This window comes from Burkholderia sp. MS389 (assembly GCF_016899425.1).
Lineage (GTDB): Bacteria > Pseudomonadota > Gammaproteobacteria > Burkholderiales > Burkholderiaceae > Burkholderia > Burkholderia sola.
The window spans coordinates 57,672-173,014 of the sequence record NZ_CP045996.1 but is presented as its reverse complement, the minus strand read 5'-3'; the positions used below and the strand labels follow the sequence as shown (position 1 = coordinate 173,014).

Sequence of the window (115,343 nt, the reverse complement as noted above, 5' to 3'; positions counted from 1 at the left end):
GGCGGCTGTTTGCGGCCAAACATGAGGCGGCCGACGCGCGCGCGAACTTCGTGCTGATCGGCAACGGGTCCGCGCTGGACGCGATGCTGGCGCAGGCATGTGAAGACGCTGACAACGCGTGTGCAATCGCGGCGCTGCCGGCGGACGACCTGTTCGACGACGATGCAGGTACCCGGCGCATTCGTGCTGCGCTCGACGATGCACTAGCCGGCCTGGATGCACGACGTACCGTGCTGCTCTATGTGTGGCCGTCGAGAGACGACGCGGAATCAGAAGATGAACTCGCCGCAGTCGGCGCAGCTTACCGGCGCTTCGCGAACCTCTGGCGCGAAGTGCAGTCGGCTCGCTGGCCGCAGGGCACGCCGGCCGTCTGCATCGTGACCCACGCGGCGCAGCACGTACCCGGCATCGACGTGCGCGTAGCGCCGTTTCAGGCGGCGGCCTGGGGCGTCGCCCGCAGCCTGATGCACGAGAGCGGCGACATTCCGGTGTGTGTGGTCGATCTGCCGGCGCCCGATGCGACGTCTTGCGCGCGCGCGCTGACCGCAGTGGCGGGCGCCGCGACGACCGGCGAGACGCAGTTCGTGTCGCATGGCGACGCCGTATACGTCCCGCGGCTCGTCGCACGCGACGCCGGCGCGGCGCAACCGCTTGCGCACGGCGCCTATCTGGTGACGGGCGGCCGCGGTGCAATCGGCACGCGGGTGATCGAGCAGTTGATCCGGAATGGCGTGCCGAAGATCGTGTCGGCCAGCCGCCAGGTCCCGGCCGACAGCGAACGCGCGCGACTTGCGTCGATCGCCGATGCGCACGGCGCGATCGTCGAATTCGTGGCGGCCGACGTCGCCTCGTCCGCCGACATCGACGCGCTCGTCCATGCGCTCGAAGCGGATTCCGCGCACCCTCTCGTCGGCGTCCTGCATGCGGCGGGCACGCTTGACGACGGCCTGTTCGCGACCCAGCCGATGACCGACGTATTGAAGGTGCTCGCGCCGAAGGTCGCGGGAACGTTGAATCTGCATCGCGCGACCGCGCATCTGCCGCTGCGGCACTTCGTGTCGTTTTCGTCGATCGTGGCCTGCATCGGCTCCCCGGGGCAATGTGCATACGCCGCCGCGAACGCCTATGTGGACGCGCTGACGGCCGTGCGCAACCAGGACGGCCTGCCTGGGCACACGATGAACTGGGGCCTGTGGGGCGGCAACGGGATGGTCGATCAGCTCGACGCGCGGCAACTGCGCCGCATCGCATCGTTCGGTCTCAAGCCGATCGAGCCGGACGTCGCATTGCGCGTGTTCGACGCGCTGGTCGCCGAACCCGACGGGCAGACGCAGATCTGGAACGTGGAAGTCGATACGCTGATCAAGCGCAGCCCGAGCCGGGCGATGGGCGCGCTGTTGTCGGAACTCGTGCCGCCAGCGCCGCCGGCGCATCGCCCGGCCGGTACCGGCCCTGGCTTGCGCGAGCGCATCGCGGGGGTGCCGGACGACGAGCGCATGCGATTGCTGCGCGGACACCTGACCGACGCCATCGCCGCGACCCTGCATACGTCGAGCGAGCGGATCGCGCCGGATATTCCGCTGATCGAGCTCGGCCTCGATTCGCTGATGGCCGCGGAATTCCGCAATGCATTGCGCAGCGAGCTGGGCGTCGATGTTCCGTTCGGGCGATTGCTCGAAGGCGCGTCCGTCGACGACGTCGTGCGCACGATCGTGACGACGCTCGACCGCAGCGAGTCGCGGGCGCCCGACGGAACACCCCCATCGCGCGCGGCGGACCGGATCGACGTGGTGTCAGGAGAAGCGACGTTCGGCGTCGAAATGGAAGGAGGAGAGCTGTGAGCTCGATCGAATTCATCAACGAACTGGCGGGGCGCGGCATCGAGCTCTGGACCCAGGACGGCAAGCTGCAATACAAGGCGCCGAAGGGCGCGGTCACACCTTCGCTCGTCGACGAGCTGAAGACCCACAAGGCGACGCTCATCGCGCTGCTCGAGCAATTTGCGGGAACGGCGGGCACCTACCCGCTCTCGTTCGCGCAGAAATCGCTCTGGTCGCTGCATCAGCTCAATCCCGACAGCGCGGCATACAACGTGACGTATGCGACGCGCATCGACGACGATGTCGACCTATCCACGCTGCGCCGCTGCGTCGACTATCTGATCGCACGCCATCCGATCCTTCGCACCGCGTACCGCGTGATCGATGGCGAGCCGCGTCAGCAGGTGGGGTCGCAAGCGCGCGCGCAGTTCTCGGTCGATCGCGTGTTCGCGGCCGACGAAGCCGCGATCCGCCGGTGGATCGACGAAGAGTCGAATCGCCCGTTCGATCTGACGCAATCGCCGATCCGGCTCAAGCTGCTGCTGAACGAGCACGTCGGCGCCGACGCGATTCGCGTGGTGCTGCTGTTGAACGTTCACCATATCGCCGCCGATTTCTGGTCGCTCGAGATCCTGCTCAACGAGCTTCGCACGCTCTACCGTCTCGCCCGCGCGGGCGAGCCGCTGAAGTTGCCGCCGCTGCCGGTGCAGTACAAGGATTGCGTCGAACACGAGCGCGCACGGCTCGACGGCGCGGACGGCGAGCATCTCGCGGCGTTCTGGCGGCGCGAGCTGGCACACGGATTTCCGGTGTTGAGCCTCGCGACCGACCGGTTGCGCCCGCCGCGCAAAACCGAGCATGGACGCGTCTACGATCGGTCGCTCGGCGCGACGCTATCGCAGCAGGTGCGCGACACGGCCCGGCTGCTGCGCGTGACCCCGTACATGCTGCTGCTCGCGGTCTATCAATTGCATCTTCACCTTCACACCGGGCAGGCGCGGGTGATGATCGGCGCACCGACTTCCGGGCGCAATGCGCCGGGCAGCGAGAGCGTGGTCGGTCATTTCGTGAACACGGTCGTGCTCGCGTGCGAAGTCCGACCGGACGATTCGTTCGACGCGCTGCTGCAGCGCACGCGCGAAATGATGCTGCGCGTGCTCGATCACCAGGATTATCCGTTTCCGTTGCTGGTCGATGCATTGCGTCCGGCGCGCGATCCGAGCCGGTCGCCGATCTACCAGGTGATGTACAACTGGAACCAGGCGCGCGGCGATTTCGCCGCCGAAGGCGGGAGCGGCGTGCCGTTCTATCGTGAGCGTCTCGCCGCATCGAGCACCGGTACGCGCGGCGCGACACACGATCTGACGCTCAACGTACAGGATCTCGGTGACGAATACCTGACCGCCTGGACGTTCAATACGGATCTGTTCGACGACGAAACGATCGCGCGATTCGCGAGCCAGTATGCGCATCTCGTCGAGCAGGTGGTGGCTGACACGCGCCGTTCGCTGCACCAGTACACACTCGCGACCGCGCCGATCGACGATGCGCGAAGCCGCATTGCCGCGGCCGACGCATTCGTGCGTCGGGCGGCCGATGCCGAATCCGATATGCAGCGGGATGCGTCGCGCGTGGTGTGGCAATTCGACCATCGCGCGATCAGCGGCGGCGAGGTCCGCGATGCGGTTCGCGCCGTCCGTGCGCAACTGGACGGCCTCGGGATCGGCGTCGGAAAACGCGTCGAACTCCGACTGCAAAGTGTCGCCGAGCGCGCGGTCGCGTTGCTCGCGATCCGCGCCGTCGGCGCGTGCTATACGGTGTCGGGCGACACGGCCGACGCAGTGTGCAGCGGTCGTGGCGACGGTTGGTCCGGCTGGGAGATCGACGCGATAGAAGTGGTGCAGGCGCGCGATGACGCCGCGCGCGGCGACGGCGTTGCCGCAGGCAGCGCTTCTGCGGTCGAGCCGCTGCTCGACTATGTCGGTCAATTGCTCCATCTCGACGCCCACGCAACGGTGCTCGTTCCGCACGGCGCGCATGACTGGCTGTCGGCAGCGGCGCTTGCGCAGGCCGTGCTTGTCGGCGGCACGGCTCGACTGTCCGAGCAGGCCGCCATTGGCGCGCTCGCTTCCGGCGACCCTGCGATCGCGAACAGCGCATACGCGGCACTCGACCGGTTGCTCGCGGACGGCCCGTCGCTCCTGCTGCCGTCGCTTCTGTTGCAACGTGCGGACGTCGCCGGCGTGGGGCGGGCACGCGCGCTTGTCGCGTACGGCGAGCATCCGCAACCGTTGAAGTCGCTCGCCGCGGCCAACCGGATACCCACGGCGGCGTACTTCGTCCCGGTGCAGCACGCGGCTACCGGTTCGGCGCTGTGTGCGTTTGCGGCCGGCCCGGACGGCTGGCAATTGCTGGCGCCGTCGTATCCGGGACGTGTTGCATTCGCGCTCGGATCGTCCGGAAGTTTCGCCGATGATCGCCAGGCCGGAAAACTGCATTTCTTCGACGGCGCGTCGATCCGCGCGTCGGCTGCAGGAGCTGCACTCGAAACCGCGCCCCCGGACAGGGCGCTGATACCCACTGGCGTGTCGGTCGTCCGCCGTGGCGGCGACCTGCTGTGCGCCGATCCTTCGTCACGGGTCGCGCGTCACCGGCCCGTGCCGATCGAGATCGGCACGGTCGAACAGGCGATCTCCGCGATCCCCGGTGTGGCCGCCGTCGCCTGTGCATGCGTCGTCCGCGACACGCAGGAAATGCTGGTCGCCTATCTCGTCGCGGATGACGGCCACGTGGATGCGCATGCGCTCGAAAACGCGGTGCGTTCGGCATTGAAGCATGCGTTGCCGGACGCGATGCACCCCGACGCGATCGTGGTGCTCGACCGGCTGCCGCTCGACGCGGGCGGCGCACTCGACGCAGGCGGGCTCCCGCTGCCTCGCGCAAGCGAGCGGGCCGACCGTCGCGCGTCGACCGACATCGAGCGCAAACTCGCGGCGATCTGGGCCGACGTCCTCGGCCAGCCGTCGGTCGGCGTCGATCAGGATTTCTTCGAATTGGGCGGCGATTCGATTCTCGCCGCGGTCATCGTATCGCGGGCCGCGCTCGACGGCATGTATTTGAAGCCGCAGGACATTTTCCTGCATACGACCGTGGCGGACCTGTCGACGGTGGTGCGCGAGACGCCGGGTCTCGATGTCGATCAGGGGCCGGTGCAGGGCGAGACGGTGCTGGGTCCGGCGGCGCAATGGTTCGTCGAGCGCGTCGACGTCGATCGTTCGCACTTCAACCAGGCGCTGCTCGTTCCGCTCGGCGAGACGCCCGACGCGAACATCATGGCCGAGGCGATTCGCGTCGTCATGCGGCATCACGACGTGCTGCGTTCCCGGTTCGTCGCGCACGGCGATGGAATGCGACACATGTTTGCCGGCGACGGCGGCGCCGACGCCGTCGATTTTGCGATCGTCCCGTGTATCGACTCGGCTGGCCGGCATTGCGAACGCATGTGGCGCGATGCGATCGACGCCGCACAGCGCAGCCTCGACCTCGAGGGCGGCCGGCTCATCGCGGTCAGGTGGCTCAAGAGCACCAGCGTGTCGAGCAGCCGGCTGCTGATCGTCGTTCATCACATGGCGATCGACGGTGTGTCCTGGAGCATCCTGCTGCAGGACCTGGCCGATTGCTATCTGCGCTTGCGCGACCGCACGGCGCCGGCGTTGCCGCCGAAGACGAGCTCCGTAAAGGCTTGGGTGGACCAGTGGCTTGCGCTGGCGCAGGGCGACGCGCTCGACGACGACCGTCTCTACTGGCGCAACGTGAACGCACAGGTGCGCGACGTGCTGGATGGGCCGAAGCGGGTGGCGCTGATGCGTCACGGGCTGACCTCGATCGTTCAGCATGCTTATCAGGAATCGTCGCTCAGTTGTGCGATCACGCTCGATGCGGATCTGACGCACGCGTTTCGAACCACGGCGCCGCGTGCTTACGGCACCGACGCGAACGATCTGCTCATCGCCGCGCTGCACGCGGGTTTCCATGCCTGGAGCGGCAGCGATGCGTTGCTGGTGGACGTCGAGGGGCATGGCCGGGATGGCCTCGGCGACGCGATCGACCTGAGCCGCACGGTCGGCTGGTTCACGTCGATCTATCCGGTGCTGATCGACACGCCGGCCACCGCCGCGGATCCGTCGGCGCTCATCAAGTCGGTCAAGGCCCGACTGCGCGAGGTGCCGCGCAAGGGCGCGAGCTATGGCGTGCTGCGCTATCTCGACACGAAACCGCAGGCCGGCGCCGATGCGCTGACGTCGTTTCCGCGCGCACCGATCCTGTTTACCTACCTCGGTCAACTGGAGCAATTGTCGGGACCGTCGTCGCCGCTGTACGGCGGGCCGCCCGAACCGGCGCCGGGCATCCGCAGCCCGCGCCAGCGGCGCACGCACCTGCTGGACGTCGTCGCGTACGTGTCGCGCGGCAGGCTGACCGTGGAGTCCAGCTTCTTCGGGGTGCCGGGCGTCGATGAGAGCATCGGCTGCCTGATGTGCCGCGTCGAAGAGGCGCTGACGATGCTGATTCGCCATTGCAGCGCCGACGGGGTGGGCGGTCTGACACCCGACGACGTTCCTCAACTCGATGTCGACCAGGACGCGCTCGACGCGCTGCTGGAAGAAATCGACGCACTCGAGCGCTGAACGCGGCGGCGCGCGATACCGCGCGTTCGTCGAGCATGACCGCACCAGGAATTCAGGATGACCCGAAACGTCGACACCATTTACCCGCTCACGCCTCTGCAGCGAGGCATGCTTCACCATTCGCGACTCGATCCGGCCTCCGGCATCTACGTCGAGCAATTTTCCTGCGTGTTGCATGGCCCGCTGGACCTCGAGCGATTCCGCGGCGCGTGGGAAGCGGTCGTGCATCGCCACGATACACTCAAGACGCTGTTCATTCGCCTGCACGAAGAGAATCCGTTGCAGGTCGTCCGGCATACGGTCGGGTTGCCGTTCGAGGTGATCGACTGGCGCGATCACGCGGCCGACGAGCAAGCCGATCGATTCGATCGATTGCTCGCGAGCGACCGCGCGCGCGGCTTCGATTTCAGCGTCGCGCCGCTGATGCGTGTCACGCTGATCGACCTTGGTCACGAGCGGCATCGGTTCCTGTGGACCTATCACCATGCGATCCTCGACGGCTGGTCGATGCCATTGCTGCTCGGCGAGGTGTTTCAGCGTTATTCCCGCCCGGACGCGCCGCTTCCTGCCATCGCGCGGGACTATCGCGACTACGTTGCGTGGCTGCGCACACGCAATGGCGACAGTTCGCTCGACTATTGGCGCGATCTGTTGCGCGGCTATCGCAGGCCGGCAGGATTCGCGCCGTCGGTATGCCCTTCGCCGGCGAACGGTGCCACAAGCGGCGCCGACACGCGCCGCACGCTGTCGGTTCGGGCCGACACGATGCCGGCCGGATGGATGGAGGCGGCCGGCCGCGCGTGCCGCGTCGCCCGGGTGACACTCAATACGCTGTGCCAGGGTGCGTGGGCGATGCTGCTTGCGCGCTACGGCGGTTGCGACGACGTCGTCGGCGGCATCGTCGTATCGGGACGTGCGGCAGAAGTGGACGGCATCGAACGCATGGCCGGCCTGTTCATCAACACGCTGCCGTGGCGTGCGACGCTCGACGGCGAGCTCGATACGGCCGACTGGTTGCGACGCTTGCAAGCCGATACGCAGCGCCTGGAACAGCATGCGCACAGCGCACTCGCGGACGTATTGAAATGCAGCGAAGTGCCGCGCCAGCAATCGCTGTTCGACACGCTTTACGTATTCGAGAACTATCCGGGCCGGGATGCGTTCGACCGGCTCGCGGCGAGTTGCGGGTGGCGGATCGACGACCCGCGCGCCGTCGAGGAAACGAGCTATGCGCTGGCGCTGATCGTATTGCCGACGGATACGCTGACGTTTCAGTTGACCTACGACACGGCCCGCTTCGACGCGGCGTTCATTGAACGCATGGCGTCGCAGTACCGCGGGCTCCTCGAAATCCTGGCCGACGCGACCCCGCGAAAAGTGCGCGATCTCATGCTCGATGCGCGACCGTCGACGGGTACCGGCGGCGCGCCCGACGCATCCGCACACGCATCGATGGGCGACGCGACGTTGTCGGCGCATATCGCCGCGCATGCCGCACGCACGCCGGATCGAATCGCCTTTGCCCGGTTGGACGGGCGCGAGTTGCCGGGCGGCGCGCACGGCGTCACCTATGGAACGATGGCCGATCGCGTGCAGCGTGCCGTTCATCAATGGCGGCGTTTCGGCTATCGGCCGGGCGAGCGCGTGCTGATTGCATGCGACGACCCCGTCTCCGGGCTGGTCTTGCTGCTGTCCGGGCTGACGTATGGCGTCGATTGCGCGATGACCGATCCGAATCTGCCGTCGGCCGCGTTCGATGCGCTCGTCGACGGCAGTTGGTCGCCGGAACCGCTGCGAAGCTGCGTGACGACCGCGCAGCATACGCCGTTGACCGGCGTCATGTGTTACGTATTCGACGAGCAGGACCCGATGTACGGGCAAATCGACGGTGCGCTCGACGATCGTTCAGATCCGGTACAGGGCGCATGTTCGTTGCTGCGGCGCGATGTCGATGGCGATTGGCATGTCGTGCGCTATACGCACGCCCAGCTTGTCGAAGCCGCGCGCGCGTTCGGCGCGACGTTACCGGCCGGTGCATCGCGGGATGTTGCGCTCGGCGACGGGCCGCTGTCGCATACGGCGTTGTGGACGGTACTGGGCGCACTGAGTGCCGGGCTGTCGTTGCACCAGATCGCGAGCGCCGGCGATCCCGCGTTTCTGCGGCGAGCGGCGTCTCCGGATGCGCACTGGCACGGTATCGTCCTGAGTCCGGAAGCGACGCGTCATATCGTCCGCGCCGCGTCGATGCTGTCGGCCGGCGCGCTTCGCACCGACTGGGTCATGGCCGATGCACGCTCATTGACGCGTGCGGACGCCGCGAGACTCGCCGAGCTCGCACCCGGCGCGAAACGTTTCCGGCAATTGTGCTGGCCTGCGTGGTCGCTCCCGCATGCGGTGTCGTCGGCCGATGGATTCGATCGCGTCGAATCGGGCGTGGTATCGGCCAATGAATCCGTGTTCGTCGCCGACACCCATCTGAACCCGGCGGGTGGGGACGCGCTCGGTACGCTCGTCGTGTCGGGGCATTCGGTGCCCGATCTGATGTTGCGCAACGGCAAGCCGGACCGCGACAGCCTGACCGTCACGCGCAACGGTACGTGGTTGCGCACGACGCTGGACGCGTGGCACACCGAGCATGGCTGTCATACGTGGCTGCCCGACCGAAGCGCGTGTTCCGACGAGACGACGGCGGATTGGCTCGATTTCGAGGCCGACGTCGCACGGCAGGCGGGCGTCGATGAGGTGGCGCTCGTCGAGCGGATCGCCGAAAGCGGACAATGGGACCATGCGCTGTTCCATCAGGACGCGACGGCCGACGCCGCGGACATCGTGCGCCGACTGGCCGGGCTGCGCGGCGTGCCGGCACTGTCCGCCGGCGCAGTCGTCGCGCTCGCCGCCCTGCCGCGTTCCGCGAAAGGCAGGATCGACCGCGTCCGGCTGCTTTCCGGTGACGTCGAGGTTCGCCGGCATGGTCGCCATGCGGCGCCTCGCGACCTGGTGGAAACGGCGATCCACGACATCTGGTGCGTGTTGCTCAAGCAGCCGCGTATCGGCATTCACGACAATTACTTCGATCTCGGCGGGGATTCGCTGCAAGCCACCGTGATGCTGTATCAGATCGGCGAGCGGCTTCAGCACCCGATCGACATGGAAACGCTGCTGGCCGCGCCGACGATCGCCGGCCTGGCCGCCAGTATCGCGAATGGCGATGTGCGTCGCGATACGCCGGCCGTCGATTTGCCGGGCGAAGCGCGGCTCGACCCGGCGATCGGGACACGGCAACCGTATGCATGGCGCCCGTATCGGACGGTGTTGCTCACGGGCGCGACCGGATTCCTCGGCGTGCACCTGCTTCATACGCTGCTCGCGACGACCGACGCACGCGTGATGTGCGTGGTGCGCGCCGACGATCCGGCCGCCGGCGTGCGACGTATCGAGGCCGCGATGCAGTCGCACGGCTTGTGGGACGCGCAGCACCGCGATCGGATCGTCGCCGTGCCGGGCGATCTCGGCGAACCGAACCTGGGCTTGTCGGCGGCTGCATTCGACGCGCTCGCACGTGAAATCGATGCGATCTACCACAACGGCGCGCTGGTCAACTTCGTTTATCCGTACGCAACGCTGAAGCAGGTCAACGTGCTGGCGACTCAGGACATCGTCAGACTGGCGAGCCTGCATCGCGTGACGCCGATTCACTACGTGTCCACGGTCGGCACGCTGAACCGTTATTCGGATGCGTTGCCGGAAACGCTCGCGGTGCCGTTCCACGAACACCTGACGAGCGGCTATGAACAGAGCAAATGGGTCGCCGAGCAGTTGCTCGCGCAGGCGCACGCGCGCGGCGTTCCCGTCACGGTCTATCGTCCGGCGCGGATCGTCGGGCATGCGGTGAGCGGGCGGATGAACCTGGACGATCTGTTCTGTCGATTGATCAAGGGCATCATCCTGTTTGGAAAGGCGCCGCGCGACGTCGGGTTCGACAACATCCTGCCGGTCGACGTCGTCAGCCGGATCATCGTACGCGCGTCGCTCGACCCGACTGCCGCGGGGCAGGGCGTACATGTGATCAACCCGCGCTGGAACTCGCTGGACGCGCTGGTCGATTTCATCGAAGACGAAGGCTTCGCGATCGAGCGGGTGAGCTACGACGCGTGGCTCGCGGCATTGGCCGAGCATGTGCGGCAGGACCCGGCGCATCCGCTTTCGATGCTGATTCCGGTGCTCAAGAAATTGAATCCCGTTGCGGATCCGACGGTCGGGCGCATTCTTCCGATCGACGTCACCCAACTGAAGCGGCTCGCGGGCGACGTGCTCGCATCGAGTCTGCGTCCGGCCAACGACTGGTTGCGCACGTTCTTCGATTACTTCTACGAAGACGGTTTTCTCCAGCAGCCGGATGAAAAGCTGGTCACCGCATGAGGGGCGGTTCGCCGGTGAGACCGCGCGCGAGACGATGATCCGAGGTCGGCGCCGTCGGATCGCGACGACCGACGTCGTCGAATAGTCGATGCCGGGACGGGGGGCCGCCGTCGTCCCGGTTACCGCATTGCCCGAGAGCGATACGTTGCCTTGTTGCAAGTCGTGCCGGCATCGAAACGTTATCTGCCGACTGTATTCGCGGATCGCGAGCGGTTGAAGTACCGAGCTTTGACGATGCACCCGCGCAGGGTCGCCCGGCAGCAACGCGCCCATCGGTGAGAAAATACCTCCAACGAATATCACCGAAGTGCCGCGCTCGATCAATCCCGGATCGACGGCCGACCCCTGCCCAATGCACGCGCGCCATGCTTAAATAGCAGGGCTCCCGACCGCCGGTCGCCGCGATGGCAGCGCCGGTCGGCACGGGCCAGCATGTCCGATCGACACCGTGACGACAGACGATACAAAAACACCGTTCCGGCGCGCCCGGCGCGGTCCGATAACATTCCGAGGCATCACGTCATGACCATTCTGTTCCGTCTTCTCGCGCTCGCCTGCGCGCTGTGGCTGGCCGCCTGTGCGGCGCCGCCCCCGCCCCCGCCGCCTTCCAGTACCACCGCGTCCGCTCCCGCACCGGATGCCAGCGAGCGCCGCGGGCTCGGCACCGCGTGGGGCGAGTCGGTGCGATCCGAAACCCGGCAGGTCGAATTCGAACGCGCGGATCCGGCGAATCCGACGGATCTCGCGTCGGTTTACTACAACGACGTGCTGCCCGGCCATCTTCCCGCGTCGCAGGTGCGTCGGCTGCCGACCCGCGTCGCGCTCGCGAACGGCGACATCGCGCTGTCGTTTACCGACGAGAAGGGCGCGCCGCTGCGTCTCGCGCGCCGCGACGGCCGCTGGCACATGGCGGGCGTCGAGGGATCGCGCTACATGATCGTGTTGCGCAACCAGGGGCGGCGCGCGTTCGAAGTCGTGTCGACGGTCGACGGGCTCGACGTGCGGTCGGGGCGGCCGGGCAGCTATACGAACGGCGGCTACGTGCTGTATCCGGGCCGCACGCTGACGATCGAGGGCTTCCGCAAGAGCCGCGACGAAGTTGCCGCGTTCCGCTTCGCGGCCGTGCCCGACAGCTATGTCGCGAATTCGAAGTACGGCGATGCCGCGAACGTCGGCGTGATCGGCGTCGCGCTGTTCGCGCAGAAGGAGAGCGACGAGGACGCGCTGCGCCGCAGCGCGAATCCGTTTCCCGGCAACGACAACGGCTATGCGCCGCCGCCGGTCCCGCGCGGCGAGTGAGCGCAGGTAGCCGGGCGCTCGCGTGCATCGTGACGCACGCGGGGCGAGCCTGTGTGCTTTCCTGCTGCCCGTTCAACGCCGTTCCCGTTTGGTTTCGCCCGACACACGATTCGGCGCGCGTCCGCGCTATTGGGCGATCGCGCGGCCATCATGTCGTGCGCTGCCCGTTCTTCAGCGGCGCGGTATCGCCGTCGCTCGCTCGTGCTGCGGCACAATGTCGGTTCGCATCGGTATCGCGTGCTTCCCCGTCATCCCGACCGACGGAGAGCGCATGTCGTTACCCGCTTTCAGGTACCATCCCGACCCGCTTGCAGCGGGCAGCATGATCCGGTCCGACGCGTGTCGCATGTGCGGCGGCAAGCCCGGCGGCTACCGGGACGACGCATGACGGCACGGCCCGTGCGAGCGGCGTCGCCCGTTCGCCATGAAACAGAGGAACCTTCGTGAAGTTCATCCACGCGGCAGACATTCACCTTGACAGCCCGTTGCACGGCCTGAGCGCGTATCCCGACGCGCCGGCCGCGCAGTTGCGCAACGCGTCGCGCGAGGCGTTGCGGCAACTCGTGGATCGTGCGATCGAAGAGGAAGTCGCGTTCCTCGTGATCGCGGGCGACCTGTACGACGGCGACTGGAAGGATCACAACACCGGCATCTTCTTCGGCCAGCAGATGGGGCGCCTGCGCAAGGCCGGCATCCGCGCGTTCGTCCTCGGCGGCAACCACGATGCCGAAAGCGAGATGACGAAGAAGCTGACGCTGCCCGACAACGTCACCGTGTTCGGCCACCGCAAGCCGGAAACCGTCAGGCTGCCGGAATTCGACGTCGCGCTGCACGGCCAGAGCTTCAAGGACAAGGCCGTCGTCGACAATCTCGCGATCGGCTATCCGGACCCGGTGCCCGGGCACTACAACATCGGCGTGCTGCACACGGCGCTTGAAGGCTACGCGGCGCATCCGAACTACGCGCCATGCACGCTGGCCGAACTGCACGCGAAAGGCTACGACTACTGGGCGCTCGGCCACGTGCACGAATTCCAGCAATGGACGGGCTCCTCCACCGTCGTGTTTCCCGGCAACCTGCAGGGACGTCATATCCGCGAGACGGGCCGGCGCGGCGCGGTGCTCGTCACGGTCGAGCAAGGCAGGACGCAGGTCGAACGTCTGTATCTCGACGTGCTGCGCTGGGAAGCCGTGTCGGTCGATGCGTCCGATTGCCTGTCGGTGGCCGATCTGTCGCGAAAGATCGGCCAGTCGCTGGAGGCGCTGTTGACCGTCGACGGCCACGTGCCGCGCGCGGTGCGCGTCACCGTCACGGGGCGCACGCCCGCGCACGGCCTCTTTTTCGGCCGCGCGCCGCAGTTGCGTGCGGAAGTGCTGAACCAGATCGGCATCATCGGCAACGAGCGGCTGTGGCTCGAGAAGGTCCGGCTCGCGACGTCCGCTGCCGATCATCAGCCGGGCGAGAGCGAGCAACTTGAAGCGCTGGAGGACCTGAAGCAGATCCTGGCCGATGCCGCGCACGATCCGGATTTCCTCGCGCTGCTCGAGCGCGACCTGAAGCCGTTCGTCGGCAAGGTCCGCAGCGACGTGAAGGAGGACGTGCCGCTGCTGACGATGGCGCGGGCGGGCGAGCTGACGGCGCTGGTCGAGCAGGTCGGGCCCGCGTTGCTCGCGCGGCTCGCGAGGGGGGAATAAGCGATGCGCATCAGTCAGCTCGATCTGATCAAGTACGGCAAGTTCACCGACGAGACGCTGCGGTTCCCGTCGGCCGCCGAGGATTTCCATGTGATCGTCGGGCCGAACGAGGCCGGCAAGTCGACGATTCGCACGGCCGTGTCCGAGTTGCTGTTCGGGATGAAGCTGCAGACGCCGCTCGATTTCCTGCACAGCACGCCCGAGTTGCGGATCGGCGGCGTACTGGAGAGCGGCACGGGCGAACTCGCGTTCCACCGTGCGCGCGGGCGCAGTCCGTTACGCACGCCCGCCGACGACAAGCTGCCCGACGACTATCTGGCGTCGATTCTCGATGGCGCGACGCGCGAATTCTTCGAGCAGATGTTCGGGCTCGATCACGGGCGGCTGGTCGATGGCGGCCGCAGCATTCTCGATGCATCGGACAAGCTCGGCCAGGTGCTGTTCGAATCGGCTGCCGGGGTGGGCAGCCTCGGGCCGGTGCGCGAGGAACTCGACGCGCGCGCGCTCGAATTGTGGGCGCCGCGTCGCAGCGGTAGCGCGTTCGCGCTGGCCGAAACGGCATTCAACGAAGCGGTGGCCGAGCTGAAGACGGTCCAGGTGCGCACGCGCGACTGGGTCGATCGCAAGGACGCGCGCGAAGCGGTCGAGCAGCAGATCGAGCAGGCGCGCGCGGAACAGCGCCGGCTCGAAGCGCTGCGCTCGAAGCTCGAACGCGTGCGGCGGCTCGCGCCGTACCTGAAGGAGCTGACGGTCAAGGACGCGGCGCTGGCCGAACTGGGCGCGGTCGTCGAGTTGCCGCCGACCGCGTATGCGGATCTGCTGAAGGCGCAGGGCGATCTCGCGGCCGAGCGGAAGGTGCTCGAGGAACGGCGTGCGGACCTGCTCGCGAAGCGGCAGGCGCGCGACGCGATCGCCGCGGACGCCGACGCGCTGGCGCTCGAAGCCGATATCGAGGCGCTCGATCGGCTGCGCGGCGCATGCATGAATCACGCGCAGGATCTGTTGCTGCTCGGCGCGGACGTCGAGCGGCACCTGTGCGCCGCGTCGTCGGCGGCCGCGCAGCTCGGCTGGCCGACGGACGAGGCGTCGCTGCGCGCCGCGTTGCCGACGGCGCTGTCGCTGAAGACCGTCGCGAACCTGCTGCGCGAACATGGCGCGCTGCACCAGGCGCTTGCCGGCGCGCGCGAATCGCTCGACGAACGCACGCGCGAACTGGCGCAGGTCCGCGAACAACAGGCGCGCCTGTCGACCGTCGACGTGCCGGAAGCGTTGCGCGCGGCGCTGGCCGACGCGCAGGGTTTTCGCAACAGCGGCCCGCGCGAGCAGGCGCTCGCGCACGACATCGCGGCTGCCGAACGCACGCTGTCCGGCGCGCTCGATGCACTCGGCCAATGGCGCATGCCGGTCGACGCGCTGCGTGCGCTCGACGTGCCGTCGGCGGCGCGGCTTGCCGCGCTGCTCAAGGAAGACAGCGAACGCGCGAGCGCCGTCGCTGCCGCGCGCGACGCGCGGGACGGTGCGCTCGAAGAGCTCGAGCGGCTTGAATTGCAGGAAAGGCATTTCGCGGAGAACCACAAGGTCGTCACGACCGCCGACGTGCTGGCGGCACGCGCGCGTCGCGATGGCGCGTGGGGCGATATCCGCCGCGGCGCCGTCGATCTCGTGACGGGCGCACCGGCGGTCGACGACGCGATTCGTCTCGCGGACGAACTCGTCGATGCACAGCTCGGCGCGACCCAGGCCGCGGCGACGCTGCAGTCGCTGCGTCAGCAGGTCGAATCCGCGCGTGCGGGCGTGGCGCGCCGGCAGGCCGCGCTCGACGAACGCGAGCGCGAACGCGCCGCGCATCGCGACGCCTGGGCCGCGCTCGCGACGGCGGCCGCGGTGCCCGGCATGCCGCTGGCGGCGATGGGCGACTGGCTGGCGAAGCGCGACGCGGTGTTCGCCGCGCAGGCCGATCTCGATCGCCAGCGCCGCGAATTCGACACGATGCGTGCTGCCCGCGCCGGCGCGGAAGCCGCGCTGCGTGCGGCGCTGTCGACGGTATCGCGAGGCGACGAGTCGGACGGGCTGGCCGCGCTCGTCGCCGTTGCCGAGACCTTCGTCCAGTCGGCCGAGAAAGCGGCCGCACGAAAGGACAGTCTCGACGATCGCGCGCGGGAAGCCGAACGCGGGTGCGCGACCGCGCAGTCGCGAGCCGACCTTGCACAAGCGGCTTACGACGCGTGGCAAGCGCAATGGCGCGACGCGCTGACCGACGCGAAACTGTCCGCGAGCGCGACGACGCTGGCCGCGGCGGAAGGCGCGCTCGGGCTCGCGAACACGGTGACGGCCGAACTGGCCGATGCCGACGCGCCGCGCAACCGGATCGCCGCGATCCGCGCTGAGCTGGCCGCGCTCGAGGCCGGCGCGCGGCGGCTTGCCGAAGCGCTCGCGCCGGAATGGCTGGCGAGCGGCGACTGGCCGGACGTGGCGCGCCGGCTGACGATGCGCCTCGCGGCCGCCAGGGAAGTCGCGCGGGCGATCGATCGTGCCGACGAGGCCGTGCGGCAGGCCGACGCCAAGGTCGCGGACGCGGCCGCCGCGGTCGCGGGCGCCGATGCGCGGATCCAGCCGCTGCTGCAACTGGCCGGCGTCGCGTCGATCGACGCGGCGCTGCCGTTGGCCGAGCGCTCGGATCGGCAGCGCCAGCTTCGGCAGGCGGTCGATGCCGCGCATGAAGCGCTGGTGCGCGACGGCGACGGGCTGTCCCGGTCCGCCGTCGAGGCCGAGGTGGCGGAACAGGACATTGCCGACGTGCCCGCGCATCTCGAAGCGGTGAAGCAGTCGCTCGGCGATGTCGGCAAGCGGCTGAACGAGCTGGCGCAGCAGCAGGTCGTGGCCGACCAGGCGTTCGGCGCGATCGACGGCCAGGCGAACGCGGCGGTTGCCGAGTCGAAACGGCAGGAGGCGCTGGCGGCGATGGGCGACACGGCCGAACAGTATCTGGAGGCAGCCACCGCGAGCCGCTTGCTGAAGTGGGCGACGGATCGCTACCGCGACCAGAAGCAGGGGCCGATGCTCCGGCGCGCGGGCGAGATTTTCGCGGGGCTCACGCTGGGCGAATTCGCGAAGCTGACCGTCGATACCGAGCGGGCGCCGCCCGCGCTGTATGCGCGCCGCACGAGGGGAACGTCGGTCGAGGTCGCCGGGCTGAGCGAAGGGACGCGCGATCAGCTGTTCCTCGCGCTGCGGATCGCGGCGCTGGAGTTGCAGCTCGGCAGCCGCACCGCACTGCCGTTCGTCGCCGACGACCTGTTCATCAATTTCGACGATGCGCGCGCGAAGGCGGGGCTCGATGCGCTGCGCGATCTGTCGACGCGCACCCAGGTGCTGTTCCTGACGCACCACGACCACCTGCTGCCGCTCGTGCGGGACGTATTCGGCGCGCGGGTCAACGTGGTCGAGTTGCAGCGCGCGCCGGCCGGCGCGTGATGCGCGGTATGCCGGAGGGTCGGTGCGCGGGAAGGGTCATCGCGTACAGGTAGTATGAGCAGTTCCGAAACGCATGCGGCCGGTTCAACGGTCGCGGGTCTGGCCACACGAGGGGGGAATATGAAGAAGCTGGTAGCCGCGATTGCGTTCGCGGCGGACAAGCATCGCAATCAGCGGCGCAAGGACGAAGAGGCGTCGCCGTACATCAATCATCCGATCGCGCTCGCCGACGTGCTGGCCAACGAAGCCGGCGTCGAGGACGAACGCGTGATCGTCGCGGCGGTGCTGCACGACACGGTCGAGGATACGGAGACGACCGAGCAGGAATTGCTGCGGCTGTTCGGCAAGGACGTGGCGGACATCGTGATGGAAGTCACCGACGACAAGTCGTTGCCTAAGGAAGAACGCAAGCGTCTGCAGGTCGAACACGCGGCCACCATCAGCCGGCGCGCGAAGCTCGTGAAGCTGGCCGACAAGATCTGCAACCTGCGCGACATCGCCCGGCATCCGCCCGCGGACTGGCCGCTCGAACGCAAGCAGGCGTACTTCGACTGGGCGAAGTCGGTCGTCGATCCGATGCGCGGCGTCCATCCCGGTCTCGAGGCGATCTTCGACACCGCGTACGCCGCGCGGCCGGCGGACTGACGCACGCGTTATGCGATCGGCCCGATCCGCCGCACGGCAATCGGCTGCCGTGGCGGGCGTCGACGTCGGCGGCGACAGGAAGCTGTGCGATCTCGTGATCCTGCGTGGGTCGACGGTCGTCTGCCGGGAAGCGCGGATCGTGCCCGAGTCGCTGCCCGCCCTGTGCCTCGCTCATGATGTCGTCGCCATCGGCGTCGACGCGCCGAGCCTGTGGTGGGCGGGGAGCGGCCGCCGCGCGGCCGAACAGGCGCTCGCGCGTGAACGGATCTCGTGCTTTCCGACACCGTCGCGGGCGCAGGCCGTCGCGAGCACGTCAGGCTTCTTCGACTGGATGTTCATGGGCGAGCGCGTCTACCGCGCGCTCGCCGGCGCCTATCCGCTGCTGACCGACGCGCGCTACGCGGGCGGACGCGTGAGCTTCGAAACCTATCCGTATGCGATTACCTGCGCGATGCTGGGCAAGGCCGTGGCGTCGGCGAAGCAGAAGCGCAACCAGCGCCGGCACTTGCTGGAGCGGCTGGGCATTGACGTATCGACGCTGCGTTCCGTCGATGCGCGCGACGCGACGCTGTGTGCGTTGACCGCGCAATACGTGATCGACGGGAACGCGCATGCGTACGGCGATGCGGCGGGCGGATACATCCGTGTGCCGATGGTGAGCGAGACGATCGTGCTCGATTCGCCGTAGGAGTGGCGTGTGGCTCTGCGCGGGATGATGGCGATCGCAGGGGGCGTTTCGTGAGGGGATGCGGCAGGCCCGGCGACGAAGAGGTCAGCTAGCGACTGTCGGCGGGCGTGGCGCGACGCCTCTGCATCGCGCGATTTCGGGTAAGCCTGCTCAATTCTCGAGGATGGATTTCGGCACGCTGGACAGGTCGCAGGCTTGCGCGTGTTCGAAGTAGCTGTCCGCATCGTCGATCATCACGACCGCGACGTCGATCAGCTCGTCCAGCCGTTGCAGCAGCGATTCGCGCCACTCGATGTCTTCGTCGCGTTCGGGCGCCTTGTCCAGCTGCTCGATGATCGAGTCGGCCGTCTGCAGGAACGGAATGGCCTGCTGATAGTTTTCGATCGAGACCAGCGCCGCATTGCGTGCGCCGACGAGCCGCTCGCGATGCGTGTCGGCCAGTTCGGATTCGCCGCTGATGCGCGGCAACATGTCCGAGATGCGTTGCAGAAGCGGCGGCACCTGTTCTTCCAGCAGGATCGCGCGTTCGCGCAGTGCCGCATATTCGTCGCGAAGGTCGCTGTCGCCGGATTGAGTCGTGCTGTCCATCATCAATATGAGTGCGTGGTTCGGTCGCGGCATGATACTCGACCGCGCCCGTTTCCTTGCTTGTTCCGCGTCCTCTTATATAGAAGGGAAGCGGCGCCTTCGTCATATCTTTGGAGGGCGGCGGGCGTTGCGTTTTACGGTCCGTCGAGCCAGAAGCCTCCGTACGCGCCACCGCACGGAGGCTTTTTCAAACTTTCTTCACAAAGGGCTTGCGCGGATGGGGGCAGGTGCTTAGAATCACGCCTCTTTCGCGCTAACGGAAACGCGGCGCGGAAGGAAGGGAAGCGGTGCTGTTGGGGTTCGGTCGTAGCGAGCCTTGGCGGTACAGGAAGTTGAGCCCCGCAGTCGCAACGATGTAGTGTAAAAAGTTGTTGACGAGCTGCGAAACACGGTTCATAATCTCGCTTCTCTGCTGCTGAAAACGCAGCGCTGCCGGGAAACACGAAGTTCCTCGCAGAATGCTCTTTAAAAATTAACAGCCGATAAGTGTGGGCGCTTGATGGAAGCGAGCTGATCCTCGGATCAGATAGCGAAAGTATCAAGAGTCTCACACTAAAGTAAGTCAGGTTTATGAAGTGATTCATATTCCTGTCAGCTTTGAGTGAGCGACCGGTTCTTAACCGAACCGAAAACAGTAACAGGTTTGAACTGAAGAGTTTGATCCTGGCTCAGATTGAACGCTGGCGGCATGCCTTACACATGCAAGTCGAACGGCAGCACGGGTGCTTGCACCTGGTGGCGAGTGGCGAACGGGTGAGTAATACATCGGAACATGTCCTGTAGTGGGGGATAGCCCGGCGAAAGCCGGATTAATACCGCATACGATCCACGGATGAAAGCGGGGGACCTTCGGGCCTCGCGCTATAGGGTTGGCCGATGGCTGATTAGCTAGTTGGTGGGGTAAAGGCCTACCAAGGCGACGATCAGTAGCTGGTCTGAGAGGACGACCAGCCACACTGGGACTGAGACACGGCCCAGACTCCTACGGGAGGCAGCAGTGGGGAATTTTGGACAATGGGCGAAAGCCTGATCCAGCAATGCCGCGTGTGTGAAGAAGGCCTTCGGGTTGTAAAGCACTTTTGTCCGGAAAGAAATCCTTGGCTCTAATACAGTCGGGGGATGACGGTACCGGAAGAATAAGCACCGGCTAACTACGTGCCAGCAGCCGCGGTAATACGTAGGGTGCGAGCGTTAATCGGAATTACTGGGCGTAAAGCGTGCGCAGGCGGTTTGCTAAGACCGATGTGAAATCCCCGGGCTCAACCTGGGAACTGCATTGGTGACTGGCAGGCTAGAGTATGGCAGAGGGGGGTAGAATTCCACGTGTAGCAGTGAAATGCGTAGAGATGTGGAGGAATACCGATGGCGAAGGCAGCCCCCTGGGCCAATACTGACGCTCATGCACGAAAGCGTGGGGAGCAAACAGGATTAGATACCCTGGTAGTCCACGCCCTAAACGATGTCAACTAGTTGTTGGGGATTCATTTCCTTAGTAACGTAGCTAACGCGTGAAGTTGACCGCCTGGGGAGTACGGTCGCAAGATTAAAACTCAAAGGAATTGACGGGGACCCGCACAAGCGGTGGATGATGTGGATTAATTCGATGCAACGCGAAAAACCTTACCTACCCTTGACATGGTCGGAATCCTGCCGAGAGGCGGGAGTGCTCGAAAGAGAACCGGCGCACAGGTGCTGCATGGCTGTCGTCAGCTCGTGTCGTGAGATGTTGGGTTAAGTCCCGCAACGAGCGCAACCCTTGTCCTTAGTTGCTACGCAAGAGCACTCTAAGGAGACTGCCGGTGACAAACCGGAGGAAGGTGGGGATGACGTCAAGTCCTCATGGCCCTTATGGGTAGGGCTTCACACGTCATACAATGGTCGGAACAGAGGGTTGCCAACCCGCGAGGGGGAGCTAATCCCAGAAAACCGATCGTAGTCCGGATTGCACTCTGCAACTCGAGTGCATGAAGCTGGAATCGCTAGTAATCGCGGATCAGCATGCCGCGGTGAATACGTTCCCGGGTCTTGTACACACCGCCCGTCACACCATGGGAGTGGGTTTTACCAGAAGTGGCTAGTCTAACCGCAAGGAGGACGGTCACCACGGTAGGATTCATGACTGGGGTGAAGTCGTAACAAGGTAGCCGTATCGGAAGGTGCGGCTGGATCACCTCCTTTCCAGAGCTTCTCGCAAAGTTGAGCGCTCACGCTTATCGGCTGTAAATCAAAGACAGACTCAGGGGTCTGTAGCTCAGTCGGTTAGAGCACCGTCTTGATAAGGCGGGGGTCGTTGGTTCGAATCCAACCAGACCCACCATTGTCTGACGTGTCGGTGATCGTTAGCGCTTTAGCGCTTACGAGCAGCCCATGCCGATAGGCTGTAGTACCTGAGGTCATCTGTACTCAATGGGGGCATAGCTCAGCTGGGAGAGCACCTGCTTTGCAAGCAGGGGGTCGTCGGTTCGATCCCGTCTGCCTCCACCAATCTTCAATGACAAGCGTTCGAACGAAGCGTCGTGCGAGCCTTTGTCATTGGCGATTGAGCCAGTCAGAGCGGTACGAAAGTATCGGCTGTCGTTCTTTAACAATCTGGAAGAAGTAAGTAATTTGGATAGCGGAAGCGTCTCGAGATGGACGTGAAAGTTATCCGGGTTGTGATTGTATCGATGTATCTCAAGATGATTCGAACTCCATGTTCGACTCAATTGGAATACGGCACAACGCGAGAACTCAACCTGTAACGAGACAGACTCGTTATAGGGTCAAGCGAACAAGTGCATGTGGTGGATGCCTTGGCGATCACAGGCGATGAAGGACGCGGTAGCCTGCGAAAAGCTACGGGGAGCTGGCAAACGAGCTTTGATCCGTAGATGTCCGAATGGGGAAACCCGGCCCTTTTGGGTCATCCTGGACTGAATACATAGGTCCAGTGAAGCGAACGCGGTGAACTGAAACATCTAAGTAACCGCAGGAAAAGAAATCAACCGAGATTCCCAAAGTAGTGGCGAGCGAAATGGGATGAGCCTTGCACTCTTTATTTGTATTGTTAGCCGAACGCTCTGGAAAGTGCGGCCATAGCAGGTGATAGCCCTGTAGGCGAAAACAGTATGAAAGAACTAGGTGTGCGACAAGTAGGGCGGGACACGTGAAATCCTGTCTGAAGATGGGGGGACCATCCTCCAAGGCTAAATACTCGTGATCGACCGATAGTGAACCAGTACCGTGAGGGAAAGGCGAAAAGAACCCCGGGAGGGGAGTGAAATAGATCCTGAAACCGCATGCATACAAACAGTCGGAGCCTCGCAAGGGGTGACGGCGTACCTTTTGTATAATGGGTCAGCGACTTACGTTCAGTAGCAAGCTTAACCGTATAGGGCAGGCGTAGCGAAAGCGAGTCCGAATAGGGCGTTCAGTTGCTGGGCGTAGACCCGAAACCAGGTGATCTATCCATGGCCAGGATGAAGGTGCGGTAACACGTACTGGAGGTCCGAACCCACTAACGTTGAAAAGTTAGGGGATGAGCTGTGGATAGGGGTGAAAGGCTAAACAAACCTGGAAATAGCTGGTTCTCTCCGAAAACTATTTAGGTAGTGCCTCGTGTCTCACCTTCGGGGGTAGAGCACTGTCATGGTTGGGGGGTCTATTGCAGATTACCCCGCCATAGCAAACTCCGAATACCGAAGAGTGCAATCACGGGAGACAGACATCGGGTGCTAACGTCCGGTGTCAAGAGGGAAACAACCCAGACCGCCAGCTAAGGTCCCCAAATATAGCTAAGTGGGAAACGAAGTGGGAAGGCTAAAACAGTCAGGAGGTTGGCTTAGAAGCAGCCACCCTTTAAAGAAAGCGTAATAGCTCACTGATCGAGTCGTCCTGCGCGGAAGATGTAACGGGGCTAAGCTATATACCGAAGCTGCGGATGCGAGCTTTGCTCGCATGGTAGGAGAGCGTTCCGTAAGCCTGCGAAGGTGCCTTGTAAAGGGTGCTGGAGGTATCGGAAGTGCGAATGCTGACATGAGTAGCGATAAAGGGGGTGAAAGGCCCCCTCGCCGTAAGCCCAAGGTTTCCTACGCAACGTTCATCGGCGTAGGGTGAGTCGGCCCCTAAGGCGAGGCAGAAATGCGTAGCTGATGGGAAGCAGGTCAATATTCCTGCACCATTGTTAGATGCGATGGGGGGACGGATCGCGGAAGGTTGTCCGGGTGTTGGAAGTCCCGGTCGCTGCATTGGAGAAGGCGCTTAGGCAAATCCGGGCGCGCAATTCAAGGGTGTGGCGCGAGCTCCTTAGGGAGCGAAGCAATTGGAAGTGGTTCCAAGAAAAGCCTCTAAGCTTCAGTCTAACGATGACCGTACCGCAAACCGACACAGGTGGGCGAGATGAGTATTCTAAGGCGCTTGAGAGAACTCGGGAGAAGGAACTCGGCAAATTGGTACCGTAACTTCGGGATAAGGTACGCCCTTGTAGCTTGACTGGCCTGCGCCAGGAGGGTGAAGGGGTTGCAATAAACTGGTGGCTGCGACTGTTTAATAAAAACACAGCACTCTGCAAACACGAAAGTGGACGTATAGGGTGTGACGCCTGCCCGGTGCCGGAAGATTAAATGATGGGGTGCAAGCTCTTGATTGAAGTCCCGGTAAACGGCGGCCGTAACTATAACGGTCCTAAGGTAGCGAAATTCCTTGTCGGGTAAGTTCCGACCTGCACGAATGGCGTAACGATGGCCACACTGTCTCCTCCCGAGACTCAGCGAAGTTGAAGTGTTTGTGATGATGCAATCTACCCGCGGCTAGACGGAAAGACCCCATGAACCTTTACTGTAGCTTTGCATTGGACTTTGAACCGATCTGTGTAGGATAGGTGGGAGGCTATGAAACCGGAACGCTAGTTTCGGTGGAGCCGTCCTTGAAATACCACCCTGGTTTGTTTGAGGTTCTAACCTTGGCCCGTGATCCGGGTCGGGGACAGTGCATGGTAGGCAGTTTGACTGGGGCGGTCTCCTCCCAAAGCGTAACGGAGGAGTACGAAGGTACGCTAGGTACGGTCGGAAATCGTGCTGATAGTGCAATGGCATAAGCGTGCTTAACTGCGAGACCGACAAGTCGAGCAGGTGCGAAAGCAGGTCATAGTGATCCGGTGGTTCTGTATGGAAGGGCCATCGCTCAACGGATAAAAGGTACTCTGGGGATAACAGGCTGATACCGCCCAAGAGTTCATATCGACGGCGGTGTTTGGCACCTCGATGTCGGCTCATCTCATCCTGGGGCTGTAGCCGGTCCCAAGGGTATGGCTGTTCGCCATTTAAAGAGGTACGTGAGCTGGGTTTAAAACGTCGTGAGACAGTTTGGTCCCTATCTGCCGTGGGCGTTGGATATTTGAAGGGGGCTGCTCCTAGTACGAGAGGACCGGAGTGGACGAACCTCTGGTGTACCGGTTGTCACGCCAGTGGCATCGCCGGGTAGCTATGTTCGGAAGAGATAACCGCTGAAAGCATCTAAGCGGGAAACTCGCCTTAAGATGAGATATCCCTGGGGACTAGATCCCCTTGAAGGGTCGTTCGAGACCAGGACGTTGATAGGTCAGGTGTGTAAGCGCAGTAATGCGTTCAGCTAACTGATACTAATTGCCCGTAAGGCTTGATCCTATAACAAGTCTGCCTTGTCGATGATCGTTAGTGCTTCAGCACTTACGAGCATCCCACGCAGAGCGTCGAGCAGCGAAGCTGATCGATGCGGCGCGCCGGTTGAAGTACCGGCGACCTGCGTAGCAAGACGAGACAAGTTGAATTCTCGTGTGTGATACACACAACCTAAATTACTGCTTCTTCCCAGATTGGTTCTGTTGGCCACGCCAGCAGGACAACCCCCTTTGCCTGATGACCATAGCGAGTCGGTCCCACCCCTTCCCATCCCGAACAGGACCGTGAAACGACTCTACGCCGATGATAGTGCGGATTCCCGCGTGAAAGTAGGTAATCGTCAGGCTCCCTTAGCCAGAAACCCCCGCCCGACAAGGCGGGGGTTTTTGCATTTCGGCGGCGGAAATGTTCGGTGTGCCTCGCGACACGAGCTGGGGCGTAAACGGCGTTATCAGGCCCGCTGGCCGGACTGATCCAACTCCGCTGTTTCCGCTGCAACCTCTGTTACCGCAGTCGGTAGCTCAATCCCATCAATTGCACGCGGTGAGCGATCTTGCTGCCATCTGCTCCTATCAGACCGGAATCCGCAAGATCGGAAAGAATCTACCCGGGATGACACCCGATTCTTTTTCGCCGATTTTTTCGGCTCCCAACGCCAGATAGAACGGTGCAGCATTGGGATCGGCTTCGATCACAAAGCGCTTAATTCCTCTCGCGGCGGCTTCGGTCCGAACTGATTCCCACAGAGCACGGGCGATGCCCTGGCCCATATGATCGGGATGAACGAACAGCCATCCGGGTGTCGGCAGATCCGAATCCAATGATGCTCGGATCCAGAACCCGATGATCGACTCGCCTGATTCCGCGACGTAGCCAATCGCCCCTTCGATCGTCTCCGGCGAAATCGTAAGATCTTTTTGCCACAAGTCGAGCCATTCCTTTGGATAGCCCCAGTGCGCTTTCGACAGGCGCGCCAGTCGCGCGAGTTCGTCCGCGTCCGCGGCACGCGCAGAACGCACGGCAAATAGGTTGTGCATTTCGTCTCTCATCACTGCCGACACCACGTCGGCCGGCGTCTTCATCAGTGCATCGTCAGAACCGCGGCGTAGCATTGCCCGATTGATGGCCAGCATGCTCGCGGGGGCGTTGCCCGACACTATTGATCCCCGCACGGCCGGCGCAATGACATGACCTGCGATGCATGTCCGGCAACGACCCGCCATTTGGCGTCCGATCGACGCCAAAGTCGCGTATAGGCAAACGTACCGGCGAATGCCGCGCCATCGAAATGGCCTGCGAGCTTCGCTCGCGTCGTGGTCAGGATCATCTCGTCGATCGCGCATGCACGCATTTCGTGGACGTCGAGTGCGTCGAGACGCAGAAGCTTCGCGCGATGCGCGGTGAGGTCGTCCTCCTTCGAGATGATCTGGCCGGTCGGGACGGTGAATACCAGATCGTCGTCCAGTAGCGCGTCGAGCGCTTCGACATCGTTGGCCAGCATCGCTGCGCGGAGCGCGGTTTCGCAGGGTTCGATGACGGTACGGATTGCATCCATGTCAGACCTCGCATCATTTCGGAAGGGAAGCGGCACGGCGGCGACAAACGCAGCCTACCGCGCATTTGACAACGACTGACGTCGGACCAGCATCACCAGGCAGATGCCGATCGACGCGATGAGATTGACGACCGGATAGAACGCGACCGCGACACTCCACGTGCTCAATGCCAGCAACGCCAGTGCGTACTTGAGCACGCACAGCGCGAAATAGGCGAAGCTCTCGCTCCACGGATCGCGGATCGTCTTGCGCACGGTCGGGCCAAGGCCGGCAAGCTCGATCAGCGTGACCAGACAGATCGACACCGTCGGATCGTCGGTCAGCATCCACAGCGGAATGGCCGACAGTGCCACGCACAGGAACAACCAGTCGAGGCCCGTCCAGCCACGCTCGCCGCGAAACAGGCTGGCGATCAGCGTCAAAAAGCACGTGACGGCAATCGCCGCCGTGCACCACGCGGACGGCCCCGCGCCCGCGACGAACTGGCCGGCGGCCGCGATCGCCGTGACGACCGACCACACGAGCCACGTGAACAGATGCGGGCGAACGGTGCGCCGGTAGATCGCGAGCGCGTAAGGGATCGCTGCCAGCAACGACACGGCCGTTCCGATCACGCCGAAGATCGAAGCGGCGCTCCCATCGACATTCACCATCGGCGCAACCTCGTTCAGACCGGCCGACCAGTATGTGGTCTGACGGATCGGGGTGCAACGTCATACGCGCGCTGCGGTGCGGCGAGCTTCATGCAGATTCGCACCGGAACGTGGGAGAAATCCGATCCAAACAAACGGCACCCGGACGGCGATGCTGCAGGCAAACCCACGGCGCATCGGCGCCTGCTTGACGTCAGCAATCGAATGTCCGCAGGCGCTCGGCGTGTTCTTCGAGCCCGTCGAGCCCGAGATAGTGGCTGAGCTTGCCGGCGCGAACCTTGCGGATGTCGGCCTGCAGCTTGTCCAGCAGTTTCTCGCTCGCCGCGCGGTAGGCAGCTGCTGTATCGACGCCATGGGCCGACAGCGCTGCGCCGATCAGCCGTGCGCTATCGGTGCCGCCGCCCGCGACGCAACGCGCCATTGCGTCGGCATCCGGCTGCACGCCGGCGTCAAGCAGCATGCGCATCAGGATGGCGGGTATGGCGCCGGACACGGATGCCAGCGCATCGGGCACGACCGGTGCGCCCGCTGCGAGCAACGCGGCGGCGGCGGAAAACTTCTGGCGTCGCAGCGCGTAATCCGTCGGAATCGAACTGCCGGCGAGCGCCACGCCGAGATCGGCGACAAGCGGCGCCAATCGCGCGATGAGTGCCGCATCGTCGTGATCGATCGCATGGCGCAATGCGTGACGTGCGAGCACCGGCTGCGCGCCGAGTGTGCCGTCGGCGAGCGGCGTGCGCCAGTCGATCACCGCTTGTCGATAGAACGCGATCAGCTTGTCCGCCAGCGATGCCGACAGGCCATGATCGTCGCGGCGTTCATCGACGTATTCGAGCAGCGTGACACCGGTGCCTGGTTCGCCGCCGGGCGCCAGCGGGTCGACATGAAGCTGCAGCGCGCCGAATGCCGCGTACAGATCGGGGGCGATCGTCGCGACACCGTCCTCGTGCATCGCGCCGCGCCACGCGGGCGGCAACCCCTGTTTCCACGCAAGTACATGGCCATAGTCGTGGGCGCCGGGCTCCGTCACGACGTAGATGCGGTCGCAATATTCGAAGCCGCCGAACGGCAGCGCACCGATTTTGCCGTTCCACGTGCGCGCGTTCTCTTCCGCGGCTTCTTCGGCCAGTTCGAGTTCATGGTCGATCCAGCCCTGCAGGTCGCGGTAACCGTCGCTGCCGTTGTAGAACAACTCGCTCCAGCTGATCGCTTCGACATTGCCGTTCATCTCCAGCGTCAGGTCGTAGTCGAGGCTGCCGCCGGCCGTGACGCGCCATAGCTCGAGCAACGGGAGCGGAATGTCGCCGTGACAGCAGGCCTGCACGGCCGCGATCTGGTCGGCCGCCATCGCCGGTTGCGCGTCGAAGATCACGCGGCCGGCAAACAGCACGATACCGTGCGCGCGCAGAACGGCCAGTTCGGTGTCGGAAAAGTGGGTGGCTTGCATCGGAGCGTGAGCGGTGATGGTAGATCGGTGTTCGCCGCGGTCCGCGGACAACGGACGGCAGCCACGTGGGTGCATCGTATCAGCGGCGCGTGGCGAGACGCTCCGCGCCTGCATGCCACTCAAGACTCCGCGTTCGCCGCATGCACGTCGCGCCGAAATGCACCGGGGCTCGTGCCCGTCCATTTCCGGAACGCGCGATGAAACGCGCTCGGCTCGGTGAAGCCGAGTTCGGCCGCGATCTCCGCGACGCTGAGCGCGTGCCCGCGCAGCAGCGACTGGGCCAGCGCACCGCGCAACTCGTCCTTGATCGCCGCGAAGCTTTGCCCTTCGCTGCGCAAACGCCGCCGCAGCGTCGCGGGCGTCGTGTCGAGGCGCGCGGCCAGCGTGTCGAAGTCGGGCCACTCGGCGGCCGGCAGCGCCTTCAGGTACGCGCGCGTCTTCGCGACCCAGCCCGTGTCGTGCCGGTAGCGCACGAGGAGGTTGCCGGGCGCGCCGCGCAGGAAGGTCTTCAGCGCCTGCTCCGAACGGATCGTCGGCAGCGCGAGATAGGCGGCGTTGAATGCGAGCCGGCTGTCGGGCCGGTCGAAATGCACGGGGACGCCGAAGAACTGGTGATAGTCGCTGCGCTGGCCGGGGCTCGGGCACGCGAAATCGATGCGCTGCAGCGGGATGCGCCGGCCGATCAGCCAGCACGCGACGCCGAGCAGGATCAGCCAGAACGTCCGGTATGCGAACGCCGGGTATGGCGTGCCCGATTGCGCCAGCACGATCTGCGCGTGCCCGTCGGCCACGACGAGCTCGCCGTGCGGTTCATCGAGCACGACCCGGAGGAACTGCAGCGCGCGCCGCAGCGCCTTATCGAGCGTGCCCGCATGCAGTACTGCGTGGCACAGCAGCGTGAAACTGCCGCGCCGCATCGGGCGCGCGGCGAGGCCGAAGAATTCGTCGTCGAGCACGCCCGCGATCGCGAGCCACAGTCGGCCGTACAGCTGCGGCGTGACGGGCTCGCGCACGACGGCCGGCAGCCCGGCGGTGCGCAGCACGGGCGCCGTCGGCAGGTCGTGCCGGCGCAGGCACGCGAGCGCATCGTCGACGAAATCCGGCGAAATCATCTGCGGCCCCATTTTCCTGCGTCCTCCCAACATGGCAAAAACGATCACGATTCTAGATTCCGTTTGTCATTGATTGCAATGTATGGGCTGTCTACTATCGATGTATCCCCGTCGCGCCCCTGGCTCGCCGGCGGCCATAACGCACAGGAGACACGCATGCCAGAAGGAGCTACCGCCCGGGCGGTGCCGGCTTACGCCGACGCCGTGGCCCGATTCAGTATCGAGACCGCCGCCGCGCAACTGAGCGGCGACCTGGAGCGCGGCCTGAACGCGTGCATCGAATGCTGCGACCGGCACGCGAAGTCGGACGCTATCGCACTCGACTGGATCGACGCCGGCGGGCAGCACCATCGCTTCACGTTCGCGCAGATGCAGGCGCTCTCGGCCCGGGTCGCGAACCTGCTCGTTGCGCAGGGCGTGAAGCCGGGCGACGTGGTGGCCGGGCTGCTGCCGCGCACGCCGGAACTCGTCGCGACGATCCTCGGCACGTGGCGCGCGGGCGCCGTGTATCAGCCGCTGTTCACCGCGTTCGGCCCGAAGGCGATCGAGCACCGATTGCGCATGAGCGATGCGCGGCTGATCGTGACCAACGTCGCGAATCGCGCGAAGCTCGACGAAATTGCCGAGTGCCCGCCAGTGGCGACGGTGCGCGAAGCAGGCGAGACGCTGTCGGCGCACGACATCGATTTCCGCGCGGCGCTCGACGCGCGGTCCGATACGTTCGAGCCCGTGCCGCGCAAGGGGTCGGACCTGTTCATGATGATGTCGACGTCGGGCACGACGGGCTTGCCGAAGGGCGTGCCGGTGCCGCTGTACGCGCTGCTTGCGTTCGGCGCGTACATGCGCGAAGCGGTCGATCTGCGCCCCACTGACCGGTTCTGGAATATCGCCGACCCGGGCTGGGCGTACGGCCTCTATTACGCGATCACCGGCCCGCTCCTCCTCGGCCATGCGACGACGCTCTACGAGGGCAGCTTCACGGTCGACAGCACGTATGACGTGATCGAACGGCTCGGCATCACGAGCCTCGCGGGTTCGCCAACCGCGTTCCGGATGCTGATGGCGGCCGGGCCGGAAGCGGCCGCGCGCATGAAGGGCCAGCTGCGCGTGGTGAGCAGCGCGGGCGAACCGCTGAATCCGGAAGTCGTGCGCTGGTTCCACGCGGCGCTCGGTGCGCCGATCCACGATCACTACGGCCAGACCGAGCTCGGAATGGTCGTGAACAACCATCACGGCCTCGCGCACGTGGTGCACGTCGGTTCAGCCGGCTTCGCGATGCCGGGCTATCGCGTCGCGGTGCTCGACGAAGCGGGCCGCGAGCTCGGCCCCGGCGAGCCCGGCAACCTCGCGATCGACATCGGGCGCTCGCCGCTGCTGTGGTTCCGCGGCTACTGGCAGCAGGACACGCCGGCGATCGCGGGCGGTTACTACCGGACCGGCGACAACGTCGAGCTGGAGCCGGACGGCGCCGTGAGCTTCATCGGCCGCGCGGACGACGTGATCACGTCGTCCGGTTACCGGATCGGCCCGTTCGACGTGGAGAGCGCGCTGATCGAGCATCCGGCCGTCAGCGAGGCCGCCGTGATCGGCGTGCCCGACCCTGAGCGCACGGAAATCGTGAAGGCGTTCGTCGTCCTGTCGAAAGGGTTCGACGGCACGCCCGAACTGGCCGAGGAATTGAGTCTGCACGTGAAGCGGCGGCTGTCCGCTCACGCTTATCCGCGCGCGATCGACTTCGTCGACGCGCTGCCGAAAACCCCGAGCGGCAAGATCCAGCGCTTCGTGTTGCGCAAGATGGAAGCCGAGAAGGCCGCTCAACCCTGAATATGGACTGCCAATGAATATCAAGGATCGCGTTTTTCTGATTACGGGCGCCGGTTCCGGCCTCGGCGCCGCGGTGGCGCGCATGGTCGTTGCGCAAGGCGGCAAGGCCGTGCTGCTGGACGTCAACGACGAGGCGGGAGCGAGTCTCGCCAACGAACTCGGCGCGGCCGCGCGCTTCGTGAAGACCGACGTGACGAGTGAAGCCGACGGTCAGGCGGCCGTCGCGGCAGCACGCGACACGTTCGGCCGCGTCGATGCGCTCGTCAATTGCGCGGGCGTCGCACCGGGCGAGAAGGTCGTCGGCCGCGACGGCCCGCATTCGCTCGACCGCTTCGCACGGGCGGTATCGATCAACCTGGTCGGCACGTTCAACATGATCCGGCTGGCCGCCGAAGCGATGTCGAAGCAGGACGCCGACGCGGAAGGCGAGCGCGGGGTGATCGTCAACACCGCGTCGGTCGCGGCGTTCGACGGGCAGATCGGACAGGCCGCGTATGCGGCGTCGAAGAGCGGCGTGGTCGGCATGACGTTGCCGATCGCACGCGAGCTCGCGCGCTTCGGCATTCGCGTCGTGACGGTCGCGCCCGGCATCTTCGCGACGCCGATGATGGCCGGCATGCCGCAGGACGTGCAGGACGCGCTCGGCAAGAGCGTGCCGTTTCCGCCGCGGCTCGGCCGCCCGGAAGAATTTGCGGCGCTGGTGCGCCACATCGCCGAGAACACGATGCTGAACGGCGAAGTCATCCGTCTCGATGGCGCGTTGCGCATGGCACCGCGCTGACACTGGAGGAAGCGAATCATGACGACTCAGGATCCGATCGTAATCGTGGGCGCGGCGCGCACGCCGATGGGTGGTTTTCAGGGCGACCTGGCGGCGGCCAGCGCCAGCGACCTCGGCGCGGTGGCGATTCGCGCGGCGCTCGAGCGCGCGAACGTGCCGGCCGAACGCATCGATGAAATCGTGTTCGGCTGCGTGCTGCCGGCCGGCCAGGGTCAGGCGCCCGCGCGCCAGGCCGCGCTGAAGGCTGGGCTGCCGCTCGCGGCGGGCGCGACCACGGTCAACAAGATGTGCGGTTCCGGGATGAAGGCGGCGATGTTCGCGCACGACCTGCTGCTGGCGGGTTCGGCGGGCGTGGCCGTGGCGGGCGGGATGGAGAGCATGACGAATGCGCCGTACCTGCTGCCGAAGGCGCGCGCGGGCATGCGAATGGGGCACGGGCAGGTGCTCGACCACATGTTCCTCGACGGGCTCGAGGATGCGTATGAAAAAGGCCGCCTGATGGGCACGTTCGCCGAGGATTGCGCGCAGGCTTACCAGTTCACGCGCGAAGCGCAGGATGCGTTCGCGATTGCGTCGCTGACGCGCGCGCAGCGCGCGATCGCGGAAGGGCATTTCGTGTCGGAGATCGCGCCGGTGGCCGTGAAGGCGGGCAAGACGGAAAGCGTCGTGTCGATCGACGAGCAGCCGGGCAAGGCGAAACTCGACAAGATCCCGACACTGAAGCCCGCGTTCCGCGACGGCGGCACGGTGACGGCCGCGAACGCCTCGTCGATCTCGGACGGCGCGGCCGCGCTCGTGATGATGCGCCGCTCGGAAGCCGAGCGCCTCGGCCTCACGCCGAAGGCCGTGATCGTCGGGCATTCGACCTATGCGGACAAGCCCGGCCTGTTCGCGACCGCGCCGATCGGCGCGCTGCGCAAGCTGTCGGAGAAAACCGGCTGGAGCCTGCGCGACGTCGATCTGTTCGAGATCAACGAAGCGTTCGCGGTGGTGCCGATGGCCGCGATGCGCGACCTCGACCTGCCGCACGAGAAGGTGAACGTGCACGGCGGCGCGTGCGCGCTCGGGCATCCGATCGGCGCATCGGGCGCGCGCGTGATGGTGACGCTGCTGGCCGCGCTCGAAACGTACGGCCTGACGCGCGGCATCGCCTCGCTGTGCATCGGCGGCGGCGAAGCGACGGCGGTTGCGATCGAGCGGGTCGCGTAATACATCGCGTAACGCATCGCATCGCATCGCATCGCACGCTCGCACGCTCGCACGCTCGCGGCATCACGGGCGGCGCGTATCGCACGGGACATCCCGTGTGGTGCGCGCCGCCCGTTTTTATTCGGCGGATCGTCGTGTCGCGCTACGGCTTCGCGTTCGGCGACACCGCGCCGCACGCACGAATCACGAGCTGCACGACCTGCTCGGTCTTTTCGTCGAACGCCTTCTTCGTGAACGCGCGCTTGCCGCTCAGCGCGCGAATCTGCGCATCGAAATCCGCATAGTGCTGCGTGGTCGCCCAGATCAGGTACATCAGTGCATGCGGGTCGATCGGCGCAAGCAGCCCGCGTGCGATCCAGCCTTCGATCACCTTCACGCGGGTGTCGAACCACGGCTTCACGCGTTGCGACAGGATGTCCTGCATGTGCTCCGCGCCGTGGATGATCTCGTTGGCCCACACCTTCGAGCCGAGCGGGCGTCGCTGCGACAGCGCCATCTTCGCGCGCACGTAGCCGCCGATCGCCTCGACCGGATCGTCGCCGGCCTCGAACGAGCCGGCCGCGCGATGCCAGTCCTCGAACAGGTCGTCGAGCACACGGCGGTACAGCGCGAGCTTGGTCGGGAAGTAGTAGTGCACATTCGCCTTCGGCAGACCCGCGCGCTCCGCGATCATCGCGGTGCTCGCGCCGGCGAGCCCGCGTTCCGCGAATACGGCCTCCGCGCACGCGAGCAGATGCGCTTCGTTGGACTCGCGGATGTGCGCCTTGCGTCGCCGCAAAGGCGCCGGCGCTTCGTCCCGGTCGGTGGCTTCGATCGTCGCCTCGTCATGTCTCATCGTTACCCTCGCGCGGCGGCCATGCCGCGTTGGGCTTCATTCTAGCCGCTGATTCGCGTCGCGCGCACGCAGATGGATGCCGCCACGCCGCGGCGATGCTGCGTTGCGATGGCACGTTTCTCGCTCCGGTGCGTCGCGCAAGAAAGACGTTGCGCTGGTCATTTTGATCGTCTAAAACCTGTCCAATCGGACAGGATTTAACGCGTTTCGCGAACCGACAGGGCATGCACGGCATCTGGGCGGCGTGCCCCGAAACAGGTCTCACATGCACCGGCACAGACCGGGCCGACGACATCACCGACCCCACAGGAGCGATACGAATGAACGCGGTATCGGAAACAGTGAAACGGGCAGCTTTCGACACGTCGATCAAGGTCGATGGCAGGCGGTTGTGGGACAGCCTGATGGAAGTCGCGAAAATCGGTGCGACCCCGAAGGGCGGTGTGTGCCGTCTCGCGCTGACCGATCTCGACAAGGCTGGCCGTGACCTGATCGTCGGCTGGGCGAAGGCCGCTGGCTGCACGGTGACGGTCGATACGATGGGCAACGTGTTCATGCGCCGCGCGGGCCGCGTGGCCGACGCGGCGCCGGTCGTCACGGGCTCGCACGCGGATTCGCAGCCCACCGGCGGGCGTTTCGACGGCATCTACGGCGTGCTCGGCGGCCTCGAGGTGATTCGCAGTCTGAACGATCACGGCATCGAGACCGAGCATCCGGTCGAGGTCGTGATCTGGACCAACGAAGAGGGTTCGCGCTTCGCGCCGGCGATGGTCGCGTCGGGCGTGTTCGCGGGCGTGTTCACGCTCGACTACGGGCTATCGCGCAAGGACGTCGACGGCAAGACGATCGGCGAGGAGCTCGCGCGCATCGGCTACGCGGGCGACGTGCCGTGCGGCGGGCGCAAGCTGCACGCGGCGTTCGAGCTGCATATCGAGCAGGGGCCGATTCTCGAAGCGGAGTGCAAGACGATCGGCGTCGTGACCGACGCGCAGGGACAGCGCTGGTACGAGATCACGTTCACTGGCCAGGAAGCGCACGCGGGACCGACGCCGATGCCGCGCCGCCGCGACGCGCTGCTCGGCGCGTCGCGGGTAGTCGATCTCGTCAACCGGATCGGCCTCGATCATGCGCCGTTCGGCTGCGCGACGGTCGGCATGATGCAGGTCCACCCGAACTCGCGCAACGTGATTCCCGGCCGCGTGTTCTTCACCGTCGATTTCCGTCATCCGGACGATGCCGTGCTCGCGAAGATGGACGCGGCGCTGCGCGACGGCGTCGCGCGCATCGCGGGCGACATCGGGCTCGACACCGAACTCGAGCAGATTTTCTACTACAAGCCGGTCGCGTTCGACCCCGCCTGCGTGGCGGCCGTGCGTGATGCGGCCGACCGCTTCGGCTACTCGCATCGCGACATCGTGTCGGGGGCGGGCCACGACGCGTGCTATCTGGCGCAGGTCGCGCCGACGTCGATGGTGTTCGTGCCATGTATCGACGGCATCAGCCACAACGAGATCGAGGACGCGACGCCCGCATGGATCGAGGCCGGCGCGAATGTGCTGCTGCACGCGATGCTGTCGCGTGCGTGCGAGCCGGCTTCATGACGGATCGGGTATAGCGCGGCCAGTAGACCGCGCACAGTTCGACCGTAGCATTCCTAAGCATGACCGCCCCGACTGTGCATTCGCAGCCGGCGGGGACGGCTTTGTCTCCACCCAGTCGAAGGAACGCGTATGACCACCCAGCCAACCGGCGATATCGCCGCGCATCGCCTGTCGTCCACGCAACTCTCGTGCGAATTCGCCGATATCGCACCGCTGCTCGATCCGACCGCGGCGGCGGCTGCCGCCAGCCGCTGCCACTACTGCTACGACGCGCCGTGCGTGCACGCGTGCCCGACGCAGATCGACATCCCGAGCTTCATCCGCAAGATCGGCAACGGCAACCTGAAAGGCGCGGCGACCGACATCCTGTCCGCGAATCCGCTCGGCGGGATGTGCGCCCGCGTGTGCCCGACCGAGATCCTGTGCGAAGGCGCTTGCGTGCGCAACCATCAGGATGCTCAGCCGGTCGCGATCGGCGCGCTGCAGCGGCATGCGACCGACTGGGCGATGCAGACCGGCGCGGTGCAGTTCCGGCGCGCGCCCGAGACGGGCCGCCACGTGGCGGTGGTCGGCGCTGGGCCGGCCGGGCTCGCCTGTGCGCACCGGCTCGCGCTCGCCGGGCACCGCGTCACACTGTTCGACGCGCGGCCGAAGGCCGGCGGCCTCAACGAATACGGGATCGCCGCGTACAAGACCGTCGACGATTTCGCGCAACGCGAAGTCGAATGGCTGCTGTCGGTGGGCGGCATCACGCTGGAAACGGGTATGGCGCTCGGACGCGACGTCACGCTCGACGCATTGCGCGAACAGCATGACGCGGTATTTCTCGCGATGGGTCTCGGCGGTGTGCGCACGCTCGCGATCGACGGCGAGCAACTGGGCGGCGTGATGAACGCGGTCGATTTCATCGAGCAGGTGCGGCAGGCGGACGGGCTGGAGAACGTGCCGGTCGGGCGGCGCGTGGTCGTGATCGGCGGCGGCAACACGGCGATCGATGCGGCGGTGCAGAGCCGCAAGCTCGGCGCCGAGCGCGTGACGATGGTGTACCGGCGCGGCGTGGATGCGATGAGCGCGACGTGGGCCGAGCGCGAGTTCGCGCAGAAGAGCGGCGTCACGCTCGTCACGCACGCGAAGCCGGTGCGTATCGCAGGTACGGACGGGCAGGTCACGGGCGTCGAATTCGAGGCCGCGTCGGGGGAGCGTTTCAGCGTCGACGCGGACATGGTGCTGAAGGCGATCGGCCAGACGCTCGTGCCGGACGGCATCGCGGCGGAATTGCTGACCGCGGACGGTTCGCGTATCGCGGTCGATGCGGACGGGCGCACGGCGCTGCCGGACGTATGGGCCGGCGGCGACTGCGCGGCGACGGGCGGCATCGACCTCACGGTGCAGGCCGTGCAGGACGGCAAGCGCGCGGCCGCGTCGATCGACGCGACGCTCGCGGCGCGCGACGCGAAGGCGGCCTGAACGCGCGACGCACCGCACGCACACCGAACACGACCCCCTTCTCACGGAGCCGAACATGGCCGATCTCCGCTGCACCATCGCAGGCATTACTTCGCCGAATCCCTTCTGGCTGGCGTCCGCGCCGCCGACCGACAAGGCCTACAACGTCAATCGCGCGTTCGAGGCGGGCTGGGGCGGCGTCGTATGGAAGACGCTCGGGCTCGATCCGCACGTCGTCAACGTCAGTTCGCGCTATGGCGCGGTGCAGTGGAACGGGCAGCGCATCGCGGGGCTGAACAACATCGAGCTGATCACCGACCGTCCGCTCGACGTGAACCTGAGAGAAATCGCGCAGGTGAAGCGCGACTGGCCGGACCGCGCGCTGATCGTGTCGCTGATGGTGCCGTGCAACGAGCGCGACTGGAAATGGATTCTGCCGCTCGTCGAGGATACCGGCGCCGACGCGGTCGAACTCAACTTCGGCTGTCCGCACGGGATGAGCGAGCGCGGGATGGGCGCGGCGGTCGGGCAAGTGCCCGAATACGTGGAGATGGTCACGCGCTGGGTGAAGGAAGGCACGAAGCTGCCGTGCCTCGTGAAGCTCACGCCGAACATCAGCGACATCCGGATGGGCTCGCGCGCCGCATACAAGGGCGGCGCGGACGGCGTGTCGCTGATCAACACGATCAACTCGATCGTCGCGGTCGATCTCGACCAGATGGCGCCGATGCCGACCGTCGACGGCAAGGGCACGCACGGCGGCTATTGCGGGCCGGCGGTCAAGCCGATCGCGCTGAACATGGTCGCGGAGATCGCGCGCGATCCGGAAACGCCGAACCTGCCGATCTCGGGCATCGGCGGCATCTCGTCGTGGCGCGACGCGGCCGAGTTCATGGTGCTCGGCGCCGGCAGCGTGCAGGTGTGCACCGCCGCGATGCATTACGGCTTCCGGATCGTGTCGGATCTCGCCGACGGCTTGTCGAACTGGATGGACGAGAAGGGCTACGCGACGCTCGACGACATCCGCGGCCGCGCGGTGCCGAACGTGACGGACTGGAAATACCTGAACCTGAAGTACGACATCAAGGCGCGTATCGACCAGGATCGCTGCATCCAGTGCGGGCTGTGCCATATCGCGTGCGAGGACACGTCGCATCAGGCGATCACGGCGACGAAGGACGGCGTGCGGCACTTCGAAGTGATCGATTCGGCGTGCGTCGGGTGCAATCTTTGCATGCATGTGTGTCCGGTCGAGCAATGCATCACGATGGAGCGCGTCGACGCGGGCGACTACGCGAACTGGACCACGCATCCGAACAATCCGGCGAGCGCGGAGGCGGGGCCGAGTGCAGGCGCCGCGGCGCCCGAGAAGCACGCGAAGCAGGCTGCCTGACCGGCGTCCGGCGATGCAGGGCATCCTGCACCGCCGCCTTTCGTTCCACCCGGGCCGGCATCGCACGATGCCGGCGTTGACGTTTTCGTGGAGTGTGTTCGATGAATCACGCAGCGATTCCCGCCGATCCCGACAGCGCCGCGGCGCACGGCGGCAGCCTGTACAACGACGACCTCGCGCCGACGACGCCGGCGCAGCGCACGTGGAAGTGGTACCACTTCGCGGCGCTGTGGGTCGGGATGGTAATGAACATCGCGTCGTACATGCTCGCGGCCGGGCTGATCCAGGAAGGCATGTCGCCGTGGCAGGCGGTGATGACGGTACTGCTCGGCAACCTGATCGTGCTCGTGCCGATGCTGCTGATCGGCCATGCGGGCGCGAAGCACGGGATTCCGTACGCGGTGCTCGTGCGCGCGTCGTTCGGCACGCAGGGCGCGAAGCTGCCGGCGTTGCTGCGCGCGATCGTCGCATGCGGCTGGTACGGGATCCAGACCTGGCTCGGCGGCAGCGCGATCTACACGCTGCTCAACATCCTGACCGGCAACGCGCTGCACGGCGCGACGCTGCCGCTCGTCGGCATCTCGTTCGGGCAACTCGCGTGCTTTCTCGTGTTCTGGGTGTTGCAGCTGTACTTCATCTGGCACGGCACCGATTCGATCCGCTGGCTCGAAAGCTGGTCCGCGCCGATCAAGGTCGTGATGTGCGTGGCGCTCGTGTGGTGGGCGACGTCGAAGGCGGGCGGGTTCGGCTCGATGCTGTCGGCGCCGTCGCAGTTCGCGGCGGGCGGCAAGAAGGCCGGGCTGTTCTGGGCGACCTTCTGGCCGGGCCTGACCGCGATGGTCGGCTTCTGGGCGACGCTTGCGCTGAACATTCCTGATTTCACGCGCTTCGCGCATTCGCAGCGCGACCAGATGATCGGTCAGTCGATCGGGCTGCCGCTGCCGATGGCGCTGCTGTCGGTGGTGTCGGTCGTCGTCACGTCGGCGACCGTCGTGATCTACGGCAATGCGATCTGGGATCCGATCGACCTGACGAGCCGGATGACCGGCATCGGCGTGGGCATCGCGCTCGTGATCCTCACGCTCGACACGATGTGCTGCAACCTCGCGGCGAACCTGGTCGGTCCTGCTTACGATTTTTCGAGCCTGTGGCCGAAGGCGATCTCGTACCGCACGGGCGGGATGATCACCGCGACGATCGCGATCGTGATGATGCCGTGGAAGATCCTCGCGACGACGGACGGCTATATCTTCACCTGGCTCGTCGGCTATTCGGCGCTGCTCGGGCCGGTCGCGGGCATCCTGATGGTCGACTATTTCCTGATTCGCGGCACGCAGCTCGACACGCGCGCGCTGTTCGACGAGCGCGGCGGCTTCAGCTATGCGCGCGGCTGGAACCCGGCCGCGCTCGTCGCGCTCGCGGTCGGCGTGCTGCCGAACCTGCCGGGCTTCCTGCATACGGCGTTTCCGGCGTCGTTTCCGAACGTGCCGGCGTTCTTCAACACGCTTTACACGTACGCGTGGTTCGTCGGCCTCGTGCTGGCGTCCGGCGTGTACGGCACCTGGATGAAGTGGCGCGCCGGACCGCGCGCGCAGATCGCGAGCGCATGACGCGCGAGCCGGAGGCGACTCGCGCGCGGCATGCGGCACCCGACAGTCAACGAGGAGGCAACGACATGGCAATCCTGATTCGTGGCGGCACCGTGGTCGATGCGGACCGCTCCTATCGCGCGGACGTGCTCTGCGCGGACCCGCAGGACGGCGGCACGATCCTGCAGATTGCGGAGCGGATCGACGCGCCGGCCGGCGCAACCGTCGTCGACGCGCACGACCAGTACGTGATGCCGGGCGGCATCGATCCGCATACGCACATGGAACTGCCGTTCATGGGCACGACCGCGAGCGACGATTTCTATTCGGGCACCGCGGCCGGGCTGTCGGGCGGCACGACGAGCATCATCGACTTCGTGATTCCGAGCCCGAAGCAGCCTCTGATGGACGCGTTCCGCGCATGGCGCGGCTGGGCCGAGAAGGCGGCTTCCGATTACGGTTTTCACGTGGCCGTGACGTGGTGGGATGAGAGCGTGCACCGCGACATGGGCACGCTCGTGCGCGAGCATGGCGTGTCGAGCTTCAAGCACTTCATGGCGTACAAGAATGCGATCATGGCCGACGACGAGGTGCTCGTGAACAGCTTCACGCGTTCGCTCGAACTCGGCGCGCTGCCGACCGTGCACGCGGAGAATGGCGAGCTCGTGTTCCAGCTGCAAAAGGCGCTGCTTGCGCGCGGGATCACGGGGCCGGAGGCGCATCCGCTATCGCGGCCGCCCGAGGTGGAAGGCGAGGCCGCGAACCGCGCGATCCGCATCGCGCAGGTGCTTGGCGTGCCGGTGTATATCGTGCACGTGTCGGCGAAGGACGCGGTGGACGTGATCACGCGCGCGCGTAGCGAAGGGCTGCGCGTGTTCGGTGAAGTGCTACCGGGGCATCTGGTCATCGACGAGGCCGTCTATCGCGATCCGGACTGGACGCGCGCGGCGGCCCACGTGATGAGCCCGCCGTTCCGCTCGGCCGAGCATCGCGAGGCGCTGTGGCGCGGGCTGCAGTCGGGGCAGCTGCATACGACGGCGACCGATCACTGCGTATTCTGCGCATCGCAGAAGGCGATGGGCCGCGAGGATTTCACGAAGATCCCGAACGGCTGCGGCGGCGTCGAGGATCGCATGTCGGTGCTGTGGCATCACGGCGTGAATCACGGCCGCATCACGCCGAACGAGTTCGTGCGGATCACGTCGACCAATGCCGCGCAGATTTTCAATCTGTATCCGCGCAAGGGCGCGGTGCAGGTCGGCGCCGACGCCGATCTCGTCGTGTGGGACCCGGCCGCGACCAAGACGATCTCGGTGAAGACGCATCACCAGCAGGTCGACTTCAACGTGTTCGAGGGGATGACGGTGCAGGGCGTCGCGACGCACACGCTCACGCGCGGCGCACTCGCATGGGCCGACGGCGACTTGCGCGCGGTGCGTGGCGCGGGCCGCTATCTGAAACGTCCGCCGGCGGCTGGCTACTACGAGGCCGCGCGGATCGCGAACCGGCTGCGCGAGCCGCATCCGGTCGAGCGCGCGGGTTGAATGATGCGTGTCGCGCGGGGCGTGTCCGTTCTGACGGCACGCCCCGCGCGTGTTTTAGCGGCGTAGATAGAACAACTGATCAAGTTCTCGAAGACGAAAACAGAAACGATCGATGCCATTGATCGCGGCGATTTTGGCGACGTTGCGGGCGTGCATATCGAGCGAGTAACATCCACCCACCCGATCACGCGGGTCGCGGGCACGGGCCGCCCGCCGGACAGTTCAAATAGTGAGAAAGGAGCACAAAGGTGGATATTCTGCGCAGTCTCCTCGGTATGCTGTTTCTGTTGCTGGTCGCGTATCTGCTGTCGAACAACCGCCGCGCGGTCAGCGCGCGGACCATGATCGCCGCGCTGCTCACGCAGTTCGCGATCGGCGCGCTCGTGCTGTTCGTGCCGTCCGGCCGCGCAGCGCTGGCCGCGGCCGCGAACGGCGTCAATCGCGTGCTCGACATGGGCAATCACGGCATCGCGTTCGTGTTCGGCGGGCTCGTCGACGCGCGGATGTTCCAGTTGTTCGGCGATGGCGGGTTCGTATTCGGCCTGCGCGTGCTGCCGATGATCATCTTCGTCACCGCGCTGATCTCGGTGCTGTACTACATCGGCGTGATGAAGTGGATCGTCGCGATTCTCGGCGCGGGGCTCGCGAAAGTGCTGGGCGTGAGCCGCATCGAGGCGTGCTCGGCCGTCGCGACGATCTTCCTCGGGCAGAGCGAGATGCCCGCGCTTGTGAAGCCGTTCGTGCGCAACATGACGAGCGCCGAGATCTTCACGGTGATGGCGAGCGGGATGGCGTCGGTCGCGGGCTCGGTGCTGGTCGGCTATGCCGGCCTCGGGGTGAAGATGGAGTACCTGCTCGCCGCGTCGTTCATGGCGGTGCCGGGCGGGCTGCTGTTCGGCAAGCTGCTGTTTCCGACCGTCGAGCCGAGCCGCGTGGTGGTCGACGGCCTCGATTTCGACGACAAGCGCGCCGCCAACGTGATCGAGGCGGCTGCATCCGGCGCGTCGGTCGGCCTGCGCATCGCGATCAACGTCGGCGCGATGCTGATCGCGTTCGTCGGGCTGATCGCGCTGATGAACCTGATCGTCGGCGGCGCGGCCGCGTTCGCGGGCTTTCCGCAGGTCACGCTGGTCGGCATCATCGGCCACCTGTTCGCGCCGCTCGCGTGGATCATCGGCGTGCCGTGGCACGATGCGACGCTGGCCGGCAACTTCATCGGCGAGAAGCTGATCTTCAACGAATTCGTCGCGTATGGCGACCTGTCGCCGTACCTGAAGGGCGGCGCGCATGCGGCGGCGGCCGGCCTGCAGGTGCTCGACCCGAAGACGCTCGCGATCGTGTCGTTCGCGCTGTGCGGTTTCGCGAACTTCTCGTCGATCGCGATTCTCGCGGGCGGCTTCAGCGCGGTCGCACCGGAGCGCCGCTCGGACGTCGCGCGGCTCGGCTTGCGCGCGCTGACGGCCGCGACGCTGTCGAACCTGATGAGCGCGGCGATTGCCGGGCTGTTTTTCTCGCTGCATTGAACCGTGCAGCAGACTCCGACCGATCAAGGCGAGGCAACGATGTTTCTACCGCAGGAATTCATTCGCAGGAAGCGCGACGGGCAGCCGCTCGATCGCGACGGGATGGCCGCGTTCGTGCGCGGCGTGACCGACGGCAGCGTGACCGAGGGCCAGGTGGCCGCGTTCGCGATGGCCGTGTATTTCAACGACCTGAGCACCGACGAACGCGTCGCGCTGACGCTCGCGCAGCGCGATTCGGGCGACGTGCTCGACTGGCGCGCGCTCGATCTCGGCGGGCCGGTGATCGACAAGCATTCGACGGGCGGCGTCGGCGATGTCGTGTCGCTGATGCTCGGGCCGATGGTCGCCGCGTGCGGCGGCTACGTGCCGATGATTTCGGGGCGCGGGCTCGGACACACCGGCGGCACGCTCGACAAGCTCAGCGCGATTCCCGGTTACGACGTGATGCCCGAGACGGACGCGTTTCGCCGCACGGTGCGCGAGGTCGGCGTCGCGATCATCGGGCAGACCGCGCGGCTCGCGCCGGCCGACAAGCGCATCTATGCGATCCGCGACGTGACGGCGACCGTCGAATCGGTCGCGATGATCACCGCGTCGATCCTGTCGAAGAAACTCGCGGCAGGGCTCGACGGGCTCGTGATGGACGTCAAGGTCGGCTCCGGCGCGTTCATGCCGACCGCGGAGAAATCGGCGGAACTGGCGCGCAGCATCGTCGACGTCGGCAACGGCGCCGGCATGAAGACGACCGCGATCCTCACCGACATGAACCAGTCGCTCGCGCCGTGCGCGGGCAATGCGCTCGAAGTGGCGTGCGCGATCGACTACCTGACGGGCAAGTCGCGTCCCGCGCGTCTGCACGACGTGACGATGGCGCTGTCGGCCGAATTGCTCGTGACCGGCGGGCTGGCGCGCGATGCCACCCACGCACGCGAGAAGCTGCAGCAGGCGCTTGATTCCGGCGCGGCGGCCGAGCGTTTCGCGCGGATGGTCGTCGCGCTCGGCGGCCCGGCCGACCTGATCGACGCGCCCGCGCGGCATCTGGCGCGGGCGGCCGTGATCGTGCCGGTGGCGGCACCCGCGAGCGGCGTGGTGCAGCGCGTCGATTGCCGCGCGCTCGGGCTGGCGGTGGTCGCGCTCGGCGGCGGCCGCGCGCGCGCGGAGGACGCGATCGACGTCAGCGTCGGCTTGACGGCGCTTGCAGAGATCGGGCAGCGCATCGAGGCGGGCGAGCCGCTCGGTTTCGTGCATGCCCGCGACGAAGCGGCCGCGGCCCACGCGGCGGACGCCGTGCGCCACAGCTACGTGCTCGGCGAGACCGGCGAAGCGCCGCCGACCCTTTACCAGCAGATCGGCTGACCCTGCTCCCGGAGGCATCACCACGATGGAACGAGACGAACTGATCGAACAGGCGAAGGCGGCGCGCGAACGCGCGTATGCGCCGTATTCGCGCTTCAAGGTCGGCGCGGCGCTGCTGGCGCGCGACGGCACGGTGTTCCACGGCTGCAACGTCGAGAACGCGTCGTACGGACTGTGCAATTGCGCGGAACGTACGGCGCTGTTCGCGGCGATCGCCGCCGGCCATCGGCCGGGGGATTTCGCGCGGCTCGCGGTCGTCGGCGACACGGACGGCCCGATCGCGCCGTGCGGCGCATGTCGTCAGGTGATCATCGAGATCGGCAAGCCCGATATCGAGGTGATCCTCGCGAACCTGAAAGGGGCCGTCGAGGTCACGACGGCCCGCGCATTGCTGCCGGGCGCGTTCACGCTGTAACGACACGCGCGGCGGCGAGCCGCCGCGCGTCGCATGCGTCATGTCACGCGCTGTCGCGCGCGTCGCGGATCGGGATCACGGTGCGTGCGCCGCACTGGCGCAGCAGGTCGCGTAGCTCGTTGATGACCGGAAACACCTCGTGGTTCCAGTCGGCGCCTTGGGCGTCGTGCGCTTCCTGCTCGCGCTCGACGATCCAGCGATCCTCGCGGAAGATCCGCTCGGTGAACCACACGAGCAGCGGCCACGCGAGATCGAGCGCGAACGGGATGCCGGGCTTGTGGATCGACAGCAGCCCGAACGTGCGGTTGGTGCGCTGTTCGGCGTCGAGCGGCACGTAGACGATCCACAGGTCCATCACGAGCGTGCCTTCGCTCGAGCGGATCTGCAGCGTCTGGTACGGGTAGCCGGTGCGCACCGTCATCACGCTCTTGTCGGACTGGTCGGCCGGCTTCTTGCTCGCGCCGAACACGAGCGCCTCGCCGACCGGCTGCTTGCCCTCCATCCGCGCGAACGTGTAGTCGACCTCGACCCAGTCGTCGCCGCGGCGGCGGCCCACGGAGCGCGCGCGCATCTGCCCCATCTGCTTGCGATGCAGGAACTGATGGTTCATGTCCATCAGGTTCTCGTGCATGAACGAGTAGTGGCACTTGACCTCGCGGCCGAAGCGGCGCGTCTTGTACGCGGGATTGTCCGCGGATTCGAGCGCGGGGAACGGCCGTTCGTCGGCGAGCGTCGCGTCGCCCGGAAACACGAAGATCAGCCCGTGCGCCTCGCGGCACGGATACGCGCGCACGCCGTTGGGCAAGCGCTCGCGGCCGAGGTAGGGCACGTCGACGCAGCGGCCGCTGTCGCACGCGTAGGTCCAGCCGTGATAGCAGCAGCGCAGCGTTTCGCCGCTCACGACGCCCGCGTGCAGCGGCACCTGGCGGTGCGCGCAACGATCTTCGAGCGCATACACGGCGCCCGATTCGGTGCGCACGAGCACGATCGGATCGCCGGCGAAGCGCACGCCGAGCGTCTTGCCGCGCTTGAGCTCGCGCGACCACGCGAGCGGGTACCAGTGATCCGGGTGAATGGGCACGCGGCGCAGGTCGCGCACGACCGCGCCGGTGGACGGTTCTTCGAGGGTGTTGCTGTCAGGCAAAGGCACTGCGCGCATGCGTGACGCCTCCTGGCGGGACTGAATGTCGAACGCCGCAAGAAGCGGCGGGAATCAGGAGAGTCTACGCGAAGTTGCCGATCGCGGCGGATGCGATGCGGGTTTGCCCCGGCATCGCGTCCGCCGGTTCGTTGATCCGGCGCAAACGGGACGCCGCTGGTGCGTGGTGCCGGCGGCTCTGCCGGGCGACGGGCGGCAGCCCCGTCATGCCGCGAGCAGACGGTCGCAAGCGATTCATGAACGAATCATAAGCGGGCTTCGCGCCATAGCACCGGGTCGGCGCGGTACAGCGCCGGGAAGCGCTGCTTCAGCCCGGCGACCTTCGGCAGGTCGTTGAACGCGATATACGGCGCGTCGGGGTGCAGTTCGAGGTAGTTCTGATGATAGGCCTCGGCCGGATAGAAGCCCTTGTAGGCTTCGACGCGAGTGACGACGGGCGCCGCAAACACATGCGCGCCGCCGAGCTGCGCGATGTACGCGGTCGCGACCGTGCGTTGCTGCGCGGTGGTCGGGAAGATCGCGGAGCGGTACTGCGACCCTTCGTCGGGGCCCTGCCGATTCAGCTCCGTCGGATCGTGCGCGACCGAGAAGAACACCTGCAGCAGCCGGCCGTACGTGACCTGGGTCGGGTCGTAGACGATGCGCACCGATTCCGCGTGCCCCGTCAGCCCCGAGCCGACGAGCGCGTAGTGCGCGGTTTCGGACGCGCCGCCCGCGTAGCCGGCGGTCACCTGCTTCACGCCCTTCACGTGCTCGAACACGCCTTGCACGCCCCAGAAGCAGCCGCCGGCGAACACGGCCGTCTCGTCGTGCGACGCGCCGGGCGTTTCGTCGAGCGTCGGCGCGGGCACGGTGCGCATCGGCTCGGCGGAATGGACGATGCGCTGGTAGCCGAACACGGCGGCCGCCGCGACGGCGATGGCGCCGATGCGGCGCAGCATGGCGGCGCGCCGGCGTCCGGCGGCATCGCGGATAGGGATCGGGTTCATGTTTTGCTCCTTCGGAATGCGTTGGGAAAAGCGGCGCCGGGATGGCGGTAGCGCGCGCGATCAGCCGAAAGTGAATGCGTACGCATCGACCCCCGGATCGAGAAACTCGATCGCGAACGTGCGGTCGGCGATCGTGCCGGTCTGCCGGACGAGCTGGTACAGGCGCTGGCCGGTGACGGTGCCGTAGCCCTGCGCGTCGACATCCGTGCCATGCGCGGCGCCGGGCGCGGCGCCGTCGAGCGTCACGCGAAAGCGCACGGGCCGGCCGCTCGTGCCCGGGCCGAGCACCAGGTGCAGGTCGCGTGCATGGAAGCGGTAGACGATCCGGCCATCCGGCGCGGCCAGCGACGCGCGCTCGGCGCCGACGTTCCACGTGCCCGCGAGGCCCCAGCCGTTCAGATCCGGGCCGGCCGGCGCGTCGTAGCGGTGCGCCGCATCGCGCACGACGCCGCCCGGCGACGCGAAGCTTTCCGCGCGCGCATAGCCGACATAGGTTTCGGGCGAGCGGACGTCCGCGCTGTCGGCCGCCGCGAGCGCACCCTTCGCGGGCGCGCCGGCGAGGCCGAGCGGCACGTTCAGCGCGTCCGGGTGGCCGGCTTCGGCGAGCAGCGACTGGATCGCGCGTTCCGACTGCGCGTATTCGCCTTCGCCGAAGTGGTGATGGCGGATCCGCCCTTGCGCATCGATGAAGTAGTGCGCGGGCCAGTATTCGTTGTTGAACGCGCGCCAGATCGAATAGCCGTTGTCGATCGCGACCGGGTAGTCGATGCCGAGGTCGTGCACGGCCTTCTTCACGTTGCCGATGTCGCGCTCGAACGCGAATTCCGGCGCGTGGACGCCGATCACGACGAGCCCGTACGGCGCGTACTTGCGTGCCCACGCAGTCGTGTACGGCAGCGTGCGCAGGCAGTTGATGCACGAATACGTCCAGAAATCGACCAGCACGACCTTGCCGCGCAGCCCGGCCGCCGTCAGCGGCGGCGAGTTCAGCCACTGCACCGCGCCGTCGAGCGACGGCAGCGTGCCTTCGACCGGCAGCGCGGACGCGGTGGCGCCGGCCGCGCGCATCATCGCGCTGCCGGCCATCGCACCGCCGCCGGCCGGTGCGCCATCGGCTGCGGCGGCCATCATCGCGCCGCCCGTCGCGTCGTCGGTAGCGGCGGTCGCAGCCGGCGCCGCCGGTGCCGGCGGCGCGCCGTTCGAGCGGCCGCCGAGGCGGTCGACGAGCTTCGTTTCGAGCCCGCCCGTGGTGACCGTCGACAGTTGCGCGAGGGCGCCGGTATCGAGGCCGAGCGCGATCGCGCCGACGCCGGCCAGGAGCGCCGCGCCGATCCCGCGGCGGATCCATTCGCCGGCACCGAGCGAGCGCTTCATCGCGGCGAACACCTTGCCGCCGATCACGAGCGCGACGCCGAGCGACGTCGCCGCGCCGGCCGCATATGCGACGAGCAGCAGCGTCGTGCCGACGCTCGCGCCGCGCAGCGCGGCGCCGGTCAGCACGAGGCCGAGGATCGGGCCCGCGCACGGCGCCCACAGCAGGCCCGTCGCGACGCCGAGCAGCAGCGACGACGCCGGGCCGGCCGGGCGGCCGTCGCGTTGCGCGAAGCCGGTGAGCCGGTTGCCGGCGGCGACGAGCGGGCGCGTCAGGTGTTCCGCGAAACGCGGCATCAGCAGCGTCAGGCCGAACACGGCGAGCAGCACGATCGCGATCCAGCGGCCGGCCTGGTTGGCCTGCGCGACCCAGCCGCCGCCGACGGCGGCGAGCGTCGCGACGACGGCGAACGTGAGCGCCATGCCGGCGAGCAGCGGCAGGCCGGTGCGCACGAACGGCTGGTCGGCGCGCGCGAATACGAACGGCAGCACGGGCAGGATGCACGGGCTCAGGATCGTGAGCACGCCGCCGAGATAGGCAAGGACGATGAGCAGCATGAGGCGTTCTCCAGTCGGATGGGAGCGGGGCCGGATCAGGCGGCAGCCGGGTGGAACGCGAGCGCGAGGCCGTTCATGCAGTAGCGCAGACCGGTCGGCGCGGGGCCGTCGTCGAACACGTGGCCGAGGTGGCCGCCGCAGCGGCGGCAGTGCACTTCGGTGCGGACCATCCCGAACGACGCGTCGGTGTCGGTGCCGACAGCATGGTCGAGCGGTTTCCAGAAGCTCGGCCAGCCCGTATGGCTGTCGAACTTGGTGGCCGACGAGAACAGCGCGAGGTCGCAGCCGGCGCACGCGAACGTTCCGTGCCGGTGCTCGTCGTTCAGCGGGCTGGTGAACGGCCGCTCGGTGCCGGCTTCGCGCAGGACCGTGTATTGGGCGGGCGTGAGCCGGCGATGCCATTCGGCGTCGCTGAGCGTGATCTCGAACGGGGCGGCCTTCGGCGAGCCGGCCGGCGGCGCGGCGAACGCGCGGCCGACCAGCGCGCGGTGGCCGGCGGACGACAGCGCCGCGAGCGCGGCGAGGCCGGTGGCGCCGGCGAACAGCAGATGTCTGCGGGTGGGCATGATGGGCTCCTGGAAGCAGGTGCTGAAAACATGCGCCCATCGTAGGCGGCGGCCGGTGTCGAAGTCCTCACGGAAAGTTAAACGAATCGTGATTGTTTTTTGGGTGATCCGGCCAGGTCCGTTGAAATCCGTCAAAGCCCCATCCATCAAGGGGTTGCGGGAAGTTGGTGGTCCACCAACTTCTGCGGAAATTCTCCACGAGCCGCAACTTTTTAGTGTTTTTTTAGTGTTTGCGATGTGGGGTAGGCTCTGCGTAGAGATGCGCGGGCCAACCCGGTTGCAATATCAAAGGAGGGCGATCATGGGTGCTCTGACGGTTAGACAAATCGAAGCCGAGAAGGCGACCGGGAAGTTGTATTTCCTCTCGGATGGGCGCGGACTGTTCCTGCGCATCGGCCCGGATGGCTCGATGGAGCAGCCCCCTGAAACGCCGGACACAGTCACCCACTTACAATAACGGGTAGGCATAAGACTGTGTTTTTGACTAACACCAGGCAGGAAGTGATGGAAGTGTTGACGGGCCCGGTGCGTCGGCGGCGCTGGACGGCGGAGCAGAAGCTGGCGATGGTCCGCGAGAGTTTCGAATCAGCGATGGTGTTCCGATAGATTCGAGTTTCGCTGTGACAACGGCGAGCCGCTGCGCGTGACGTTTGCGCTGGACTGTTGCGATCGTGAGGCGATGAGCTGGGCGGCCACGACGGCAGGCCACAGCGGTGACATCGTGCGCGACGTGATGCTGGCTGCAGTGGAAAATCGGTTTGGCAACGAACTGCACACCCCGTCCGAAATCGAGTGGCTGAGTGACAACGGCTCGGGCTACACGGCCGACGACACGCGCCGGTTCGCAGTGGCCATCGGCCTGAAGCCATTGACCACGCCGGTGTGCGGCCCGCAAAGTAACGGGATAGCCGAGAGCTTCGTGAAGACGATGAAACGCGACTACGTCGCCTTCATGCCGAAGCCGGACGCAGCGACTGCCGCACGCAACTTGGCCATCGCGTTCGAGCATTACAACGAGAAGCATCCTCATAGCGCGCTGAAATACCGCTCGCCTCGCGAGTTCCGGCGCTCGATGGATTCAGCAACCTTAGTGTGATGCCGTGTCCGGTATTACAGGGGCAACTCCAGTTTTGACACCACCGAAGCCCAGAGGGCTGTCACGAGGGCCATAGTGGCTGCCCTCGCTTCATAAAATCGGCGGTGCTCAGGGCTTGCGTATTTCGAGCATTCTCATTTATTCGCCCCCGACTCGATAAATTCGAGATAAGCGTGCGCGGTGCCCGGTTAGAATCGGCGCGTCTACCTATGAGCACGGTACCGATTGACAGATCGGCGTGACCATCTGAAACGCGTATGGCCATCGAACCCGAGGATCTTCTACCGCATTTTGAGCGTGAGCTGGGTCTGCTGCGCCGTTCGACGCGCGCATTCGCCGAGCTTTACCCCAAAGTCGCGGCTCGTCTTGCGATGTCCGGTGAGCACTCGGATGACCCATATGTCGAACGGCTGCTGCAATCGTTCGCGTTGATGTGCGCTCGGCACGACATCCGACTCGAAGATGAGGTGCCGGAGTTTACGCACGCGTTGATTGACACGATCCACGGAGCGTTCCTGCGGCCGTTTCCATCTTGTGCGATGGCCCAATTTCGCGTGGATCGAGACAGCAAGCAGACTGAGCCGCGGCTTGTTCCACGCGGCACGCAGCTGGTGGCGCCGAATAGCCGTCAGGTGTTCCGCACCGCCGCCGACGTCACGTTGGTGCCGGTGGCTGTCTCCGGCGTACGTTACGCGACGTCGACCGTCGCGCCGATGCAAACCCCACTGCCGCCCGACACGACGGGGATTTTGTCTTTCACCCTTGAGCTCACATCGCCGTCAACCCAGTTCTCGGATGCTCCAGACATGCTGCGGCTGCATTTGGCGGGGGAGAGGGAGGTGGTGGCCGCGCTCGCCGACGGCGTGCTGTTGCACGCCACGCGTGCCTTTGTTGAACTGGACGGCAACGGGCGCTGGCGTCGGGTGGACATGCCGCTGGCGGCCGCAGGTTTCGACGATGCCGACGCGCTGCTTCCGCCGCCTCCCGACAACACGATTGCTCCGTTTCATCTGTTGATGGAGTACGGCGCGTTTCCCGCTCGATTTGACAACCTCGATCTGAATTTGGCGCGGTTGGAACGGTTGGCGGTTGGCGCGCGCCGGATCACGTTGCATTTGGCCCTTGCCGGCATCCATCCGGACTCACGTCGCGCTCAACGGTTGGTCGGAGCGTCGGCCGACAATCTCCGGCTATTTTGCACACCAGTAGTCAACTTGTTCTCGAGCAATGCGGAGCCGATCGAAACGAAGGCCGGGCAAGCGTACTATCCGCTGAAACCGTTTTCGCTCAAGACCGCAGCTACGAGCGAGGTGTGGTCAGTTGACCAGGTTCGCATAACGACCGCCCGGGGCACCGCGATTTTGCCGCCCTTCGAATCTTTGCAGCACGCGTTTGGCGCAGCGCCAGGCCTGTATTGGGTTGTTTTGCGCGACGAAGCCAGGCGCGCGCCGAAGCCGCCTTCCGAGCCCGGGAAGACGGGACAGGAAACGCCGCGCGGACAGGCAACTGGAGCGCGCGCAGACGGGTTGCGTGGCTTGGAACTCGCACTTGTGAATGCTCGCGGCGAGCCCGTTGATCCGGCCGCGCAGCGCCAACTCGACATCGTGCTGTCTTGCACAAATGGCAACCTGGTGGACATACGCGAACGCCAGTTGGCCGTGCGCGATGGAGACGCCGGTGACGAAATCGAGTTATTGGCGCAGCCCAGCGCAAGTCCCGCGCCGATGCTTCGTCGCGGCGAGCTGTGGGAATTGATGTCGTGGCTGGTTCCGCAGGCAGTGCGGCTGAACGCCGAAGGCCTCAATGAATTCAAGCGGCTGTGCACCCGCTTCGGCAAGTTTGCCCCCGACGCCGGGCGGCGTTTCGACGCGCTCGTATCCCTGTCGACTGAACGGGTGCGGCGCTGGATGCCGGGCAAGCCGGCTTCAGCGTTCGTCCAAGGATTGGAGATCCGGCTCGTGATTGACGAGCCGCGTTTCGTCCAATTCAGTCTCGCCGGATTGGGGCGCGTGATGGATCGATTATTTTCCCCGTACGTTCCTGTCACCAGCTTCGTGCAAATCGTCTTGGTCTCGGCGGAGACCTGTGCGGTATTGCGACGCGGTGAACCCTGCGCCGGCACCCAACCACTTATTTGATTGGCGGGTGGAGAGGGTATCAGCAGGGAAATTGCAAAGGAATTTCAGGTATCTTTCGCTGGCAAACGTTTTGTCCTACAGTAGCGGGGCCTCAAGTTGGTGAGCCAATTGGGGACAGAACCTGAGACGAAAATAAAGGGAATTCAAATGAGTTTCGCCCCGAATGGCGGTATTCCGGCTGGTTCCGGCGGGAATCTGTTCGGCTCTCTGAGCGCGCTCGGCGGCCTTGCCGGGCCGGTTGCGTCCACGGTAGCAGGCCAGATTGGCCCGCTCGCCGGCGTCGCAAGTCATATCGACACCGTGCAACGCGCCGTCCAGCTCGCGCAGACCGGTTTCTCGCTGATGAACAAGACGCCGGCCGCGATTGCGGACGCGCTCAACAATGCGGCCGGCGGCGTTGCTCGACTGACTCAGCTAAATCGATACGTGACCATCGATTCGCCGCTCGGTCCGGACGTGCTGCTGGTCAGCACCGCGGTTATCGACGAACACGTCAATCGGTTGCCGGAGATCCACCTGGATTTGCTGTCACACCAGCATGATCTGGTGCCCGACCAACTGATCGGGCAACCGATCAAGATCCGATTCGACCAGAGCGCACGGCAGTCCACGCTTGAGCGCATCGTGTCGTCAGGCGCCACCGACAGCATCCGTTACTTCGACGGCTACGTCACGTCGTTCGATCGGGCGGGCAATCCGGGCAAGGTGACGCAATATCAAATGACGGTGGCGCCGTGGTTCTGGTTTCTGACGCGCTCGACCGACTGCCGGATTTTCCAGAACAAGACCGCGCAGGATATCCTCACCGAGATTTTCCAGGATCACGGGTTCACCGATTTCGAATTCGACATCCGGACTGCGCAGAAGCCGCTCGAATATATCGTGATGTATCAGGAGTCGTATTACAACTTCTGCGCGCGGCTGATGGAGCAGGAAGGCCTGATCTGGACGCACCGCTACGAAAAGGAAAAGCACTTCCTTGTCGTTGGCGATACGAATTTCGTTTTCCGTCCGATCGACGGGCTGGCCAATTTGCCGTATGCCGCCACTGCGGCGAGTGAAGACAACGGCATCGACCAGTTGCATGAAGGTCGGCGCTTCGGCGTCGGCAAGATCGCCTTTCGCGACTTCAATCACCAGAACCCATCGTCGCCGCTGATGCTGGTGCAGGCCGAGCCGGAGAATCTGCGGCATGCGGGGCTCGAGACAACGGAGCGTTTCGAACACCAGTCGTTGTTCGATCACGGCGATGATGGCGACCGTTACGCTCGCATTGCGATGCAAGCAGAAGAAGCAAGCGCGCATCGGTATACGGGCAGCGGCTATGCGTGGCGGATGACCACTGCAGGCAGCGTGACGGTGATGAACCATCCAGTCATGGCCAACAATCAGGAATACGCCATCCTGCATGTTCGTCACGAGGCCGTGAACGATTACACGGAACACAACGCAAAGCTGCCGTACCGCAATACATTTTCTCTGCTCCCGAAGAAGTTTCCGTATCGTTCACCCAGAAATACGCCGAAGCCCGTCATTCATGGCACGCAGTCGGCAATCGTGGTCGGCCCAAAGGGCGAAGAAATTCACACGAACGGCAGTGCCGTGAAGGTGCACTTCCTGTGGGATCGCCGCGGCAAGTTGGACGGCTCGGATTCGATGTGGATCCGCGTGTCCCAACCGTGGGCGGGTGACGGGTGGGGGGCGGCCGCCATCCCGCGGATCAATCAGGAGGTCTTGGTCGCGTTTAATCAAGGGGATCCCGACAATCCGGTCATTGTGGGCCGCGTCTACAACGGCCAGCAGGGCAACCCTTATCACGGTGCTGCCGGACAGACGATGGGGATCAAGAGCCAGACCCACAAGGGCGCGGGCTCAAACGAATTGCGATTCTCCGACGTGAACGGCGCACAAGAAGTCTTTCTGCACGCGCAGAAGGATATGAACACGGTCATCAAGGATTCGGAAACGCACACGGTCGAAGCCGGCGGTCGCACGGTGTCGCTGCTCAAGGGCAGCGAGACGAAGCAGATCGCGCAGGGCGGATTGAAGGAAACCATCGCGTTGACGCGCGACACCACGGCGAACGTGATCAATACGAAGGCCATCGCGAGCAAGGCCGGGCCCGGCATGCAAAGCCATCAGGCGAGCGACGGCATCGAGCATCGTGTCGGCGATGGCGTCGTGACAATGACGCCGGACAGCATCAAGCTGACCTTCGGTCCGTCAACGATCGTCATCAACGCGAACGGCATCTATCTCGACGGGCCTGTCATCCATCTGAATCGCGGCAGTGCGCAATCCGCGGAACAGGCGCTCGCGCTCGAGTGGGCGGCAGAGCAGGCGACGATCGCGAAGGGGCTGGCGAGCCCCGACCCGGCGACGCGCGCGGCGGCGGCCAAGCTGGCGAGCTCGCTGAAGGCGCAGCAACTGGCGAAACTCGCGGATCACGTGTATCACCCGAACGATCCGCCGCCGACCGGGTGGAAGATGGCGACCAACGATCCGGAAGCATTGAAGGCGTTCGGCCTCAAGCCGAGCGATTTCGAGAAAAGCGGTAGCAACTTCGGGTCGCAGATGTATATCCCGGATCCGAATGTCTTCGGCGACAGCATGAAGCCGACGATCGCGTTCAAGGGTACCCAGCAGCTCTTCGGCGAAGACATGAGCAACAACATGGCGCAAGGGCTCGGCGCCGATGCGCCGTACTACCGCAATGCGGTCACGATCGGCAAGAACATCGAGACCACGGGCGCGTCGGCCGGCGGCGTCGATTTCACCGGGCATTCGCTCGGCGGTGGCCTGGCGTCCGCTGCAGCCGAGGCCAGCGGCGGTTCGGCTGTGACCTTCAATGCTGCAGGCCTCAATCCGGAGACGGTCGCGCAATACGGCGGAACAGCCCAGCCGGCCAACATCACGGCCTATCGCGTCGACGGCGATATCCTGACCGGCCTGCAGGAAGGCCGACTCGGGCCGATCAGCGACGGTACGGCGGCACTGATGCCCAAGGCGGTTGGCAGCCCCGTCACGCTCGACGGCGAAAGCGTGACCACGGTCGGCCGTCACCTGATGGGTGACGTGACGAACGGGATCAACCAGCAGGTCGCGAAGGATCAGCTCGACCTGGTCTCCCAACTGAATTCATCTCACTGATGCGATACAAGAAAGCGATAACCGCCGGCGCGATTGCCGCACTCGTTGGAGTGTCCTCGCCGCTGTGGTGGCCCACTCAAGCCCAAGGGACGAACATGACTGGCTTCAAGCGTTACGCACCGGAAGATTTCTTTTCGGGGCAGCAACTCACGTTGGCTCAGGCCATTCATGACGGCGATCTCACCCGCGTTCAGCAGCTCGCGCACAAGACCGATCTGAATGCGCCGGGCGCGAAGAATACGACGCTGCTGTCGTATGCAGTTCAGGAAATCGTTCCGGTCAAGAACGACGCGTCTAATCCGCGCTTCCAGATCATTTCGGTGCTCGTGAAGAACGGCGCGGACCCCAAGGCGCCGGTCGGTGCCAGCGGCGGATCGGTAGTCGACGTCGCATTGCGGGCCGATACGCCCAACCTCCTGCGCGTGTTGTTGAACAGCGGGCTCGATCCCAACTGGCAATACAACGGCGACACGCCGATGATTTTTGCAGTTGCAGAGAACCGGCTGCTGCCCCAGCTGAAGCTGCTGGTTGAGCACAAGGCGAACGTGAATGCTCGTGATTCGCTCGGAAAGACGGCACTCTTCGAGGCGACGATGATTCAGCAGTGGGATGTCGTCGATTACCTGCTCGCGCACGGCGCGGATCCGAAGATTGCCAGCCAGCTCGGCGTGTCGTACGGATGGGTGCTGCAGAACGAGTTGAAGAACCATACGTCTGCGGACTCGCCGGCGCGTACGCGTATCGAAGAGATTCGTCGCAAGATCGTTACGGCCGGCGCGCCCTGGCCGCCACTCGATCCGAAGGCGCAACGCTCAGCGATGCGCGCACGCGGCGAGAAGGTCGTGACACCTGCCGGCCAGACGGATTGAACGCATGCGCGACCGTTGAAGTGTCGTGCAATGGATTCGGGAAATGACGAACGTTCTTGATTCGACGCCGCGTGTCAGGCGAGAGGTGGTCCTCGGCGTATCCGGGGCGCTGTACGTGCTCTCGCTGACGATGCCGGCGATGCATTTCGAGAAAGAAGCGTCGCTTAGCGGGCTGTCGGTTCTCGCTCAGGGCTGGTGGGGACTGTTCATGCTCAATCCGGCATGGCTCGCCAATCCGCTCTACGTCGTTGCGGCTGTCCAGCTCGCCCGGAACCGATATACCCGCGCGAGTCAGCTTTCGGCCGCTGGGCTCGCGTGTGCGCTCTGTTCATTGTTCACGACAAAGTGGTACTTCAACGAAGCAGACGCGACGCCGATATCCGGCTACGGCGTCGCGTTTTACGTGTGGCTCGTCGCGCATATCGTATTGCTCGCGGGCAGTTTGCGCTTGCACCGGGAAAGCATCGTCGCGTTGCAGGGAAAATGAGCGTCGGCGCGTGTGCGCGTTGATTTCAACCCATTCCAACAACTACACATCACGAGAGAACTAGCATGACGGATTCCGAAAACCGTATTCGGATTCACGAAGGCAGCATCGTTCTGCCGGACGGTTTCGAGGATCGCACGACCAACCTCTTCGTGCCGGCCGATACGGCTGCGCAACCGAACCTCAGTGTCGCACGCGACTGGCTCAAGGACGGAGAGACCCTTGCGCCGTATATCGATCGGCAGATCGCGCTGCTCAAATCGAGGTTGCAGGGACACCGGGTGCTTTCGCGCCAGGCTGAACGGCTTGGACCTGAAACCGATGGAATGCCGGGGGAGCGCATCGACGCTGCCTATCGGAACGGCCCCAAGACCGTTTTTCAACGGCAAGGCGCATTCATTGTTGCCCCAGGACGCGTGCTGATCTTTACCGCTTCGAGCGCGAAGAGCTTCGGCGAAACGCTCGACGCATTGTGGCGCGACTGGCTCGACGGCTATCGTCCGGCAGAACAAGAGTCGGCATAACAACAGCAAAGGACCATCATCGTGTACGAAGCCGCACGAGTCACTGACCCGATCGATCACACCAGCGCGCTCGCGGGCTTTCTGGTCGGCGCCGTGCTGGGCATTGCCCTGATCGCCGCAGTCGCCTTCGCCACATTCACATGCGGATTCGGCGTGGCCTTGCTGGCCGGCATGATGGCCGGTATCGGAGCGCAGGCTCTCCTATCAATAGGGGAGTCGATCGGGAAGATGTTCAGCTCGCAATCCGGCAACATCATTACCGGCTCGCCGGACGTCTACGTCAACTCCCTTTCGGCGGCCTATGCGACGCTGAGCGGCGTGGCTTGCAGCAAGCACAATCCCATTCCGCTTGTCGCGCAAGGATCGACGAACATCTTCATCAACGGGCGGCCAGCGGCGCGGAAGGACGACAAGATCAAGTGCGGCGCGACAATCTCCGGCGGTTCGCACGATACGTTCTTTCACGGCGGCACGCAGACTTACCTGCCGGTCGACGACGAAGTGCCGCCGTGGCTGCGAACGGCGACGGAATGGGCGTTCGTGCTGGCGGGGCTGGTCGGCGGCTTAGGTGGGTTGTTGAAGCAGGCTGGCGGGCTGTCGCGCGCGGTCCTTCCTTGCGCTGCGAAGTTCATCGGCGGGTACGTGCTCGGTGAGGCGTTCGGACGGTACGTCGCCGGGCCCGCGATCAACAAGGCGCTCGGCGGGATGTTCGGCAACCCAGTCGACGTCACGACCGGAAGAAAGATCCTGTTGGCCGAATCGGAAACAGACTTCGTGATCCCGAGCCCGATGCCGGTTGCGATCAAGCGGTTCTATTCGAGCAGCATTGACTATGCGGGGACGCTCGGGCGCGGCTGGGTCGCCCCGTGGGAGCTTCGTTTGCACGCTCGCGACGGACGCCTTTGGTACACCGACGCGCAAGGGCGCGAGAGCGGATTTCCGTTGCTGCGTGCCGGGCAAGCCGCATTCAGCGAGGCCGAGCAACGGTATCTGACCTGTACGCCCGACGGCCGCTACATCCTGCATGACATTGGCGAGACGTATTACGACTTCGGCCGATATGAGCCGGACTCCGGCCGCATTGCTTGGGTGCGCCGCATCGAGGATCAGGCGGGACAGTGGTGCCAGTTCGAGCGCGATAGCCGCGGCCGCGTCACCGAGATTCTGACGTGCGGCGGATTGAATGCCGTGCTCGATTACGAGCAGGAACACGGACGGCTTAGCGCGGTCACGCTCGTTCATGGCAATGAGCGCCGCCTGGCCGTCGCTTACGGATACGATGAGAACGGCCAGCTGGCGTCGGTGACGGACGCAAATGGGGCGGTCGTGCGCCAGTTCACATATACCAACGGCCTGATGGCGAGTCATGTGAACGCACTGGGTTTCACGTCGAGTTACATGTGGTCGACGATCGAAGGGCAGCCCCGGGTTGTGGCGGCGCGTACCAGCGAGGGCGAGGACGCGACGCTCGAATACGACATCGAAGGCCGCCAGACCCGCGTTCGTTACGCCGATGGTCGAACCGCGCATTGGCGCTTCGACGCACAGTTTCAGATTGTCGAGTACACCGACCTCGATGGCGGCGTTTACAGAATCAAGTACAACGACGCCGGCATGCCGGTGATGCTGATGCTGCCGGGAGAGCGCACGGCCGAGTTCGAGCACGACGACGTGGGTCGGATCGTCTCTGAGACGGATCCGCTTGGCCGCACGACACGCACTCGCTATGACGGCAACAGCATGCGGCCCGTGGAGATTGTCGGGCCTGACGGTGGTGCCTGGCGTGCAGAATACGATCCGCAGGGTCGGCTGCTGGTGAGTCAGGATCCGCTTGGCCGCGAAAACCGTTACGAGTATCCGAAAGGGCTGACCTCGCTCCCGCTCGCGCACATTGATGCACTGGGGGGACGTAAGACTCTGGAGTGGAATAGGCTTGGCGAGCTCGTCGCGCGCACTGACTGTTCCGGCAAAGTGACGCGAACCACTTTTGATCCGTTCGGTCTGCCGGTTATGCGTGAGAACGCGCTTGGTCAGCGCATCACGTACGATGTGCGTCCGACCGGCGAGCCGCGCCGCATCACATATCCCGACGGAAGTTCGGAGGCCTTCGAATACGATGCAGCCGGGCTTATGGTTCGGCACGTTGGCCTCGGCGGAAGGGTCCGACAGTCGCTGCGCAATGCGCGTGGCCAGGTCGTCGAGATAAGCGATCCAGCAGGGCGCCGGACCCGTTATCGGTACGATGCCGACGGGCGGCTTCGAGAGCTACTGCAGGACCGCGCATGCTATGCGTTCACGTACAGTGCCGGCGGTCGGCTCTTGACCGAGACGCGACCGGACGGCGTGGAACGGCGGTTCGGGTATGGGGACGCTGGCGAATTGCTCACACTTGATATCGTAGGGGCCCCGGTCAATGGCGCTAATGCGAATCGCCCGATTCGCACTATTCGCTTTGAGCGCGACCGGATGGGCAATCTGAAGGTTCAGCATACGCCGACCGAGGTAACCCGCTTTGAGCGCGACAAGGGCGACCGGACTGTGAAAGTTGAGCGTACGCCAACTCCAGCCGGTATTGCGCTTGGCATCACTCCGGACGTCGTGAGTTTCGAATACGACAAAGCGGGTCGCCTTATGGCCGAGCACGGCGTGAACGGCACAGTGGAATATGTGCTCGATGCGCTCGACAACGTGACAAAGCTAGCGCTGCCGCACGACCAGAGCTTGCAGATCCTGCGGTATGGTTCAGGCCACGTTCACCAGATCCGTTGTGGCGATCAGGTGGTGAGTGACTTCGAGCGTGACGATTTGCATCGTGAAGTGATGCGCACACAGGGGCGGTTGACTCAGCGTTCCGCATACGATCCGCTTGGTCGGAAAGTCTGGCAGTCGGCAGGATTCCAACCCGAAGCGCTGGGTCGTGGGCGCGGGCACTTGTGGCGGAATTACGGCTACGACGCCGCTGGCGAGCTCATCGAGATGAGCGACGGCCTCCGTGGCAGTACGCAGTACAACTACGATCCTGCCGGGCAGCTGACCCGGCGGGTGAACACGATGGATCGGCAAGTTGAAGAATTCGCGTGGGACGGTGCCGGCAACCTGCTTGACGATGCGCAGCGCAGTAGCCGGGGGTACGTCGAAGGCAATCGCCTGCTCATGTGGCAAGATCTCCGTTTCGAGTACGATCCGTTTGGCAATCTCACGACGAAGCTGCGCGGAGCGAACCAGACGCAGCGGTTCACCTACGACGGGCAGAACCGACTGATCGCAGTCCGAACGCACGACGCGCGTGGCACGGTCGAATCTCGGTTCGAATACGACCCGATCGGGAGGCGGATTGCGAAGACGGATACCAGTTACGACCTGCGTGGCGTAAAACTGCGCAGCGAGACGAAGCGGTTCGTATGGGAGGGGCTACGGCTCGCCCAAGAGGTGCGCGAGACTGGCGTGAGCAGTTACATATACAGTCCAGATGCGTCGTACTCTCCAGCGGCACGCGTTGATGCGGTTATCGCGAACGCACTGGCGGCGGCAGCGATCGACACGGCGAAGCTGGCGTCGCGGATATACCACTTCCATACGGATCTGGTGGGCGCCCCATTGGAAGTTACAGACGAAGCTGGAGAGCTAGCGTGGGCGGGGCAATATACGGCGTGGGGCAAGGTCAAGCCGAACAGTGGAGAACTGACTTCGGCACGCACGGATCAGCCGCTCCGCTATGCCGGACAATATGCCGATGAAAGCACGGGCCTTCACTATAATACTTTCAGGTTCTACGACCCTGATGTAGGCCGGTTCATTAACCACGATCCGATCGGGCTGCTGGGTGGCGACAATTTGTATGCGTATGCCCCCAATCCTACAGGATGGATCGATCCGTGGGGCTGGTTTGGGGAGAAGCCGTTGAACTCTCCGGATGTGACGAAATGGCTTGAAAAAGGTGGTACCGTTCACGTTGAGGTGGAGTCGGGGACGTGGGTATATACCAACGCAAAAGGTACGGTTGTCCGTTATCCAAATGGTTATCCTGATTTCAAGCCGTATGAGGTCAGATCTGTAGACGTTGAGGGGCTGAAAGGAAATCACAGTAGGGCGCCAGCAGGGGACTTTGGATTGGCGGATGCAAAGGCAGGAAGCCCCGCCGACTACACGAAAAATACTTGGCACCACCACGAGAACATGGTAACGATGCAGGAAATTCCGAAGGATATTCACAGTGAATTCACCCATAGGGGTGGCGTCTCTAATTTGAAGAATCAATCGTCGTGTTAAGGAGGTAAGGTGCCAGTTCTGTATGGAGCAAAACCTGCACAGCCGCTCCTCGGTAAATTGGAGGCGGAACTCGGATTCGTTCTTCCGACGGATTACAAGGATTTTTTGAAGAAGTGGAATGGCATATTCATTGGCGGCGCCGACTATCTCGATTTTGATTTTCTTGGTGTCGATAATGGAATGATTTCCTTTGCTTCGCTTTTTGGAGTCGGAGCGAGTAACGAGAATTTTGATTTAATAGAGCAAAACGAGCGTGTCAGAGGTGAGGTCGATTTTCTAAACGATTTCTTTGTGATTGGAGATGACCCGGGGGGTAATTACTACGCGCTGGCGCGACTCGATAGCGTTGAAAAGGTCCTGTATTGGGATAGAACGCATCTGCATGCGAATGACACAGCGAAGCCGGATATTGCAGAGGTGTCAGAATGTGGCAACCTCTACAATATAGCCGATGGATTCTCGGCATTTCTGGATATGATCGTCGCCGGAACAAAACAGATGCAGTTTGTCGCGGTCGACGACTGGCCTGGCTAAAATATGGATGTCATCGTCGCTGAGGTCTCGCACTAGGGCGGTATTTTCAATGATTAAGGGTTGAAGGCGATGAATGACGATTTTGAGCAAGCGCGAACGGCATTGCGATCATTCATGTTGGAAATGAATCAATGGGAAAAGGATTTTTACGAGAAAAAGCATAGTGCTCTGAAAAGTGGTGGCGATGTTTCTGGTATTGATGACCGTGCACGGAAAGATCTTTCTGCTATTTTAGAGAAATGGGCGTTCCAAGAAAAAACAAACCAAGGTCGTTTAATTGACTTGGGTTGTTCGGAGCCACCGACATACGATCCTGAAACCGACGTTGAAGATAGCATCGAATCCGTGAACGGAGAGGTAGTTTTCGCCATTCGCCAGACATTGGGAATGTTGACGATATCCCGATTCACGATGAAGGAAAAGGCGGGTAAATGGATGGTGAAGAAAAAAGAGTTTCTTAATTTTAACGACAAATGGCAGCGTTCAGTTCTCTAACAACGTCGTTCGCCCCGTTTTTCTGATTGGGCGTTGTCAAGCCGGACGGAATGGCGCACCCTTTGGTTCCGTGCAGAAAGGTAAATAGTATCGGTCTGGATGTCGTGGGTGCTGAGAGTAACACGCCGACATTTTTTCTTGAGCCGTGTGAGGCCGGGATGCACGAGGAGTTGCACCGCGCCATAATAGCTGATGGATTCTCGGTATTTATGGAATTTGGATGTGGGGCGGTGCGTGAGTAACGTTTACGGTTTGAGGCAGGATGAAGCATTTCAGCCTCTCGTTCAAGTCGATGATGACGGTGAAATCGCATATGACAAGAGCGTAGCTATACGAGCAACCGCTCTATGTGGGCGAGGGTTTGGCCAAGACTATGACCCCGTTAAGCTTACGTGGGGTACTTCGCGCAGAAAAAAGACCAGCGACGTTCATACGATGCTATCTCCGTTTCTCCTGTTTAGTGAGAGGGCGCTTGATGTATTGGCGCCGGTACTTCGTGGCAGCGGGGAGATATTGCAGGTCGAGGCCCCGATAAAAGACATGCTCGGATTTCATGTAACCCGGGTGATCGAGAATGCCGTCGATATGGACGCATCAAAATTCAAAGTCTACCCTCAGGCGACGGTTTTTAATAAAATATTCCTTCTGAAGAGTCGCATTGAAGGGGTTGATATATTTCGCCTAAAAGAAAGTCCTGCTTCAGTATTTGTATCCGAGCGTTTTAGGGAGCTTGTAGAGCAAAATGAATTAAAAGGGTTCGATTTCGGAGGGGTCATTTCGCAATCTGAGAAGTAGGATTTCGCAACTCCCGGTGACTGGTCAGAGAATGGCCCGGGTGTCCTCGATTTCACGAGAGTAACGTGTGAGAATCATACATCGGGGTGGTGGACTTCTAGGCCTCTATGCGCGGGTACGCCAACGAAAGGAATTTAGCGGAGCAGCAACGTTGTCACTCGATCAGTTGAAGCGAATGCGAGAGGCACTTCGTCCATACGGACTGAAGTTGCTGGAATCAGAATGGAAAGGTTGGCACGCGCAATATCGATTTCGATGTCGCAAGGGACACGAATCCAGCCGATGCGGCTCCTATCTGTTCTACACGATGGTCCAGTGCCCGGCATGTCGCGTTGACGGGGTACTTCGTCAGATCCACCAACTCGCGCGGCAGGCCGGCGGGCGCTGTCTTTCGGAGCAGTATGCGGGCCGCGGCACACCACTCCAGTTTGTATGTAAGGCAGGGCACGTTTTCGAGAAGACCGCCGAGAATCTGCGAAAGGGCTCTTGGTGCGCGCTCTGCGCGAGGGCGCAACATTCGAAACGCATGGCCGATCCGGACGGGATGACACGCATGCGAGGGGCTGCAAACGCGAGAGGCGGCAAGTGTTTGTCGACCGGCTACACGAAACTGACAGCGCGCTATCGTTTCCGGTGTGCTGCAGGCCATGAATGGGAGACTTCAGGTAGTGGGATCGTGCGGGGCGCCTGGTGCCGCATTTGCGCGGACCGAGAGAAGGTACACGCATATCGTCACAAGGACGGCCTGGCAAGGTTACGTGAACGCGCGAGGAGCCATGGTGGAGTCTGTCTCTCGAAGGTCTACGAGGGCAGCAAGGCCTACTATAGGTTCCGATGTGGTGCAGACCACGAGTGGGAGACGCAAGGCGCGAGAATCTTTCGTGGCGCTTGGTGCCCGGAGTGTCAGCGGGAGGCAATGCGCTTTGGGATCGAGCGCATGCGCCTGTGGGCGAGGGAACTCGGCGGGCGGTGCTTGTCCGAAACATACCGAAACGCGGCGACGCGCCTGAAATGGGAGTGCGAACACGGGCATCGCTGGGAGGCCGCTCCTGGGGCTGTTGTTCGGGGGCATTGGTGCCCAGTGTGCAGCCGCGACGGGTCCAGGCTCGGGCTCGAGCTGATGAAAAGCATTGCGCTTGAGCGTGGTGGGAAGTGTGTCTCAGCGATCTATGTGAATAGCGCGACCAGACTTGAATGGGAATGTGCCCGAGGACATCGATGGCTCGCCACACCGAATACGATTCGACGTGGCCACTGGTGTGCTCGGTGTTATTTCATCAGTATCACGACAACCGAAAGGACTCGCCGCAAGCGGCGACATGAAGCGGTCGGGAGGTGAGCTATTCAACCAGATGTGCGGCGCGCCGGCGCGTTTCAGCTCAGTGAGGACGTCTTTGGCGGGCAATGACGCGATAGGATATGGGCCGTTGCTCAATCGCTCATGACGTCCTGTTTTGTTATGCTCTGGTGTGATCGTATGGAATCAGAGACGAACGATGCTCATTCGAGAACAAGGGCGCCTCATCAAGTTGCTTCGGGCCGTGCCGCCGAAGCGGCCTTCCATCAGGGCGCGGGCGCGCGAATGCGTCATCGGTACGTTTCGTGTCGATGAACCTGTCCCGACTGGGCTGCTTGACACTCTGTCCCGCGACGAGCGCAAGCTGCTCGAGCGATGGCTTGAAGCATATCGGGAAAGCAAGGCGCGCGATCAAGTGCGCCCCGTGCTGGCCGGCGCACCCGAACAGCTCGAGAGGCTCGTTGGTGCGCTCGAAGTGGCGGCCGACACTTTGTCGAGCGCCGAAGCAGATCAGATTTGGGCGCAGCTTCATGCGATTGCGCGCACGTTGAAGAGAGCGGGGCATCCGCGGCCGCGAGCAGCACGTCGGTCGCCGGCGGCACTGCCAGGGCAGCAGGACTTCTTTGGTGAATTCGACGAGCTCGAGCGGCTGGCCGAACAATGAACATGCGCCGCTTGATCTTCTCTGTGCGAGGCGGACGGGCATAGGCTGGAGGGCCGGTCGTCGTCTACAACAACGACATCTGGCTCGAAGTGCTTTCGTCGATCGTCTGACCGGTTTCCTTGGCGGGCCGGTTCCGCCGAGTTGCGGATTGCGCATGCCCGTTTGGCACTTCAATTTCGGTGATCTGCTGATACTTACGCGCCCAGTCGGCCCCGAGTACATCGGCGGAGAACACGACACCCGGCGCAATCTGAACAAACTGGCTCATCGGCAGGTCTTCCTAAGCGGACTGAACGTCGAAGTGCGCAGCGGCGTAGCGCGCGCTGCAGTTCCACACTTCGACGCCGTCACGGGTGAACGTAGCCCATCCATCTTTCACGATCATCTCTGCGTGCGGAAATACGTCGCCGTGACCGTTTGCCGAGGCCGCAAATACCGTCCGCTCCCGACATGTCGCCCAGTATGTCCCATCTGGTAAAGATGACGACATTGTGCCCAACTGCCGATCGGCTTACTGTTCGATCAAAAAGCGATCGCGGTTCTTCGCGTTCGCAATCCACTGGGGAGCCTTGCCACGGCCGCTCCAGGTTGCACCTGTCTTCGGATCGCGATACTTCGGCGCAATCGGCGCGCGAGGGCTCGGTGCAACGGCGCGACGTCGACCGAAAAGTTGTTCCGGCGTGATCCCGTATTCTGCAATCTGTTCGCGCATGGAGGAAATGATGGCGTCCAGCTCGGCAAGTCGAGCTTCTTCTGCTTGTTGTGCCAGCGCTTCTGCCTGCGCTTTGAGCTCGAGATATGTAGGCATGAGAGTGTAGGATCCTTTTTCGAAATGTTTCGGTAGGTTAATCGTTCCGAAGTCAGCGGTAGTCACGAAACTTCGGCTCACGAATTATATCCGCGATGGAGAGATAGCCGATCGCAATTGACCTCACGAGCGCACGCTCAATATTCTCGCGCGCTGGCTCGGACTGCCCCGACGTGTGAAGGTCGCCCAGACCTTGTCGCTGCCAATGCCCCGACAGAAAGCAGGAGAACGCGTATTGCAGTATCACGCGGCATTCCAGGCCCTGCGCATGGGTCGCGGCTCGGTGCATGGGGCTGGCTGTTCTACTCCAGCTGATTGTGCTTTGGGGCTTCATCAACGAAACCCCCACACGAATTGTGTGTCGAGGTCCCGCTGGCAACCGAACGCGGCATCAATGCAGCGCTCGAGTTGGGCAAGACGACGGATAACACGAGATGTCGAGCTGGTCGTGCAGTCCGCTCGGCGCCGACCGCGTCCCGCATTTCAGTTCCTGTGGTGTGTGAGATCGTGCCAGCGTTGCGAGGTACCGCTGACCCCGGACCAGAATTAATCCCGGTCGGACATGGAGATTTCCGGCCCCCAGCACGGCCGATCTATCGCGCAAGGTACAGGTAGCAACCAAACTCAGATTTGGCAAACCATTCTCCCGAGTTCGCTACAATTTTTCCGTAATCGCGTCGGAAGCAAACCAAATGTCCGCCCCGGCAATATCTGGAAAATTCTGGCCTTCCTGTCCGCCCAGGCACAACATGGGAATTTCTCCAATTTTGGACTAGACTATTTCTTGGACTAGGGTCCCACTTAGAATCATAATCAACACAAATCCTGCTCCGCTTGTTACTGGCCAGCAACGGAGAGGCAGGCGCCCGCAGTTTAGACATAAACACAACTGAGACGGATGTGAAATTTCGCCGCGCCCACACACGGCGGATCGCATTAATCTCTCTCACCACTAACGTTGTGCGGCACGGGGAATCGAATATGACATCACGTCTTTTCGCGACTATCGGCTCTCTTATTTTTCTCATCGCGGGTGCCGGCCCATCCGTGGGACAAGCACAATGTACGCTGCCAAACCAGTTGGTCAACGGCCAGACTGCTGACGCGTCTAAGGTGATGGATAATTTCAATACGGTGGCGGGTTGCGCGAATGCCGCCGTGGCGTCTTCAGGTGCTCCCGTGAGCGGGAATTTGGCGGTATTTTCTGGCCCCAAGTCCATCACCAGCGGCGACCTGTCCGGCGATTGCTCCACATCGGGGACGACGACCCTAACCTGCAACAAGGCATCCTCGGCGCAGTTCGGTGTCACCAAAGTCGACGGACACACCATTGTATCGAGCGGTGGTGTTATATCGGCCACTGGCGGGAACGCTGTTGAGGCTGCACGGACGCTTCCGAAGATCGCTCAATTCACCTGGAATAACCAAGGTTCAGCAGTCGCGACAGACGGCAAGGCATCTCTCATCCTCAATCCAGTCAATGCGACATCCAATGTTGAATCGCTCGAGCAGCCTGCACCAGACGCGCCATGGGACGTCTATATGCGCATCGAGGTGCCCGTTTTTCAGGCATCGAATAACCAAGCAGGCTTTTGGCTGCGTAATTCGTCGAACGGGCGGATGATATTTTTTGGTTACTACAATTCCGGCACAGCTTGGCCGGCCCAACTCATCGCGCAACGGTGGACGAATAACACCACTTGGTCCCAAACGCTGAGCGGCTTTCCAGCGTCGGCCGCAGCGTGGACACCCTGGCTCCGCGTGTCGAACGATGGAACAACACTCACGTTTTATGTCAGCTCGGACGGATACGATTGGGTTCCCGTGCCCGGAGGTTCTGAGCCACTTGGCACGTTCCTGACCGCACTTGGCGGGGGACTGGACATGGTGGGGCTTGGCGTCTGGGCACAAGGGCAATCCATCATGCTCGTTCAGTCGTTCAGCTTTACAGCACCGAACTGATAACCATCCAACCGTCGGAAATTGACCGTGATGATGCTCCGGTCAATCCTATTGGAGGCGGCGCATGTTCTCCAGAAATTGGCAACTCGCAATCTATTTCACGGTGATTGTCTTTGGTCTGTTCGGGAGCGTGCCCGTAGAAGCCGCGAGCGCCACCACGCAGTACACCTACGATCCGCTCGGACGAGTGACGACCGCGCTATACGACAATGGGATCTGCGTCGTCTATAGCTATGATGCCAACGGGAATCGGACCTCTCAAACCAATACTGCGGGCAATGGGGTGCCCCCAATGACGTGGGGGACCGGAGTATGGGGTTGCGTACCCTGGACACCCTCCTAACCCTACTTGCTTCGCTACTCCGTTTGCCAAACGGAAGACATTGCCTTCAGATAACGGCTGCATAGCCGCCGTTTCCGGACAAGACATCCGAGGTTGGGTATGAGAATAACGAATATGCGATACGTCGTCGCGCTCCTCGCCACAGTCTTTGCACTCTTGCCGCTCGCGGGCCACGGGCAATCGCACCCGGAGCAAGTTTTGCCAGGGGGAATCCAATCTGGCGGCTCCGATGCCATTCGCGTCGCGGGCTTGGCCGAGCCGCTTGTACGCGCTGGCGCTACAACACCGACCGAAGATGGTGCGTTGTCGAACGCATTGTCGACGTATCGGGCCCGCAGCGAGCCAGATGACATCCGCAGTTTGACGACGTTTCTCGCGCACTATCCACACTCCGGCTGGGCACCGGCCATCTACGCGAATTTGGGCTTTGCCTATCTGCACGATGGCTTCTTATCGAAGGCGATCGACGCCTGGCAGCAGGCATGGGCGCTCGGCAAGCGGGCGAACGATCCGCAAGCCAAGGCGGTTGTCGATCGCGCGGGTGCTGAGCTTGCCGCGTTGTATGCGTCGCTGGGCCAAATGCAAAACCTGTCGAATCTCTTCGATGACATGGGCGACCGTGCGATCGCGGGATCCGCGACCGAGCGAATCCAACAGGCACATGAGCAACTGGCTCTGGTGAACAAGGATCCGCGGCACCTATTCAATTGCGGCCCGGTCGCGCTGAGGCTGATGATCCTCTCGCGTAACTCGCACAATCGGCAAGCAGACCGGCTGCAATACTACCGAGCGGGCTCAAACGGGACGAATCTGGCGGAGCTCGAGCAGCTCGCCGGCAACGCGAAGTTTGCGTCTCGTGTCGTGTACCGCCAACCAGGCCAAGCGGTTCCGGTGCCGTCGATTGTTCATTGGAAGGTCGGACATTATGGGGCGATCCTTGGTCGCGCCAATGGCCGGTATCACGTGCAGGATCCTGTGTTCCCTGGTGACGGTCTATGGGCAAAAGACAAGGCTCTTGATGCCGAAGCGAGCGGTTATTTCCTAATTCCATCTAGTACGCCGCTGCAGCCGGGATGGCGAGTTGTCGCCAAGGGTGAGGCCGAGTCCATTTGGGGAAAGGGGCCCACGAGCGCGACCCAACCGGGTGACGCCAACGATCCGACCGCCAACAACGGACCGAACAATTGCAATAGCCCGATGTGTGGCTATGACATCAAGGAAGGGACAGTCGGCGTTACGCTGTCGGACACCCCGGTCGGTTACGTGCCACCAATCGGCCCGTCGATGAAAGTGAAGGTGACGTACAACCAGCGCGAAGACAGCCAGCCCGCCAATTTCACATTCTTCAACGTTGGTCAGAAGTGGACATTGAATTGGCTAACCTACGTGACTGACGACCCGACAAATGCGGGCGGGAACGTGTCACGCTACCTTCCCGGCGGAGGAGCGTACTACTATACCGGGTACAGTGCTGGCACTGGACGCTTCACTCAGCAGAGTGATGACGGCTCGATACTGCTGCTGGCATCGCAATCGCCCATCACCTACCGTCGCATGCTCGCGAACGGCGGCGTCGAAGTTTACTCGCAGTCCAATGGTAGCGCCGCGTATCCGCGGAGAATCTTCCTGAGCCAAGTGATTGACCCGCAGGGGAATGTGGTCACGCTCAACTATGACAGTAGTCTGCGATTGACATCGATTACGGATGCGACGGGTAGGCAAACAACGTTCGCATATGGACGGCCCTCGTCGCCGTTGGCTGTCACCCAAATTACCGATCCGTTCGGGCGCAGTGCAATTCTGCGTTACGACAACTCTGGCCGGCTCACCTCGATTACAGACGTCATCGGATTAACTTCGAGTTTCGGCTACGACGCCAACTCACTGATTAACAAAATGACGACGCCTTACGGCACGACGAGTTTTTCGTATACGGCGCCGACCTCGAGTGGGCCACCGAGATTCGTCGATGTAACGGATCCGTTAGGCTATCACGAGAGGGAGGAGTGGGTGGAGCCGGCCTCGATACCGGACAGCGATCCGGCTGCCACCGTGCCGCAGGGTATGCCGATTACCTTGACCAACCAGTATCTTTCGTATCGAAGCAGCTTCCATTGGGACAAGAGTGCATACGTCACGGCGGGGTGTACTCCGACGGGCGGCTGCGACTACACGAAGGCACGGGATACGCATTTTGCCCACGTGTCGGGCGGGGCCGCAACAAAGTCGACCACGATCGAGAGTATCAAATATCCGCTCGAGAATCGCATCTGGTTCGCCTATCCAGGGCAGACCCAGAGTATCGCCGCGGGAATCTACAGTAGCCCCATAGCGACTGGCCGCGTCCTGGATGACGGCTCAACCCAGCTGACGCAAGCGTCATATGACACTTCCGGCTTCTTCAACCAGATCCAATCGAGTGATGCAGTAGGCCGGGTAACTGGGTTCAGCATTCCAAACCAGATCGATCTAGCTGCAGTGGTGCAGACGACAGCTGGTGCTCGGACAACCGTTGACCAGTACACCTACAACTATCTGCACCGCCCGATCGTACATACAGATGCGGCGGGGCAGACGACGATTAGCGCGTATAACGCGGCGGGACAGTTGACCGCGAAGACTAACCCGCTTGGTCAGACAACGCGTTATCAATACGATCCGAACGGAAATCTGACATCGATTGTGAATGCCAACGGGGTAACCTCGGCATCCTATACGTACGATACGTTCAATCGCGTTGCGACTTTTACCGACTCTGAAGGCTGGCAAGTATCGTATAGCTACGACAATGCCGATCGTGTTACGCGGGTCACCTACCCCGATGGGACGTACAAGAGGTTCACATATGACAAGCTGGACCTTGTTTCATATTCCGATCGAATTGGTCGCGTCTGGCGCTATACCTACGATGCGAATCGTCGACGGACCTCGATAGTCGATCCGGGCGGTCAACAGACTCTTCTGAACTATGATCCAAGCGGGCGGCTTGTCAGCCGAACGGATCCCAAGGGTAACGTCACAAGCTGGGACTATGACGTGCAAGGCCGATTAACGACGAAAACCTACGCGGATACAAGCAAGGTCACCTATACCTACGAGAATACGACGAGTCGCGTGAAGTCAATTACCGACGCGCTCGGACAGACCAAGCAATTCAATTATGCGAAGGACAATGCGGTTACGGCGATCACATACACCGGTGCGGTAAATCCGACGCCGAACGTTTCGTTTTCCTACGATGCGTATTGGCCTCGCATCGTGTCGATGAGTGATGGTACGGGCACGAACCAGTATAGCTACGTGCCAGTCGGAACATACGGCGCACTCCAACGTCAGCAGGAGAGCACGCCGTTTGCGAGCGGGACAATCTCCTATGCTTATGACGCGCTCGGTAGATTGAGCAACCGAACAGTTGCAGGTGCGGGGCCAGAAACTTTCCAGTACGACGCGCTTGGTCGACCGGTGACCCATGCAAGTGATCTGGGTTCTTTCACACTTGGTTACCTCGGACAGACCCGTCAGATCGCGTCACGCCAGCTTGCGGGTGCCTCGCTCGGAACGACATGGAGTTATCTTCCGAATTCGGGTGATCGGCGTCTTTCCGGTGTCAATACGACCGGATTGTCGTCTGGCCAGTACACAACGTTTCAATATACGTCAAACGACGAGGACATGACGACGGGCACCACTCAAACGAGTGACGCAACGATTTCCTATCCGTCAAGCGCGACGACGCAGACAGCGAACTACAATACGCTCAACCAACTCACGACGCTGTCAAATCCGCCCGCAGCAAGCCAGCCTTTGACGTACGACGCCAACGGAAATCTCCTATCGGATGGAGGGCGCACGTATAGTTGGGACGCCGAGAACAGACTGGTCGCGATCGCGTATCCTGGCCAGTCTGGCAAGGCGACCAGTTTCACCTATGACGGGCTGGGACGCAGAACATCAATTAGCAGTACGCCCGCGGGCGCTGGCGGAACGGTAACGACTTCCTACATCTGGTGTGGTCTGCGTCCTTGTCAAGCAAGAGGCATCAGCAACGCCGTGACACGCGGCTACTACGCGGAGGGCGAATTCCAACCGGGGAGTCCGGCGCAATACGCCTATTACGGGGTCGATCAAATCGGATCAGTTCGACGGGCCTTTACGAGCGGTAGCGCACCGGCTTACGACTATGACGCATACGGTGCCGCGTTGCAATCGAATCCCCCCTTGACCGACTATGGATATGCGGGGATGTTCGCGAACGCGGATAGCGGTCTGTACCTGACAATGTTCCGCGCCTACGATCCCGTGACGGGGCGATGGCTCTCACGCGATCCGAGTGGCGAGACAAGCGACTCAGAAGGAAACCTGTACGCTTATGTCAGTGGGGATCCGGTGCAGTTCAGCGACCCGACGGGGTTGCAGGCAATTCCAATTCCCATTCTGCCGCCAATGCCTGCGCCGGGTTGCAGTCCTGATACAGGAGGTGTTCCGAACTGGTTCATGGATCTGTTTAATGGGCCGACGTTTAATAGGCCAAAAAATCCTCCCGATGAGGGTCCCGAGAATGGTTGGATTGAGGGGCCGCGTCGAGGACGTGAATACGGACCGGATGGCTTGCCACTGCGCGATTATGACAAACCGCATCAAGGCAATGAGGTCGACCATGTGCATGAGTGGCCGGGGGGAGAGCGCGAGGAGCCAGGGCGCCCTTATTCTCCATGGCCCCGCAGGCCATGACAAACAGGAGTTCACCAATGATCGATTTCTCTGATTTCGTAGAAGCGCATGTCACTGGGATCGTCCTGACCGAGGACGATAATGGTGTCAGCATTTCTTTCCGCGGACAAGCCAAGCAGCGTTTCACCCTAGTTGCGAAAGGAGTGGAGCGTTTTGTCGCTGAAAAGTTCCGCGACAAGAGCATCGTTGACAGGGCTTTTCTATGGGACTTAATGAGTGATCCGAATGACTATCGGACCTCGCTAGCGCTTCTGCTGTCAGGGGTACCCCGTGACCAAATGAATGAGGCCATCTGGCTACCGGCAGTTGAGCGCGAGATCGCTGCGATCAAGCGCGGCGAGAAAGTCTTCCTTGAAATCGAGCCTGTATATGGAGGTTGGATTGTTCTTCTGGCGAAGAGCGTAACCGTAAGTAGATAGACGCCTTCTGGTGTGACACCATGGCACGGGATGCCTTCATTCGCGGCGCCTCTGCACTTGCGTACTCCCTCCGTACCGAAATATCAGGATCCGAAGAGCGGCGCCACCTGGAGCGGTCTAGGCAAGCCGCCTTCGTGGATTGCCAAGGCCAGAAATCGAGACCGCTTCTTGATTCCGCAATGAATTCGAGCCGGCGGGTCACCTTCGGTAGCTCACCGAAATCCGGCGGCTCACAGCAGGGGCTGAACCATTCCTTTCCACACGCGCCCACTGTCTGCTGATTTCGTTAGGAATTCATTTTACATAATTGTATCTGGCGAATTTTTTGTTGTAGCAGCTAGATTGAAATGTCCGCTTTGGTGTGCGGCAGCACGGCTGGAGTTGACGACGCGGCAGGCTCGCCGGCTGGTCGCCCGGCTGCGTGAGCATGGCCCGGCGGATTTGGTGTCTGGACACCGAGCGAAGCCTGGCAATCGTCGCCTCGACCCGGGAGCCGCCGACCGGGCGCTGTCGTTCATCCCCGATCGCTACGCCGATTTTGGGCCGACGCCGGCCTGCGAGAAGCTCTTGGAATGCCACGGCATTCGGCTGGCCAAGGAAACCAGTCAGGAAGCTGATGACGGACGCTGGCTTGTGGATTCCGCGCCGGCAACGACCGCCGAAGGTGTATCAGCCGCGAGCGCGCCGGGCGTGCCTGGGCGAACTGATCCAGATCGATGGCAGCGACCAGGATCGGGGATGGCGACATAGCGATGCAGTTCGCCCTGGATTGCCGCGCCGTTATTGCCTTCGCTGACTGTGCGCGGGTTCCCAATCGCGCTCAGGGAGCTTTTTTGTACGCCAGCAGTCCCCGCATCGCCTCTCCATCTGACCAACGACCAATCTCTGGATGGCGCGTTGCGAGGTTCTCGAGCCCTGACAGAACGACAACAAGCAGGACCCCCGCTTGTGAGGCCGTCTGTCCCTGGAGAGGAAAGACGCAAACTACCGCCGCTGCCAGAAACGTTGCACCCACGCCTGCAGCGTACACCGCGACACGCCGTGGCCGGGATATCGGCAACCATTTGAATTCGACGTGACCGGTGAATGGTAACCAACCATGCAGGAGCCGGAAATTCGGGCCGAACTGAAGGACCAAGCGCTGCTTTCCACCACCAAGTCTGAGCTCCGAAACGGGTACGCCGAATGCGATCCCCATCAGCAGATGCCCAAGCTCATGGATGACCGTCGATACCGGAACGGAAAGCCAAGCTGAGGCCACTAACATAAGCGCAGGGTCACGGTAGGCCGGATAGAGGTCAGCTGCAGCCGCGCTTGCGTAGATAAGCGAAATTGTTAATACGGGTCCCTAGATGAAAGACCATATCCGACTGATTTTCCGTGCCGTTACTCCGTCCACCGGCTACATAACCCAGAAGTACGAAGCGGCAAGGAGGCCCAGCGCCACGCTGACGGTTGCGGAAGCGATCAAGACGATCCGATCGCGCTCTCTCAATGGACCGTCTTCGTTCCAGGCGGTTACGGTGAACACCGTTGCTGCGAGGTATGCAACAGTAAGCGTCAGAAAGGCCGCGATCCCGTTCTTCGGCATCGCGTGCCCCAGCATAGAGCCGATCGAGAACATCACAATGAATGTCGAAATCGGAAGTGTGAGCGCGATCAGGCGCGTCACGCCCCCGACCCGCGTCCGCCTTTTAGTGTTTTTTTAGTGTTCAGACTGGGGTAAGGGAAGTTTGGCTTTGGGGGCCGGAGTGCAAAGCCTTGCTGGCATTGCCTCGGTACACAGCCACAATTCAAAGTTAAATGAAACGTGATGATCGGGATGGTCCGTCGAGGTGCGCTGGAATTTGCCGAAGCGCCGGCTGGTTACGGCCATCGAGCGGGTGAGCCGCCGACGGTGGCCGAGCCTCTGTTCGAGACGCGGTTTTTATTGTCTTTTTAGTGTTCGTCGAGCCGCGTGATGAATCCGGACTTGGGCTTGCCGATCGAATCGGATCGGGATGTGAGCGTTGTTCGATCGCGGTCGCGCATCACGTCGGGCGGCCGATGCGCGTGTGGACGCGGAAGTTTGACGGTTTTTATGTAGAAACTTCAGGGGGCCAGGTCAGGAAGAACGGTGCAGGAACGCACGCGATGCGGGTCCACCGGACCGCGCATGGTCGATGCGACGCCGCACTACGCCCGGTCGAGCAGGTCGGCGAGCAGCCTGGCCCCGGCGGCCCCCTTCGTGGAATCGGTCCACAGCCGGTCGATCATCTTCCGGTACATCGCGACGGCATCCGCCGACGTGGTGATCGTCGCGATGCCGGTACGGATGTTCGGCAGCTCGCCGAGCCGGAACGGCGATACCGCGATATGCGCGCTGTCGTCGTCCTCGAAGATCTGGAAGGTCTCGTTCGGCAGGTTGTCGCTGACGATGCCGATACGCACGCCTTTCGCATCGTCCTCGAGCATCCCGACGATTCGCATCACTTCCCGGCGCGCCGCCAGTTTGCGCTCGAGCTGCACGCCCGGCGGCAGCCCGAGGCGGCCGACCAGGCCGTGGTGCAGGAACTGCTCGATCTGGCGCAGCCCGATCAGGCTCGTCACGTTCAGCGGTGCGCGTCGGAACGCGGCTTTCCGGTCCGCGAGGATCGCCATCACTTTCGACAGCGTCTGCCGCCACGCGGCATCGGTCAGCGACGGCGGGATGCTTTCCTCGAGCATCTGGCGCAGCCAGCCTTCGTAATCGTCGGAGGTCAGCAGGAACGAGAACGGATCGAAATGCGCGAAGATCCGCTGCGAGCGGCTCTCGATCTGCCGCATGCGCTCGAAATAGCTGATCGCCGAATCGTGATACTCGACCTCGACGCCCATCAGGTTCGCGAGCGACACGCCGAACAGCGCGGCGAGCCGCTCGAGCGTATCGATCTTGACGATCTCGCCACGTTCGAGCTTGTAGACCGCCGCGCGCGAGATGTTCAGGCGCTCGGCGACATCCTCGCTGCGCAACTCGGCAGCCATCCGGTACGCGCGCAAGCGCTCGCCAATGCTGTCGAAGTCGAAGCGCGCGCCGCGCAGACGTGTTTTTCGGGAACCGGCGGTGGACATGAAGTACCTCTAGGTGGCGGGTGAAAAATCGACAGACACCGGTTGCGCGACCGCGCCGCCATCCTGCCGGGGGCATCGCGAAGATCGATGTTTGTCTATTTTTTTGTATCGGGTATTTTAACGTAGCCGACGACGGATGCTCGCACACCCGCGGCTTGCGCTCGTCTTGTGCGCGGTAACGGCCTGCGACCGGCCCGTGTCCGTGCGCGGGCACGCCGTCTAAATATTTGGACGAACGGCGCGCGCGCAGACGTGTCGGCGATAGAGGCATCGCACCTTCCAGACATTCCCACGTGCCGGCCCATTGCGCCGGGAGGAGAAAAGCATGACGTTGCGCACCCCGTGCGCCCGATTTCGGGCAGGATTCCTGATGGCCGGCGCGGCAGGCGCCATTGGCATCGCGCCGCTCGCGCACGCGCAGTCGAGCGTGACGCTGTACGGCGTTGCCGACGCTTTCGTCGGTTCGGTGAAGCAACCCGGCGCTCGCACGGCGCTCGTGCAGTCGGGCGGCGGGATGACGACGTCGTTCTGGGGCCTCGGCGGCAGCGAGGATCTCGGCAACGGCAACAAGGCGTTCTTCGTGCTCGAAAGCTACTTTCAACCGCAAAGCGGCGCGTACGGCCGCTACGCCGGGGACAGCCTGTTTTCGCGCAATGCGTACGCGGGATTGCAGACGCGGTTCGGCCAGCTTCGTCTTGGCCGGATCACGACGCCGCTGTATCTCGCGACGATCCAGTTCAACCCGCTGTTCAATTCGTACACGTTCTCGCCGATGATCTTCCACACGTTCAAGGGCGTGGGCGCCGAGGGCGTGGTCGGCGATTCGGCGTGGAACAACGCGCTCGCCTATACGAGCCCGACGTTCGGCGGCTTCAATGCGGGGCTGCTGTATGCACTCGGCAATACGGCCGGCCGGAACGGCGCCAAGAAATGGAGCGTCAACGCGAACTACGCGCGCGGCGCGTTCGCGGCCGCCGTGGTCTTCCAGTACGTGAATTTCAGCGCGACGCCTGGCGATCTCGACGGCGCGCTCGCCGCGGCGCCGGGCCTGTCGAGCCAGCGCACGGTGCAGGTCGGCGCGTGGTACGACTGGCGTGTCGTGAAGCTGTTCGCGCAGTACATGAACGTCGCGAACCGCGCGCAGCGCGGCAACTTCCACGGCGATACGCTGCAGGCCGGCGTCAGCGTGCCGATCGGCGTGGGTTCGCTGCTGGCGAGCTACGCGTATACGCATTCGAGCGGGGCGCTCGCCGACGGCGCGCATCGCAGCACCGGTGCGCTCGGCTACGACTATCTGCTGTCGAAGCGCACCGACCTCTATTCGGCGATCAAGGTCGATCACGTCGGCGGGCTGTCGACCGGCATCACGTACGGCGCGGGCCTGCGCACGCGTTTCTGACGCAGGCATCGCGATGCGAGGCTTCGCGGTTTACCCCGATACATCGGACGCTTGCATTCCGTTTTTGATGCGGGTAGTCTAAATATTTAGACGAGGAGGAAAGCATGAACCTTATGGACGCCACGCAGTGGCTGGCACAGGACGTCGTCGGCTTTTCCGACATTCACCGGTTCGCGACGCGCTGCCGGGACGCGGCGGCGCCGCACGGGCGGGAATCGGCGGCGCTGGTGCTGCTCGCACAGGCGGCCGCGACGTTCGCCGAACGGCAGGAGGGCGTGGCGGTCTGCACGGAGACGGTGCAGGCGTTTCTCGCCGAACTGCGCGAGCACGCGCGGCGGCTGAGCGATGCGAGCGGGCGCTCGGACGACGCGCTGCTCGCGGCGCTCAACGGCTTCGCCGCGCAGGTGTCGAAGGAACTGGTCGTCTGATGCGCGACGCCGGCGCGAATCTGCCCGGGCCGCGCCCTTAAGCTGTGCGATGCCGACGATCGGGTCGCGGTCAGTTCGTCTAGAAAAAACGACAAACGACCGCGAAACGGACCGCCGGCATCGATATTTCCTCCTCACGATACGGACAATCATGGAAGCGAACCTTCGATCCTCCGCGGCCGCGCCCGCCGGCGCACCGCCCGAACGGGTGTCGCGCTACGCGTGGAAAGTGCTGGCCGGCTCGGCCATCGGCTATGCGATGGACGGCTTCGACCTGCTGATCCTCGGCTTCATGCTGCCGGCAATTTCGGCGTCGCTGCAGCTCGGCGCGCAGCAGGCGGGGGCGCTCGTCACGTGGACGCTGGTCGGCGCGGTCGCGGGCGGCGTGATTTTCGGCACGCTCAGCGATCGCTACGGCCGCGTACGCGTGCTGACCTGGACGATCCTGCTTTTCGCGGTGTTCACCGGGCTATGCGCGTTCGCACAGGGCTTCTGGGATCTGCTCGCGTACCGGACCATCGCCGGCATCGGCCTCGGCGGCGAATTCGGTATCGGCATGGCGCTCGCGGCCGAAGCGTGGCCTGCAGCCAAGCGCGCCCGCGTGTCGTCGTACGTGGCGCTCGGCTGGCAGAGCGGCGTGCTCGCGGCGTCGCTGCTGACGCCGCTGCTGCTGCAGAGCGTCGGCTGGCGCGGCATGTTCGCGATCGGCGTGCTGCCCGCGATCGTCGCCTGGGTGCTGCGCAACAAGCTGCACGAGCCGGAAGTGTTCGTCCGGAGCCAGCAGCCGGCGCGCACGGGCGCGCGTTTCCGGCTGCTGTTCGCCGATGCGCGCACGACCCGCACGAGCATCGGCATCGTCGTGCTGTGCGCGGTGCAGAACTTCGGCTACTACGGGATCATGATCTGGATGCCGACGTTCCTGTCGAAGCAGCTCGGCTTCTCGCTGACGAAATCCGGAGTGTGGACCGCGGTGACCGTGCTCGGGATGATGGCCGGCGTCTGGCTGTTCGGACATCTGGCCGACCGGATCGGCCGCAAGCCGACGTTCCTGCTGTACCAGCTCGGCGCGGTGGCGATGGTATTCGTGTATTCGCGGCTGACGGACCCGGCCACGATGCTGTGGGCTGGCGCGCTGATGGGCATGTTCGTGAACGGCATGGTCGGCGGCTACGGCACGCTGATGTCCGAAGCGTATCCGACCGCGGTGCGCGCGACCGCGCAGAACGTGCTGTGGAACGTCGGCCGTGCGATCGGCGGGCTCGGGCCGCTCGTCGTCGGCGCGCTCGCCGCGCGCTATTCGTTTCAGATCGCGATCGCGATGCTGGCCGCGCTTTACGTGCTCGACATGATCGTCACGGTCACGCTGATTCCGGAACTGAAGGACCGCGCGCTCGACTGACGCGCGTGCCTCCGCCCAACCGTAACGAGGAGAGAACGATGGACGTGATCGACGGGGCGCGCGCCTGCGCGCAGCCGTGGGCGGCCACGGTCGCCACGCACGCGTGCGACGTGGTCGCGCATCGCGCGGTGAACCGGCGCTATCGCTATCTGCGCGTGCGCGCCGACGCGCCGCTCGCGAGCGTCACGCAGGCCGGCCAGTTCTATCAGCTCGTCTGCCCCGTCAGCGATCTGCACCGGCCATTCCTGCCGCGCCCGATGAGCGTGTACGGCGTCGGCCCCGGCGCCGGCGAAATCGAGTTCCTGTACAACGTCACCGGCGAAGGCACGCGTGCGCTCGCGCAACTCGGCGTCGGCGCGCGGCTGTCGATCGTCGGGCCGCTCGGCCGCCCGTTCACGCTCGACGCCGATGCGCGACGGCTGCTGCTCGTCGCGCGCGGCGTCGGTCTCGCGACGATGGCGCCGCTCGTGCAGCGCGCGGCGCGGGCGGGCCTCGCGCTGACGGTCGTGATGTCGGCGCGCACGCCGGACGACCTGATGACCGCGGAATTCCTGCGCGGCGCGCCGGCCGACGTGCATGCGGTGTTCGACAGCGACGGCTCGTCGGCGGTCGCGAACGTGGACGCGCTGCTGCGCGCGAGAATCGCGCGCGATCGGCCGGACGCGGTCTACACGTGCGGCTCGCAACGGTTGCTCGCGCTGCTGCAGCGCGTGCTCGCCGACCATCCGTCGATGCGCGGCGAGGTCGCGCTCGAGCAGCGGATGGCATGCGGGATGGGCGTCTGTCTGTCGTGCGTGCGGATGTTCGACGACGGCGCGACCCGCGCATTCCGGCGCGTGTGCCGCGAGGGCCCGGTATTCGCGATTCGCGACGTGGTGACGGAGGGGGAGGTGGAAGTTGGCTGACCTGAGCGTACGCGTGGGCGAACTGAGCCTGCGCAATCCCGTGATGCCGGCATCCGGCTGTTTCGCGATCGAGTATCGCGATGCGCTCGACCTGACCGGGCTCGGCGCGCTCGTGATCAAGAGCGTGTCGCCCGTCAGCCGCCCGGGTAACCCGACGCCGCGTGTCGCCGACGCGGGTGACGGCATGTTGAATTCGATCGGCATTCCGAGCCGCGGCATCGACGACTATCTCGAGCACGTGCTGCCCGCGTACACGGGCCACGGCACGCCGGTCGTCGCGTCGGTGTCCGCCGATACGGCGGACGCGTTCGCGCGCGCGTGCGAGGCGCTGTCGCGGCCGGACGTCGCGGCGATCGAGGCGAACATCTCGTGCCCGAATCTCGAGGCGGACGGCATGGCGTTCGGGATGGACGCGGGCATGACGTGGCAGGTCGTCGACGCGATCCGCATGCGCACCGGGCATCCGCTGTGGGTGAAGCTGACGCCGAACGCGGGCAACATCGCGAAGATCGCGCAAGCGGCACAGGACGCGGGCGCCGACGCGATCGTGATGGGCAACACGGTGCTCGGCATGTCGATCGACGTGCGCACGCGCCGGCCGTCGCTCGGCAACGTGATGGGCGGCCTGTCCGGGCCGTCGATCAAGCCGATCGCGCTGCGGCTCGTCCACCAGTGCTATCGCGCCGTGTCGATTCCGGTGATCGGCTGCGGCGGCATCCGGAGCGCCGCCGACGCCATCGAGTTCCTGCTCGCCGGCGCGAGCGCGGTGCAGGTGGGCACGGCGTCGTTCCGCGATCCGGGCGTGATGCGCACGATCATCGACGGGCTCGAGCAGTTTTGCGCGGACGAGGGCGTCGGCGCGATCGCGTCGCTGACCGGGCAGGTCAGGCTCGACGCGGCGCTGAGCGAGCGCTGGCAGCGCTTTTGCGCGGCGCCGGCGCGCGCGCGCGGCACGACGGCGGGGGCGTGATGAACGCGCATACCGACAGGCCGGACGCGCCAGCGGACCTCGACGTGCACGACGCGGCGGCGCTGCCGCTTGCCGAACTGACGGCGCTCGCCGAGCAGTGGTTCGACGAGATCCGCGTGCTGTCGGCGGACGGCGTCGGCGTCACGCGCGAGAGCTACGGCGACAGCGAAACGGCGGCCGCGCAGCGGCTGGCGGCGCACGCCGAACGCGAGGGCATCGCGGTGCGCGTGGACCGTGCGGCCAACCTGGTCTTCAGCCTGCCCGACGCGGACCCGCATGCGCGTGCGATCTGGGTCGGCTCGCATCTCGACTCGGTGCCGCATGGCGGCAACTACGACGGGCTCGCGGGCATCGTCGCGGGGCTGCTGTGCCTCGTCGCGCAACGGCGCGGCGGCCGCGCGTCGCCGCACCCGTTGAACGTGATCGCGCTGCGCGGCGAAGAGAGCGCCTGGTTCGGCAAGGCCTACATGGGATCGAGCGCGCTGTTCGGCCGGCTGACGCCGGACGATCTCGCGATGAAGCATCGCAGCACCGGCCGCCCGCTGGCCGATTGCATGGCGGCGGCGGGCGTCGACATCGACGCGGTGCGGGCGCGCAAGCCGCTGTTCGACGTGCGGCGCGCGCATGCGTATCTGGAGCTCCACATCGAGCAGGGGCCCGTGATGGTCGCGCGCGGGCTGCCGGTCGCGGTCGTGTCCGGCATTCGCGGCAACGTGCGGCACAACTCCATCAGCTGCATCGGCGAGGCCGGCCACTCCGGCGCGGTGCCGCGCGACCTGCGGCACGACGCGATCTTCGCGGTCGCCGAGCTGATCACGCGGCTCGACGAGCACTGGCGCCGGCTGCTCGAACGCAACATCGATCTCGTCGTGACGACCGGCATCGTGTCGACCGACCAGGACGAGCATTCGATTTCGCGGATTCCCGGCCAGGTGCATTTCAGCTTCGAGGCGCGCAGCGAGAGCACGGAGACGCTCGACGTCTTCCATGAATTGCTGATCGCCGAATGCAATTCGATCGCGCGCGAGCGTGGCGTGCGATTCGATTTCGACCGGCGGTTGGCGAGCGCGCCGGCGCGGATGGATGCCACCCTGCGCGCCGCACTTGCCGACGCGTGCACGCGGCTCGACGTGCCGTATGCGACGCTGCCGAGCGGCGCGGGCCACGACGCGGCGCTGTTCGCGAACGCGGGCGTGCCAAGCGGGATGCTGTTCGTGCGCAACGATCACGGGTCGCACAACCCGCACGAGGCGATGTCGATCGATGATTTCATGCTGGGCGTGCGCGTGCTCGCCGACACGATTGCGCGGCTGTGACCGGCAATACGGGAAGCGACGGGAAGCGATGGCGGCCGACGCGCCGTGGAGCCGGAACGCGTGCGGTTCACGCCGACGGAACGTGTGCGCCTGCGCCGCCCGCCGCGCGGTTCACGTGCGCGAGCACGAATGCATAGACGTCATCGAGCGCCGACACGATGCGCGTGCCGGCCGCGACGCCATCGAACGCGCTCGCGGGCCCGGTGCAGATCAACGGCTTCGCGAAGCGCGTCGCGAGGCGGATCTCGTCGAGCGTGCCCTTGCTCCCCGGTAGCGCGACGACGACGTCGCTCGTCAGCACGTTCACGTAGTTGCGGCTCAATGCGTCGTCCGGCGCGTCAGCTTCCTTGCGCGGCAGTGGCGTGACGATAGGCAGGTCGATGAACGGATTCGGATAGCCGGCGATCGGCACGAAGCCGAACAGCGGGTGCGCTTCGCTCGGCACGATGCCGATCGAGCGGCCGCGGCGCCCCGGCGTCGTCGCGTAGGCGCGCGCGACCGACAGCATCACGCCGCGGCCGGCGCCGGTCAGCAGGTCGAATCCTTGCGCGGCGATCCACGTTCCGAGCGGCGTCGCCCACTCCGGCCATTCGTTCTTGCCCGAGCCCATCACGCCAATGATCGCCATCTTGTCCTCCTGGTTGGCCGACGCGCGGCGTGTCGATCTCGGCGATCGCGCGCACCGTTCGTCTTTTTAATTATACACATCGACCGATTTCTGGTGATGCGGCGGCGATGACGGGCTGAAAATTGTGGATTTTCCCGCCTTGCATTTTTCCTTCACTTTATTTAGTCTAAAAAAATAGATTTATCGACGGACGTATCGCGACTCGAGGGTTCGCCGGTACGCAGCCGTCTCCGGGGCGATACAGCCCGCTACAACCTGAGAGAGAGGTGTATTCATGCTTGACCACGCCACCAACGAATTGCTGACCCGCGTGGGGCCCGGCACGCCGTGCGGCGAGTTGCTGCGTCGCTACTGGCATCCGGTCGGTTATTCGTCGGAGCTGGCCGAAGCCGGCCAGACGAAACGCGTGCGGATTCTCGGCGAGGATCTGGTGCTCGCGCGCACCGGCAACGGCGGCGTGCTGCTCGTGCAGGAGCGTTGCCCGCATCGCGGTGCATCGCTGCTGTACGGCTTCGTCGAGGAAGCCACGATCCGCTGCGCGTATCACGGCTGGCAGTACAACGCGGCCGGCGAATGCGTGGAGCGGCCGTTCGAATCGGCGAAGGCGAGCCGCGTCTGCAAGAAGCTGATCGACAGCTATGCGACGCACGAATGCGGCGGGCTGATCTTCGCCTACATGGGGCCGGCGGAGCAGAAGCCCGCGTTTCCGAACTGGGACATCCTCGTGCGCAACGACGGCGTCCGCCATTTCGAGGTGCAGGACGATCTCGCGTGCAACTGGTTCCAGGTGCAGGAAAACGCGGTCGACGTCACGCACACCTTCTATACGCACTCGAAATACTTCGAGCGCCTCGGCATGCGCGACGCGTCCGGGTTCGGCAAGCCGTTCAAGCGGTTCGGCTTCCAGCGCTTCGACTGGGGCATCGTGAAGAGCTGGGAATACGAAGGCGAGGGCCGCGGCTGGGGCAACCTGATGGTGTTCCCGAACATGCTGCGGATCATGACCGAGATGCACTGGCGCGTGCCGGTCGACGATACGACGACGCGGATCGTCTGGGTGTCGTTCACGCCGAACGCGGACGGCGCGCAGCCGCCCGCTCACGAGGCGCCGAAGATCGTCCGGCAGCCGGCGCGCACCGACGCGGCGGGCCGCTACCTGATGGACACGTTCATGAGCCAGGATGCGATGGCGGTCGAGACGCAGGGCCCGATCTTCGATCGTTCGCGCGAGAACCTCGGCGCGTCCGATCGCGGCATCGTGATGTTCCGCCAGATGCTGCAGGAGCAGATCGACGCGGTCGCGCGCGGCGAGCGGCCGGTCGCGAACGTGTACGGCGGCGCGCCGGACGTGACCGACCTGCGCGCGTGGATGGGCGGCTATCTGCCGATGAGCTGCGCGCCGGACCCGACGTTCCGCCAGCAGCGCGAATTCGGCGACATCTTCGACGAGTCGCACGTCGAGTACGAGATCCCGGCGAACTCGCCGGTGATGCGCGCTTGAGCGGCGGTGCGCTCGGCGGGCCGGGCCGCGGCGCCGGCATGCTGACGGCCGGCCGCGTCACGGTCGCGCTGCTCGCGGCGGGGCTCGCGAGCGTCGCCGCGCTCGGCGCGCGCGGCACGGTGTCGGCCGGCGACGCACGCATCGTCGCGATCGTGTTCACCTGCATCGTGCTGTGGGCGACGGGCGCGGTCGCGAGCCTGTGGGTGTCGCTGCTGTTTTTCTTCCTCGCGGCGACCTGCACGCCGGTGCCCACCGCCGAGATCTTCTCCGGCTTCGGGTCGAGCGCGTTCTGGCTCGTGTTCAGCGGCGCGGCGATCGGCTTCGCGCTGAAGGAGAGCGGCCTGAGCGAACGGATCGGCATCGCGCTCGCGCGCCGGATCGGCGGCTCGTATCTGAAGGCGCTGCTCGCATTCGCGATCCTGAGCTTCCTGCTGTCGCTCGTGATGCCGTCGACGTTCGGGCGGATCGCGATCCTGATTCCGATCGCGATCGGCTACTGCGACGTCGTGAAGCTCGGCGCGCACGCGAACGGGCGGCGCGGCATCCTGCTGCTCGTGATCGTCGGCTCGTACGAGCTCGCTGCCGCGGTGCTGCCCGCGAACCTGCCGAACGTGATCATGGCGGGGATTCTCGAGCAGTCGCACGGGATGCATCTGCGCTTCTCCGAGTATCTGCTGCTGTTCTTTCCGGCCGGCGTGATCGTGCGCGGCGCGGTGCTGGTGTTCGCGTCCTGGTGGCTGTTCGCGGATACGGTCGGCGAAGTCGAGATACCGGCGGCGCGCGTCGCGCTCGGCCGCCGCGAATGGCACGCGATCGTGCTGCTGGCGATCACGCTCGCGTTCTGGTTCACCGACGCCGTGCATCGCATCGCGCCCGGCTGGGTCGGGCTCGGCTTCGCGCTCGTCTACTTCGGCACGTCGCCGCCCGCACAGCTCGAGCGCTTCACCGCGACGCTGAAGATGGACCTGCTGTGGTTCATCGCGGCGATCATCGGGCTGACTGCGCTCGTCAACCATCTCGACATGCGCGTGCCGGACACGCTCGCGCTCGACGCGTTGCGCGACAGCCCGATGCTCATGTACTTCGCGCTGACCGCGCTGTCGATCGTCGTCTGCTTCGCGGTCACGTCGAATGCGGAACCGGCGCTATACGTGCCGATCGTGTCGCGCCTGCTCGCGCAGGGGCTGCACCTGAAGGCCGGCCTGCTCGCGCAGGTAATGGGCTATGCGACCACGGTCCTGCCGTACCAGTCGCCGCCGATCGTGTTCGGCAACGCGCTCGCGCAGCTGGACCGGAGGGCGGTGCTCCGGTACTGCATCGCGACGGCGCTGCTGGGCGTGGTGTTCGTGATCCCGATCAATGCGTTGTGGTGGCGGCTGATCGGGCTGCTGTGAGTTTTCCTGAACGGTGAATCCAATGATCGAAAACGATCTGCTTGCCGCGCGCGTGATTGCGCGCGAGCGCGTCGCGTGCGACGTGATTTCGCTGCGGCTCGTCAGCGACGCGCCGGGTCTCCCCCTGCCCGCGTTCGAGGCCGGCGCGCATATCGACCTGCATCTGCGCGACGGGCTCACGCGCAAGTATTCGCTGTGCAACGATCCGGTCGAGCGCGGCGTGTACGAGATCGCGATCAAGCGCGAGCCGGCGTCGAGCGGCGGCTCCGCGCACGTGCACGATGCGATCCGGGTAGGCGATGTGCTGCGGATCGGCGCGCCGCTGAATTACTTCCCGCTCGCGCCGGACGACAGCCCGGCCGTGCTGCTCGCCGCCGGGATCGGCGTGACGCCGTTACTCGCGATGGCGCACAGCCTGATGCGCGCGGGGCGGCCGCTCGCGTTCCACTACTTCGTGCGTTCGGCCGACGCGGCCGCGTACGGGGCGACGCTCGCGTCGCGGCTCGCGGACGTCGCGACGGTGCACACGGGGCTGACGCCCGACGCGACCCGCGACGCGATCGCGACGATCGTCGGCGCGATGGATTCGCGCTCGCATCTGTATTTCTGCGGACCGGCGCCGTTCATGGCGGCCGTCGACGCGATCGCGCGCCCGGCGCTCGGCGATGCGCGGCTTCATCACGAGTATTTTTCCGCGCCAGCCGCGGAGCCTGCCGACGGCGGGGCCGACGCGTTCCGGATCGACCTCGCGCGCGCGCAGCGCGCGCTGCTCGTGCCGCCGGGGCAGTCGATCACCGATGTGCTGTACGAGCACGGCATCGCGGTCGCCACGTCGTGCGAGGCGGGCGTGTGCGGCGCATGCCGGACGACCGTGCTCGAGGGCACGCCCGATCATCGGGATGCGTTCCTGAGCGCGGCGGAAAAGGCCCGCAACGACTGCATGATGCCGTGCGTGTCGCGATGCCGCGGCGAACGGCTGGTGCTGGATCTCTGAGCCGTCACGGAGGGCTGAGTGAGGCCGGTCGGAAAAAATGGAAGCCAACGTTTCGTAGAATCGGGAAACGGAGGCATGGATGAATCGCATTCCACGAGCGGTCGATACGAAGGCGCTTCGCGACGAAGCTGCCAAACTGGCGTGGACTGAAGGTGTTGGGGGATCGGAAGCTTTCCGGCGCTTGCCGATCCCGATCGAGACGCTGGCAAATCGGCACGTCGTTCGACGATGTGCAGGACGACGAGCGCGAATGGATCGCCTCCGCATAACGCTTGGGATGCGCTCTTTTATTTTTCGGCGAATCACTCCGAAGCATGGCACAGCATGCCGACCAACTTGTCTCGGTACAGGTTCTTCTCTGCCGGACTGCGCTGTACGCATACGTGCAGGTTGCGCTGAGACCAAGGCTCAATCAGCGGGATGACCGCGATCTTTCCCTCATCCGATGATTCGATCGCCGTTCGCGGAACGATACCCATTCCAGCTCCCGACGATACGAGGCGAGCGATAGCCCGATAACCGGATACCTGCACGCGAATGTCGAGTCGTCCATCCAGCGCGGCGGCATGGTTCACCAGAAACGTGTGCAGCGCAGCCCCTGATTGCAGACTAATGAACGGCTGGCCCAGGCACGCCTCGAAGCTGACTTCGCTCTGCCTGGCGAGCGCGTGCGTCACAGGCGCGAGCAAGACCAACTGGTCCTTCTTGTACGGTACGAATCGCAGCGCCGAATGCCCGGAATCCAAGGCCACGACACCGACATCTGCTCGACCGGCCACCACCGCGGCGACGATGTCGTGACTCAGTCGTTCTTCCAGTGTGATGCGCACGCTCGGGAACGCCGCGAAGAAACGAGCGAGGTCGTCCGGCAGATGGGAGCTGATCGCGTTGTTGTTGGCGAATACGGTGACGTGCCCGGTCATTCCCTGGGTGAAAGGCAAAAGATCCGAGCGCATTTGGTCGAGTTGAGCGAGACAACGCCGTGCGTGCTCCACGAGAACCTGGCCCGCCGCCGTCAGCGCGACGCCTCTCGGATGCCGACTCAGCAACGTCACCCCTACCGAGTCTTCAAGATTCTTCACGCGAAGGCTCGCAGACGATGGCGCAAGGTGGCAGCGTTCGGCGCCGCGCGAGACGTTGCCTTCCTCGGCGACGGCGACGAACACCTTCAGGTCAGTCAAGTCATAGCTCATCGTGTTCGAATTTGGCGAAGATGACGCCGGCTTTATAGCACAGCAGCACTCGCCAGCTTGCGGTACGCAAATTGCTGCATTGCACGATTTCGTTAATCCCGAACGATCCTTTCGTGAAATCTCGCTGTAATCGACCGCCGCGTTTTCCGATACTGGTAGCCATCAACCTAACTCGGGAAGGCAGTGATGGTCGCATCAGTGGGTGAAGCATCCTCGGCGAAGCCACTCGCCGGCGTCGTCGTCGTCTCCATCGAACAAGCGCTGGCGGCGCCTTTGTGCACCGGACGCCTGGCGGAAATGGGGGCGCGGGTCATCAAGATCGAACGCGCGGAAGGCGATTTTGCGCGTGGCTACGACGCGGCCGCGAACGGTCAATCGTCGTATTTTGTCTGGACAAATCGCGGCAAGGAATCGGTCGTGCTGGACTTCAAGGACGCCGATGACGCCGCACTCCTGCATCGGCTTATCGCGGAGGCCGATGTCTTCGTTCAAAACCTGGCCCCCGGCGCATTGGATAGAGCCGGATTCGGCAGTGAAAGACTGCGTGAAATGCACACGCGTCTGATCACGTGCGATATCAGCGGCTACGGCACGAACAACGCTGCGAGCCATCTCAAGGCGTACGACCTTCTCGTGCAGTGCGAAAGCGGTCTGGCGGGTATCACTGGCGCACCGGATGCATGTGGGCGCGTTGGCGTTTCCATCTGCGACATTGGCGCGGGGATGAACGCGACCATTGCCGTGCTGTCGGCTCTCGCGCTTCGCTCGAGCACCGGCAAGGGATCGAGTGTCTCGGTTTCCTTGTTCGACGGTGCGGCGGACTGGATGACGATCCCCTACGTACACCACGTTTACGGAAATGGAGCACCTGCACGCCAGGGTCTGAAGCATCCTTCCATTGCGCCGTATGGCGCGTTCAAGACCAAGGACGGTGACGAAATCGTCATCAGCATTCAAAACGAGCGCGAGTGGCGTCAGTTCTGCTCGGCGTTCCTCCAGCAACCGGACGTGGCGGAAGACGCGCGCTTCTCGTCCAACACGAATCGCGTGCAAAACCGCGCAGCCCTCGAACGGGTGATTGCCGACGCATTCGCGAAGGTCGACTCCAGCGAAGCACTTCAACGCCTGTCAATCTCGAACACCGCGTACGGTCAAGTTCGCTCGGTTGCCCAGATGGCTGAACACCCTGCGTTGCGGACGTGGCCGATGACAGTCGACGGCGAAGCATTGCGAATGATTGCGCCGGCGGTTCGCGCGCCGTGGGACAGCCAACACTATGACGCGGCGCCCAAGTTGGGAGAACACACCGAGCGGATTCGCGCCGAGTTCGCCACGAAACAAGTGGGAGAATTCGCATGAGCGTCGTCGACATTGCCCACCTCCGCGAATGGATCGGCAAGAGCCAGTCCGACCGTGACGTCCTGTCGTCGCGTCACGCGCGACTGATGGCCGCGACCCTCGGAATGCCTCAGTCCGACTTCGTCGACGGCGCACGATTGCCCCCGCTTTGGCATTGGCTCTATTTCCTGAGTGGCGACGCACCTTCGGCGCTCGGTCGAGACGGGCACCCCGCAAGAGGCGGCTTCCTGCCTCCCGTCCCGTTGCCGAACCGCATGTGGGCCGGGGGCAAGCTCGAATTTCATGGCGACCTGCCGCTTGGCGCGGAAGTTGAAAAGCGTTCGAGCATCGCATCGGTCGAGCACAAACAAGGACGAAGCGGCGAACTCGTCTTCGTGACCGTCCTGCATGAAGTCGTGCGCGAAGGGAAGGTGCTTGTCACCGAGCACCACGACATTGTCTACAAGGAAGCGTCGAAGGGCGGCGCCACGCCTGCGCAAACGGACATGCCCCAACCGCAGCGGACGCGTCGAGTGAAACCCGATTCGACGATGCTGTTCCGCTACTCCGCGCTGACGTTCAATGGCCACCGCATTCACTACGACGCGGACTACTGCCGAGCGGTCGAGGGCTATCCGAATCTCGTGATTCACGGGCCCCTCAATGCAACGCTCCTTGCAAGCTTCGCGGAGGAAGTGAGCGGACGTCGCCTGAAGCACTTTCGTTATCGCGGCATTCAGCCGTCGGTGCTGGGCAACGAATTCGAGTTCAACGCCGCGCCAGACGGCGACCCACTCGTCGTTTGGGTGAGCCTGCCCGGCGGTGCAGTGTCCATGCGAGCCGAAGCCTCGTTCTGAACGCACACAAATTTGCCTCGACAAAATTTTTCAAGATTGGAGACATGGATGCACCCGAACGCCCCTCTCGGTCAGGCCGATGCCTCGACCCGGTCGAAAGACTCAAAGCGCATCGAGCGCCGCGCAGCAATCGCAAGTGTCATTGGCACCACGATCGAGTGGTACGACTTCTTCATCTACGGCACCGCAGCCGCGCTCGTTTTCCCGAAGCTTTTCTTTGCACACGGCAGCTCGGAAGGCCTCATGGAGTCGTTCGCCACGATTTTCGTGGGCTTTCTGTCGCGCCCGTTGGGCGGAGCCATTTTCGGTTACATGGGTGACCGTGTCGGCCGCAAATCGACGCTCGTCGCCACGCTGACCTTGATGGGCGTTGCGACGTTGTTCGTGGGGTTACTGCCCACCTCGCAACAGATTGGACCCGCTGCCGGCTGGCTTCTGATCGGACTTCGGTTCCTCCAGGGAATCGGCGTGGGCGGCGAGTGGGGTGGCGCTGTCCTCCTGTCAATGGAAAGTCATCAAGGCAAGCGTCGCGGCTTCATGGCGTCGTTGCCGAATGTTGGCGTTCCTCTCGGCCTCGTTATCTCGGTGCTCGTGTGGAGCGTCTGCAGCCGCCGGAGCGGCGACTCGCTGATGGAATTTGGCTGGCGCGTTCCCTTCTATGCAAGCGGCGTGCTTTTGGTGTTCGGCCTGCTGATTCGTATGGGCGTGCCGGAGACCCGGGATTTCGTCGAGGCCAACCAGTCGATCGATCGCACCAGGAGTCCGATTCGGGAAGCCATCAGAACCGAGTGGAAGGCGATATTGCTTTCGGCGCTCGTCCGTCCCGGCGAACAGGCCGCGTTCTACATGCTCACGTCGTTTGCCATGCTGTACGGTTCGAAGAACCTTGGCCTCGGCAAGGCGTTCATCCTGAACGCGGTGTTGATTGCTGCTGTCGTCGCGTGTTTTGCGTTGCCGTACTTTGGGCATCTGGCGGACCGTATCGGCCGTCGGAAGACCTACATGTCGGCAGCCATCTGCATGATGTTGTTCGCTTTCCCGTACTTCGCCTTGCTCAATACGAAGATTCCGCTCGCCGTCATTGCAGGCACGGTCGTCATCATGGTCATTCACGCGGCGCTCTACGGGTCGCAGGCCGCTTTCATTGCCGAGTCGTTTCCTCCCGGCATTCGCTACAGCGGTGCGTCGCTTGGATACCAAGGCGCGTCGATTATTGCCGGCGGCCCCGCACCGATGATTTCGCTCTGGCTGTTTCAGACGTTCCATTCCGCCTACGCCGTTGCCGCTTTTCTCGCGGCCATGTCTGTCGTCAGCGCGTGCGCGGCGTTCTTCCTTGGCAGGCAAAAGACTGTCGAACAGAAGTCGGTATCAGAGCGTCTCGTAGAGGTCGCTCGCTAAGCTCATCACGATGCTCGCGTCGGAAGACCGATGCCTCTTGCGGCTTGCAAGACGCAAGCTCAGCCCCTGGACAAATCGTATGTATCCGAGATCCTATTTGTTCGTTCCCGGCAATCGACCGGAACGATTCGACAAAGCGTGCGCTGCGGGCGCAGACGCGGTAATCATTGACCTCGAAGACGCGGTGCCACCCACCGCAAAAGCGCAGGCTCGTGATGCCGTCATGTCGTGGCTCAGGAATGGTGGACGAGCGTATGTGAGAGCGAACGCGGTGGATACCGAGTGGTACAAGGACGATATAGCGGCTCTTCGGACGTGTCGGAGCCTCCAGGGCATCGTCGTCCCCAAGGCTGAGCGAACCGACCTGCTGTCGAACCTTGCGAACGAGATCTCCGATGAAGCGGCACTGCTGCCGCTCATCGAGACCGCGGTTGCATTTGATGACCTCCGCTCGCTTGCGAAGGTGCCGAAAGTCGAGCGCCTTCTGTTCGGAACCTTGGACTTTCAGGTCGACACCGGTATTCAAGGTGATGGCGATGAGCTCGTGTACTTCCGCTCGCAACTGACCATAGCGTCACGGATTGCCGGCATCGCGGCGCCCGTGGACGGAGTCACTGCAGCAATCGATGAGGCCCAGAGGATCCGTCGGGATACGGTTCGAGCTCGCAATCTCGGTTTCAGGGGCAAGCTGTGCATCCACCCCAAACAAATCGAGCATGTACACGCGGCTCTCCGCCCTTGCCTGGAAGAGATCGAGTGGGCGCACCGCGTCCTTTCTGCCGTTCAGGAAAGCGACGGCTCGGCCATTAGCGTCGATGGAAAAATGGTGGACGCCCCTGTCATTGCCAAGGCGAATGACATCGTAAGCAGTTCGGTCGCCGAGTCGGCGACCGAGCCGCGTCATCCGGCGTCGTCCGATGGCGCGGCAGGCGCTTCGCCTTGACCGCCGCGCTCCGTCGTCGACCCATGGCTCAGGCGGGAAGCGATGTCGGCCCCGAGCGCATGGAGAATCGATCGGCCTTTCTTCGTCAGATACGCGCGTCGGCGGCCGGGGGCGCCATGTTCGAGCATGACGAGTTGCCGTTCGAGCAACGCATCGAGTTCGGCGCGATTCATGTCGAGCTGATCCGGCGCCTGGCACACCAGCATCAGCGTCGCGAATTCATGCGGGCTCAGCATGGCCGCCCCCCGTCGCGTACGGCGCCGCCCATAGCGGGCGCGATCCAGAAAAACGAAACAGGGTGCACCACGCGTCCGCGCGCGGCGATCCGACGGCGCGGCGGCTTCGGTCGGCCGATCGCGGCGGGTTGGGGCGCGCCGCGCAACGCGAACGGCTTGCGCACAGCACGTACGCGAGCGCCGGTCGGCGCGAAGCGACGCGTGCCGTTGCGCGCTGCCCGCAGGCCGACCGGCAGGCCCGTGACGACGCGGGCGGCGCGTCGCGGTCGGCGGCCGACCTCCGGCAGCCGATCGAAGATAAAGAAAGGATCGTTCATGATTCGCTCCGGGTTGAACCTCGCACGGAGGACAAACCGGACCACGCGCTCCAGTTCGTCGATCCACGAGAGGCCTCGCTGACAAACCAATCGAAACACGCAGCGCATAAGCCGCGGCTGCTTGAGCGCTACCCAAAATAGGATGGGAAGCGCGGATTTCAAGTACCGCTTCGCGACGATTCGCATGGCCCGTCGCGAGACAACCGCTGATCATCAAACAGTCCATTCCGCGTTGAAACATTTTGTTACAAACGTCCTGTTTTCACCCTCTTGAAGCGCGCTCCCCGCGCCACTATTTCGCTTTTCGCCAATCGATGGCACGCGGGCGCAGTGCAGCCTTGCGCGTGCACGCGCCAGCGGATTCCTTTTTCAGGTGATCTCATCGCTCAGGAGATGAAAATGCAGATTCGTCCCCTCTACGACCGGGTTATCGTCAAGCGAATCGAACAGCAGCGAACGACGGCCTCCGGCATCGTGATTCCCGATTCGGCCGCCGAACGGCCCGAGCAGGGTGAAGTGATGGCGGTCGGCAGCGGCCGGCTGCTCCAGGACGGCTCGCAGCGCCCGCTGCAGCTTCAGGTCGGCGACCAGGTTCTCTTCGGCAAATATGCAGGCCAGACCGTGAAGGTGAACGGCGAGGAACTGCTCGTGATGCGCGAAGAGGACGTCATGGGCGTACTCGAACCCGAATCGCCGGCCGCCAGGAAAGCGGCCTGAATGCCGATTCGACCGCGCCGCACGGGTGATTGCCCGATGCGCGCGGCATCCCGTTCAACGACTGTATCCGGAGCAAGAAAATGACTGCAAAAGACGTGAAATTCCGCGACGGCGCGCGCCAGCAGATCGTCAAGGGCGTGAACGTGCTGGCCGACGCGGTGAAGGTGACGCTCGGCCCGAAAGGCCGCAACGTCGTGATCGAACGCGGCTTCGGCGCGCCCGTGATCACGAAGGACGGCGTGTCGGTCGCGAAAGAAATCGAGTTGAAGGACCGCTTCGAGAACATGGGCGCGCAGATCGTCAAGGAGGTCGCATCCAAGACCGCCGACGTGGCCGGCGACGGGACGACCACCGCCACCGTGCTCGCGCAGGCGATCGTGCAGGAGGGCATGAAGCACGTCGCGGCCGGCATGAATCCGATGGATCTGAAGCGCGGCATCGACAAGGCCGTCGGCGCGGTGCTCGACGAGCTGCGCAAGCTGTCCCGGCCGATTTCGACCCACAAGGAAATCGCGCAGGTCGGCGCGATTTCCGCGAACTCGGACGAGGCGATCGGCAAGATCATTGCCGACGCGATGGAGAAAGTGGGCAAGGACGGCGTGATCACCGTCGAGGACGGCAAGTCGCTGGAGAACGAACTCGACGTGGTCGAAGGCATGCAGTTCGATCGCGGCTACGTGAGCCCGTATTTCATCAACGATCCGGCGAAGCAGGCGGCCTATCTCGACGATGCGCTGATTCTGCTGCACGACAAGAAGATCTCCAGTGTCCGCGACCTGCTGCCGATCCTCGAAGCGGCGTCCAAGGCCGGCAAGCCGTTGCTGATCGTCGCCGAGGATGTCGAAGGCGAAGCGCTCGCGACACTCGTGGTGAACTCGATGCGCGGCATCCTGAAGGTCGTCGCCGTCAAGGCGCCGGGCTTCGGCGACCGACGCAAGGCCATGCTCGAGGATCTCGCGATCCTGACCGGCGCGACGGTCATCTCGGAGGAAACCGGCAAGCAGCTCGACAAGGCCACGCTCGAGGATCTTGGCAGCGCGAAGCGCGTCGAGGTGCGCAAGGACGATACGATCATCATCGACGGCGCGGGCGATGCGGCGCGCATCGACGCGCGCGTGAAGTCGATTCGCGTGCAGATCGACGAAGCGACGAGCGACTACGATCGCGAGAAGCTGCAGGAGCGTGTCGCGAAGCTCGCGGGCGGCGTGGCGGTGATCAAGGTCGGCGCGGTCACCGAGGTCGAAATGAAGGAGAAGAAGGATCGCGTCGACGATGCGCTGCATGCGACGCGCGCCGCGGTCGAGGAAGGCATCGTGCCGGGCGGCGGCGTCGCGCTGCTGCGTGCGCGCGCGGCGCTGTCGGACATGCGGGGCGCGAATGCAGACCAGGACGCCGGCATCCGGATCGTACTGCGCGCGCTGGAGGCGCCGCTGCGCGTCATCGCGGCCAATGCGGGCGACGAACCGTCGGTCGTGGTGTCGAAAGTGCTCGAAGGCACCGGGACCTTCGGCTACAACGCGGCGACCGGCGAGTACGGCGATCTGGTGGACGCGGGCGTGGTCGATCCGACCAAGGTCACGCGTACCGCGCTGCAGAACGCCGCGTCGATCGCGAGCCTGGTGCTGACGACCGATGCGACCGTCGCGCAAGCGCCGAAAGAGGACAGCGCCGAGCCGGCTCCCGCGCCCGAACTCGGCTACTGACCGGCGTCGCAGGCTTGCCTGCGATCGTCGAACGGCCGCTGGCCGGAGCGGCCTTTCCCGGCGCGCGCGACAGCGGGGGCGCGCCGCGCCGCCTTTTCATGTTTGCGAAACCGACCATGAAGCTCGAACTCTCGATCGATTCCAGGCCGCTGCACGTCGAACTCGACGACGTCATCGCCGGCCTGCTCGCGGCGCGGCTCGGCCTGCCTCCGGACGGCGACCATCGCGTCGCGATCGGCCGCTACCTCGGCGATGCGGCGGGGCCGTGGACGCTGGATGACGACCATATGCGCAAGCGCGTGATGCGCCGCCTGATTCTCGACATCGCCGATCCGACGCTGGTCATCCAGTACCTGATGGCCGACCAGGCCGGGCGCGGCGAAGCAGGCGCCTGACGCACGCCGAACACGCGATGGAGCGTGCGAGAGCGCGTGCGCGTCGCGCAGCCAGTCCGTCGAACGTTCGTCGCCTGCAGCGTCAGGCTGTTGTCATTTCATCATCAGTAGAACGAAGAGGCGCTCGCGGTGATGTCCGAGCGCCCGTCTTCGCGCTTCCGGTCAGGTACCACCGTCCGGCTTGCCGGGCGCGCGGCTCTGCGGGACCGGCTGGCCTGCACCCAGTTCGGCGCCCGTCACCGGGTCGCTGTTCGGATCGGACGCGAGCCGCTGCGCCATCGCCTCGATGGCGTCCACCTGCTGCGGCTCGAGCATCCCTTCGGCAATACCGGTGCCGCCGTCGACGGCCGGCTCGGCGTCGCGGATTTCGAGACCCTCTCCATGATTCCAGGGGCCGACCAGCGGCGCCGCGTCCGGCTGCATCCGGAAGTACACGCTGTCGTACGGCGCCTTCGGCGGCAGCTTGCCCGGCGGGAAATGCGCGGTGATCGCATACAGCGCCTTCTCGAACGACTTCAGGTGCGAGGCCTCGCGCGTCATCAGGAAGCCGAGCGCGTCCCGAATGCCCGGATCGTCGGTCACGTTGATGAGCCGTTCGTAAATGATCTTCGCCCGCGCTTCGGCTGCGATGTTCGAACGCAGGTCGGCGGTCGGTTCGCCGATCGTGTCGATGTACGCGGCCGACCACGGCACGCCGCCGGAATTCGTCAGTGGCGCGCCCGCGCCGTACAGCACCTGCGTCACGTGGCTGTCGTTGCCCGCCCCGTGCAGCTTGCGGTACAGCTCGGCCTGTTCGTCGACTGCTTCGGCGAGTTCGCCTTTGGCGCCGCGGTTGAGCATCGCGGCCATCGAGCCGATCACTTCGAGGTGGCTCAGCTCCTCGGTGGCGATGTCGAGCAGCATGTCCTTGCGGCCGGGATCCTCCTCGGTGATCGCCTGAGTGAAATAGCGCATCGCGGCGGCGAGTTCGCCCTGCGGGCCGCCGAACTGCTCGAGCAGCAGATTGGCGAGGCCGGGGTTCGGCGCGCCCACGCGCACCGTGTACTGAAGCCGTGTGTTGTGGATGAACATGGCATCTCCATGGAAAGGGTTGCGCGACATTCGCGGTGGCGACCCAGCACGAATCGATCCCGTGGCCACCGCCACCGCCGGGTACGCGCGGTGCTGGCTGGTGCGGGCTGTGTAGCGGCAGCGGTTTCCCGTCGACGCCGGCAGCGTTCGTTGAGTGGCGCGCGTATCGCGACGGCAGGCGACAACGGCCGGCGAGGCACGGACGCGCGCCGGATGGAGACGGCGCGACCGGGTCGCGAGGCGTCGCTTCTCGCGAACGGCGCGGACCGCTGTCGATGCACGGATGCGGCACGCGGGAAGGGTGGAGTCGACGGCAATACGAGCGCGCATCGCATGACCTGAAGCCCTCGTTGCCGGATTTTCAAGCAGTTGTCATTTCGGCGGCATGGGCCGTACCACGCCGGGCAAGGGTGCGGCGCGGCGCGTCGGCACGCACGTGATGGCGGCTTTGCAAAGGAGTGCAGATGGCGACGCTCGACAGGAACGCGGCGACGGAGCGCACCGCGATGGACATGCGCGAGGTGTTTGCCGGCCGACGGCGCGGGCCGCGGGCGGCGCTGCCGTTCGCGGGGCCGGCGATCGTCGCGTCGGTCGCCTATATGGACCCCGGCAATTTCGCGACGAACATCCGGGCCGGCGCGCAGTTCGGTTACACGCTGCTCTGGGTGGTGCTGATGGCGAACGGCATCGCCATGTTGTTCCAGTCGCTGTCCGCGAAGCTCGGCATCGTCACCGGCCGGAATCTCGCGGAGCTGTGCCGCATGCATTTCCCGCGGCCGCTGGTGTTCGCCATGTGGGTCGCGAGCGAACTCGCCGCGATGGCGACCGAGCTCGCCGAATTTCTCGACGGCGCGATCGCGCTGTCGTTACTGTTCGACCTGCCGACCTTCGCCGGGATGTTCGTGATGGCGCTCGCCACCTACGGCATCCTGCTGGCCGACCGGAACGGGTTCCGGCCGATGGAAATCGCCGTGGGCATATTCGTCGGCGTGACCGGTCTTTGCTATCTCGCCGAGATGTTCATCGCGCCGGTCGCGTGGGCCGACGTCGCGTGGCATGCCGTCGTGCCGGAATGGCCGCGCGGCGATGCGTTGATGGTGTCGGTCGGCATTGTCGGCGCGACGATCATGCCGCATGCGCTGTATCTGCACGCCGGGCTCACGCAGCGACGCGCGGCTGGGCTCGACCACGCGCAGCGCCGGATGATGGTGCGCTTCTCGGATCGGGAAGTGATCGTCGCGCTGTCCGTTGCGGGTGCGATCAACATGGCCATGATCGTGATGGCGAGCGCAGCGTTTCATGCCGACCATCGCGATGTCGTGGAAATCGAAGCGGCGTACCGGATGCTCACCCCGTTGCTCGGCCCGGCCGCCGCGACCTGCTTTCTCGTGTCGCTGATGAGCGCCGGCATCTCGAGTTCCGTCGTCGGCACGATGGCCGGGCAGATGATCATGCAGGGCTTCGTCGGGTTCCGGATTCCGGTCTGGCTGCGCAGGCTCGTCACGATGGCGCCCGCGTTCGTCGTCGTCGGGATGGGCGTCGATTCGATGCAGGCGCTCGTGATCAGCCAGGTCGTGCTGTCCGTCGTCCTGCCGGTGCCGATGCTGGCGCTGATTTACTTCTGCGGGCGGCGTGACGTCATGGGCGCCTTCGCGAGCGGACGTATCGCGCGCTGCGCCGCGCTTGGCGCGACTGCCGTCGTCGTCGGGCTGAATGCCGTGTTGCTGGCGGGGCCGATCGGCGCGATGGCGTTGCGGTTGGGCGGCAACTGAACGGCCCGAGTGTCAGCGTCCGGACGATCGTGGCAGCCCGTGTTCAGCGCGCTTTCAGCATTTCGTCGGCGAGCCGATAGGCGCTGACCGCGCGCTTCGATTCGTAGTCGGCGATCGTCGACACGTTGCGCCCGGCGTCGCGCGACAGCAAGCCTTGCAGCGCGGCGGCGGCGAAGAAATCGCGCAGGTCCGGCGTCGCGGATTTCGGCTCCGGCGGAGTGGCTTCGACGATCGGCCCCGCTTTCCAGAAAACGGGCGACGGCGTCGCTGCCTTGGAGACGGCGGCGGTTTGCTTGCTCACATCCTGGGAAAACGGCGTCATTTCTTCCCCTTCGATTCAGTATCTGTTGGCGAAGCAGCGTAACGTCCCCGATTGCGTGGGCGAGCATCGTTTCGTCTTGTTTTTGAGCGGTACTAACCACTTGATCGACGCGAATATTCGCCGGTAATACGGCATCCGTCAAAGGAAATAAATTGAATCCGACGGGCCGACGCACGAGCACGATTCGTTCCCGGTGGGGATCGGCGGGAGGCATCGTGTTGCGCCAACCGACGGAAATGGTATGTCGGCACGAATGACGTTCCGGCGACACACCCGCGTGCGGGCGTGGCGCTCCGCCGCACGAGGGTTGCAAGCCTCGCGTCAGGCGCCCGGTCGCGCTTTCCGGTGCCGTACAATGCGCATGGAAGCGAAGGGAAGTATCGCCAGCGGGATCGTGGGACGGCCGGACGAGGGCGATGCGACCCGGCACCGATCGGCGCCTGGCGCATCATGTTCCGCAACACCATCAGGAGAATTCAATGGCACGGCAAGCGCCTACGCACAAGGAGCGGCCTCCATCGCCCGCGACGTTGAAGAGCGATCTGTCGTTTCCGGTAGTGGGCATCGGTGCGTCGGCAGGCGGCACGATGGCCTTGCAGACCTTTTTCGAGAGCGCGCCGACGGGCATGGACATGGCGTTCGTCGTCGTCGTCCATCTCGCGCCGGAACAGGTCAGTCATATGGACGCCGTCCTGCAGCGCACGACGGGCATGCCGGTGCATCAGGTGACGTCCACGGTACCGATCGAGAAAAACCATATCTACGTGATCGCACCGGGCATGCAGCTCGAGATGTCGGACGGTTGCCTTCGTTGCCGCAGCCGTGACCCGTCCGACGAGGTTCCGTTCACGATCGACCACTTCTTTCGGACGCTGGCGGACGCGCACGACTGGCGCGCGGTCGGCATCGTGATGTCCGGCACCGGCTCCGACGGCGCCGCGGGCTTGAGCCGCATCAAGGAGGCGGGCGGCATCACGCTCGCGCAAACGCCGGACGACGCCGAGCACGCGGAGATGCCGCAGCACGCGATTGCGATGGCGCGCGTCGATATCGTGCTGCCGGCGGCCGAGATGCCGCAACGGTTGCTCGAACTCTGGTCGAATGCGCGCCGCATCGAACAGCAAAGCCTCGAATTCGCGCAATCGCTGCACAACGTCGATCGGCCGACGGTCAACGATCCCGAACGGGCGCTCTCCGACATTCTGATGCACCTGAGGGTACGCACCGGCCACGATTTCAGGCTGTACAAGCGGGCGACCGTGCTGCGACGTATCGAGCGGCGCATGCAGGTCAACGGCCAGCGCGATCTCCTCGCGTATCGGGATTTCTTGCGGGCCACGCCGGAAGAAGCGAACGCGCTGCTGGCGGACATGCTGATCGGCGTGACCCAGTTCTTCCGCGACCGCGAAGCCTTCGATTTCCTCGAACGGGAAGTGATCGGCTCGTTGTTCGCGTCGGAGTCCGGCGAGGAGCAGGTACGCGTGTGGGTGGCCGGATGCGCGACGGGCGAAGAGGCGTACTCGATCTCGCTGCTGCTGGCGCGGGCGCGTGAGGCCGCGATGTCGAGCCAGGCCATCCAGGTCTTCGCGACCGATATCGACGAAGCGGCGATCGTCCGCGCGCGGACCGGTTCCTAGCCGCTGTCGATCGCGAGCGACGTGCCCGCCCCGCTGCTGCAGCGGTATTTCACGCGAGAAGGCGCGCACTACGTGATCGCGAAGGCGGTACGCGAACGTATCCTGTTCGCGGCGCACAGCCTGCTGCGCGATCCGCCGTTCTCGCATCTCGACCTGATCTCGTGCCGCAACGTGCTGATCTATCTCGAGCGGGCGGTGCAGCGGCAAATCCTGGAGCTGTTCCATTTCGCGTTGCGCCCCAACGGCTATCTGTTCCTCGGCACCGCGGAGTCCGCCGACGCGGCGGACGATCTGTTTGTCGTCGTGGACAAGAAACGCCGGATCTACCGCGCACGCGTCGTCACGCATCGCGCGAAGCCGGCCACGGGCTTTCCGCCGCTGTTCCAGGTCGAATCCGGCGCATCCGACGAGCGGGCCGCGCCGCAGCCGCCGTTGCGCGTGCCGGCCAGCCCGGCCCAACGCAACTTCTCCTATTCGAAGCTCCATCAGCGCGCGCTCGAAACGTATTCGCCGCCGAGCGTCATCATCGACAAGGAATCGAACGTCGTTCATCTGTCGGATAACGCGGGCCGGTTCCTGCGGCACGTTGGCGGCGAGCTGTCGAGCAACATCATGACGCTGGTGCTGCCGGATCTGCGGCTCGATCTGCGCACCGCGATTTTCCGTGCGCTGCAAACGGGCACGAGCGTCGAGGCGCGCCGGGTGAAATGGGCACACGATGCCCGCGTGTCGTGGATCAACATGACGGTCAGGCCGTTTCACGACAAGGTCGCGAATGCGGAATTCCTGCTCATCGTGTTCGACGAGGTGGCCGGCCGCATGACCGAGGAGGACCAGGTCGAGACGAGCGGGCAGGATCCGGTTCTGGCCCAGCTCGAACAGGAGCTGCAGCACAGCCGCGAGCAACTCGCGACGATCATCGAGCAGTACGAAACATCCGTCGAGGAATTGAAGGCGTCGAACGAGGAGCTGCAGGCGATCAACGAAGAGTTGCGCTCCACGAGCGAGGAGCTGGAAAGCAGCAAGGAGGAACTGCAATCGGTCAACGAGGAGTTGACGACGGCCAACGCCGAAATGCAGGCAAGGATCGAAGACACCGCGAAAGCGAACGACGACCTCCACAACATCATCGCGTCGAGCGAGATCGCGACCGTGTTCGTCGACAAGGAAATCCGGGTCAAGCGGTTTACGCCCAACGCCACCGCGATTTTCAATCTGATCGATACGGACCTGGGCAGGTCGCTATTTCATATTACCCACGCACTGCGGTATCCGACGCTGGCAGACGACGTCCGGCAGTCGTTTCAGTCGCTGCGGCTGATCGAGCGCGAGATCGAGAGCGAGGCTGGCCGGTGGTATCTGATGCGGTTGCTGCCCTATCGGACGGCGGACGATCACATCGACGGCGCGGTGATCACGCTGATCGACATCACCGACCGGCATCACGCGGAAGAGGCGGCGCGGGCAGGCGAGCAACGCCTGCGTCTGGTCGCGCAATCGACCAAGGACTACGCGATCATCATCCAGGACGGCAACGGGTCCATCGTGAGCTGGAACGCCGGAGCGGAACGCATCTTCGGCTATACGGAAGAAGAGATGATCGGCCAGGACGTGGATCTGATCTACGAGCCGAGCGACCGACAGGCGCTCGTGCCGACGCGCGAGCGCGACATCGCGACCCGCGAAGGGCGCGCGGACGACGAACGCTGGCACCGGACCAAGGACGGACGGCGGATTTTCTGTAGCGGCGTCGTCACGCCGATTTCCGATACGTCGTTCAACGGCTTCGCGAAGATCGTGCGCGACATGACGCTGCGCAAGCAGAGCGACGACGCGAACCGCGAAGCGCTGGCGCGGGAACAGGCGGCACGCGAGCAGGCGCTCAGTTCGAGTCAGCTGAAGGACGAGTTCATTGCGGTGTTGTCCCACGAGCTGCGGCATCCGCTCAACCTGATCGGCGTCAAGTCGGAAATGCTGCCGCGCCTGCCGGAGACGCGTGACATTCCCGCCGTGCGCGACGCCGCGGATTCGATTCGGCAGGCCGTGCGCGCACAGGCGCAGATCATCGACGACCTGCTCGATCTGTCGCGCATCCAGACCGGCAAGCTCGCGCTCGAGCTGGGCCGGGTCGATCTGACGGCGATGTTGCGCAGCATCACGGATACCTGCGAGCTCGACGTGCACGCGCGCGGCCTGATCCTGCAAACGGAGCTGCCGACGGAGCCGGCCATCGCGCTTGCCGATTCGGTGCGATGCGAGCAGATCTTCTGGAACCTGATGTCCAATGCACTCAAGTACACGCAGCCGCACGGCGAGATCGTCGTGCGTCTCGCGCATGAGGGCAAGATGCTGCGTGTCGACGTGATCGACGACGGGCAGGGGATCGACGAAGATACGCTGCCGCATGTCTTCGATATGTTCCGGCAGGCGCCGCGCGACCGGACCCGCGGCGGTCTCGGTATCGGGCTGGCGCTCGTTCGGCAACTCGTCGAAATGCACGGCGGCCGGATCGCCGCGACGTCCGCTGGCCTGGGGTCCGGCACCACGATGACGGTATGGCTGCCGGCCGCACCGATCGAGCGCGCCGTGCCAGCGGGCGGCGGCGTGCCGGAGGGGAATATCGCCGGCCTGCGCGTGCTGCTGGTCGAGGACGATGAGGAGACGGCGATGTCGCTCACCGCGCTGCTGGAACTGGCGGGGGCGGTGGTCCAGACCGCGAAAAACGGAGCCGCGGCGTTGGCGATGCTGCAGGAGGCGTCCGTCGATGCGATCGTGTCCGACATCGGGCTTCCCGACATGGACGGCTACGAGTTGCTTCGCCGCATCAAGGCCGATCCCCGATGGGCCACGCTCCGGACCGTTGCGCTGACCGGCCGCAATCGCCAGGACGATGTCCGGGCCGCGGCGGAAGCCGGCTTCGACAGCCATCTGTCAAAACCGCTCGATTTCGGGATGTTGCTCGCGGCACTCGGCGACGCGCGTCGGGACACCCGATGACGGCCGACGGCCCGCGCGTGCGTCGCGGGTCGTTCGGGCGCGGCTGGCCACGGCGGCGTTTCCGGCAATCGCCATTCGACCCGCATTGCGGCATGCGGGGCCGCCCGTGGCGGAATCCCGGTTCAGGAACCCGATTTGCGGCTATCTCCGCAAAGGGGGGTCTATGGATCGTCGAGATATCGTCGTAATCGCATCGTCCCGAGGCGGTCTCCCGGTCCTCCGGACGCTGGTGGCCGGCGTCGCCGCGGATTTTCCGGTGCCGATTTGCATCGTGCAGCATATTGGTCGACATCGGACGATGTTGCCGGAGCTGCTGTCGCGATGGGGTACGCTGGATGCGAGCGTGGCGCTACAAGGGGAACCGCCGCAAGCGGGCAGAATTTACGTGGCGCCGCCCGACCGGCACATGATCGTGCGTGACGGAAATCTATGGCTGCTCGATACCGCGGCCGAGAACTTCGCCCGACCGGCCGCCGATCCGCTGTTCCGGTCTGCCGCCCGCGAATATGGCGCCGGTGCGATCGGCGTCGTCCTCAGCGGCGATCTCGATGACGGCGCGGCCGGCCTGGCGGCGATTCGCGCACGGGGCGGCTACGGTATCGTTCAGGACCCCGACGAATGCGAAGCGCCGTCGATGCCGCGCAGCGCGCTGGCCGCGACGGGAGCCGATGCGGTCGCAAAAGCCGGGGAACTGCCGGGGACCATTCATGCAGCGGTCTACGGCGCATGTGTGAAGGAGCAGCGGAAAATGGCAGACTTGCGCGACCTGGACCATGAGAGCCGGATAGCAGAGGACGGCCTCGTCGACCCGGGACTGCTTGACGAGATCGGGACGCGTTCCGCCCTCACGTGCCCCAGTTGCAACGGCGTGCTCTGGCGCATGCGCGACGAACGGCCGTTGCGATATCGATGCCATACCGGGCATGCGTTCTCCGTGCTTTCACTCGACGACGCCGAGGCCCGGAAAGCGGAGGATGCGATATGGGGGGCCATCCGCGCGGTTCACGAGCGCATGATCTTTGCGCGCGAGCGCCAGGAATGGGCGCGCCGCACGGGCAACGCCGAGGACGTCGCGATCGAACAGGCCCGCATCGACGAAAACCAGCGGCTCGCGGACGTGCTGCGCAATGCGGTCGGCACGGCGATAAACAGGGGCGAACTGGAGTGAGCGCAGCGAGCCGTGCCAACCGCGCCGCAGGCTTTATCCCGGTACGAACACGCCCAGCGCCGCGATCGCCATCGCGAGCGTCGCGATCCATCCGCCCCACGCAAGCGTGCCGCTGACGGCGAACTCCCCCATGACGCGTCTGCTTCGCGCCATCAGCATCATCACGACCATGATCGGCACGGCGCTTACCCCGTTGATGACGGCGCTCCAGTAAAGCGCGCGGATCGGGTCGAAATGCGTGAACGTGAACGCGATTCCGCCGACGATCGCCAACACGATCACCGCATAGAATTCGGGCGCGACGCCCAGCTGCAACGCGAGACTGTTGCGCCAGCGGAACGTGCCGGCCGCCGCATACGCGGCCGATCCCGCGAGCACCGGCAGCGCCAGCAGGCCGGTGCCGACGATGCCGAGCGCGAACAGCACGTACGCGAAGTGACCGGCAACCGGCTCGAGCGCCCGCGCGGCGTCCGCGGAAGTCTTGACGTCGATGTGATGCGCGTTCAGCGTGGCCGCCGCCGTCAGCACGATGAAGAACGCAATCACGTTCGAGACGCCCATGCCGAACCACGTATCGAAGCTGATCCGGCGCAACTGCGCGGGCGCCTGACGCGGCATGCGTCGCAGCGGCCGCTGGTTCGGCGCGGCGCGCAATTCCTCGACTTCCTGAGACGCCTGCCAGAAAAACAGATACGGGCTGATGGTCGTGCCGAGCACCGCGACGACCGTGGTCAGATAAGCGGCGGTCAGTTGCGCATGGGGCTGCACGATCGCGCGGCCGACCTCGGCCCAGCTGACGGGCACGATGAGGGCGACCGCGACATACGCCAGCAGCGTCAGCGCGGTCCATTTGAGCAATCGCGCGTAGCGGTCGTACGGAACGAACACCTGCAGCACGACCGACACGCCGCCCAGGCACACGATGTAGAGCTGTTGCGGGCCGGGCAGCAACAAATTGACGGCCGCGCCCATGGCCGACAGGTCGGCGGCGATGTTGATCACGTTGGCCGTGATCAGCAGCACGACCGTCCCGTACAGCAGCCATCGCGGATAGTGCGTGCGCATGTTGGACGCGAGACCCTTGCCCGTCACGCGGCCGATTCTCGCGCTGACCAGCTGGATGGCCGTCATCAGCGGGTACGTCAACAGCAGCGCCCACAGCAATTCGAAGCCGAACTGCGCACCCGCCTGCGAATACGTGCCGATGCCGGAAGGGTCGTCGTCGGCGGCGCCGGTGACGAGGCCGGGACCGAGACGCCGGACCCACGTGGCCGCATTCGGGGCGGGCTCCGTCGGCTCCGGCTGGAGAAAATCGTTGTCGTTCATGATCGCGGCCTCCCGGGAGTCCAGCAGGCGCAATCGCCGTGCCTGGTCGGGCGCGTCGCGCACTGGCGGCCCGGGCGGGCGTTACGGCCCGTTCGACTTCGCGATGTCGCCTGCGTCGACCTTGCCCGGCGCCTTCCCACCGACGGTTTGCCTGCAATACGACGGCGCGCGACCTGCGTTACGTCGGGCTAGCCGCACCGTCGGCGGCCGGAACCGTCGCGTGCATCGCCTGTTCGAGCAGGGCGTGCGCGGCTTGCCACGCGCGCGCGGCAGCCGCGGAATCGTTGAACGCCCGTGCCTCGACCGTGGCGCCGTCCAGCAGCATCATGAAGACCGTTGCCAGCCGGTTGGCGGCTTCGGGCGGCACGAGGGCCTCGATCAGTTCCGCGATCCATTCGACCATTTTGCGGCGATAGCGGATCGCGACATCCGAGATCGGCGCATAAGCGGTGCCGAATTCGGCCAGCGCGCGCTCGAACAGGCAGCCGGCAAATTCGGGTGTCCTGAACCACGCCGCGTACCAGTCGAAGATGGTCTTGACGCGCTCGACCGGATCGGCGACGTGCTGCAATTGCGCGGCGATGCTGCCGACGATCAGGTCGTAGCGCTGGACCAGCACTTCGCGGATCAGCTCGTCCTTGCTCGCAAAATGCCGGTACAGCGTCATGCGGGCGACACCGGAATCGTCGATGATCCAGTCGACGCCCACCGGATGGAATCCGTGCCTGGAGAACAGTTCGGTCGCTTTGTCTACCACCAGCTGGCGTTTGTTGGCTCGCACGAACGGCTTCCTCCTCGATGTTTCAGCAGCATAGACCGATTATTCTAGCATCATGCTGTTCGACGAAATCGGGCTGCCGGCGCGGTCGGATCGCATTGTCGCCCGGCGATCTTCGCGTGCGGCGCCGGTCATCAAGTCATCTTGACTATTGGATAGACCGATATGTATCATTTGAATCCAGAAAGCATCGATCAGTATTGCGGGGATTCAGGAGGCGGAACACGGGGCTGCGTCCCGCTTGCTGTTTTCCGCCGCATCGGACGCTGCAACGATGTTTCAAGCCGAAAAGAGAACCTGAGAGAGCCTCGGTGTGCGAGCCCGCGGAACGTCTTCGCTGCGCGTCGCCCCGCCGGGGGCATGCTCGCGGGCGAGCGCGCGAAGCAATACGGCGCCAATGAAACGTGAGGAAAGTACCCATGTATCGCCGTTTACTCGCACCGGGGCTGCTGTTGCTGCTGGCCGCGTGCGCGCAGGATCCGTCGGTTACCGCCGGCACGGTACGGATCTGCGACGACACAGGTTGTTCCTATCGCCCTAAAGATCAGGTCTCCTATCAAAAAAGGGACGATGCGGAAGACCGGGACGATCCACGCATCGCCGCGCTCAAGCAAACCGCGAAGACCCAGCCGAAGGCCGCCTACGACCTCGGCCTGCGCTATTTCCGCGGCGACGGCGTGCGCCAGGACAGCTACCAGGCGCTCAAGTGGATGCGCGAGGCCGCCGAACGCGGCGACCTGAACGCGCAAAAGGCGCTCGGCAGTTTCTACCTGTTCGGTCTCGAGGAAATGGGCTCGGATGCGCGCGAAGCGGAGAAGTGGCTGTCGATCGCGGCCGGCCGCGGCGACAAGGAATCGAAGAAGCTGCTCGACCTTGCACGCAAGGCCAAGAAGGAAGACGAAGAAGACTGGAAATGGCGCACGCAATGGCGTGACGTCTATTACGGCTACTGGTACTCGGGCTATCCGTACTACGGCGTCTGGCAGCAGACGTACTGGTACTACTGACCGGGTATCGAGCAACGGGGCGGCAGCGGGGAGACCACCATCGCGCGCCACGCCGGGGGGCTTATCGAAGTTCGCACGAACACATAAGCCGAACAACGACGCTAATCGATCGATAACGACATGAAGACCAACCTTTCCCAACGTCTCACTCAAGGCGCGCTGGTTGCAGCGCTTGGCGCGGCCGTCGCGGGTTGCGGCGGCGTGGTGACGCCCGGCGGGCAGAACGCCGGCGTGACGGGCGCGGCGGCCGGCGGCGCGAGCGCCGGCGCCGATTCGCAACTGCAGCGCTGCCCGTCGCCGCTCGGCACGATCGCGGTCGACGACGGCCGCAACGCCGACTGGTGGGGCCAGTTCGGCAGCGCGACCAAGGTGACGAGCATCGATCCGCTGCTGCGGCTGGCGGTGCAGCAGTCGAACTGCTTCGTGATCACGTCGATCGGCAACCAGAAGAGCGACGCGCGCCTGTCGCGCATCACGCAGTTGCAGCGCAACTCGGGCGAATACCGCGCGGGCTCGAAGCAGCAGAAGGGCCAGCGCGTCGCGGCCGACTACTACATGGAACCGCAGATCGTGATCAACGATTCGCCGATCGGCGGGATCGGCAGCATGATCGGCGGGCTGATCGGCAACAGCGCGGTGGCGGCGGTGGCGGGCCACCTGCAGACGAAGGCGTCGGTGGTGACGCTGACGCTGTTCGACGTGCGCTCGGCGGTGCAGATCGCGGCGTCGGAAGGCAGCTCGACGGCGACCAACTACGGTGCGGCGCTGGGCGGCTTCGGCGGCGGGGTAGGCGGCGCGCTGGCGGGCTTCTCGTCGACGCCGGAAGGCAAGGCGACGGTCGTCGCGTTCATCGACGCCTACAACAAGATGGTCGTCGCGCTGCGCAGCTACAAGGCGCAGGACGTCAAGGGCGGACTGGGCCGCGGTGGGCAACTGCAGGTCAATTGACGTCGCCGGGCCGGCGGAGGCCGCCGGCCGACTCCCGATTTCTGATTCTTGATTCTTGATGGTCGGTGCGCGCGGCGTGATTCGCGCGTACGGGCTTCGTTCGTCCCGTTCGTTTGGAAGGTGATCCCGATGAAAGCCGTTGCACTGATCGCATTGACCTGCCTCGCGCTGACCGCTTGCGGCGGCGACGACAATTCCTCGCCGGCTTCGTCAGGCGGATCGGGGACGAGCAACAACGGCGGCAGCGGCGGGACGCCGACCACGGGCACATCCGGCGGCAATCCGGGCTCGCCGACCGCGTCGAACGTCGACTGTGATCCGATTTACCAGCAAGGCGATACCGTGCAGTTGCACATGTATACGCAAGCGACGTCGCAGAGCCCGTCGGTCGACAACGGCGTGTACACGCGGACTTACGCGCCGGCGACGTTCAATGGCGTGGCGCTCGTGCAGCAGGCCGAAACGACGCCCGGTTCGCCGATTCAGACCAATCACTACTACCTCGTCGGCAACGGCGTACGCACGAACTACGGCGGCGAGGTTTACAGCGGCAGCACGCTCGTGTTGCGGGACGTGAACTCGCCGCCCTATGTCGAGACGATCGGGCTCGCGGGAAGCGAGACGGTGAATTACGTGGATACGCCCGTCGTTCCGTCGGGCGGCGCGCAAACGTCCGTCTCGATCCAGCGGACGTACGTCGCGCGCGAAACGGTCAGCCTCCGCAACGGCAAGGTCTTCGCGAATGCTTGCCACTATCACACCACGGAGACCTTCACCAACTCGGCGTTGACGAGCAACACGACCGCGGACGACTGGCTCGCGCCGGGCGTCGGTCTGGTCAAGTCGGTCGCCAACGTCGGCGGCACGCAGATCATCACGCGCGAACTGGAAGCGGCGACGGTGGGCGGCAAGTCGTACTAAAGGTCGGCGCGAGATGGGCGGCGCGGATGGAGAAATCGCGCACCGCGCCGTTCGCCGCGCAAGCCGGCGCCCGACCACACGCAGCGCATCGCCGAGATCGACATCCTCACTCGATCCGGACTGCGAACGCACTGTGCCGAGCCGCTCAAATTGACCGCAGGAACGCGGCGGACACACCCAACCGAAGATCCGACGAGAGCGTGCGCGACCGGGCGATTTCCTTCGTGAGCTGCATGACCGTGCGGCAAGCCAGCGTCAGTTCGCCGTGCGGCGACATGGCAAGTGCAATGAAGCGCGGCACGGACGGATCGACCACCATCGACGCTTGCAACCGGCATTCCCGTTCGAGATTGGCGATCGCGTAAGGGCCCAGCAACGCATGAATGCCGCCATCGGCGACGATGTGCCCCTGCAGGCTGAGAGAATCGGCTTCCGCCGCGAAATTCAGCGACACCCGATGTTCGCCCGCGATTTGTTCGAGCCGCTCGCGCCAGCTATTGGGGCGGCAGAAAGAGACCAGCGGAATGCCATCGAGCCTCGAAAAAGCGATCGTGGGCTGACTGGTCAACGGATCGCCTTCCGCCCCCACCAGGTACGTCGCGGCCTCGACCAGATATTCGTCGCCGTTTCTCGGCGTCGGACTATTTCGAAACAGGATGGCGAGATCGACGCTGCCGTTCTCCAGCCAGGTTTCCAGCAACGCTCCTTGACCCTCGCGCACCTGTAACTGCACCAGCGGGTAACGCTCGCGAAGCCGATGGTAAAGGGTGCTGACAAGGGGATGGGCGGTGGAGGGCAGGATCCCGAGCCTGACCACGCCGATCGGCTCGCCCGCCGTGCTGCGGATGTCGTTGGACAACTGCTCCGTGCTGGCAAGCCACGCCCTCACACGCGGCGCGATACGCGCGCCCAACTCGGTCAACACCACGCCGCGCCCAGTCCGTTGAAACAGACGGCCGCCGCAGTACTGCTCGAGCTCGACGATCTGCCGGCTGATGTGAGGCTGGCTGGTCCCGTAAGCAACGGCCGTCTTGCTCAGGCTCCCGAGTTCCGCCGCGTCGATGAACAGCTTCCAGGCCGCATAGTCCACCGCGAAGCCTCCCGTAGATATGTCAAATCAGTATAGCTGAAATGCGCAATTACGCCGTTCTCGCATGGGTCGTGCTTCCCTACACTGCAACGCATGCACCGTCGTTCCGGTTCGATGCGAAACGGACGGCGGGCTCTCCTCCCGGAAAGAGGAGCGGAAAAGCTCACATTTGGAGACGTCATGAAAGCGATCGATCTGCGCGGTTTGGTCCCGGCACCCGTTACACCTTTCACCCGCGAGGGCGCGGTGGACCATGCGGCAATTCAACGGCTGGGCGCGTGGCTTGGCGGCATCGAAGGCGTCAAAGGCCTGACGGTGCTCGGACATGCCGGCGAAGGCACGTTCCTCTCGCAGAAAGAACAGGCTCAAGTCATCGAAAGCTTCGTGAAGTCCGTCGACGGCAAGATTCCGGTGATCGCCGGTATCACGCTCGAAGGCACGGAAGTGGCGGTGGAAGAGGCGAAGCGCGCGGTCGAGGCCGGCGCGTCGGCTGGTCTGGTCTATCCGTCGCACGGCTGGCTGCGCTTCGGCTATCAGAAAGGTGCGCCGCAGGATCGCTACCGCGCCATCCACGAAGGCAGCGGGCTGCCGCTCATCCTGTTCCAGTACCCGGACGCCACCAAGGCGACCTACAACCTCGACACGCAGCTGGAGATCGCCGCGCAACCGGGCGTCTTCGCGATGAAAAACGGCGTGCGCAACATGCGTCGCTGGGACGTCGAGATTCCGATCATCCGACGCGAGCGTCCGGAACTGCAAATCCTCACCTGCCACGACGAGTATCTGCTGCACACGATGTTCGACGTCGACGGGGCGCTCGTCGGCTACGGCAGCCTGGCTCCCGAGCCGCTCGTCGAACTGATCAAGGCGGGCAAGGCGAAAGACTACGCGGCCGCCCGCGCGATTCACGATCGCCTGCTGCCGGTGACGCGTAACGTGTATCACCGCGGGTCGCACATGGAAGGCACCGTCGCGCTCAAGCACGGTCTGGTGGCCCGCGGCATCCTCCAGCACGCCACCGTGCGCTCGCCGCTGCTGCCGCTCGCGCCAGGCGCGGACGTCGAAATCGCGGACGCGCTTCGTTCGGCCGGCCTCGTCGACTGACTCGGGCGTGGCCCGTCCATAGCCGGATGACGACGGCGCAGCGCCGTCCGCTTGCCGTCGGCGTCGAGCAGTCGGGGCGGCGCGCGAAACCGCGTCGCGCACGCCGCCGCCGACAGGCTCGGCAAATGATAAAAAGGGCGCCGATGTCGCGGAAAACCACCAAGAAACGTGACCGGTGCCGCACAACAAGAAGCAAGCCGAAGGTTCATAAAATGCAGCTTTTCAGGAGACAGCATGAACACCCCTTCGACCGCCTGCGGCGTCGACCTTGGTCGATCCGCGAGCGAAACGCGTCCCATGAGCGAGCAACTGCGGGCGGCGAACCTGCTGTTCCGCATCGAGAACGTGCCGTTTTGCAAGTGGCACACCCGGGCACGGATCGTCATGGGCAGCGCGACCCTGTTCGATGCGTTCGACGCACTGTCGCTTGCTTTCGTGCTGCCCGTACTGGTGGGCCTCTGGCATCTTTCTCCCGGCCAGATCGGCGTGCTGATCGCTGCCGGCTATCTTGGGCAGGTCGTCGGCGCGTTGGTGTTCGGCTGGCTGGCCGAGCGCCTGGGGCGCGTGCCGAGCGCCACCATTGCGGTGGGCGTCATGTCGGCCATGAGCGTCGTATGCGCGTTCACCGGCAGCTTTCACATGCTGTTTCTGATGCGTTTCCTGCAAGGCATCGGTGTGGGCGGAGAAGTGCCCGTGGCCGCCACGTACATCAACGAGCTGTCTCAAGCGCACGGCCGCGGACGCTTCTTCATCCTGTACGAACTGATTTTCCCGTTGGGCCTGCTCGCGGCCGCGCAGCTCGGTGCGTTCGTCGTCCCGCGCTTCGGTTGGGAATATATGTTCCTGATCGGCGGGATTCCCGGCATGGTCGTCGCGATCCTGATCGCACGCCTGCCGGAATCGCCGCGCTGGCTCGTTTCACGCGGGCGGTTCGATAAGGCCGAGCGCATCATCGAGCGGCTGGAAGCCAGCACGACGAAGCGCAACCTCGACACGCAGACTCAAAGGGCCGAGGTGGACGCGCGCGTGTCGGGCCTTATGACCGGACGACAGTCGAAGCGGAAGGGAACGTGGAAGGAACTGTTCTCGCCGTTCTACCGGGGCCGCACCGTCGTCGTGTGGCTGCTGTGGGCGAGCGCTTATTTCGTGGCCAATGGCATCAACAACTGGCTGCCGAGCCTCTACAAGACGGTCTACCATCTGCCGCTGCAAGCGTCGCTTCAGATGGCGTCGATCTCGAACGTCCTGAGTACGTGCGGCGTGCTTGCCTGCGCGCTGCTGATCGATCGGGTCGGACGCCGCCGGTGGGCAATGGCCTGCTTCATCATCAGCGCGGCCCTGCTCGCCGCACTGGGCATTCATGGCGCGGGCAGCGCGTGGTCCGTGATGTTGCTCGGATCGTCGGCCTATGCGGTGATGGCCACGACCACGGTCCTTCTGTACCTGTACACCCCTGAAATCTATCCCACCCGGATGCGCGCGATCGGCACCGGTCTCGCGACTTCGTGGCTGCGCGCGGCGTCTGCCGCCGCGCCGGCGATCGTCGGCGTCGTATTGACCGGAAGAGGCATCGCCGCGGTATTCGTCATGTTTGCCGTGGTCAGTGCAGTGGGCTTCGTCGTCGC

82 protein-coding genes, 2 tRNA genes, 3 rRNA genes and 5 pseudogenes (2 of these 92 cut by a window edge) are annotated in these 115,343 nt (G+C 64.4%); 66 read left to right on the top strand and 26 right to left on the bottom strand.

Going from position 1 to position 115,343, the window contains the following annotated elements; genetic code table 11:
* The 8 genes from GJG85_RS30430 to GJG85_RS30395 form a co-directional block, all read left to right on the top strand.
* A protein-coding gene (locus GJG85_RS30430) for a type I polyketide synthase (RefSeq protein WP_204384696.1) crosses the window boundary here: on the top strand, positions 1-1,841 show its final stretch. 3,778 nt of this gene lie to the left of the window's left edge; 1,841 of the gene's 5,619 nt are visible here — the last part of the coding sequence; the start codon falls outside the window, past its left edge; it ends in the stop codon at positions 1,839-1,841.
* Positions 1,838-6,505, top strand: a complete 4,668-nt coding sequence (locus tag GJG85_RS30425; protein ID WP_204384694.1) for a condensation domain-containing protein — start codon at positions 1,838-1,840, stop codon at positions 6,503-6,505. Before GJG85_RS30430 ends, GJG85_RS30425 begins: the two co-directional genes overlap by 4 nt.
* Before the next feature lie 57 nt (positions 6,506-6,562).
* On the top strand, positions 6,563-10,924 hold the full coding sequence (locus GJG85_RS30420) for a thioester reductase domain-containing protein (RefSeq protein ID WP_275564763.1): 4,362 nt from the start codon (positions 6,563-6,565) through the stop codon (positions 10,922-10,924).
* A gap of 522 nt (positions 10,925-11,446) precedes the next feature.
* Entirely contained in the window at positions 11,447-12,223 is a 777-nt protein-coding gene (locus GJG85_RS30415; RefSeq protein ID WP_204384685.1) for a hypothetical protein, read from the top strand.
* Between the two features lie 443 nt (positions 12,224-12,666).
* A complete protein-coding gene (locus tag GJG85_RS30410; RefSeq protein ID WP_050016601.1) occupies positions 12,667-13,917 on the top strand; it encodes a DNA repair exonuclease in 1,251 nt (416 codons plus the stop codon).
* A 3-nt stretch (positions 13,918-13,920) separates the two neighbouring features.
* Positions 13,921-17,391, top strand: a complete 3,471-nt coding sequence (locus GJG85_RS30405) for a YhaN family protein (RefSeq protein WP_089490177.1) — start codon at positions 13,921-13,923, stop codon at positions 17,389-17,391.
* 120 nt (positions 17,392-17,511) lie between these two features.
* Positions 17,512-18,036, top strand: coding sequence for an HD domain-containing protein (locus GJG85_RS30400; protein WP_006489846.1), 525 nt, complete (start codon positions 17,512-17,514; stop codon positions 18,034-18,036).
* Between the two features lie 10 nt (positions 18,037-18,046).
* Positions 18,047-18,724: a DUF429 domain-containing protein gene (locus GJG85_RS30395; protein WP_050016598.1), complete on the top strand. Its 678-nt coding sequence runs from the start codon at positions 18,047-18,049 to the stop codon at positions 18,722-18,724.
* 150 nt (positions 18,725-18,874) lie between these two features.
* Here GJG85_RS30395 and GJG85_RS30390 read toward each other — a convergent pair whose 3' ends face one another.
* Complete coding sequence (locus tag GJG85_RS30390; protein ID WP_050016596.1) at positions 18,875-19,345, bottom strand: hypothetical protein; 471 nt, start codon at positions 19,343-19,345, stop codon at positions 18,875-18,877.
* A gap of 612 nt (positions 19,346-19,957) precedes the next feature.
* Between GJG85_RS30390 and GJG85_RS30385 the strand changes: the two genes are divergently transcribed.
* From GJG85_RS30385 to rrf, 5 genes are all read left to right on the top strand, one after another.
* Positions 19,958-21,490: ribosomal RNA gene (locus tag GJG85_RS30385) — 16S ribosomal RNA — on the top strand.
* Positions 21,491-21,552: 62 nt separating this feature from the next.
* A tRNA-Ile gene (locus GJG85_RS30380) sits at positions 21,553-21,629 on the top strand.
* 91 nt (positions 21,630-21,720) lie between these two features.
* Positions 21,721-21,796: transfer RNA gene (locus GJG85_RS30375), tRNA-Ala, on the top strand.
* 276 nt (positions 21,797-22,072) lie between these two features.
* Positions 22,073-24,954 (top strand): 23S ribosomal RNA (locus GJG85_RS30370).
* Between the two features lie 227 nt (positions 24,955-25,181).
* A 5S ribosomal RNA gene (gene rrf / locus GJG85_RS30365) occupies positions 25,182-25,294 on the top strand.
* The 16S, 23S and 5S rRNA genes sit together here with 2 tRNA genes alongside, the layout of an rRNA operon.
* Positions 25,295-25,520: 226 nt before the next feature.
* Here the strand turns inward: rrf and GJG85_RS30360 are convergent.
* The 5 genes from GJG85_RS30360 to GJG85_RS30340 form a co-directional block, all read right to left on the bottom strand.
* Positions 25,521-25,985, bottom strand: coding sequence for a GNAT family N-acetyltransferase (locus GJG85_RS30360; RefSeq protein ID WP_050016196.1), 465 nt, complete (start codon positions 25,983-25,985; stop codon positions 25,521-25,523).
* Positions 25,986-26,104: 119 nt separating this feature from the next.
* Positions 26,105-26,503, bottom strand: a complete 399-nt coding sequence (locus GJG85_RS30355; RefSeq protein ID WP_050016188.1) for a nuclear transport factor 2 family protein — start codon at positions 26,501-26,503, stop codon at positions 26,105-26,107.
* A gap of 54 nt (positions 26,504-26,557) precedes the next feature.
* Positions 26,558-27,157 (bottom strand): hypothetical protein, encoded by a 600-nt coding sequence (locus tag GJG85_RS30350; protein WP_050016186.1) that lies wholly within the window; start codon positions 27,155-27,157, stop codon positions 26,558-26,560.
* Between the two features lie 193 nt (positions 27,158-27,350).
* Positions 27,351-28,604, bottom strand: a complete 1,254-nt coding sequence (locus GJG85_RS30345; protein WP_050016184.1) for a hypothetical protein — start codon at positions 28,602-28,604, stop codon at positions 27,351-27,353.
* A gap of 119 nt (positions 28,605-28,723) precedes the next feature.
* Complete coding sequence (locus tag GJG85_RS30340; protein WP_050016183.1) at positions 28,724-29,728, bottom strand: AraC family transcriptional regulator; 1,005 nt, start codon at positions 29,726-29,728, stop codon at positions 28,724-28,726.
* A 144-nt stretch (positions 29,729-29,872) separates the two neighbouring features.
* On the opposite strand from GJG85_RS30340, the gene GJG85_RS30335 reads away from it, so the two are divergent.
* Genes GJG85_RS30335 through GJG85_RS30325 form a run of 3 tightly spaced genes read left to right on the top strand, consistent with a single transcriptional unit; the run spans position 29,873 to position 33,530 of the window.
* The gene (locus GJG85_RS30335; RefSeq protein ID WP_089490204.1) at positions 29,873-31,540 is read left to right on the top strand and encodes an acyl-CoA synthetase; all 1,668 of its coding nucleotides are present in this window, start codon (positions 29,873-29,875) and stop codon (positions 31,538-31,540) included.
* A 13-nt stretch (positions 31,541-31,553) separates the two neighbouring features.
* Positions 31,554-32,321 (top strand): 3-hydroxyacyl-CoA dehydrogenase, encoded by a 768-nt coding sequence (locus GJG85_RS30330; protein ID WP_050016180.1) that lies wholly within the window; start codon positions 31,554-31,556, stop codon positions 32,319-32,321.
* Between the two features lie 18 nt (positions 32,322-32,339).
* Positions 32,340-33,530 (top strand): acetyl-CoA C-acyltransferase, encoded by a 1,191-nt coding sequence (locus GJG85_RS30325; protein ID WP_089490205.1) that lies wholly within the window; start codon positions 32,340-32,342, stop codon positions 33,528-33,530.
* 142 nt (positions 33,531-33,672) lie between these two features.
* Here GJG85_RS30325 and GJG85_RS30320 read toward each other — a convergent pair whose 3' ends face one another.
* Positions 33,673-34,365: a TetR/AcrR family transcriptional regulator gene (locus tag GJG85_RS30320; protein ID WP_089490206.1), complete on the bottom strand. Its 693-nt coding sequence runs from the start codon at positions 34,363-34,365 to the stop codon at positions 33,673-33,675.
* A 320-nt stretch (positions 34,366-34,685) separates the two neighbouring features.
* Here GJG85_RS30320 and GJG85_RS30315 point away from each other — a divergent pair, with 320 nt between their 5' ends.
* The 8 genes from GJG85_RS30315 (at position 34,686) to GJG85_RS30280 (ending at position 45,232) form a co-directional block, all read left to right on the top strand.
* Complete coding sequence (locus GJG85_RS30315; protein WP_050016174.1) at positions 34,686-35,966, top strand: Zn-dependent hydrolase; 1,281 nt, start codon at positions 34,686-34,688, stop codon at positions 35,964-35,966.
* 129 nt (positions 35,967-36,095) lie between these two features.
* A complete protein-coding gene (locus GJG85_RS30310; RefSeq protein ID WP_050016172.1) occupies positions 36,096-37,433 on the top strand; it encodes an NAD(P)-dependent oxidoreductase in 1,338 nt (445 codons plus the stop codon).
* Positions 37,434-37,488: 55 nt separating this feature from the next.
* Positions 37,489-38,805 carry an NAD-dependent dihydropyrimidine dehydrogenase subunit PreA gene (gene preA / locus GJG85_RS30305; protein WP_050016169.1) on the top strand — a complete coding sequence of 439 codons (1,317 nt, stop codon included), beginning with the start codon at positions 37,489-37,491 and terminating at the stop codon, positions 38,803-38,805.
* Between the two features lie 101 nt (positions 38,806-38,906).
* Positions 38,907-40,415, top strand: coding sequence for an NCS1 family nucleobase:cation symporter-1 (locus GJG85_RS30300; RefSeq protein WP_176017048.1), 1,509 nt, complete (start codon positions 38,907-38,909; stop codon positions 40,413-40,415).
* Positions 40,416-40,480: 65 nt separating this feature from the next.
* A complete protein-coding gene (gene hydA / locus GJG85_RS30295) occupies positions 40,481-41,938 on the top strand; it encodes a dihydropyrimidinase (protein WP_124631973.1) in 1,458 nt (485 codons plus the stop codon).
* A gap of 248 nt (positions 41,939-42,186) precedes the next feature.
* A complete protein-coding gene (locus tag GJG85_RS30290; protein ID WP_027786234.1) occupies positions 42,187-43,461 on the top strand; it encodes a NupC/NupG family nucleoside CNT transporter in 1,275 nt (424 codons plus the stop codon).
* Between the two features lie 39 nt (positions 43,462-43,500).
* Complete coding sequence (gene deoA / locus GJG85_RS30285; protein ID WP_050016163.1) at positions 43,501-44,817, top strand: thymidine phosphorylase; 1,317 nt, start codon at positions 43,501-43,503, stop codon at positions 44,815-44,817.
* 25 nt (positions 44,818-44,842) lie between these two features.
* Complete coding sequence (locus GJG85_RS30280) at positions 44,843-45,232, top strand: cytidine deaminase (RefSeq protein WP_050016161.1); 390 nt, start codon at positions 44,843-44,845, stop codon at positions 45,230-45,232.
* A 43-nt stretch (positions 45,233-45,275) separates the two neighbouring features.
* Here GJG85_RS30280 and GJG85_RS30275 read toward each other — a convergent pair whose 3' ends face one another.
* The 4 genes from GJG85_RS30275 to msrB form a co-directional block, all read right to left on the bottom strand.
* On the bottom strand, positions 45,276-46,391 hold the full coding sequence (locus GJG85_RS30275) for an aromatic ring-hydroxylating dioxygenase subunit alpha (RefSeq protein WP_050016159.1): 1,116 nt from the start codon (positions 46,389-46,391) through the stop codon (positions 45,276-45,278).
* A gap of 245 nt (positions 46,392-46,636) precedes the next feature.
* Positions 46,637-47,380 (bottom strand): peptide-methionine (S)-S-oxide reductase MsrA, encoded by a 744-nt coding sequence (gene msrA / locus GJG85_RS30270; protein WP_050016158.1) that lies wholly within the window; start codon positions 47,378-47,380, stop codon positions 46,637-46,639.
* A 60-nt stretch (positions 47,381-47,440) separates the two neighbouring features.
* Positions 47,441-49,309, bottom strand: coding sequence for a cytochrome c biogenesis protein DipZ (locus GJG85_RS30265; protein ID WP_124631975.1), 1,869 nt, complete (start codon positions 49,307-49,309; stop codon positions 47,441-47,443).
* A 35-nt stretch (positions 49,310-49,344) separates the two neighbouring features.
* Positions 49,345-49,875 (bottom strand): peptide-methionine (R)-S-oxide reductase MsrB, encoded by a 531-nt coding sequence (gene msrB / locus GJG85_RS30260; protein ID WP_050016152.1) that lies wholly within the window; start codon positions 49,873-49,875, stop codon positions 49,345-49,347.
* Positions 49,876-49,930: 55 nt separating this feature from the next.
* Between msrB and GJG85_RS30255 the strand changes: the two genes are divergently transcribed.
* The 12 genes and pseudogenes from GJG85_RS30255 to GJG85_RS30195 all read left to right on the top strand — a co-directional run bounded on the left by GJG85_RS30255 (position 49,931) and on the right by GJG85_RS30195 (position 66,193).
* Positions 49,931-50,332, top strand: coding sequence for an Arm DNA-binding domain-containing protein (locus GJG85_RS30255; protein ID WP_124631976.1), 402 nt, complete (start codon positions 49,931-49,933; stop codon positions 50,330-50,332).
* Positions 50,333-50,455: 123 nt separating this feature from the next.
* Positions 50,456-50,971, top strand: a pseudogene (locus GJG85_RS30245) (DDE-type integrase/transposase/recombinase); the annotation flags it as partial.
* A gap of 257 nt (positions 50,972-51,228) precedes the next feature.
* Positions 51,229-53,109, top strand: a complete 1,881-nt coding sequence (tssF, locus tag GJG85_RS30240) for a type VI secretion system baseplate subunit TssF (protein ID WP_050016150.1) — start codon at positions 51,229-51,231, stop codon at positions 53,107-53,109.
* Between the two features lie 147 nt (positions 53,110-53,256).
* On the top strand, positions 53,257-56,259 hold the full coding sequence (gene tssI, locus GJG85_RS30235; protein ID WP_204384683.1) for a type VI secretion system tip protein TssI/VgrG: 3,003 nt from the start codon (positions 53,257-53,259) through the stop codon (positions 56,257-56,259).
* Positions 56,259-57,128, top strand: coding sequence for an ankyrin repeat domain-containing protein (locus tag GJG85_RS30230; RefSeq protein WP_050016146.1), 870 nt, complete (start codon positions 56,259-56,261; stop codon positions 57,126-57,128). Before tssI ends, GJG85_RS30230 begins: the two co-directional genes overlap by 1 nt.
* A 43-nt stretch (positions 57,129-57,171) precedes the next feature.
* Positions 57,172-57,615, top strand: coding sequence for a hypothetical protein (locus tag GJG85_RS30225; protein WP_050016144.1), 444 nt, complete (start codon positions 57,172-57,174; stop codon positions 57,613-57,615).
* A 65-nt stretch (positions 57,616-57,680) separates the two neighbouring features.
* Positions 57,681-58,139: a DUF1795 domain-containing protein gene (locus GJG85_RS30220; protein ID WP_050016142.1), complete on the top strand. Its 459-nt coding sequence runs from the start codon at positions 57,681-57,683 to the stop codon at positions 58,137-58,139.
* A gap of 21 nt (positions 58,140-58,160) precedes the next feature.
* Complete coding sequence (locus GJG85_RS30215; RefSeq protein ID WP_050016140.1) at positions 58,161-62,408, top strand: RHS repeat-associated core domain-containing protein; 4,248 nt, start codon at positions 58,161-58,163, stop codon at positions 62,406-62,408.
* Positions 62,409-62,417: 9 nt separating this feature from the next.
* Entirely contained in the window at positions 62,418-62,942 is a 525-nt protein-coding gene (locus tag GJG85_RS30210) for an SMI1/KNR4 family protein (RefSeq protein WP_204384676.1), read from the top strand.
* Positions 62,943-63,011: 69 nt separating this feature from the next.
* The gene (locus tag GJG85_RS30205; protein WP_080334341.1) at positions 63,012-63,437 is read left to right on the top strand and encodes an NTF2 fold immunity protein; all 426 of its coding nucleotides are present in this window, start codon (positions 63,012-63,014) and stop codon (positions 63,435-63,437) included.
* Positions 63,438-63,671: 234 nt separating this feature from the next.
* On the top strand, positions 63,672-64,232 hold the full coding sequence (locus GJG85_RS30200; protein ID WP_235356264.1) for a double-CXXCG motif protein: 561 nt from the start codon (positions 63,672-63,674) through the stop codon (positions 64,230-64,232).
* A 1,496-nt stretch (positions 64,233-65,728) separates the two neighbouring features.
* The gene (locus GJG85_RS30195) at positions 65,729-66,193 is read left to right on the top strand and encodes a hypothetical protein (protein ID WP_050016137.1); all 465 of its coding nucleotides are present in this window, start codon (positions 65,729-65,731) and stop codon (positions 66,191-66,193) included.
* 64 nt (positions 66,194-66,257) lie between these two features.
* Here GJG85_RS30195 and GJG85_RS30190 read toward each other — a convergent pair whose 3' ends face one another.
* From GJG85_RS30190 to GJG85_RS30185, 3 genes are read right to left on the bottom strand one after another with little or no spacing between them, the layout of a single operon-like run.
* Positions 66,258-66,461 carry a hypothetical protein gene (locus GJG85_RS30190; protein ID WP_050016135.1) on the bottom strand — a complete coding sequence of 68 codons (204 nt, stop codon included), beginning with the start codon at positions 66,459-66,461 and terminating at the stop codon, positions 66,258-66,260.
* A gap of 12 nt (positions 66,462-66,473) precedes the next feature.
* Positions 66,474-66,683: a hypothetical protein gene (locus tag GJG85_RS35125; protein ID WP_080334336.1), complete on the bottom strand. Its 210-nt coding sequence runs from the start codon at positions 66,681-66,683 to the stop codon at positions 66,474-66,476.
* 21 nt (positions 66,684-66,704) lie between these two features.
* Positions 66,705-67,001, bottom strand: coding sequence for an H-NS histone family protein (locus GJG85_RS30185; RefSeq protein ID WP_060733711.1), 297 nt, complete (start codon positions 66,999-67,001; stop codon positions 66,705-66,707).
* A gap of 981 nt (positions 67,002-67,982) precedes the next feature.
* On the opposite strand from GJG85_RS30185, the gene GJG85_RS30180 reads away from it, so the two are divergent.
* The 5 genes and pseudogenes from GJG85_RS30180 to GJG85_RS35120 all read left to right on the top strand — a co-directional run.
* Positions 67,983-68,963, top strand: a complete 981-nt coding sequence (locus GJG85_RS30180; RefSeq protein ID WP_124631880.1) for a hypothetical protein — start codon at positions 67,983-67,985, stop codon at positions 68,961-68,963.
* 457 nt (positions 68,964-69,420) lie between these two features.
* Entirely contained in the window at positions 69,421-74,037 is a 4,617-nt protein-coding gene (locus tag GJG85_RS30175; RefSeq protein WP_160300524.1) for an RHS repeat-associated core domain-containing protein, read from the top strand.
* Between the two features lie 17 nt (positions 74,038-74,054).
* Positions 74,055-74,456, top strand: coding sequence for a hypothetical protein (locus GJG85_RS30170; RefSeq protein ID WP_050016129.1), 402 nt, complete (start codon positions 74,055-74,057; stop codon positions 74,454-74,456).
* A gap of 75 nt (positions 74,457-74,531) precedes the next feature.
* Positions 74,532-74,639: pseudogene (locus tag GJG85_RS30165) on the top strand (H-NS family nucleoid-associated regulatory protein); the annotation flags it as partial.
* Positions 74,640-74,759: 120 nt separating this feature from the next.
* Positions 74,760-75,180, top strand: a pseudogene (locus GJG85_RS35120) (ISNCY family transposase); the annotation flags it as partial.
* Positions 75,181-75,858: 678 nt separating this feature from the next.
* Here GJG85_RS35120 and GJG85_RS30160 read toward each other — a convergent pair.
* Together GJG85_RS30160 and GJG85_RS30155 are read right to left on the bottom strand one after the other, a co-directional pair.
* Positions 75,859-76,128 carry a hypothetical protein gene (locus GJG85_RS30160; protein WP_050016127.1) on the bottom strand — a complete coding sequence of 90 codons (270 nt, stop codon included), beginning with the start codon at positions 76,126-76,128 and terminating at the stop codon, positions 75,859-75,861.
* A 503-nt stretch (positions 76,129-76,631) separates the two neighbouring features.
* Positions 76,632-77,546 (bottom strand): helix-turn-helix transcriptional regulator, encoded by a 915-nt coding sequence (locus GJG85_RS30155; protein WP_050016122.1) that lies wholly within the window; start codon positions 77,544-77,546, stop codon positions 76,632-76,634.
* Between the two features lie 325 nt (positions 77,547-77,871).
* Between GJG85_RS30155 and GJG85_RS30150 the strand changes: the two genes are divergently transcribed.
* From GJG85_RS30150 to GJG85_RS30125, 6 genes are all read left to right on the top strand, one after another.
* A complete protein-coding gene (locus GJG85_RS30150) occupies positions 77,872-78,945 on the top strand; it encodes a porin (protein WP_050016121.1) in 1,074 nt (357 codons plus the stop codon).
* A gap of 104 nt (positions 78,946-79,049) precedes the next feature.
* Entirely contained in the window at positions 79,050-79,373 is a 324-nt protein-coding gene (locus GJG85_RS30145; protein WP_011660795.1) for a hypothetical protein, read from the top strand.
* 151 nt (positions 79,374-79,524) lie between these two features.
* The gene (locus GJG85_RS30140) at positions 79,525-80,772 is read left to right on the top strand and encodes an MFS transporter (RefSeq protein WP_050016119.1); all 1,248 of its coding nucleotides are present in this window, start codon (positions 79,525-79,527) and stop codon (positions 80,770-80,772) included.
* Positions 80,773-80,810: 38 nt separating this feature from the next.
* Positions 80,811-81,677 (top strand): dihydroorotate dehydrogenase electron transfer subunit, encoded by an 867-nt coding sequence (locus tag GJG85_RS30135; RefSeq protein WP_050016117.1) that lies wholly within the window; start codon positions 80,811-80,813, stop codon positions 81,675-81,677.
* Positions 81,670-82,647, top strand: a complete 978-nt coding sequence (locus GJG85_RS30130; protein WP_124631881.1) for a dihydroorotate dehydrogenase — start codon at positions 81,670-81,672, stop codon at positions 82,645-82,647. Before GJG85_RS30135 ends, GJG85_RS30130 begins: the two co-directional genes overlap by 8 nt.
* Positions 82,647-83,963: a hydantoinase/carbamoylase family amidase gene (locus GJG85_RS30125; protein ID WP_050016194.1), complete on the top strand. Its 1,317-nt coding sequence runs from the start codon at positions 82,647-82,649 to the stop codon at positions 83,961-83,963. Before GJG85_RS30130 ends, GJG85_RS30125 begins: the two co-directional genes overlap by 1 nt.
* Before the next feature lie 67 nt (positions 83,964-84,030).
* On the opposite strand, the gene GJG85_RS30120 is transcribed toward GJG85_RS30125, so the two are convergent.
* Positions 84,031-84,591 carry a DNA-binding protein gene (locus tag GJG85_RS30120; RefSeq protein WP_050016115.1) on the bottom strand — a complete coding sequence of 187 codons (561 nt, stop codon included), beginning with the start codon at positions 84,589-84,591 and terminating at the stop codon, positions 84,031-84,033.
* 274 nt (positions 84,592-84,865) lie between these two features.
* Between GJG85_RS30120 and GJG85_RS30115 the strand changes: the two genes are divergently transcribed.
* From GJG85_RS30115 to GJG85_RS30100, 4 genes and pseudogenes are all read left to right on the top strand, one after another.
* Positions 84,866-86,092, top strand: a complete 1,227-nt coding sequence (locus GJG85_RS30115) for an aromatic ring-hydroxylating dioxygenase subunit alpha (RefSeq protein WP_089490221.1) — start codon at positions 84,866-84,868, stop codon at positions 86,090-86,092.
* Positions 86,089-87,486 carry an SLC13 family permease gene (locus GJG85_RS30110; RefSeq protein ID WP_050016109.1) on the top strand — a complete coding sequence of 466 codons (1,398 nt, stop codon included), beginning with the start codon at positions 86,089-86,091 and terminating at the stop codon, positions 87,484-87,486. Before GJG85_RS30115 ends, GJG85_RS30110 begins: the two co-directional genes overlap by 4 nt.
* Positions 87,487-87,508: 22 nt before the next feature.
* The gene (locus GJG85_RS30105) at positions 87,509-88,480 is read left to right on the top strand and encodes a PDR/VanB family oxidoreductase (protein ID WP_089490223.1); all 972 of its coding nucleotides are present in this window, start codon (positions 87,509-87,511) and stop codon (positions 88,478-88,480) included.
* 79 nt (positions 88,481-88,559) lie between these two features.
* Positions 88,560-88,691: pseudogene (locus tag GJG85_RS30100) on the top strand (IS3 family transposase); the annotation flags it as partial.
* Positions 88,692-88,782: 91 nt separating this feature from the next.
* Here the strand turns inward: GJG85_RS30100 and GJG85_RS30095 are convergent.
* Positions 88,783-89,661, bottom strand: coding sequence for a LysR family transcriptional regulator (locus GJG85_RS30095; RefSeq protein ID WP_235356263.1), 879 nt, complete (start codon positions 89,659-89,661; stop codon positions 88,783-88,785).
* A 1-nt stretch (position 89,662) separates the two neighbouring features.
* The gene (locus tag GJG85_RS30090) at positions 89,663-89,836 is read right to left on the bottom strand and encodes a hypothetical protein (RefSeq protein WP_160300523.1); all 174 of its coding nucleotides are present in this window, start codon (positions 89,834-89,836) and stop codon (positions 89,663-89,665) included.
* Between the two features lie 23 nt (positions 89,837-89,859).
* Here GJG85_RS30090 and GJG85_RS30085 point away from each other — a divergent pair, with 23 nt between their 5' ends.
* The 4 genes from GJG85_RS30085 to GJG85_RS30070 all read left to right on the top strand — a co-directional run bounded on the left by GJG85_RS30085 (position 89,860) and on the right by GJG85_RS30070 (position 94,209).
* Positions 89,860-91,032: a CaiB/BaiF CoA-transferase family protein gene (locus tag GJG85_RS30085; RefSeq protein ID WP_050016100.1), complete on the top strand. Its 1,173-nt coding sequence runs from the start codon at positions 89,860-89,862 to the stop codon at positions 91,030-91,032.
* On the top strand, positions 91,029-91,868 hold the full coding sequence (locus GJG85_RS30080) for a MaoC family dehydratase N-terminal domain-containing protein (protein WP_204384675.1): 840 nt from the start codon (positions 91,029-91,031) through the stop codon (positions 91,866-91,868). Before GJG85_RS30085 ends, GJG85_RS30080 begins: the two co-directional genes overlap by 4 nt.
* A gap of 48 nt (positions 91,869-91,916) precedes the next feature.
* Positions 91,917-93,266 (top strand): MFS transporter, encoded by a 1,350-nt coding sequence (locus tag GJG85_RS30075; RefSeq protein ID WP_204384673.1) that lies wholly within the window; start codon positions 91,917-91,919, stop codon positions 93,264-93,266.
* Positions 93,267-93,345: 79 nt separating this feature from the next.
* Positions 93,346-94,209 (top strand): CoA ester lyase, encoded by an 864-nt coding sequence (locus GJG85_RS30070; RefSeq protein WP_089490226.1) that lies wholly within the window; start codon positions 93,346-93,348, stop codon positions 94,207-94,209.
* Here the strand turns inward: GJG85_RS30070 and GJG85_RS30065 are convergent.
* Positions 94,167-94,445, bottom strand: coding sequence for a hypothetical protein (locus tag GJG85_RS30065; RefSeq protein ID WP_089490227.1), 279 nt, complete (start codon positions 94,443-94,445; stop codon positions 94,167-94,169). The genes GJG85_RS30070 and GJG85_RS30065 overlap by 43 nt on opposite strands.
* Positions 94,439-94,762, bottom strand: a complete 324-nt coding sequence (locus tag GJG85_RS30060) for a hypothetical protein (protein WP_050016094.1) — start codon at positions 94,760-94,762, stop codon at positions 94,439-94,441. Before GJG85_RS30060 ends, GJG85_RS30065 begins: the two co-directional genes overlap by 7 nt.
* Before the next feature lie 399 nt (positions 94,763-95,161).
* Between GJG85_RS30060 and GJG85_RS30055 the strand changes: the two genes are divergently transcribed.
* From GJG85_RS30055 to GJG85_RS30045, 3 genes are all read left to right on the top strand, one after another.
* Complete coding sequence (locus GJG85_RS30055; RefSeq protein ID WP_050016092.1) at positions 95,162-95,479, top strand: co-chaperone GroES; 318 nt, start codon at positions 95,162-95,164, stop codon at positions 95,477-95,479.
* Between the two features lie 80 nt (positions 95,480-95,559).
* The gene (gene groL / locus GJG85_RS30050) at positions 95,560-97,182 is read left to right on the top strand and encodes a chaperonin GroEL (protein WP_124595165.1); all 1,623 of its coding nucleotides are present in this window, start codon (positions 95,560-95,562) and stop codon (positions 97,180-97,182) included.
* A 116-nt stretch (positions 97,183-97,298) separates the two neighbouring features.
* Positions 97,299-97,577, top strand: a complete 279-nt coding sequence (locus GJG85_RS30045) for a hypothetical protein (RefSeq protein ID WP_050016190.1) — start codon at positions 97,299-97,301, stop codon at positions 97,575-97,577.
* A gap of 162 nt (positions 97,578-97,739) precedes the next feature.
* Here GJG85_RS30045 and GJG85_RS30040 read toward each other — a convergent pair whose 3' ends face one another.
* Positions 97,740-98,648, bottom strand: coding sequence for a manganese catalase family protein (locus tag GJG85_RS30040; protein WP_204384672.1), 909 nt, complete (start codon positions 98,646-98,648; stop codon positions 97,740-97,742).
* 464 nt (positions 98,649-99,112) lie between these two features.
* Between GJG85_RS30040 and GJG85_RS30035 the strand changes: the two genes are divergently transcribed.
* Positions 99,113-100,420, top strand: a complete 1,308-nt coding sequence (locus GJG85_RS30035) for an Nramp family divalent metal transporter (protein WP_204384670.1) — start codon at positions 99,113-99,115, stop codon at positions 100,418-100,420.
* A 43-nt stretch (positions 100,421-100,463) separates the two neighbouring features.
* Here GJG85_RS30035 and GJG85_RS30030 read toward each other — a convergent pair whose 3' ends face one another.
* Positions 100,464-100,742, bottom strand: coding sequence for a hypothetical protein (locus GJG85_RS30030; protein WP_089490231.1), 279 nt, complete (start codon positions 100,740-100,742; stop codon positions 100,464-100,466).
* Positions 100,743-101,221: 479 nt separating this feature from the next.
* On the opposite strand from GJG85_RS30030, the pseudogene GJG85_RS30025 reads away from it, so the two are divergent.
* Positions 101,222-105,376: pseudogene (locus GJG85_RS30025) on the top strand (CheR family methyltransferase).
* Between the two features lie 163 nt (positions 105,377-105,539).
* Positions 105,540-106,544 (top strand): chemotaxis protein CheB, encoded by a 1,005-nt coding sequence (locus GJG85_RS30020; protein ID WP_050016084.1) that lies wholly within the window; start codon positions 105,540-105,542, stop codon positions 106,542-106,544.
* A gap of 33 nt (positions 106,545-106,577) precedes the next feature.
* On the opposite strand, the gene GJG85_RS30015 is transcribed toward GJG85_RS30020, so the two are convergent.
* Together GJG85_RS30015 and GJG85_RS30010 are read right to left on the bottom strand one after the other, a co-directional pair.
* The gene (locus tag GJG85_RS30015; RefSeq protein WP_089490232.1) at positions 106,578-107,870 is read right to left on the bottom strand and encodes a divalent metal cation transporter; all 1,293 of its coding nucleotides are present in this window, start codon (positions 107,868-107,870) and stop codon (positions 106,578-106,580) included.
* A 178-nt stretch (positions 107,871-108,048) separates the two neighbouring features.
* A complete protein-coding gene (locus GJG85_RS30010; protein WP_050016079.1) occupies positions 108,049-108,651 on the bottom strand; it encodes a TetR/AcrR family transcriptional regulator in 603 nt (200 codons plus the stop codon).
* Positions 108,652-109,067: 416 nt separating this feature from the next.
* Here GJG85_RS30010 and GJG85_RS30005 point away from each other — a divergent pair, with 416 nt between their 5' ends.
* The 3 genes from GJG85_RS30005 (at position 109,068) to GJG85_RS29995 (ending at position 111,524) form a co-directional block, all read left to right on the top strand.
* Entirely contained in the window at positions 109,068-109,655 is a 588-nt protein-coding gene (locus GJG85_RS30005; protein ID WP_089490233.1) for an SEL1-like repeat protein, read from the top strand.
* Positions 109,656-109,775: 120 nt separating this feature from the next.
* Positions 109,776-110,603, top strand: a complete 828-nt coding sequence (locus GJG85_RS30000; RefSeq protein WP_124655273.1) for a hypothetical protein — start codon at positions 109,776-109,778, stop codon at positions 110,601-110,603.
* 129 nt (positions 110,604-110,732) lie between these two features.
* Positions 110,733-111,524 (top strand): hypothetical protein, encoded by a 792-nt coding sequence (locus GJG85_RS29995; protein WP_050016071.1) that lies wholly within the window; start codon positions 110,733-110,735, stop codon positions 111,522-111,524.
* Positions 111,525-111,669: 145 nt separating this feature from the next.
* Here GJG85_RS29995 and GJG85_RS29990 read toward each other — a convergent pair whose 3' ends face one another.
* Positions 111,670-112,614, bottom strand: coding sequence for a LysR family transcriptional regulator (locus tag GJG85_RS29990; protein WP_204384668.1), 945 nt, complete (start codon positions 112,612-112,614; stop codon positions 111,670-111,672).
* 180 nt (positions 112,615-112,794) lie between these two features.
* Between GJG85_RS29990 and GJG85_RS29985 the strand changes: the two genes are divergently transcribed.
* Both GJG85_RS29985 and GJG85_RS29980 read left to right on the top strand, forming a co-directional pair.
* Positions 112,795-113,718 (top strand): dihydrodipicolinate synthase family protein, encoded by a 924-nt coding sequence (locus tag GJG85_RS29985; RefSeq protein ID WP_050016069.1) that lies wholly within the window; start codon positions 112,795-112,797, stop codon positions 113,716-113,718.
* Positions 113,719-113,952: 234 nt separating this feature from the next.
* Positions 113,953-115,343, top strand: the 5' portion of a protein-coding gene (locus tag GJG85_RS29980) for an MFS transporter (protein ID WP_175978302.1). The gene runs 52 nt beyond the window's last position; the window shows 1,391 of its 1,443 coding nt (coding positions 1-1,391); the start codon lies at positions 113,953-113,955; the stop codon falls past the right edge of the window.

Coding starts and splice junctions, on each gene's coding strand:
- GJG85_RS30420 (WP_275564763.1), top strand. CDS start 6,563: ATGACCCGAAACGTCGACACCATTTACCCGCTCACGCCTCTGCAGCGA.
- GJG85_RS30415 (WP_204384685.1), top strand. CDS start 11,447: ATGACCATTCTGTTCCGTCTTCTCGCGCTCGCCTGCGCGCTGTGGCTG.
- GJG85_RS30405 (WP_089490177.1), top strand. CDS start 13,921: ATGCGCATCAGTCAGCTCGATCTGATCAAGTACGGCAAGTTCACCGAC.
- GJG85_RS30400 (WP_006489846.1), top strand. CDS start 17,512: ATGAAGAAGCTGGTAGCCGCGATTGCGTTCGCGGCGGACAAGCATCGC.
- GJG85_RS30395 (WP_050016598.1), top strand. CDS start 18,047: ATGCGATCGGCCCGATCCGCCGCACGGCAATCGGCTGCCGTGGCGGGC.
- GJG85_RS30390 (WP_050016596.1), bottom strand. CDS start 19,345: ATGCCGCGACCGAACCACGCACTCATATTGATGATGGACAGCACGACT.
- GJG85_RS30360 (WP_050016196.1), bottom strand. CDS start 25,985: ATGCACAACCTATTTGCCGTGCGTTCTGCGCGTGCCGCGGACGCGGAC.
- GJG85_RS30355 (WP_050016188.1), bottom strand. CDS start 26,503: ATGGATGCAATCCGTACCGTCATCGAACCCTGCGAAACCGCGCTCCGC.
- GJG85_RS30350 (WP_050016186.1), bottom strand. CDS start 27,157: ATGGTGAATGTCGATGGGAGCGCCGCTTCGATCTTCGGCGTGATCGGA.
- GJG85_RS30345 (WP_050016184.1), bottom strand. CDS start 28,604: ATGCAAGCCACCCACTTTTCCGACACCGAACTGGCCGTTCTGCGCGCG.
- GJG85_RS30340 (WP_050016183.1), bottom strand. CDS start 29,728: ATGGGGCCGCAGATGATTTCGCCGGATTTCGTCGACGATGCGCTCGCG.
- GJG85_RS30335 (WP_089490204.1), top strand. CDS start 29,873: ATGCCAGAAGGAGCTACCGCCCGGGCGGTGCCGGCTTACGCCGACGCC.
- GJG85_RS30330 (WP_050016180.1), top strand. CDS start 31,554: ATGAATATCAAGGATCGCGTTTTTCTGATTACGGGCGCCGGTTCCGGC.
- GJG85_RS30325 (WP_089490205.1), top strand. CDS start 32,340: ATGACGACTCAGGATCCGATCGTAATCGTGGGCGCGGCGCGCACGCCG.
- GJG85_RS30320 (WP_089490206.1), bottom strand. CDS start 34,365: ATGAGACATGACGAGGCGACGATCGAAGCCACCGACCGGGACGAAGCG.
- GJG85_RS30315 (WP_050016174.1), top strand. CDS start 34,686: ATGAACGCGGTATCGGAAACAGTGAAACGGGCAGCTTTCGACACGTCG.
- GJG85_RS30310 (WP_050016172.1), top strand. CDS start 36,096: ATGACCACCCAGCCAACCGGCGATATCGCCGCGCATCGCCTGTCGTCC.
- preA (WP_050016169.1), top strand. CDS start 37,489: ATGGCCGATCTCCGCTGCACCATCGCAGGCATTACTTCGCCGAATCCC.
- GJG85_RS30300 (WP_176017048.1), top strand. CDS start 38,907: ATGAATCACGCAGCGATTCCCGCCGATCCCGACAGCGCCGCGGCGCAC.
- hydA (WP_124631973.1), top strand. CDS start 40,481: ATGGCAATCCTGATTCGTGGCGGCACCGTGGTCGATGCGGACCGCTCC.
- deoA (WP_050016163.1), top strand. CDS start 43,501: ATGTTTCTACCGCAGGAATTCATTCGCAGGAAGCGCGACGGGCAGCCG.
- GJG85_RS30280 (WP_050016161.1), top strand. CDS start 44,843: ATGGAACGAGACGAACTGATCGAACAGGCGAAGGCGGCGCGCGAACGC.
- GJG85_RS30275 (WP_050016159.1), bottom strand. CDS start 46,391: ATGCGCGCAGTGCCTTTGCCTGACAGCAACACCCTCGAAGAACCGTCC.
- msrA (WP_050016158.1), bottom strand. CDS start 47,380: ATGAACCCGATCCCTATCCGCGATGCCGCCGGACGCCGGCGCGCCGCC.
- GJG85_RS30265 (WP_124631975.1), bottom strand. CDS start 49,309: ATGCTGCTCATCGTCCTTGCCTATCTCGGCGGCGTGCTCACGATCCTG.
- msrB (WP_050016152.1), bottom strand. CDS start 49,875: ATGCCCACCCGCAGACATCTGCTGTTCGCCGGCGCCACCGGCCTCGCC.
- tssF (WP_050016150.1), top strand. CDS start 51,229: ATGGCCATCGAACCCGAGGATCTTCTACCGCATTTTGAGCGTGAGCTG.
- tssI (WP_204384683.1), top strand. CDS start 53,257: ATGAGTTTCGCCCCGAATGGCGGTATTCCGGCTGGTTCCGGCGGGAAT.
- GJG85_RS30230 (WP_050016146.1), top strand. CDS start 56,259: ATGCGATACAAGAAAGCGATAACCGCCGGCGCGATTGCCGCACTCGTT.
- GJG85_RS30225 (WP_050016144.1), top strand. CDS start 57,172: ATGACGAACGTTCTTGATTCGACGCCGCGTGTCAGGCGAGAGGTGGTC.
- GJG85_RS30220 (WP_050016142.1), top strand. CDS start 57,681: ATGACGGATTCCGAAAACCGTATTCGGATTCACGAAGGCAGCATCGTT.
- GJG85_RS30205 (WP_080334341.1), top strand. CDS start 63,012: ATGAATGACGATTTTGAGCAAGCGCGAACGGCATTGCGATCATTCATG.
- GJG85_RS30195 (WP_050016137.1), top strand. CDS start 65,729: ATGCTCATTCGAGAACAAGGGCGCCTCATCAAGTTGCTTCGGGCCGTG.
- GJG85_RS30190 (WP_050016135.1), bottom strand. CDS start 66,461: ATGAGCCAGTTTGTTCAGATTGCGCCGGGTGTCGTGTTCTCCGCCGAT.
- GJG85_RS35125 (WP_080334336.1), bottom strand. CDS start 66,683: ATGTCGTCATCTTTACCAGATGGGACATACTGGGCGACATGTCGGGAG.
- GJG85_RS30185 (WP_060733711.1), bottom strand. CDS start 67,001: ATGCCTACATATCTCGAGCTCAAAGCGCAGGCAGAAGCGCTGGCACAA.
- GJG85_RS30180 (WP_124631880.1), top strand. CDS start 67,983: ATGACATCACGTCTTTTCGCGACTATCGGCTCTCTTATTTTTCTCATC.
- GJG85_RS30175 (WP_160300524.1), top strand. CDS start 69,421: ATGCGATACGTCGTCGCGCTCCTCGCCACAGTCTTTGCACTCTTGCCG.
- GJG85_RS30170 (WP_050016129.1), top strand. CDS start 74,055: ATGATCGATTTCTCTGATTTCGTAGAAGCGCATGTCACTGGGATCGTC.
- GJG85_RS30155 (WP_050016122.1), bottom strand. CDS start 77,546: ATGTCCACCGCCGGTTCCCGAAAAACACGTCTGCGCGGCGCGCGCTTC.
- GJG85_RS30150 (WP_050016121.1), top strand. CDS start 77,872: ATGACGTTGCGCACCCCGTGCGCCCGATTTCGGGCAGGATTCCTGATG.
- GJG85_RS30145 (WP_011660795.1), top strand. CDS start 79,050: ATGAACCTTATGGACGCCACGCAGTGGCTGGCACAGGACGTCGTCGGC.
- GJG85_RS30140 (WP_050016119.1), top strand. CDS start 79,525: ATGGAAGCGAACCTTCGATCCTCCGCGGCCGCGCCCGCCGGCGCACCG.
- GJG85_RS30135 (WP_050016117.1), top strand. CDS start 80,811: ATGGACGTGATCGACGGGGCGCGCGCCTGCGCGCAGCCGTGGGCGGCC.
- GJG85_RS30125 (WP_050016194.1), top strand. CDS start 82,647: ATGAACGCGCATACCGACAGGCCGGACGCGCCAGCGGACCTCGACGTG.
- GJG85_RS30120 (WP_050016115.1), bottom strand. CDS start 84,591: ATGGCGATCATTGGCGTGATGGGCTCGGGCAAGAACGAATGGCCGGAG.
- GJG85_RS30115 (WP_089490221.1), top strand. CDS start 84,866: ATGCTTGACCACGCCACCAACGAATTGCTGACCCGCGTGGGGCCCGGC.
- GJG85_RS30105 (WP_089490223.1), top strand. CDS start 87,509: ATGATCGAAAACGATCTGCTTGCCGCGCGCGTGATTGCGCGCGAGCGC.
- GJG85_RS30090 (WP_160300523.1), bottom strand. CDS start 89,836: ATGGCTACCAGTATCGGAAAACGCGGCGGTCGATTACAGCGAGATTTC.
- GJG85_RS30085 (WP_050016100.1), top strand. CDS start 89,860: ATGGTCGCATCAGTGGGTGAAGCATCCTCGGCGAAGCCACTCGCCGGC.
- GJG85_RS30080 (WP_204384675.1), top strand. CDS start 91,029: ATGAGCGTCGTCGACATTGCCCACCTCCGCGAATGGATCGGCAAGAGC.
- GJG85_RS30075 (WP_204384673.1), top strand. CDS start 91,917: ATGCACCCGAACGCCCCTCTCGGTCAGGCCGATGCCTCGACCCGGTCG.
- GJG85_RS30070 (WP_089490226.1), top strand. CDS start 93,346: ATGTATCCGAGATCCTATTTGTTCGTTCCCGGCAATCGACCGGAACGA.
- GJG85_RS30065 (WP_089490227.1), bottom strand. CDS start 94,445: ATGCTGAGCCCGCATGAATTCGCGACGCTGATGCTGGTGTGCCAGGCG.
- GJG85_RS30060 (WP_050016094.1), bottom strand. CDS start 94,762: ATGAACGATCCTTTCTTTATCTTCGATCGGCTGCCGGAGGTCGGCCGC.
- GJG85_RS30055 (WP_050016092.1), top strand. CDS start 95,162: ATGCAGATTCGTCCCCTCTACGACCGGGTTATCGTCAAGCGAATCGAA.
- groL (WP_124595165.1), top strand. CDS start 95,560: ATGACTGCAAAAGACGTGAAATTCCGCGACGGCGCGCGCCAGCAGATC.
- GJG85_RS30045 (WP_050016190.1), top strand. CDS start 97,299: ATGAAGCTCGAACTCTCGATCGATTCCAGGCCGCTGCACGTCGAACTC.
- GJG85_RS30040 (WP_204384672.1), bottom strand. CDS start 98,648: ATGTTCATCCACAACACACGGCTTCAGTACACGGTGCGCGTGGGCGCG.
- GJG85_RS30035 (WP_204384670.1), top strand. CDS start 99,113: ATGGCGACGCTCGACAGGAACGCGGCGACGGAGCGCACCGCGATGGAC.
- GJG85_RS30030 (WP_089490231.1), bottom strand. CDS start 100,742: ATGACGCCGTTTTCCCAGGATGTGAGCAAGCAAACCGCCGCCGTCTCC.
- GJG85_RS30020 (WP_050016084.1), top strand. CDS start 105,540: ATGGATCGTCGAGATATCGTCGTAATCGCATCGTCCCGAGGCGGTCTC.
- GJG85_RS30015 (WP_089490232.1), bottom strand. CDS start 107,870: ATGAACGACAACGATTTTCTCCAGCCGGAGCCGACGGAGCCCGCCCCG.
- GJG85_RS30005 (WP_089490233.1), top strand. CDS start 109,068: ATGTATCGCCGTTTACTCGCACCGGGGCTGCTGTTGCTGCTGGCCGCG.
- GJG85_RS30000 (WP_124655273.1), top strand. CDS start 109,776: ATGAAGACCAACCTTTCCCAACGTCTCACTCAAGGCGCGCTGGTTGCA.
- GJG85_RS29995 (WP_050016071.1), top strand. CDS start 110,733: ATGAAAGCCGTTGCACTGATCGCATTGACCTGCCTCGCGCTGACCGCT.
- GJG85_RS29985 (WP_050016069.1), top strand. CDS start 112,795: ATGAAAGCGATCGATCTGCGCGGTTTGGTCCCGGCACCCGTTACACCT.